Source organism: Pseudomonas sp. FW305-70 (assembly GCF_058783925.1).
The window spans coordinates 4464-98822 of record NZ_JBYSYZ010000018.1 but is presented as its reverse complement, the minus strand read 5'-3'; the positions used below and the strand labels follow the sequence as shown (position 1 = coordinate 98822).

The 94359-nt window shown below is 60.3% G+C and carries 88 protein-coding genes, 2 tRNA genes and 1 pseudogene; 44 read left to right on the top strand and 47 right to left on the bottom strand.

Going from position 1 to position 94359, the window contains the following annotated elements; translation table 11 throughout:
- Window positions 1-92: 92 nt before the first annotated feature.
- From AC3WN7_RS15910 to AC3WN7_RS15870, 9 genes are all read right to left on the bottom strand, one after another.
- Window positions 93-1250 (bottom strand): phospholipase D-like domain-containing protein, encoded by a 1158-nt coding sequence (locus AC3WN7_RS15910; protein ID WP_102674203.1) that lies wholly within the window; start codon window positions 1248-1250, stop codon window positions 93-95.
- A gap of 1 nt (window position 1251) precedes the next feature.
- Window positions 1252-1842: a YceI family protein gene (locus AC3WN7_RS15905; RefSeq protein WP_095965124.1), complete on the bottom strand. Its 591-nt coding sequence runs from the start codon at window positions 1840-1842 to the stop codon at window positions 1252-1254.
- 103 nt (window positions 1843-1945) lie between these two features.
- Entirely contained in the window at window positions 1946-2716 is a 771-nt protein-coding gene (locus AC3WN7_RS15900) for an IclR family transcriptional regulator (RefSeq protein WP_008000154.1), read from the bottom strand.
- A gap of 69 nt (window positions 2717-2785) precedes the next feature.
- A complete protein-coding gene (locus tag AC3WN7_RS15895; RefSeq protein ID WP_256585664.1) occupies window positions 2786-4234 on the bottom strand; it encodes an amidase in 1449 nt (482 codons plus the stop codon).
- Window positions 4231-5541, bottom strand: coding sequence for a citrate-proton symporter (locus AC3WN7_RS15890; protein WP_102674201.1), 1311 nt, complete (start codon window positions 5539-5541; stop codon window positions 4231-4233). Before AC3WN7_RS15890 ends, AC3WN7_RS15895 begins: the two co-directional genes overlap by 4 nt.
- 82 nt (window positions 5542-5623) lie before the next feature.
- Complete coding sequence (locus AC3WN7_RS15885) at window positions 5624-6799, bottom strand: M20 aminoacylase family protein (protein WP_095965121.1); 1176 nt, start codon at window positions 6797-6799, stop codon at window positions 5624-5626.
- Between the two features lie 153 nt (window positions 6800-6952).
- Window positions 6953-7276, bottom strand: a complete 324-nt coding sequence (locus tag AC3WN7_RS15880; protein ID WP_095965120.1) for an amidase — start codon at window positions 7274-7276, stop codon at window positions 6953-6955.
- Complete coding sequence (locus AC3WN7_RS15875) at window positions 7273-8367, bottom strand: serine hydrolase domain-containing protein (protein WP_102674200.1); 1095 nt, start codon at window positions 8365-8367, stop codon at window positions 7273-7275. Before AC3WN7_RS15875 ends, AC3WN7_RS15880 begins: the two co-directional genes overlap by 4 nt.
- Window positions 8368-8532: 165 nt before the next feature.
- Complete coding sequence (locus tag AC3WN7_RS15870) at window positions 8533-9420, bottom strand: acyl-CoA dehydrogenase family protein (protein WP_095965118.1); 888 nt, start codon at window positions 9418-9420, stop codon at window positions 8533-8535.
- A gap of 155 nt (window positions 9421-9575) precedes the next feature.
- Here AC3WN7_RS15870 and olsB point away from each other — a divergent pair, with 155 nt between their 5' ends.
- Window positions 9576-10331, top strand: a complete 756-nt coding sequence (olsB, locus tag AC3WN7_RS15865; protein ID WP_015093862.1) for an L-ornithine N(alpha)-acyltransferase — start codon at window positions 9576-9578, stop codon at window positions 10329-10331.
- Window positions 10331-11122, top strand: coding sequence for a lysophospholipid acyltransferase family protein (locus AC3WN7_RS15860; RefSeq protein WP_102674199.1), 792 nt, complete (start codon window positions 10331-10333; stop codon window positions 11120-11122). Before olsB ends, AC3WN7_RS15860 begins: the two co-directional genes overlap by 1 nt.
- 123 nt (window positions 11123-11245) lie before the next feature.
- Here AC3WN7_RS15860 and AC3WN7_RS15855 read toward each other — a convergent pair whose 3' ends face one another.
- On the bottom strand, window positions 11246-11824 hold the full coding sequence (locus AC3WN7_RS15855; protein WP_095965116.1) for an acyl carrier protein phosphodiesterase: 579 nt from the start codon (window positions 11822-11824) through the stop codon (window positions 11246-11248).
- A gap of 170 nt (window positions 11825-11994) precedes the next feature.
- Between AC3WN7_RS15855 and AC3WN7_RS15850 the strand changes: the two genes are divergently transcribed.
- The 4 genes from AC3WN7_RS15850 (at window position 11995) to AC3WN7_RS15835 (ending at window position 15435) form a co-directional block, all read left to right on the top strand.
- The gene (locus AC3WN7_RS15850) at window positions 11995-12297 is read left to right on the top strand and encodes an ArsR/SmtB family transcription factor (RefSeq protein ID WP_007983055.1); all 303 of its coding nucleotides are present in this window, start codon (window positions 11995-11997) and stop codon (window positions 12295-12297) included.
- Between the two features lie 94 nt (window positions 12298-12391).
- Window positions 12392-13558 carry an MFS transporter gene (locus AC3WN7_RS15845; protein ID WP_007976713.1) on the top strand — a complete coding sequence of 389 codons (1167 nt, stop codon included), beginning with the start codon at window positions 12392-12394 and terminating at the stop codon, window positions 13556-13558.
- Window positions 13559-13588: 30 nt separating this feature from the next.
- Entirely contained in the window at window positions 13589-14638 is a 1050-nt protein-coding gene (locus tag AC3WN7_RS15840; protein ID WP_102674198.1) for an alkene reductase, read from the top strand.
- 266 nt (window positions 14639-14904) lie between these two features.
- The gene (locus AC3WN7_RS15835) at window positions 14905-15435 is read left to right on the top strand and encodes a hypothetical protein (RefSeq protein ID WP_102674197.1); all 531 of its coding nucleotides are present in this window, start codon (window positions 14905-14907) and stop codon (window positions 15433-15435) included.
- Window positions 15436-15744: 309 nt separating this feature from the next.
- Here the strand turns inward: AC3WN7_RS15835 and emhR are convergent, their stop codons facing one another.
- A complete protein-coding gene (gene emhR / locus AC3WN7_RS15830; RefSeq protein WP_015093857.1) occupies window positions 15745-16377 on the bottom strand; it encodes an efflux system transcriptional repressor EmhR in 633 nt (210 codons plus the stop codon).
- A 277-nt stretch (window positions 16378-16654) separates the two neighbouring features.
- Here emhR and AC3WN7_RS15825 point away from each other — a divergent pair, with 277 nt between their 5' ends.
- From AC3WN7_RS15825 to emhC, 3 genes are read left to right on the top strand one after another with little or no spacing between them, the layout of a single operon-like run.
- Window positions 16655-17812: an efflux RND transporter periplasmic adaptor subunit gene (locus tag AC3WN7_RS15825; protein ID WP_007976706.1), complete on the top strand. Its 1158-nt coding sequence runs from the start codon at window positions 16655-16657 to the stop codon at window positions 17810-17812.
- Window positions 17813-17815: 3 nt separating this feature from the next.
- Window positions 17816-20977: an efflux RND transporter permease subunit EmhB gene (emhB, locus tag AC3WN7_RS15820; RefSeq protein ID WP_095965113.1), complete on the top strand. Its 3162-nt coding sequence runs from the start codon at window positions 17816-17818 to the stop codon at window positions 20975-20977.
- On the top strand, window positions 20977-22437 hold the full coding sequence (gene emhC, locus AC3WN7_RS15815) for an efflux RND transporter outer membrane subunit EmhC (RefSeq protein WP_015093854.1): 1461 nt from the start codon (window positions 20977-20979) through the stop codon (window positions 22435-22437). The genes emhB and emhC overlap by 1 nt, the downstream gene beginning before the upstream one ends.
- A gap of 158 nt (window positions 22438-22595) precedes the next feature.
- Here the strand turns inward: emhC and AC3WN7_RS15810 are convergent, their stop codons facing one another.
- Window positions 22596-23072: a hypothetical protein gene (locus AC3WN7_RS15810; RefSeq protein WP_146022383.1), complete on the bottom strand. Its 477-nt coding sequence runs from the start codon at window positions 23070-23072 to the stop codon at window positions 22596-22598.
- Between the two features lie 391 nt (window positions 23073-23463).
- Here AC3WN7_RS15810 and AC3WN7_RS15805 point away from each other — a divergent pair, with 391 nt between their 5' ends.
- Window positions 23464-24723: an OprD family porin gene (locus AC3WN7_RS15805; RefSeq protein WP_102674195.1), complete on the top strand. Its 1260-nt coding sequence runs from the start codon at window positions 23464-23466 to the stop codon at window positions 24721-24723.
- A 123-nt stretch (window positions 24724-24846) separates the two neighbouring features.
- On the opposite strand, the gene pcaC is transcribed toward AC3WN7_RS15805, so the two are convergent.
- From pcaC to pcaR, 11 genes and pseudogenes are all read right to left on the bottom strand, one after another.
- Entirely contained in the window at window positions 24847-25239 is a 393-nt protein-coding gene (gene pcaC, locus AC3WN7_RS15800) for a 4-carboxymuconolactone decarboxylase (protein ID WP_102674194.1), read from the bottom strand.
- A 10-nt stretch (window positions 25240-25249) separates the two neighbouring features.
- Window positions 25250-26041 carry a 3-oxoadipate enol-lactonase gene (pcaD, locus tag AC3WN7_RS15795; RefSeq protein ID WP_102674193.1) on the bottom strand — a complete coding sequence of 264 codons (792 nt, stop codon included), beginning with the start codon at window positions 26039-26041 and terminating at the stop codon, window positions 25250-25252.
- Between the two features lie 12 nt (window positions 26042-26053).
- The gene (locus tag AC3WN7_RS15790) at window positions 26054-27418 is read right to left on the bottom strand and encodes a 3-carboxy-cis,cis-muconate cycloisomerase (protein ID WP_095965108.1); all 1365 of its coding nucleotides are present in this window, start codon (window positions 27416-27418) and stop codon (window positions 26054-26056) included.
- Between the two features lie 84 nt (window positions 27419-27502).
- Window positions 27503-27602 (bottom strand): annotated as a pseudogene (locus AC3WN7_RS15785) (hypothetical protein); the annotation flags it as partial.
- 107 nt (window positions 27603-27709) lie between these two features.
- The gene (gene pcaG / locus AC3WN7_RS15780; RefSeq protein WP_015093849.1) at window positions 27710-28276 is read right to left on the bottom strand and encodes a protocatechuate 3,4-dioxygenase subunit alpha; all 567 of its coding nucleotides are present in this window, start codon (window positions 28274-28276) and stop codon (window positions 27710-27712) included.
- 1 nt (window position 28277) lies between these two features.
- On the bottom strand, window positions 28278-28982 hold the full coding sequence (pcaH, locus tag AC3WN7_RS15775; protein WP_007976686.1) for a protocatechuate 3,4-dioxygenase subunit beta: 705 nt from the start codon (window positions 28980-28982) through the stop codon (window positions 28278-28280).
- A gap of 37 nt (window positions 28983-29019) precedes the next feature.
- Window positions 29020-30225 (bottom strand): 3-oxoadipyl-CoA thiolase, encoded by a 1206-nt coding sequence (gene pcaF / locus AC3WN7_RS15770; protein ID WP_172435688.1) that lies wholly within the window; start codon window positions 30223-30225, stop codon window positions 29020-29022.
- Complete coding sequence (locus AC3WN7_RS15765; RefSeq protein WP_102674192.1) at window positions 30222-31001, bottom strand: CoA-transferase subunit beta; 780 nt, start codon at window positions 30999-31001, stop codon at window positions 30222-30224. The genes pcaF and AC3WN7_RS15765 overlap by 4 nt, the downstream gene beginning before the upstream one ends.
- Entirely contained in the window at window positions 31001-31858 is an 858-nt protein-coding gene (locus AC3WN7_RS15760; protein WP_007976681.1) for a CoA transferase subunit A, read from the bottom strand. Before AC3WN7_RS15760 ends, AC3WN7_RS15765 begins: the two co-directional genes overlap by 1 nt.
- A gap of 270 nt (window positions 31859-32128) precedes the next feature.
- On the bottom strand, window positions 32129-33475 hold the full coding sequence (gene pcaK / locus AC3WN7_RS15755) for a 4-hydroxybenzoate transporter PcaK (protein ID WP_095965105.1): 1347 nt from the start codon (window positions 33473-33475) through the stop codon (window positions 32129-32131).
- Between the two features lie 124 nt (window positions 33476-33599).
- Window positions 33600-34442 carry a pca regulon transcriptional regulator PcaR gene (gene pcaR / locus AC3WN7_RS15750; protein WP_095965104.1) on the bottom strand — a complete coding sequence of 281 codons (843 nt, stop codon included), beginning with the start codon at window positions 34440-34442 and terminating at the stop codon, window positions 33600-33602.
- A gap of 688 nt (window positions 34443-35130) precedes the next feature.
- Between pcaR and AC3WN7_RS15745 the strand changes: the two genes are divergently transcribed.
- Window positions 35131-35331, top strand: a complete 201-nt coding sequence (locus tag AC3WN7_RS15745) for a hypothetical protein (RefSeq protein WP_007976673.1) — start codon at window positions 35131-35133, stop codon at window positions 35329-35331.
- Window positions 35332-35707: 376 nt separating this feature from the next.
- Window positions 35708-37183 carry an inorganic phosphate transporter gene (locus AC3WN7_RS15740; protein ID WP_207258435.1) on the top strand — a complete coding sequence of 492 codons (1476 nt, stop codon included), beginning with the start codon at window positions 35708-35710 and terminating at the stop codon, window positions 37181-37183.
- A 270-nt stretch (window positions 37184-37453) separates the two neighbouring features.
- Here AC3WN7_RS15740 and ccoM read toward each other — a convergent pair whose 3' ends face one another.
- The 3 genes from ccoM to AC3WN7_RS15725 form a co-directional block, all read right to left on the bottom strand.
- The gene (gene ccoM, locus AC3WN7_RS15735; protein WP_007976669.1) at window positions 37454-37564 is read right to left on the bottom strand and encodes a cytochrome c oxidase subunit CcoM; all 111 of its coding nucleotides are present in this window, start codon (window positions 37562-37564) and stop codon (window positions 37454-37456) included.
- A gap of 147 nt (window positions 37565-37711) precedes the next feature.
- Complete coding sequence (locus AC3WN7_RS15730) at window positions 37712-37873, bottom strand: hypothetical protein (protein WP_086776977.1); 162 nt, start codon at window positions 37871-37873, stop codon at window positions 37712-37714.
- A gap of 100 nt (window positions 37874-37973) precedes the next feature.
- Window positions 37974-38315 (bottom strand): hypothetical protein, encoded by a 342-nt coding sequence (locus AC3WN7_RS15725; RefSeq protein WP_008054180.1) that lies wholly within the window; start codon window positions 38313-38315, stop codon window positions 37974-37976.
- Between the two features lie 218 nt (window positions 38316-38533).
- Between AC3WN7_RS15725 and rapA the strand changes: the two genes are divergently transcribed.
- Window positions 38534-41380, top strand: coding sequence for an RNA polymerase-associated protein RapA (gene rapA, locus AC3WN7_RS15720; RefSeq protein ID WP_102674190.1), 2847 nt, complete (start codon window positions 38534-38536; stop codon window positions 41378-41380).
- A 183-nt stretch (window positions 41381-41563) separates the two neighbouring features.
- Here the strand turns inward: rapA and AC3WN7_RS15715 are convergent, their stop codons facing one another.
- Entirely contained in the window at window positions 41564-42913 is a 1350-nt protein-coding gene (locus tag AC3WN7_RS15715; protein WP_095965102.1) for a spinster family MFS transporter, read from the bottom strand.
- A 268-nt stretch (window positions 42914-43181) separates the two neighbouring features.
- On the opposite strand from AC3WN7_RS15715, the gene AC3WN7_RS15710 reads away from it, so the two are divergent.
- Window positions 43182-43547 carry a YkgJ family cysteine cluster protein gene (locus tag AC3WN7_RS15710; RefSeq protein WP_095965101.1) on the top strand — a complete coding sequence of 122 codons (366 nt, stop codon included), beginning with the start codon at window positions 43182-43184 and terminating at the stop codon, window positions 43545-43547.
- 146 nt (window positions 43548-43693) lie between these two features.
- On the top strand, window positions 43694-45910 hold the full coding sequence (locus tag AC3WN7_RS15705) for a putative bifunctional diguanylate cyclase/phosphodiesterase (protein WP_310650745.1): 2217 nt from the start codon (window positions 43694-43696) through the stop codon (window positions 45908-45910).
- Here AC3WN7_RS15705 and AC3WN7_RS15700 read toward each other — a convergent pair.
- The gene (locus tag AC3WN7_RS15700; RefSeq protein ID WP_102674188.1) at window positions 45867-46763 is read right to left on the bottom strand and encodes an NAD(P)-dependent oxidoreductase; all 897 of its coding nucleotides are present in this window, start codon (window positions 46761-46763) and stop codon (window positions 45867-45869) included. The genes AC3WN7_RS15705 and AC3WN7_RS15700 overlap by 44 nt on opposite strands.
- 196 nt (window positions 46764-46959) lie before the next feature.
- Between AC3WN7_RS15700 and AC3WN7_RS15695 the strand changes: the two genes are divergently transcribed.
- Window positions 46960-49158, top strand: a complete 2199-nt coding sequence (locus tag AC3WN7_RS15695) for a hypothetical protein (RefSeq protein WP_095965098.1) — start codon at window positions 46960-46962, stop codon at window positions 49156-49158.
- A 283-nt stretch (window positions 49159-49441) separates the two neighbouring features.
- Here the strand turns inward: AC3WN7_RS15695 and AC3WN7_RS15690 are convergent, their stop codons facing one another.
- Window positions 49442-49747 (bottom strand): DUF2288 domain-containing protein, encoded by a 306-nt coding sequence (locus tag AC3WN7_RS15690; protein ID WP_102674187.1) that lies wholly within the window; start codon window positions 49745-49747, stop codon window positions 49442-49444.
- 350 nt (window positions 49748-50097) lie between these two features.
- On the opposite strand from AC3WN7_RS15690, the gene AC3WN7_RS15685 reads away from it, so the two are divergent.
- The 5 genes from AC3WN7_RS15685 to AC3WN7_RS15665 all read left to right on the top strand — a co-directional run bounded on the left by AC3WN7_RS15685 (window position 50098) and on the right by AC3WN7_RS15665 (window position 55101).
- Window positions 50098-51225 (top strand): branched-chain amino acid ABC transporter substrate-binding protein, encoded by a 1128-nt coding sequence (locus tag AC3WN7_RS15685; protein ID WP_095965097.1) that lies wholly within the window; start codon window positions 50098-50100, stop codon window positions 51223-51225.
- A 233-nt stretch (window positions 51226-51458) separates the two neighbouring features.
- On the top strand, window positions 51459-52382 hold the full coding sequence (gene livH, locus AC3WN7_RS15680) for a high-affinity branched-chain amino acid ABC transporter permease LivH (protein ID WP_007976647.1): 924 nt from the start codon (window positions 51459-51461) through the stop codon (window positions 52380-52382).
- On the top strand, window positions 52379-53635 hold the full coding sequence (locus AC3WN7_RS15675; protein ID WP_095965096.1) for a high-affinity branched-chain amino acid ABC transporter permease LivM: 1257 nt from the start codon (window positions 52379-52381) through the stop codon (window positions 53633-53635). Before livH ends, AC3WN7_RS15675 begins: the two co-directional genes overlap by 4 nt.
- Window positions 53632-54399 carry a high-affinity branched-chain amino acid ABC transporter ATP-binding protein LivG gene (gene livG / locus AC3WN7_RS15670; RefSeq protein ID WP_007976644.1) on the top strand — a complete coding sequence of 256 codons (768 nt, stop codon included), beginning with the start codon at window positions 53632-53634 and terminating at the stop codon, window positions 54397-54399. Before AC3WN7_RS15675 ends, livG begins: the two co-directional genes overlap by 4 nt.
- The gene (locus AC3WN7_RS15665; RefSeq protein WP_015093834.1) at window positions 54400-55101 is read left to right on the top strand and encodes an ABC transporter ATP-binding protein; all 702 of its coding nucleotides are present in this window, start codon (window positions 54400-54402) and stop codon (window positions 55099-55101) included.
- Window positions 55102-55288: 187 nt separating this feature from the next.
- Here AC3WN7_RS15665 and AC3WN7_RS15660 read toward each other — a convergent pair whose 3' ends face one another.
- Window positions 55289-56197, bottom strand: a complete 909-nt coding sequence (locus AC3WN7_RS15660) for a LysR family transcriptional regulator (protein ID WP_102674186.1) — start codon at window positions 56195-56197, stop codon at window positions 55289-55291.
- Window positions 56198-56302: 105 nt separating this feature from the next.
- Between AC3WN7_RS15660 and AC3WN7_RS15655 the strand changes: the two genes are divergently transcribed.
- Window positions 56303-56902 carry a short chain dehydrogenase gene (locus AC3WN7_RS15655; protein ID WP_095965094.1) on the top strand — a complete coding sequence of 200 codons (600 nt, stop codon included), beginning with the start codon at window positions 56303-56305 and terminating at the stop codon, window positions 56900-56902.
- Between the two features lie 12 nt (window positions 56903-56914).
- On the opposite strand, the gene AC3WN7_RS15650 is transcribed toward AC3WN7_RS15655, so the two are convergent.
- Window positions 56915-57271, bottom strand: a complete 357-nt coding sequence (locus AC3WN7_RS15650; RefSeq protein WP_095965093.1) for a SecDF P1 head subdomain-containing protein — start codon at window positions 57269-57271, stop codon at window positions 56915-56917.
- A gap of 173 nt (window positions 57272-57444) precedes the next feature.
- Between AC3WN7_RS15650 and AC3WN7_RS15645 the strand changes: the two genes are divergently transcribed.
- Both AC3WN7_RS15645 and AC3WN7_RS15640 read left to right on the top strand, forming a co-directional pair.
- On the top strand, window positions 57445-58113 hold the full coding sequence (locus tag AC3WN7_RS15645; protein ID WP_102674185.1) for a COG3650 family protein: 669 nt from the start codon (window positions 57445-57447) through the stop codon (window positions 58111-58113).
- Window positions 58114-58208: 95 nt separating this feature from the next.
- The gene (locus tag AC3WN7_RS15640; protein WP_095965091.1) at window positions 58209-59822 is read left to right on the top strand and encodes an NAD(P)/FAD-dependent oxidoreductase; all 1614 of its coding nucleotides are present in this window, start codon (window positions 58209-58211) and stop codon (window positions 59820-59822) included.
- Window positions 59823-59939: 117 nt separating this feature from the next.
- Here AC3WN7_RS15640 and AC3WN7_RS15635 read toward each other — a convergent pair whose 3' ends face one another.
- Window positions 59940-61037 (bottom strand): PLP-dependent cysteine synthase family protein, encoded by a 1098-nt coding sequence (locus AC3WN7_RS15635; RefSeq protein ID WP_173862080.1) that lies wholly within the window; start codon window positions 61035-61037, stop codon window positions 59940-59942.
- A gap of 246 nt (window positions 61038-61283) precedes the next feature.
- On the opposite strand from AC3WN7_RS15635, the gene nhaA reads away from it, so the two are divergent.
- Entirely contained in the window at window positions 61284-62471 is a 1188-nt protein-coding gene (gene nhaA, locus AC3WN7_RS15630; RefSeq protein ID WP_102674183.1) for a Na+/H+ antiporter NhaA, read from the top strand.
- A gap of 66 nt (window positions 62472-62537) precedes the next feature.
- Here nhaA and AC3WN7_RS15625 read toward each other — a convergent pair whose 3' ends face one another.
- A complete protein-coding gene (locus AC3WN7_RS15625) occupies window positions 62538-63002 on the bottom strand; it encodes an outer membrane lipoprotein (protein ID WP_007971612.1) in 465 nt (154 codons plus the stop codon).
- A 164-nt stretch (window positions 63003-63166) separates the two neighbouring features.
- Here AC3WN7_RS15625 and AC3WN7_RS15620 point away from each other — a divergent pair, with 164 nt between their 5' ends.
- Entirely contained in the window at window positions 63167-63403 is a 237-nt protein-coding gene (locus AC3WN7_RS15620; RefSeq protein ID WP_102674182.1) for a hypothetical protein, read from the top strand.
- 5 nt (window positions 63404-63408) lie between these two features.
- Here the strand turns inward: AC3WN7_RS15620 and pdxH are convergent, their stop codons facing one another.
- The 5 genes from pdxH to dinG form a co-directional block, all read right to left on the bottom strand.
- Window positions 63409-64056 (bottom strand): pyridoxamine 5'-phosphate oxidase, encoded by a 648-nt coding sequence (pdxH, locus tag AC3WN7_RS15615; protein WP_095965087.1) that lies wholly within the window; start codon window positions 64054-64056, stop codon window positions 63409-63411.
- A gap of 24 nt (window positions 64057-64080) precedes the next feature.
- On the bottom strand, window positions 64081-65100 hold the full coding sequence (locus AC3WN7_RS15610; protein WP_102674181.1) for an OmpA family protein: 1020 nt from the start codon (window positions 65098-65100) through the stop codon (window positions 64081-64083).
- Window positions 65101-65213: 113 nt separating this feature from the next.
- The gene (locus AC3WN7_RS15605) at window positions 65214-66359 is read right to left on the bottom strand and encodes a serine hydrolase domain-containing protein (RefSeq protein WP_095965085.1); all 1146 of its coding nucleotides are present in this window, start codon (window positions 66357-66359) and stop codon (window positions 65214-65216) included.
- Window positions 66360-66578: 219 nt separating this feature from the next.
- Window positions 66579-69071: a beta-galactosidase gene (locus AC3WN7_RS15600; protein WP_102674180.1), complete on the bottom strand. Its 2493-nt coding sequence runs from the start codon at window positions 69069-69071 to the stop codon at window positions 66579-66581.
- 95 nt (window positions 69072-69166) lie between these two features.
- Complete coding sequence (gene dinG / locus AC3WN7_RS15595) at window positions 69167-71311, bottom strand: ATP-dependent DNA helicase DinG (RefSeq protein ID WP_095965083.1); 2145 nt, start codon at window positions 71309-71311, stop codon at window positions 69167-69169.
- A gap of 99 nt (window positions 71312-71410) precedes the next feature.
- On the opposite strand from dinG, the gene AC3WN7_RS15590 reads away from it, so the two are divergent.
- Entirely contained in the window at window positions 71411-71875 is a 465-nt protein-coding gene (locus tag AC3WN7_RS15590) for a CopD family protein (protein WP_102674179.1), read from the top strand.
- Window positions 71876-72080: 205 nt separating this feature from the next.
- Here AC3WN7_RS15590 and AC3WN7_RS15585 read toward each other — a convergent pair whose 3' ends face one another.
- From AC3WN7_RS15585 to AC3WN7_RS15570, 4 genes are all read right to left on the bottom strand, one after another.
- Window positions 72081-72839 (bottom strand): hypothetical protein, encoded by a 759-nt coding sequence (locus tag AC3WN7_RS15585; protein ID WP_102674177.1) that lies wholly within the window; start codon window positions 72837-72839, stop codon window positions 72081-72083.
- Window positions 72832-73110 (bottom strand): DUF1145 domain-containing protein, encoded by a 279-nt coding sequence (locus AC3WN7_RS15580; protein WP_015093819.1) that lies wholly within the window; start codon window positions 73108-73110, stop codon window positions 72832-72834. The genes AC3WN7_RS15585 and AC3WN7_RS15580 overlap by 8 nt, the downstream gene beginning before the upstream one ends.
- Window positions 73111-73257: 147 nt before the next feature.
- The gene (locus tag AC3WN7_RS15575; protein WP_095965079.1) at window positions 73258-73965 is read right to left on the bottom strand and encodes a PA1041 family peptidoglycan-binding anchor lipoprotein; all 708 of its coding nucleotides are present in this window, start codon (window positions 73963-73965) and stop codon (window positions 73258-73260) included.
- Between the two features lie 91 nt (window positions 73966-74056).
- A complete protein-coding gene (locus tag AC3WN7_RS15570) occupies window positions 74057-74746 on the bottom strand; it encodes a PA1041 family peptidoglycan-binding anchor lipoprotein (RefSeq protein WP_095965078.1) in 690 nt (229 codons plus the stop codon).
- Window positions 74747-74935: 189 nt separating this feature from the next.
- On the opposite strand from AC3WN7_RS15570, the gene AC3WN7_RS15565 reads away from it, so the two are divergent.
- The 4 genes from AC3WN7_RS15565 to AC3WN7_RS15550 all read left to right on the top strand — a co-directional run bounded on the left by AC3WN7_RS15565 (window position 74936) and on the right by AC3WN7_RS15550 (window position 76699).
- Window positions 74936-75433, top strand: a complete 498-nt coding sequence (locus tag AC3WN7_RS15565) for a DUF6231 family protein (protein ID WP_007971634.1) — start codon at window positions 74936-74938, stop codon at window positions 75431-75433.
- Between the two features lie 4 nt (window positions 75434-75437).
- Window positions 75438-75914, top strand: coding sequence for a YchJ family protein (locus tag AC3WN7_RS15560; protein ID WP_015093816.1), 477 nt, complete (start codon window positions 75438-75440; stop codon window positions 75912-75914).
- An 87-nt stretch (window positions 75915-76001) separates the two neighbouring features.
- On the top strand, window positions 76002-76496 hold the full coding sequence (locus AC3WN7_RS15555; protein ID WP_095965077.1) for an LEA/WHy family protein: 495 nt from the start codon (window positions 76002-76004) through the stop codon (window positions 76494-76496).
- The gene (locus tag AC3WN7_RS15550) at window positions 76493-76699 is read left to right on the top strand and encodes an SEC-C metal-binding domain-containing protein (protein ID WP_007955014.1); all 207 of its coding nucleotides are present in this window, start codon (window positions 76493-76495) and stop codon (window positions 76697-76699) included. Before AC3WN7_RS15555 ends, AC3WN7_RS15550 begins: the two co-directional genes overlap by 4 nt.
- Before the next feature lie 171 nt (window positions 76700-76870).
- On the opposite strand, the gene AC3WN7_RS15545 is transcribed toward AC3WN7_RS15550, so the two are convergent.
- The gene (locus AC3WN7_RS15545; RefSeq protein ID WP_102674175.1) at window positions 76871-77428 is read right to left on the bottom strand and encodes a cysteine hydrolase family protein; all 558 of its coding nucleotides are present in this window, start codon (window positions 77426-77428) and stop codon (window positions 76871-76873) included.
- Window positions 77429-77662: 234 nt separating this feature from the next.
- On the opposite strand from AC3WN7_RS15545, the gene AC3WN7_RS15540 reads away from it, so the two are divergent.
- The 6 genes from AC3WN7_RS15540 (at window position 77663) to AC3WN7_RS15515 (ending at window position 84792) form a co-directional block, all read left to right on the top strand.
- Window positions 77663-80113 carry a penicillin acylase family protein gene (locus tag AC3WN7_RS15540; protein ID WP_102674174.1) on the top strand — a complete coding sequence of 817 codons (2451 nt, stop codon included), beginning with the start codon at window positions 77663-77665 and terminating at the stop codon, window positions 80111-80113.
- 481 nt (window positions 80114-80594) lie between these two features.
- Window positions 80595-81377 (top strand): transporter substrate-binding domain-containing protein, encoded by a 783-nt coding sequence (locus AC3WN7_RS15535; protein WP_095965074.1) that lies wholly within the window; start codon window positions 80595-80597, stop codon window positions 81375-81377.
- 56 nt (window positions 81378-81433) lie between these two features.
- Window positions 81434-82162: an ABC transporter permease gene (locus AC3WN7_RS15530; RefSeq protein ID WP_095965073.1), complete on the top strand. Its 729-nt coding sequence runs from the start codon at window positions 81434-81436 to the stop codon at window positions 82160-82162.
- Entirely contained in the window at window positions 82159-82869 is a 711-nt protein-coding gene (locus AC3WN7_RS15525; protein WP_102674173.1) for an ABC transporter permease, read from the top strand. The genes AC3WN7_RS15530 and AC3WN7_RS15525 overlap by 4 nt, the downstream gene beginning before the upstream one ends.
- A gap of 26 nt (window positions 82870-82895) precedes the next feature.
- On the top strand, window positions 82896-84014 hold the full coding sequence (locus AC3WN7_RS15520) for a succinylglutamate desuccinylase/aspartoacylase family protein (protein WP_095965071.1): 1119 nt from the start codon (window positions 82896-82898) through the stop codon (window positions 84012-84014).
- 13 nt (window positions 84015-84027) lie between these two features.
- Entirely contained in the window at window positions 84028-84792 is a 765-nt protein-coding gene (locus AC3WN7_RS15515) for an ABC transporter ATP-binding protein (RefSeq protein ID WP_095965070.1), read from the top strand.
- A gap of 145 nt (window positions 84793-84937) precedes the next feature.
- On the opposite strand, the gene AC3WN7_RS15510 is transcribed toward AC3WN7_RS15515, so the two are convergent.
- Entirely contained in the window at window positions 84938-85147 is a 210-nt protein-coding gene (locus AC3WN7_RS15510; protein WP_015093806.1) for a hypothetical protein, read from the bottom strand.
- Between the two features lie 107 nt (window positions 85148-85254).
- On the bottom strand, window positions 85255-85821 hold the full coding sequence (gene dcd / locus AC3WN7_RS15505; protein ID WP_007940589.1) for a dCTP deaminase: 567 nt from the start codon (window positions 85819-85821) through the stop codon (window positions 85255-85257).
- Window positions 85822-86174: 353 nt separating this feature from the next.
- Here dcd and AC3WN7_RS15500 point away from each other — a divergent pair, with 353 nt between their 5' ends.
- Window positions 86175-86384, top strand: coding sequence for a cold-shock protein (locus AC3WN7_RS15500; RefSeq protein WP_002554837.1), 210 nt, complete (start codon window positions 86175-86177; stop codon window positions 86382-86384).
- A 137-nt stretch (window positions 86385-86521) separates the two neighbouring features.
- Here AC3WN7_RS15500 and AC3WN7_RS15495 read toward each other — a convergent pair whose 3' ends face one another.
- Window positions 86522-87529, bottom strand: a complete 1008-nt coding sequence (locus AC3WN7_RS15495; RefSeq protein WP_102674172.1) for a DUF481 domain-containing protein — start codon at window positions 87527-87529, stop codon at window positions 86522-86524.
- Between the two features lie 162 nt (window positions 87530-87691).
- On the opposite strand from AC3WN7_RS15495, the gene AC3WN7_RS15490 reads away from it, so the two are divergent.
- From AC3WN7_RS15490 to AC3WN7_RS15475, 4 genes are all read left to right on the top strand, one after another.
- The gene (locus AC3WN7_RS15490; protein WP_095965068.1) at window positions 87692-88045 is read left to right on the top strand and encodes an MGMT family protein; all 354 of its coding nucleotides are present in this window, start codon (window positions 87692-87694) and stop codon (window positions 88043-88045) included.
- A 44-nt stretch (window positions 88046-88089) separates the two neighbouring features.
- Window positions 88090-89649: an AmpG family muropeptide MFS transporter gene (locus AC3WN7_RS15485; protein ID WP_095965067.1), complete on the top strand. Its 1560-nt coding sequence runs from the start codon at window positions 88090-88092 to the stop codon at window positions 89647-89649.
- Between the two features lie 143 nt (window positions 89650-89792).
- Entirely contained in the window at window positions 89793-91508 is a 1716-nt protein-coding gene (locus AC3WN7_RS15480; RefSeq protein WP_102674171.1) for a proline--tRNA ligase, read from the top strand.
- Window positions 91509-91527: 19 nt separating this feature from the next.
- On the top strand, window positions 91528-92481 hold the full coding sequence (locus AC3WN7_RS15475; protein WP_102674170.1) for a hypothetical protein: 954 nt from the start codon (window positions 91528-91530) through the stop codon (window positions 92479-92481).
- A 137-nt stretch (window positions 92482-92618) separates the two neighbouring features.
- Here the strand turns inward: AC3WN7_RS15475 and dinB are convergent, their stop codons facing one another.
- Window positions 92619-93680, bottom strand: coding sequence for a DNA polymerase IV (gene dinB, locus AC3WN7_RS15470; RefSeq protein WP_095965064.1), 1062 nt, complete (start codon window positions 93678-93680; stop codon window positions 92619-92621).
- Between the two features lie 301 nt (window positions 93681-93981).
- Here dinB and AC3WN7_RS15465 point away from each other — a divergent pair.
- Together AC3WN7_RS15465 and AC3WN7_RS15460 are read left to right on the top strand one after the other, a co-directional pair.
- Window positions 93982-94058 (top strand) — tRNA-Met (locus AC3WN7_RS15465).
- 235 nt (window positions 94059-94293) lie between these two features.
- Window positions 94294-94359: transfer RNA gene (locus AC3WN7_RS15460), tRNA-Met, on the top strand.

The following is a 94359-nucleotide window of genomic DNA, read 5'->3' as shown; positions in this document are numbered from 1 at the left end:
CGGAGTGTCAGTCGAAATCATCGTTGACTGACACTCCGTCTTCGCGAGCAAGCCCGCTCCCACAGTGGTTTGTGGTGTTCAGAAACCCGAGATCAGCCCCTCCGATCCAGCAGATTCACCACCACCCGATCCACCCATCCCCACACCCGCTGCTTGACCCGCCGCCACAGCGGCCGACGCCTCCATTCTTCCAGGCTGACTTGCTGGCTCAGGGCGAAGTCATGCTCGAAGCTCGCCGCTACCGCTCGGGTCAATCCGGGGTCCAGTGCTTCCAGGTTGGCTTCCAGGTTGAAGCGCAGGTTCCAGTGATCGAAGTTGCACGAACCGATGCTCACCCAGTCGTCGATCAGGACCATTTTCAGGTGCAGGAAACACGGCTGGTATTCGTAGATCTCCACCCCGGCCCTGAGCAGTCGCGGGTAGTAGCGATGCCCGGCATAGCGCACGGAGGGGTGATCGGTACGCGGGCCGGTCAGCAGCAGGCGCACATCCACGCCGCGGGCAGCCGCCCGGCGCAGGGAACGGCGCACTTTCCAGGTCGGCAGAAAGTACGGCGTGGCCAGCCAGATCCGTCGGTGACCACTGTTCAGGGCGCGCACCAGCGATTGCAGAATGTCCCGGTGTTGACGGGCATCGGCATAGGCCACCCGGCCCATACCCTCGCCACTGGCCGGTACACGAGGTAAGCGCGGCAAGCCGAAATGCGAGGCCGGTCGCCAGGCGCGACGATGGCGGTTGGCGATCCACTGGCGGTCGAACAGCAGCTGCCAATCGAGCACCAGCGGGCCGGTGATTTCCACCATCACTTCGTGCCATTCGCTGACGTCTTCGCCCGGCGTCCAGAACTCATCGGTGACGCCCGTGCCCCCGACCACGGCCAGACTCTGGTCCACCAGCAACAATTTACGGTGGTCGCGGTAGAAGTTGCCGACCCAGCGCCGCCAGCTCAGACGATTGTAGAAACGCAGCTCCACCCCGGCGGCCATCAGCCGCTGGCGCAAGGCCAGGGTGAAGGCGAGGCTGCCGTAATCATCGAACAGGCAGCGCACCCGCACACCGCGCTCGGCGGCCTGCACCAATGCCTGGACCATGGCTTCAGCGCAGGCGCCCGCCTCCACCAGATACAGCTCCAGCTCCACCTGTTCTTCAGCCCGGGCAATCGCCACCAGCATGCGCGGGAAAAACTGCGGGCCATCGATCAGCAGTTCGAAGTGGTTGCCTTCGCGCCAGGGAAAAATCGCTCCGGCCATGTCAACGCGCCGTGAAAATCAGCACCGCACCCACCGGCACCGAAAGACTGATGGCCGAGAGGCCGGCCATTTTGCGCAACGTTTCCAGACCCGGTGCCAGATCGAAATCCTCGGCGTTGATCACCAGTGGTTCGAGGGTCACCACCTGGAAGCGCCGGTCATCGAGACGGGTGGCCAGCAGTTCGGCCTGGTATTGGTGTTGTTTGCCGTGCAGGTCGACCATCAGCGGCAGGCGCAATTCCAGCTGCGCACCGGGAGCGAGGTCGTTGATCGGGCGCAGATCGATTTTCGTGGTGATCAAGGCGTCGGGGAACCGCTCGACCTGGAACAGCTCCTTGCGCATACGCTCATCGCGCAACGGGACGCCGCTGTTGATCGACTCCAGTTCGACTTCCACCTGCGCCAGCCCCTGGGGATCGACCTTGCCGTGCAGCACCAAAAAGCGCTGCACTTCGGAAACATTGGCGTTTTTGGTGCTGACAAACGACAGGCGTGAAGATTCGCCATCGAGGTACCAGTCGGCGCGGGCCGACAATGCAGCACCCGTCAGCAGCAGAAAAACGAGGGATCGGAGGGCGGAGCGCTTGAACATAGAGACTCGTAAGGCAGAGAAACCTGTGCTGAACCTTAACCGGCCTGCCACAGGTTGCAAGAAATGTGTTGCCTTGAGTCTCTAAACCGCCACAAGTTCCAAATCAGGCCATCGCCTGCTGCACATCGCCAATGGTCGTGGCCAGGCTGTTGAGGTGCAGGTTGAGTACTCGCTCCACCGGCGCCTGATCCATCGGCCAGTGCAGCGCCATGCTGCCGACCAGGCGGCCATCGGTGCGGATCGGCAGGGCCACCGCGCGAATCAGGAACGGCAGGCGCACCGGATATTCCCAGTAACCCTCGGTGCGCTGGCCGAAGCCTTGATGCAATGCCTGCTCAGTGGTGCTGAACAGGGACTCGTCCGTCATTCGCTCACGGCTGGCCAGACGCTCCACTTCATGGCTGTCCAGCTCGCCAAGGCAGGCCCGCCCCATGGCCGAATGGAACAGGCTGGCGTGCTGGCCGACGATCTGGCAGTTGTTCGGGTATCGCTTGCGCAGCACCGTGGGGATCGCGCTTTCCATGACTTCGATCCGCTCGCCGTCAAAGCACGACAGGTCCGCCACCAACCCGGTGCGCTCACTCAACGCCAGCAACAGCGGCGCGGCGTTTTCCACCAGACGCCGCTTGAAGCGCTGCTGGCTGTCACCAAACAGGCGCTTGGCGCACAAGCGATAACGCCGGTCGCTCAGGCCGCGATAGATCCAGCCCTGCTCCTGCAAGGTCAGCAACATGCGCGACACCGTGGCCTTGGGCAGGCTCGTCAGGTAATGCAACTCCTCCAGCCCCAAAGCCTGATGCTCACCCAGCAACTCGACAATCGCCAGGGCGCGCTCGACGGAACGCACGCTACCGGTTTCTGCCTTGCTCTCCATAGGTTCGATCTCCCTAAGCGCAGATGGATGATCACTTTGCGCAGCAAGATGCGGGCCTGTCCGCTGGGCTCATGCATTTTGCAGACAACCGGGCGGGCAGCGCTTGACCCATTGAGTCAACTGCTCATGGGCATACGCCAGTTGTAAAACCGCAAGGTCAGCCTGAGCCCGCCCCATGATTTGCAGGCCCATCGGCAGTCCGGCGGGGTTGAATCCCACCGGCACACTCATGCTCGGCAACCCGGCCAGGGTCGGCCCGATCACCACTTCCATCCAGCGGTGGTAGGTGTCCATGGCGTGCCCGCCAACAACGCGCGGCCAAGGGGTTTGTGCATCAAAAGGAAACACTTGGGCGGTGGGCAACAACAGGAAGTCGTAACGATCGAACAATTCGTTCAGCGCTCGATACCACTCGCTGCGACTGACCGAGGCCTGATAGACATCCGCCGCCGTCAGACGCAACCCGCCCTCGACTTCCCATCGGGCTTCGGGTTTGAGGTGTTCGCGCTTTTGCGCATCGGCATACAACCCGCCGAGGCTGCCTTGCACCAGCCAGTGGCGATGCACCAGCCAGGTTTGCCACAGGCGCTCCATTGAGAAATCCGGCTGGCAGGCCTCGACCTTGCAACCCAGTGCGGCGAAGTCCTGCAACGCCGATTCACACAGGCTCATGACGCCGGGCTCCATCGGCAGGTAGCCGTTGTAGTCCCCCAGCCAGCCGAGCCGCACGTCCCTGAAATCCTGCTGCAACGACTGGTGAAATATCCCCGGATCTTCAGTCAGCGACAACGGCACGCGCGGATCGTACCCGGCCTGGGTGCCGAGCAAACGGGCAACATCGGTGACCGTGCGGCCCATCGGTCCTTCGGTGGCCAGTTGCTGGATGAACATCTCAGGTCCGGGCCCGAACGGCACACGCCCCTGGGACGGACGCAATCCATAGACGTTGTTGAACGCCGCCGGATTGCGCAGCGAACCCATCATGTCGCTGCCGTCGGCCACCGGCAGCATGCGCAACGCCAGCGCCACCGCCGCCCCGCCACTGCTGCCACCGGCAATCAAGGTCGGATCGTAGGCGTTGGTGGTGGTGCCGAACACGCTGTTGTAGGTTTGCGAGCCGAGGCCGAACTCCGGGACGTTGCTCTTGCCGATGATGATCGCCCCGCAGTCGCGCACCCGCGCCACGCTGATGACGTCGTATTGCGGAACCTGCTCGGCGAACAGCGGTGAGCCCATCGTGGTGCGCAAACCGGCGGTGGCCGCCAGGTCTTTGACCGCCTGCGGCATGCCGTGCATCCAGCCTCGGGACTGGCCCCGGTCGAGTTGGCGATCACACTCGTCGGCCTCTGCCAGCAATGCCTCGGCCGGGCGCAGGGACACCAGCGCATTGACCTGTGGATTGAAGCGTTCGATCTGCGCCAGATACGCCTGCATCACCTCGCGACAGGACACCTGCCGCCCATGAATGGCCTGGGACAGCGCATCGGCGTCCATTTCAACAATCGGATTGCTGCTCAAGGTTTCACCCCAAGATTGAGTTCAACGGATCTTTTTGCCCGTGGTGTTTCTTGCATGCAGTAGGTGCCGAGCAACGTCAGCAAGCAGGCGAACAACACGTAGAACGATGGCGCCACTGGAGTCGCCAGGACCTTGCTCAGCCAAGTGACGATCAGCGGCGCGAACCCGCCGAAGACCATGACGGCGACGTTGTAAGCCACCGACACACCGGTGGAACGCACTTCGATGGGGAACTGCTCGGCCAGCGCGGTCGGAGCCGGGCCGAAGAAACCGCCGATCGCACTGCACAGCAACAGTTGCATCACCAGCAAACGCTCCACCGATGGCGCCGCCGCTACCCACACGTACAAGGGATAAACCATCAGGAAAAACGCCAGGGTGAAGGCCATCAACACCGGACGCCGGCCGAGTCGGTCCGACAGTGCGCCAGACAACGGAATGATCACGGTCATCAGCGCCACCGCGAGCATTTGCACCAGCAACACCTGATCCAGCGGCAGGCCGAGATTCTTGTGGGCAAAGGTTGGCATGTTCACCAGCACCACGTAGAACGACACGGTCGCGCCACAGGCCAGGCCCATGGACACCAGAATGCTGCGCCTGTGTTCGCGGAGCACTTGCATCAGGCTTGGGCTCGCGCCTTTGGCCTGTTTGCGTGCTTCGAGAAACGCCTCCGGTTCCTCCATGTGCTTGCGAATCCACAGCCCGACCGGGCCGATCAGCAAACCCAGCACAAACGGAATCCGCCAGCCCCAGCTCTCCAGTGCCTCAGGGGACAGCAGGTGGGTGAACAATGCGACCATCGCCGCCCCGGAGAACACCGCCAGGCATTGCCCGACCAATTGCCACGAGCCGTACAAGCCCTTGCGGTGCGCCGGTGCGCTTTCCACCAGGAACGCCGTGGCGCTGGCGTATTCGCCGCCCGTGGCGAAGCCTTGCAGCATCCGCGCAACCACGATCAACAGTGGCGCACCCATGCCGATAGCGGCGTAGTTCGGTGCAAACGCAATCAGTGCGATGGAGACAGTCATCAGGCGAATGATCATCTGCATCGCCGCCTTGCGCCCTTTGCGGTCCGAATACATCCCCAGCAGGATGCCGCCCACCGGACGCATGAAGAAGCCGACGCCGAAAGTCGCCAGAGCCATCAGCAAGGAGGCGTATTCGTCGTCAGAGGGGAAAAACTGCCGGGCGATGATGCTGGCCAGAAAGCCGTAAACGATGAAGTCATACCATTCCAGCGCGTTGCCGATAACCGCGGCGACCACCTGCCGGGTGCGCGAAACGCCTGTGCTCGAAGTCTGCATGGGGGAACTCTCCAAAAACCTGTTGGGTAACGGCGGGCACGGCAGCGCGCACCCGGTCCGGCGGCAGTAGAAAGTGAGGAAATCAGGCTGGCTTGAGCCAGCTCTCGGTCAGTGCGCCCCAGTACGCGGCACCGGTCAGCAGGATGTCGTCGTTGAAGTCATACGCGGGGTTGTGGACCATCGGCCGCGACACGCCATTGCCGATGAACAGGTAGGCGCCGGGGCAACGTTGCAGCATCCAGGCGAAGTCTTCGCTGCCCATGAGTTTGGGGGTATTGCCATCGACCGCATCGGCACCGACCAGATCAACGCCGACTTGCCTGGCGAATTCGGTTTCGGCTGCATGGTTGACCAGCACCGGGTAGGCCGGACGATGTTCGATGCGCGAACTGCAACCGAAACTCCGGGCCTGGGCTTCGATGATTGCGCGCACGCGTTCGAGGGTCTGTTCGCGCACTTGGGCATTCAGTGCCCGCAAGCTCAGGCGCAGGATTGCCTGTTGTGGAATGACGTTGGCCGCCTCCCCCGCCTGCAACGCGCCCACCGTGACCACCGCCGCCTGTTGCGCATCGATGTTGCGCGCGACCACGGTCTGCAGGGCCATGACCACGCTTGCCGCCGCCACCAGCGGATCGACCGCCAGATGCGGCATCGAACCGTGGCCGCCGACACCTTCGATGGTCACGTTAAGCAAATCCTGCGAGGCCATCATCGGCCCCTCACGAAAACCCAAATGGCCGGCGGGTAGCCCCGGCATGTTGTGCATGCCGAACAGCGCATCGCAGGGGAAACGTTCGAGCAGGCCATCGGCAAGCATCGCTTCGGCACCGCCCTGGCCCTCTTCGGCAGGCTGGAAAATCAACGTCAGGGTGCCGTCGAACTGGCGTGTCGCCGCCAGGTAGCGCGCCGCGCCCAGCAGCATCGTGGTGTGGCCGTCATGCCCACAGGCGTGCATGCAACCCTGATGCTGGCTGCTGTAGGTTACGCCGGTGTTCTCGATGATCGGCAGCGCATCCATGTCCGCCCGCAAACCGAGTCTGCGCGGGCTACTGCCATTACGCAGCACGCCGACTACACCGGTCTTGCCGATGCCGGTGTGCACCTCATAGCCCCAATCCGCCAGGGATTTGGCCACCAGCGCCGAGGTGCGGTTTTCCTCGAAGCCGAGTTCCGGGTGGGCGTGAATGTCCTGGCGGGTGGCGTGCAGATCGCTGGCCACGTCGTTGAGCCAGGCAAGGATGTGCTGATATCGGATCATGACGATTGTCCTCGGGCCGGGTGTAGTCCCGTTCTTGTTGTTCGCAGTGATTTCGCGACACGTCAAAGGCAGGTCGCGCTCACCGCCAGATAACCGCGAGTCGCGCGCCAGGACAATCGAATGTGGTTCCACAGAGTGGAACCTGAAGGGATATCAGGGCTGCAAGCGGCAGCCCTGGCGCTCGCTGACCCACACCGCGCCGTTGCTGCGGCCCATGCCGCTGACCGTGACACGCTTGCCGGCCGGGTCATCGGTAAAGCCGCTGGCGGGCAGCCACTGTTTCACATAACCGTGGCAGTACTCGGTGTCATTGTTCATCACGTAGCGGCACGAACAGTATTCCTTGGCGGTGTAGGCGCTGATGATGCCGGGGAACGCCCACAGCGCCTCACGCTCGTGCCAGATCCAGCCGAGCAAGGCAATCAGTGCAATCAGCAATAGCGAACTGACCGGTCGACGACGGATGAACCCGGTCATGGCTGCACCTTCCCGGCAAAGGCCTTGAGCGCGAGCCTGAGCAATTCGTTATGCCGGTAACTGCCGTCGCGGTCATCGCCGTAGCGGACGATCACCAGCTGTTCACTGGGGATCACATACATCGCCTGTCCCCAATGACCCAGAGCAGCGAAGGTATCGGCGGGGGCATCGGGCCAGGGTCTTGCGGCGCCCTCTACGGCTCGATTGAGCCACCACTGGCCGCCGGGGACGGCATCGTCTTCATGGGCATGATAGTGAGCGAACGGCTCGCGGTTGAACGCCACCCAGTCCTTTGGCAGCAGTTGCCTGTCTCCCCAGCGCCCCTCGCGGGCCATCAACAGACCGACCCGGGCCAGATCCCGTGCCGTCAGGTAGGCATAGGACGACGCGACAAACGTGCCGGTGGCATCGGTTTCCCAAACGGCGTGGCGAATGCCCAGCGGTTCGAACACTGCAGTCCATGGATAGTCGGGATAGCGGTCGGGGCCGACAATGGTTTTCAGCGCGGCGGACAACAGGTTGCTGTCACCGCTGGAGTAACGAAAGGCCTGACCCGGCGCGGCGTACGCAGCATGCGCCGCAGTGAACCCGGCCATGTCGTGGCGCCCGCGGGTGTAGAGCATGGCCACCACCGAAGATTTCAGCGGTGCGTATTCGTAGTCCTCCTGCCAGTCCAGGCCCGAGGCCCAGTGCAGCAAGTCGGCCATGGTCATGTCGGGATGTTTTTGCAGGGGCGGATAAAACTTCGCCACAGGGTCGTCGAGCTTGAACAAGCCTTCGCCGTAGGCCACACCGAGGACGGCGGCCATCAGGCTCTTGCTGATCGACCAGGTCAGGTGCGGAGTCTCGGCCGTCGTCGGGCCGGCGTAGCGTTCGTAGATCAACTGGCCGTCGCGGATCACCAACAAGGCATCGGTGCGGATGCCCTGGCGAGTGCTGTCATCGCGGGACGGAAAGGCGTAGGCCTCCAAAGCTTGAAGCGCCGGGCCGGTCGGCGTCGGGGCGGTCGGCCATTGCTCGGCGGGCCAGTTTTCAGCCTGGGCCGTGAGGCTGAGCAACAGCAGGAAAATCAGGGACAAGCCTTTGGACATGGCGGGGGCTCGGAGATTGAACCTGCTGAGCCTAGTCGAGGTTGATGACAGTTCAGAAGTTCATGTTGTCAATCAGGCCGCCATCGCGAGCAAGCTTGCTCCCACAGGGATCTCACTCACACCAAAGATCCATTGTGGGAGCGGGCTTGCTCGCGAAGGGGCCAGTCAATTCAACGAAGATTCCGCCAATGCCTTGGCCAACCTCTTCCCCCGCGCCCCTCCCGCCAACTCCATCACCGCCTGATCCCGCTGCCACATAGCCGCCCACTCTTGAGGCCCTTCAGCCAACGCCTCATTCACCTCAGCCTTGAGCCCTTCGAACTGCGCAAACAATCCGCCAAGCAACACATGCCCGGCCGGATGGGTCGGTGGCTGGCGACTGGTTTCCGCACATCCGGCCAACACCGCCAGCAAACGTAGTTGCAAGCCTTGCGGCCAATCGCATTCCTGACCGACCCCATACAGCCACGCCGTCATGGCGCTCAGTACATAGATGTCTTCCAGCGTGCGAAACGGTTTGACGTATGCATCCCAGCCGTCCCCGGCGAGCAATTCGCACAAGGCATTATCCAGAAACAACCGGCCGTGGCTGATATCTGGCATCAACGGGATCGGCGCCAGTTTTTCCACCCGCACGCCCGGTTCATCGCGATAGATCACCGCCAGGCTCAAGCGCGGGTCGGCGCCGGGCTCCTCGCAGCGTGCGGCCACCAGCAACCAGTCGGCGGCATCGCCCGCAGTGACGAAATCCTTGCGTCCGCTCAGACGCAAACCGCTCAGGCGGGTTTGCATGTCGGCCGGTCGCAGGCTGCGCTGTTCCGTGGCGCACAAGGCGCCGAGGCTCAATGGCGCGCTCGGCCAGAGCATGCGCAATGCCGCCTGATACCCCATCAGAAACGCCAGCCCCGGCGTTGCCATCAGCCGCCCGCCCAGCACGGCCAATTCAAACGGTGTGACCGTGCCCAACTGCTGCAACAAAGTCGCGAAACCTTCGGCCAGGTCCGGGTTGGCGGGCAAGCGATCACGGCGGTTCAACAGGGTTTGCCAGGGCATAAGAGGCTCCTCGTGGGCTGTCATATAAGCATCACCAAAGCTTAATGGCGATGACACCGGGGCTACATAGCCTGACTTTGCACAACACGGCTAGACAAAGAAAGTCGATTCGCTGTAGCCCAAAGACGGGTGAGCAGCCCGCACGGAGATTCGCCATGACTCAGATCGCCCGCATCAGCGACACCGCCAACGAACGCCGCCTGCAAGCCGAACGCCTGGTGGGCGCCGAGGCACTGCAGGAAGCCCAGGCCTTGCGTTTCAACGTGTTCAGCGGCGAATTCAACGCCAAGCTCAAGGGTGCTGAACGGGGTCTGGACATGGATGACTACGACGTTCACTGCGCCCACATCGGCGTGCGTGACCTGAACACCGGGCGCCTGGTGGCGACCACCCGCTTGCTCGACCACACGGCTGCCAGCAGCCTGGGCAAATTCTACAGCGAAGAAGAATTCAGCCTCCACGGTCTGGTGCACCTGCAAGGCCCGATCCTGGAAATCGGTCGCACCTGCGTCGACCCGGCCTACCGCAACGGCGGCACCATCGCCGTGCTCTGGGGCGAACTGGCCGAAGTCCTGAACCAGGGCGGCTACAGCTACCTGATGGGTTGCGCGAGCATTCCGATGCAGGATGGCGGCGTACAGGCCCACGCGATCATGCAGCGTCTGCGCGAACGCTACCTGTGCACCGAACACCTGCGCGCCGAGCCGAAAAACCCGCTGCCAAGCCTGGACATCCCGTCCAACGTGATTGCCGAGATGCCACCGCTGCTCAAGGCTTACATGCGCCTGGGCGCGAAGATCTGCGGCGAGCCTTGCTGGGACGAAGACTTCCAGGTCGCCGACGTATTCATCCTGCTCAAGCGCGATGAACTTTGCCCGCGCTACGCCAAACACTTCAAGGCGGCTGTGTAATGAGCCGGTTGCGGGTGTACGCGCGAATCGCGCGAGTGCTGATGGTGGTGACGCTGGGCCTGGGCATGGCCAGTGTGTTCGGCGTGTTCGAACGCCTGGGCCTGGCCCATTCGATGGCCCGCCGTCAGCGCTGGTCGCGCTTTTTCATGGCCCGCCTGGGCAACGCCCTGCCCTTTGACGTGACCGTCCACGGCGAGCTGCCGAAGACACCGATGCTCTGGGTCAGCAACCATGTGTCCTGGACCGATATTCCGCTGCTGGGCATGCTCACGCCGCTGTCGTTCCTGTCCAAGGCCGAAGTGCGCACCTGGCCGGTGGCCGGCTGGTTGGCGGCCAAAGCCGGCAGCCTGTTCATCCGTCGCGGCTCGGGTGACAGCCAGTTGATCCGCAAGCAGATGACCCGCCATCTGGAACAGGCCTACCCATTGCTGATGTTCCCGGAAGGCACCACCACCGATGGCCGTTCGCTGCGCACCTTCCATGGTCGCCTGCTGTCCGCCGCCATCGACTCCGAAGTGGCGCTGCAGCCGGTGGCGATCCGTTATGTGCGTGACGACCAGCCTTGCGCGCTGGCACCGTTCATTGGCGACGATGATCTGCTCTCGCACCTGATGCGTCTGTTCGCCAATGACCGTGGCGGCGTGGAGATTCATCTGCTCAAGCCAATCGCCTGTGAAGGTCGGGAGCGCGCGGCACTGGCGTTCGAGGCGCAGCAGGCGGTGCAGAAGGCGTTGTTTGGGACTGTCGTTGAACCTCAGCGAGCACCGATGCGTCCTGCTATCGCAGCATAAACACAGATCCCATGTGGGAGCGGGCTTGCTCGCGAAGGCGTAGTGTCAGCCGATATCAATGTCGCCTGACACTACGCCTTCGCGAGCAAGTCGGAGCGCCGAACCGCCGCTCCCACAGGGGTTTTAGGGTGTTGGATAGTTCCGCGCAAAATCCTGCAACTGCGGATAGAACAACCGAAAGTCCTCGCTCAACGGTTCATACAACCGTCGCAACTCCTGCATCGCCGCCGCCAGTTCCTCCGGCCGGGTCAGGCGCCGCGAGATCCCGCGCAACACCTGCTCCAGCACTTCAAATTCCTGATACGAGCCCAACCAGTCATTGGCCACCATGTGCGGCGCAATTTTCGCCAGCCGCTCCGGCAGTTGCCGCTCGCTGGACAGCACGCGATACACGTCCGAGGTGAACAGCTCCAGCGGCCGGTCGGCATACAGCCTCCAGTCCCGGGCCAGGCAATGATCGAAAAACACGTCGAGCACGATCCCCGCATAGCGACGACGGGTCAGGGAGAAACGCGACAACGCGACATCCACCTGCGGATGGCGATCGGTGAACACGTCGATGCTGCGGTGCAACTGGATGGCCCCTTCGATGTCCGGAGCGAACTGCCCTTGCAGCCGCCCCTTGACGAAATCGCCATACAGACTGCCGAGCAATTGGCCGGGACGCTGGCCACCGAGGTGAAGATGTGCGAGATAGTTCATGGGCGCAGCTTAGCACTGCCCCCTTGTCTTGTTACACTCAACGTATCGTTATAACTCGATATACCGAAATGTGAGCGGGTCAGAGCCAAATCATATTTGTATATCGCGAAATACCGATTTAAAGTTCGCCTCATCGCGATATAGCGTTTTAAACATCACGAGCCCACATCATGACCATCAATCTCGACGAAATAATAAAAGCCCTGGCACACCCAGTACGGCGAGAAATCCTGCACTGGCTCAAGGACCCGACCGTCGAATTTCCCGACCAGTCCCACAGCAACGAACACGGCGTTTGCGCCGGGCAGATCGATCAACGTTGCGGCCTGTCGCAGTCCACGGTGTCGGCACACCTGGCGACCCTGCAACGCGCCGGCCTGATCAGCAGCCGCAAAGTCGGCCAGTGGCATTTTTTCAAACGCAATGAGGAAACCATTCAGGAGTTCCTCAAAACCTTCAGTAAAGAGCTCTGACCCTGTGGGGGCGTTCTCAATTGGTTTTCACAAAACGCCGGGAAAACCAATTGAGAGCGCCCCCCCACGTCAGTCAGCCGAAAAGGAATCAGACATGCCCCTCTCGCTACTCATCCTGGCCTTGAGTGCCTTCGCCATCGGCACCACCGAGTTCGTCATCATGGGCCTGCTGCCCAACGTGGCGGCTGACCTCGGTGTGTCGATTCCCGGTGCCGGCTGGCTGGTGACCGGTTACGCCCTGGGCGTGGCCATCGGCGCGCCGTTCATGGCGCTGGCCACCGCCAGGCTGCCGCGCAAGGCCGCCCTGGTGGCGTTGATGGGCATCTTCATTATCGGCAACCTGCTCTGCGCAGTGGCCGGCGACTACAACGTGCTGATGTTTGCCCGTGTGGTCACCGCCCTGTGCCACGGTGCCTTCTTCGGCATCGGTTCGGTGGTGGCTGCCGGCCTGGTGCCTGCGAACAAACGTGCCTCGGCCGTGGCCCTGATGTTCACCGGCCTGACCCTGGCCAACGTCCTCGGCGTACCGCTAGGCACCGCCCTCGGTCAGGAAGCCGGCTGGCGTTCGACCTTCTGGGCCGTGACCGTGATTGGTGTGATTGCGCTGATCGGTCTGATCCGCTTCCTGCCGGCCAAGCGCGATGAAGAAAAACTCGACATGCGCGCCGAACTGGCCGCGCTCAAGGGCGCTGGCATCTGGCTGTCCCTGAGCATGACGGCACTGTTCGCCGCGTCGGTGTTCACCCTGTTCACCTACGTCGCACCGCTGCTGGGCGAAGTCACTGGGGTCTCGCCCCGTGGCGTGACCTGGACCCTGATGCTCATCGGCCTGGGCCTGACGGTGGGCAACATCATCGGCGGCAAGCTGGCCGACAAAGGCATGGCCGCGACCCTGATCGGTGTGTTCGTGACCATGGCCGTGGTGTCCACCGTGCTGACCTGGACCAGCGTCGCGCTGATCCCGACCGAAATCACCCTGTTCCTCTGGGCCACCGCGTGCTTCGCCGCCGTACCGGCGCTGCAAGTGAACGTGGTGACCTTCGGCAAAGCCGCACCGAACCTGGTGTCGACCCTGAACATCGGCGCTTTCAACATCGGCAACGCCCTGGGTGCCTGGGTCGGCGGCAGTGTGATCGCCCACGGCTTCGGCCTGACCAGCGTGCCGCTCGCGGCAGCCGTACTGGCGGTACTCGCCCTGCTGGTGACCCTGATTACTTTCCGCCAGAGCGGCAATCCCGATCTGGCTCCTGCTACCCACTAATCACCTGAAACCTCACGAGGGTTGTACTTCATGACGACTATTTTCGATCCAATCAAACTGGGCGACCTCGAGCTGGCCAACCGCATCATCATGGCACCGCTGACCCGCTGCCGCGCCGACGAAGGCCGCGTACCTAATGCGCTGATGGCCGAGTACTACGTGCAGCGTGCGTCCGCCGGGTTGATCCTCAGCGAGGCCACTTCGGTGACACCGATGGGCGTCGGCTACCCGGACACCCCGGGCATCTGGTCCAACGATCAGGTACGTGGCTGGTCCAACGTGACCAAGGCCATTCATGGCGCGGGCGGCAAGATCTTCCTGCAGTTGTGGCACGTGGGTCGTATTTCCCACGGTTTGTACCTGAACGATGAAGCCCCGGTCGCCCCGAGTGCCATCCAGCCCAAGGGCCACGTCAGCCTGGTTCGTCCGCTGGCCGACTTCCCGGTGCCGCGCGCCCTGGAAACCGCTGAAATCGCTGACATCGTCGACGCTTACCGCGTCGGTGCCGAGAACGCCAAGGCCGCCGGCTTCGACGGTGTGGAAATCCACGCCGCCAACGGATACCTGCTCGACCAATTCCTGCAAAGCAGCACCAACCAGCGCACCGACAACTATGGCGGCTCCCTGGAAAACCGTGCCCGCCTGCTGTTGGAAGTGACTGACGCCGCCATCGAAGTCTGGGGCGCCGGCCGTGTAGGTGTGCACCTGTCGCCACGCGCTGACCTGCATGACATGGGCGACGACAACCTGGCCGAAACCTTCACCTACGTTGCTAGCGAATTGGGCAAGCGTGGCATCGCCTTCATCTGCTCGCGCGAGAAAGAAGGTGCCGACAGCCTCGGCCCACAACTCAAGGAAGCCTTCGGCGGCCCCTACATTGCCAACGAGCGTTTCACCAAGGACAGCGCCAACGCGTTGCTCACCAGCGGCAAGGCCGATGCAGTCGCCTTCGGCGTACCCTTCATTGCCAACCCTGACCTGCCGGCACGCTTGAAGGCCGATGCACCGCTTAACGAAGCACGCCCGGAGCTGTTCTATGCCAAGGGCCCGGTTGGTTACATCGACTATCCAACATTGTAAGACTGCGCAAACTCAAAAAGCCCGGCGTTTCGGACGCCGGGCTTTTTTTGCTTTAAATAAGCTAAAACCCGCTTGCCAGACTTAAACCCCTGACAACTTACCTGCCATTCAAACCAGTATCACACCCACACCCACACCCACTTGCATACAAACTTACAACTAAAACCCAGACAAACTCAAAAAAACAATTTAATACTTCACAACGCCTCGTCACAACATATCGAGCGCTATGGAAAGCCCCTAAAAAACTTTAAAGGATTAACAGCATGGACAACAACGGCCCGATACATGCGCCCCAAATCATTGCACAAACAGAATATGAATCTGGAGATTTCAGCTTTTCTGCCTCAGCCAGCACATTCCCTGAAAAGTACACCGTAATGACCATCAACATCTCCAACAACACAAATGGCCCGATCCGGCTCTTGAAAGCAGGCTGGGATTTGACCGGAACGTCGCTGTCAGACTTCGAAATCGAAATGAACGATGAGCAAACTCTCGAACTTCCATACTTTCGGGACTTCTCCAGTAATGGAATTCATTACAAAAAAAGGAAGTTCCCTCCGATCCTGCAAGAGTTCTCTTACATCACCGAAGATGGATTAATTTGCACGTTAGCTATTCAGCTGACAGTTTCAGTGGGTTACGGATTCCTGCATCCAACCCTGAATCCAATCTGGACAAAAACAATAACGCGATCCGGAAACAGCAGCAGCCCATATAAAGTCACGGCCAACATCGCGAAAAAGAATGAAGAGGCGCCCTTCAGTTTTAGCGTCGACCTGATAGTCGGTTAATATCGATCAGACAAAAAATACGCCGATGAAAAAATGTATCAGACCAGCTTACTGATGTCTTTTTTCGCCACATTCCAGACCCCGACTCGCAAAGCCGGGGTTCTTTTTCACGAGCGGTGGTATCCGTTCGAAGTTCATGCCCCATGCAAGCTCGATACAAAATCCCTACAAATTATGTAGCTTGATAGCTGTCAACCTGACACGAGCCCATATATAAAAGCACCCCATTACAAAAAGGCGCATGAGGCAAAATGATCCTCGGGGGGATTTCAACGGTTGACTTGCCGGGAGCCAGTTTTTCATTTTGTTTCATTTGCGCAGGCTGGGGCTCAAGCGCAGCATGTCCAGCCCGGTATCGACCCATCGTTCCGCTTCGGTGTGCAATTCAAAACTGTCGGGGGCCAGCAACCACTGGTACAGGATGCCGTCAATATAGGCATGCAAGCTGATCGCGGCGCGAGCGGTGTCGAGGTTTTCCGGCAACTGCCCTCGATTGACGGCATTGCTCAGGGCCAGACCGATTCGCACGTTGCATTCGAGGCTGGCTGACACACGCTGTTGGCGCAGATCGCACATTTCATCGGTGAATTCGCACTTATGAAAAAGAATCTCATTGATGCGTCGGGTTTTCGGGTCCAGCGCAATTTGATGAAACAAATGAATCAGCAGCTTGCGCATGCAGCCCAGGGGATCGAGTTCGTCTTCACTCTCGCTGGCCTTGGCCATTTCTTCCAGCGGCTCATGCAAGGTGTCGAGCATGGCCTGCACCAGATCCGCCTTGTTGCTGAAATGCCAGTAAATGGCCCCACGAGTGACGCCGGCCAGGGTGGCGATATCCGCCAGGGTCGTACGCGCCACGCCTCGCTCGTAAAAGGCCTTTTCGGCCGCCACGAGAATTTGCGCGCGGGTTTCCTGAGCTTCCTCTTTGGTACGACGGACCATGGCAGTACAACCTCAATCAGGGTGCTTCAGCGATGTCTGAACATCAGCTGAATAAAAGTGGGGCGAACGTTCTGGGGGTTCGTCCCCGGCCTACAATTCCAGCCTTTCAACGGCTTGTGTAACGGGCTTTGTAACGACCTTGATACGCAGCCTGGGTATTTACAAACAACCATGTACGTAAGTATATTACTTAGCAAGCTACTTATCCACTCGGCAACCATATTTCAACCTTCCACCTTTCTAGTGCGCACGTTGCGCGCCTGACCCGAGGATTTTCATGCAATTCAAGCCAGCTGTTACCGCTCTGGTCGCCGCCGTCGCCCTGGCATCGCTACTCAGCGGATGCAAAAAGGAAGAGGCTGCGCCGGCCGCCCCACCGCCTCAGGTCGGCGTCGTGACTCTGCAACCGCAATCATTCACCCTGACCTCCGATCTGCCTGGCCGTACCAGTGCGTTCCGCATTGCCGAAGTCCGTCCTCAGGTCAACGGCATCATTCTCAAGCGCCTGTTCAAGGAAGGCAGCGACGTCAAGGCCGGCCAGCAGCTCTATCAGATCGATCCGTCGGTCTATGAAGCGACATTGAAAAGCGCCGAAGCCAACCTGCGCTCGACCAAGTCGATTTCCGACCGCTACAAGCAACTGGTCGACGAGCAGGCTGTAAGCCGTCAGGAATACGACACCGCCGTGGCCAATCGCCTGCAATCGGAAGCCGCACTGCAAACGGCACAGATCAACGTGCGCTACACCAAGGTCTATGCCCCGCTGACCGGCCGCATCGGCCGCTCCTCGGTGACCGAAGGCGCGCTGGTCAGCAATGCCCAAGTCGATGCGATGGCGGTGATTCAGCAAATCGACCCGATCTACGTCGACGTGACGCAGTCTTCGGTCGAGCTGTTGCAACTGCGCCGCGAGCTGGAAAGCGGTCGCCTGCAAAAAGCCGGCGACAACGCAGCCTCGGTCAAGCTGACCCTGGAAGACGGCAGCGAGTACAAGCTGGACGGCAAGCTGGAGTTCTCCGAAATCTCGGTTGACCAGACCACCGGTTCCGTCACCCTGCGCGCCATTTTCCCGAACCCTGACCACACCCTTCTGCCGGGCATGTTCGTGCACGCCAAGTTGCTGGCCGGTGTGAACAGCGCGGCGATTCTGGCCCCGCAACAAGGCGTGACCCGCGACCTCAAGGGTACCCCGACCGCTCTGGTTGTCGGCCCGGACAACAAGGTCGAACTGCGTCAACTCAAGGCCAACCGCACCGTCGGCAACCAGTGGCTGATCGAAGATGGCCTGAAGGCCGGCGATCGCCTGATCACCGAAGGTCTGCAATTCGTCAAACCCGGCATCGAAGTCAAGGCCAGTGAAGCGACCAACGTAGCCGTAAAGAGCCCGGCCCCCGCTCAGACAGCTGATAAAGCCTCTGGCGGAAAAGGGGAGTAAACCATGTCGAGATTTTTTATCGACCGTCCGATTTTCGCCTGGGTGATTGCCCTGGTGATCATGTTGGTCGGGGCACTATCGATCCTGCGGTTGCCGATCAACCAGTACCCGAGCATTGCGCCTCCGGCGATCGCCATTTCCGTGACTTACCCGGGTGCTTCGGCACAAACGGTACAGGACACCGTGGTTCAGGTGATCGAGCAACAGCTCAACGGTATCGACAACCTGCGTTATGTCTCGTCGGAAAGTAACTCCGACGGCACCATGACCATTACCGCGACCTTCGAGCAAGGCACCAACTCCGATACCGCGCAGGTTCAGGTGCAGAACAAGCTGAACCTGGCCACCCCGCTGCTGCCGCAGGAAGTGCAACAGCAAGGTATCCGCGTCACCAAGGCGGTGAAGAACTTCCTGCTGGTGATCGGCGTGGTGTCCCGTGACGGCAGCATGACCAAGGACGACTTGTCCAACTACATCGTGTCGAACATGCAAGACCCGATCTCGCGGACCGCCGGTGTCGGTGACTTCCAGGTGTTCGGTTCGCAGTACGCCATGCGTATCTGGCTCGACCCGGCCAAGTTGAACAACTACAACCTGACCCCGATCGACGTCAAGACCGCCATCGCGGCGCAAAACGTCCAGGTCTCGTCCGGTCAGCTCGGCGGCCTGCCTGCCCTGCCCGGCACCCAGTTGAACGCGACGATCATCGGCAAGACCCGCCTGCAGACCGCGGAGCAATTCGACAAGATCCTGCTCAAGGTCAACAAGGACGGATCCCAGGTTCGCCTCAAAGATGTTGCCGAAGTCGGCCTGGGGGGTGAGAACTACAGCATCAACGCCCAGTTCAACGGCGCCCCGGCTTCCGGCCTGGCGGTGAAACTGGCCACCGGTGCCAACGCGCTCGATACCGCCAAGGCCCTGCGCACGACCATCGACAGCCTCAAGCCGTTCTTCCCGCAAGGGATGGAAGTGGTGTTCCCGTACGACACCACGCCGGTGGTGACCGAGTCGATCAAAGGTGTGGTTCACACCCTGGTCGAAGCGATCGCGCTGGTGTTCCTGGTGATGTTCCTGTTCCTGCAAAACTTCCGCGCCACCGTGATCACCACGATGACCGTGCCGGTGGTATTGCTCGGTACATTCGGGATCCTCGCGGCCGCCGGTTTCAGCATCAACACCCTGACCATGTTCGGTATGGTGCTGGCCATCGGCTTGCTGGTGGACGACGCCATCGTCGTGGTGGAAAACGTCGAACGGGTGATGAGCGAAGAAGGCCTGTCACCGAAGGAAGCCACCAAGAAGTCCATGGGTCAGATCCAGGGCGCACTGGTCGGTATCGCCCTGGTGCTGTCGGCGGTTCTGCTGCCAATGGCGTTCTTCAGCGGTTCCACCGGTGTGATCTACAAGCAGTTCTCGATCACCATCGTTTCGGCCATGGCCCTGTCGGTACTGGTTGCGCTGATCTTCACCCCGGCGCTTTGCGCCACCATGCTCAAGCCGATTCCGAAAGGCGAGCACGGCGTACCCAAGCGCGGTTTCTTTGGCTGGTTCAACCGCAATTTCGACCGCGGCGTGCGCGGCTACGAACGTGGTGTCGGCAATATCCTGCAGCGCAAGATCCCGTACCTGCTGGCGTACCTGCTGATCGTGGTGGGCATGATCTGGCTGTTCACCCGCATTCCAACGGCGTTCCTGCCGGAAGAAGACCAGGGTGTATTGTTCGCCCAGGTGCAAACCCCGGCCGGCTCCACAGCCCAGCGTACCCAGGTGGTCGTGGATGAAATGCGTGAATTCCTGCTGCGCCCGGGCAAGGATGGCGGCGAAGGCGATGCGGTGAACTCGGTGTTTACCGTGACCGGTTTCAACTTCGCCGGCCGTGGCCAGAGTTCGGGTATGGCGTTCATCATGCTGCGTCCGTGGGACGAACGTAACGCCGACAACAACGTGTTCAAGGTGGCGGCCCGTGCCCAGCAGCACTTCTTCACCTTCCGCGATGCCATGGTGTTCGCCTTTGCACCACCGGCGGTACTGGAGTTGGGTAACGCCACCGGTTTCGACGTGTTCCTGCAGGACCGCGCCGGTATCGGCCACGAAAAACTGATGGAAGCGCGCAACCAGTTCCTTGGCATGGCCGCACAAAGCAAGATCCTGTCTCAGGTGCGTCCGAACGGCCTGAACGACGAACCGCAATACCAACTGGAAATCGATGACGAGAAGGCCAGTGCCCTGGGCATTACGATCGCCGACATCAACAACACCCTGTCGATTGCCCTGGGCAGTAGCTACGTCAACGACTTCATCGACCGTGGTCGGGTGAAGAAGGTTTACGTGCAAGGCCAGCCAGGCTCTCGAATGGGCCCTGAAGACTTGCAGAAGTGGTACGTGCGCAACGCCCAGGGAACCATGGTGCCGTTCTCGGCATTCGCCAAGGGCGAGTGGATCTACGGTTCGCCGAAACTGGCCCGCTACAACGGCGTGGAAGCGATGGAAATCCTCGGCGCCCCGGCACCGGGTTACTCCACCGGTGAAGCCATGCTCGAAGTCGAAGCCATTGCCAGGAAACTGCCGGCCGGTGTCGGTATTTCCTGGACCGGCCTGTCGTACGAGGAACGTCTGTCCGGTTCGCAAGCGCCGGCGCTGTACGCCCTGTCGCTGCTGATGGTGTTCCTGTGCCTGGCGGCGCTGTATGAAAGCTGGTCGATTCCGATCGCGGTGATGTTGGTGGTGCCGCTGGGGATCATCGGTGCACTGATGGCCACCAGCCTGCGCGGTTTGTCCAACGACGTGTACTTCCAGGTAGGCCTGTTGACGACTATCGGTCTGGCGGCGAAAAACGCCATTCTGATTGTCGAATTTGCCAAGGAACTGCACGAACAGGGGCGTAGCCTGCGCGACGCGGCAATCGAAGCCTGCCGCATGCGTCTGCGACCGATCATCATGACCTCCCTCGCCTTCGTTCTGGGCGTGGTACCACTGGCGATATCCACGGGCGCAGGTTCGGGTAGCCAGCATGCGATCGGTACCGGCGTGATCGGCGGTATGATCACGGCCACTGTGCTGGCGATCTTCTGGGTCCCGCTGTTCTTCGTCACCGTGTCGTCCATTGGCCAGCGTAAGATTGCCGACCAGGATGACGCTACTGAAACTCCTAAAGAGGCTGGCTAATGAGCAAGTCGCTACTCTCCCTGGCAGTCGCCGCCTTCGTGCTCGGTGGCTGCTCGCTGATACCTGATTATCAGCAGCCCGAAGCACCGGTGGCGGGGCAATACCCGCAGGGCCCGGCGTATTCGCCGGCCCAGGCACCGGCGCAAGCCGCTGCCGAGCAGGGCTGGAAGCAGTTTTTCCACGACCCGGCGCTGCAACAGCTGATCCAGGTCGCCCTGGAAAACAACCGTGACCTGCGTGTCGCGGCCCTGAACATCGACGCCTTTGCGGCTCAGTACCGCATCTCCCGTGCCGATCTGTTCCCGGCCGTTTCGGCCAACGGCACCGGCAGCCGTCAGCGCCTTCCGGCTAACGCGTCGCAGACCGGCGAAGCCGGCATCACCAGTTCCTACTCGGCAACGGTTGGCGTCAACGCCTACGAACTCGACCTGTTCGGTCGGGTTCGCAGCCTGAACGAGGAAGCGTTGCAGAAGTACTTCGCCACCGAAGAAGGCCGGCGCAGCACGCAGCTCAGCCTGGTGGCCAGCGTCGCCAACGCCTACCTGACCTGGCAGGCCGACAAGGAACTGCTGAAAGTCACCCAGGACACCCTCGCCGCGTTCGAGGAGAGCTACAAGCTCACCGCGCGCAGCAACGAAGTGGGTGTCGCCTCGGCCCTGGACCTGGCGCAGTCGCGGACCTCGGTGGAAAACGCCCGTGCGCAACTGGCCCGTTACACCCGCCAGGTCGCCCAGGATGAAAACAGCCTGGTACTGCTGTTGGGTACCGGCGTCCCGGCCAACCTGCCAGCGGCCAAACCGTTGAACGACGATCTGTTGGCCGAAGTACCGGCCGGCCTGCCGTCGGACTTGCTGCAACGTCGTCCGGACATCCTCCAGGCCGAGCACAACCTCAAGGCGGCCAACGCCAACATCGGCGCGGCACGGGCAGCGTTCTTCCCGAGCATCAGCCTGACCGCCAACGCCGGGACCCTGAGCCCGGACCTGTCCGGCCTGTTCAAGGGCGGTTCGGGTACCTGGCTGTTCCAGCCGCAGATCAACCTGCCGATCTTCAACGCCGGCAGCCTGCGCGCCAGCCTGGATTACTCGAAGATCCAGAAAGACATTGGTGTGGCGAACTACGAGAAGTCCATTCAAACGGCCTTCCAGGAAGTCGCCGACGGCCTGGCCGCACGCGGGACCTATACCGACCAGGTACAGGCACAGCGTAATCTGGTCAGCGCCAACCAGGACTACTACCGCCTGGCCGAGCGTCGTTATCGCATCGGTGTCGACAGCAACCTGACGTTCCTCGATGCCCAGCGTCAGCTGTTCAACTCCGAACAGAATCTGATCACCGATCGCCTGGCGCAGCTGATCAGTCAGGTCAACCTGTACAAGGCACTGGGTGGTGGCTGGAACGAACAGACGGCGAAGAACGAGCCGTTGAAGGAAGAAGCGCCGAAGATGAAGATGTTCTGATCTGGCAATACGAAAAAACCCACGCCATTGAGCTATATGTGCTCCATGGCGCGGGTATTTATTGGCACTCGCCTTGAGCAGCCAACACACTTACTCATATCAACTTCACAACTTCAACATACCGAACAAATCAAAAACCCGCACTTTCACGACATTATTTATTTTGGCACTTTGAACGAAAACCTCTGACACGAAAATTCTACTTTCCGCTCAAATCCAACACCCATCTCTGTATATTCAAAACTAAAATACCCTTCGATTTCCTCAAAATCACCTACCGGAGTAATGAATCTGACATTTAGCTCCCCGAGCTTGTCCGATTGAGAATGTCCCGTAGACCCATCCCAAAGGAACGTCGCCTCCACATCACCAGGAGCCATACTAATATCGTATGATTTGCCAGCCTCAAGCTTGCCACCGATGAGAGCCAACTCCATCCCGATTTCTTCTTTGTCCTCTGCGAGCAGAAAAAAATAGGCGGGGTCCTTGAACCAATAAAAATATAAACCCGTCGCTGTAACATTAATAGCTTCTTCGCCTTGCACCTTGAGAATTCCATTCAATCTTCCCGATACAGGCGGTACATCTCCCCTATCAATAACTGGCCATCCATTCTTCGACCTTGGAATCTTCATGGCAACTTCCTATTTAAAGCGTTAGTTAATCACACTTGGACAACACGATAAAAACCTAACTCATGAAATTCCTCACGACAACTATCAGGTCTAATGGTTGACAACAGCCCCCACACATGAAACTTGAAAAATCGAAACAAATACTGATTCGCACGAACACACTTTCGTTCGATAATCGCCCAAAACCTGCTTTCGCTGATTGAACCATCCAGTACATTCCCCGCACCATTCGTCGCACAAGACCAATAACAACAGGTTCGACACCATGCCCCCGCGCCCTGCCCTCCCCGGCTGATTCGCTTCGCTTTTCATGATTTCGACTGTTCGTCTGCAACCCCCGGGTTGCGGCATCACCGCGTTTCATCCCCAAGAATTAGAGAGACCCGAGCCCATGACGCCTACTCCCGCGCCGTACTTCGTTCCCAGCCTGATTGCCATTGCCCTGGCCTGCGCGGCCCTGCCCGCCAGCGCCGAGGAATCGGGTTTTGTCGAGGGCGCCAAGGTCAACCTGAACCTGCGTAACTTCTACATCAATCGCAACTTCACCAACCCGACCAAGGCCCAGGGCAAAGCTGAGGAGTGGACGCAGAGTTTCATCCTCGATGCCAAATCCGGGTTCACCCAGGGCACTGTCGGCTTCGGCATGGATGTGCTGGGTTTGTATTCGGTGAAGCTCGACGGCGGCAAAGGCACCGGCGGTACGCAACTGCTGCCGCTGGACCATGACGGCCGCCCGGCGGACAACTTCGGCCGCACCAACGTGGCGTTCAAAGCGAAGCTGTCCCAGACAGAAGTGAAGGTTGGCGAATGGATGCCGGTGCTGCCGATCCTGCGTTCGGACGATGGTCGTTCGCTGCCGCAAACCTTCCGTGGCGGTCAGATCACCTCGAAAGAAATCAACGGACTAACGTTGTACGGCGGCCAGTTCCGCGCCAACAGCCCGCGCGATGACAGCAGCATGAACGACATGTCGATGACCGGCAAAGCTGCGTTCACCTCCGACCGCTTTAACTTCCAGGGCGGTGAGTACGTGTTCAATGACAAGCGCACCCAGATTGGTCTGTGGAACGCCGAGCTCAAGGACATCTACAGCCAGCAATTCGTCAACCTGATCCACAGCCAACCGCTTGGCGACTGGACCCTGGGCGCCAACCTGGGTTTCTTCTACGGCAAGGATGACGGCAGCGCCCGGGCCGGCGAGCTGGACAACAAAACCCTGTACGGTTTGTTCTCGGCCAAATACGGCGGCCACACCTTCTACGTCGGCCTGCAGAAACTCACCGGCGACAGCGCCTGGATGCGGGTCAACGGCACCAGCGGCGGCACCCTGGCCAACGACAGCTACAACTCCAGCTACGACAATGCCCGGGAGAAATCCTGGCAAGTACGCCACGACTACAACTTCGCCGCCCTTGGCGTACCGGGCCTGACCCTGATGAACCGCTATATCAGCGGCGACAATGTGCACACCGGCAACATCACCGACGGCAAGGAATGGGGACGTGAATCGGAACTGGGCTACACCGTGCAGAGCGGCGTGCTGAAAGACTTGAATCTGAAATGGCGCAACTCGACCATGCGCCGGGATTACAGCAATAACGAGTTCGATGAGAACCGGTTGATCATCAGCTATCCGATCAGTTTGCTGTAAACACAAAACAAATGTGGGAGCGAGCTTGCTCGCGATGGCGGTGTATCAGGCGACATCAATAGTGAATGTGCCGACGCCATCGCGAGCAAGCTCGCTCCCACAGGTTGTTCACCGTTTTACCGCTTACTCCCGCGACTCGACCCCCAACTCATCCCACACCGACTCGGCCAGGTGGAAGGTCGCATTGGCTGCCGGAATGCCGCAGTAGATGGCGCTCTGCATGATCACTTCCTTGATCTCGCCACGGCTCACGCCGTTGTTGGCGGCAGCGCGCAGGTGCAGTTTGAGTTCGCCCTCGCGGTTCATGCCGATCAGCATGGCGATGGTGATCAGGCTGCGGGTATGGCGCGGCAGGCCCGGGCGGGTCCAGATGTCGCCCCAGGCGTGGCGGGTGATCATCTCCTGAAACTCCGAGTTGAACTCGGTCAGGGTCGTCAGGCTGCGGTCGACATGCGCGTCTCCAAGGACCGTGCGACGGACCTTCATGCCCTCGTCATAACGTTGTTTTTCGTCCACGAGAATCCCCTCAATCAGCCGACAGAAACGCCAGCACGCGCTCGCTGAACGCATCGCCTGCCTGGACGTTGGACAAATGCGCGGCATAGAACTCGGCGTACTCGGCCCCGCGCACATGCTCCTGAATGAAATGCCCACCGGATGGCGGCGTCACTGCGTCTTCGGTCCCGGCAATCACCAGCAACGGCGCCTTGATCGAGGACAACCGATCGCGGAAATCGGCATCACGCACCGCCGCGCAATTGGCCGCATAGCCTTCGGGCGAAGTGGCCGCGAGCATGTCGGTAATCTGCTTGGCCGCCGCCGGGTTGGCGGCAGAGAAGTCCGGAGTGAACCAGCGGGCAATCGAGGCATCGCGCAAGGCAACCATGGCCGTCTGACCATCACGCAGGACCATTTCGATACGCGGATTCCACACTGACGGATCGCCGATTTTCGCCGCAGTGTTGCACACGATCAGCTTGTTCAGGCGCTCGCCGGCATTGATCCCCAGCCACTGGCCAATCAGTCCGCCCATGGACAAGCCACAGAAGTGCGCGCGCTCGATGTGCAAGGCATCCAGCAAGGCGAGCACGTCGTGGCCCAGTTGCTCGATGCTGTAAGGCCCCGGCGTGACCAATGACTGGCCATGGCCGCGAGTATCAAAACGCAACACGCGAAAATGCTTGGAGAGCGCCGGGATTTGCGTGTCCCACATGTGCAGGTCGGTGCCCAAAGAGTTGGACAGTACCAGCACCGGCGCATCGACCGGTCCATCCAGTTGATAATGCAGTTCGCCCTCGGCGAGTTGTACAAAAGCCACAGCAATTCTCCTTCAGGCAGTCAATGCAGAATGTTCGGCCACCGCCCGCTCGACCCAGGTTTGGGCCTGGCCGAGGTAATGGGCAGGGTCCAGTAGATGATCGAGTTCAGCCGCCGACAGCTCGGCGGTCACTTGCGGTTCGTCGCCGAGCACCGCACGCAGGTGACGCTGTTCGGCCACCGCGCGTTTGCAGCAGCGTTCGAGCAGATGGTGTGCGGTATCGCGGCCGACCCGTTGGGCGAGGACGATGCTCACCGCTTCGGCGAGCACAAGGCCCTGGGTCAGATCGAGGTTGTGCGCCATGCGCCCGGCATCCACTTCCAGTCCCTGGGCGATCAGCAACGCTTGCTGCAGGCTGCCCGACACCAGGCAGCAAATCTCCGGCAGGGTTTCCCACTCGGCATGCCACAGTCCGAGACTGCGCTCGTGTTCCTGGGGCATGGCGCTGAACAGTGTCGAGAGCAAACCGGGTACACGCGTCGCCGCGCCGATCAACACCGCCGCGCCCACCGGATTGCGCTTGTGCGGCATGGTTGAGGAACCGCCCTTGCCCGGCGCAGAAGGTTCGAACACTTCGGCGGCTTCGGTTTGCATCAGCAGGCTGACGTCGCGACCGAGTTTGCCAAGACTGCCGGCGATCAACCCGAGCACCGCGCCGAACTCCACCACACGATCGCGCTGGGTGTGCCAGGGTTGCTCGGGCAAGGTCAGTTGCAGTTCTTCGGCCAGCGCCTGGGCAATGGGCATGGCCTGCTCGCCAAGTGCCGCGAGGGTGCCGGACGCACCACCGAATTGCAGCACCAGCAAACGCGGTTTCAATTCAGCCAGGCGTTGGCGACTGCGGGTCACCGCCCCCAGCCAACCGGCGATTTTCATGCCGAGGGTCACCGGCGTCGCATGCTGCAACCAGGTGCGCCCGGCCAATGGTGTGGTCGCGTATTGCCGGGCCTGGGACGCGAGGACCTGCCCCAGCTGCGCCAGATCGCTTTCGATCAGCTCCAGCGCACGACGCAATTGCAGCACCAGGCCGCTGTCCATCACATCCTGGCTGGTCGCGCCCAGATGTACGTAACGCTCGGCCTCCGCATTCTGCGCAGCGATCTGCTTGCCCAGCGCCTTGACCAACGGAATCGCCGAGTTACCCGCCGTGGCAATCGCCTCACCCAACGCCGCAAAGTCGTAGAGCCCGACGCTACAAGCCGCCTCAATCGGCGCGACTGCACTCGATGGTATCAAGCCGACTCGCGCTTGTGCCCGGGACAGTGCCGCTTCGAAATCGAGCATGGCCTGGACCCGGCCCTGATCGCAGAACACTTCACGCATATCGCGGGTAGTGAAATAGGCATCGAACAATTGATTGCCCGGTCGCTGGTTCATAAGCAGTTCCTGAAGGCGCGGGCCTTTGCGACCCGCGCATGAAGATCAAAGATCGTGATGCAGATACTTCGCCTGTTTCGGCAAGAAGTCGAACCATTCGACCAGATTGCCGGACGAGGCAGCGACGATGGCGAAGATCCGCTTGCTGCGCTCCTCACCGGTGTATAGCGGTGGTCGTTGTCATTGTTTTTCACTCAATGGGGGCAGTCAGAGTCTAGACACGCCTTGTAACAGCCCCGTTCCACAGATAGATCGGCAATACAAATCCACTGTGGGAGCGGCGGTGTTCATTCAATAATCGAAGAACACCGTCTCCGCATCAGTGCCTTGCAGAATTACATTCCACTGATACACACCCGACGCATCCTTCCGGGCCAGCAAGGTACCGCGACGCTCGGCCGGCACGCATTCCAGCAATGGATCGTTCACGTTGGCCGCCTCCCCCTCAAAGTAGATCCGTGTCAGCAGGTGCTTCACCAGACCACGGGCAAACACCAGTACCACCAGGTGCGGTGCCTGAGTCGTGCCTTTGAGCCCCTCGACCGTTCCCGGCTTGATGGTCGTGAAACGAAAACGCCCTTCGGCATCCACCGGCACCCGGCCAAAGCCTTCGAAATTCGGGTCCAGGGGTTTTTCCTGGTCGTCCTCCGGATGGTCATACTTACCGGCGGCGTTGGCCTGCCAGACTTCCAGCATCGCGTCGTTGACGATGTCGCCATTACCGTCGAGCACTTGCCCGGTGATCGCCACGCGCTCGCCCAGGGTTTGTTCGACGGTCAGGTCTTCGCGGTTCAGCCAGGTCAGGCCGATGTGGTAGTACGGCCCGACGGTGTGGGACGTGGTCGCAGTCAGCGTCATCTTATTTCTCCATCGGCGTGGCGTCGCGGCCGCGCAAAACGATGTCCCAGCGATAACCGAGGGCATAGGACGGGATGGTTTTTTCCAGGTCGAACGAGGCGATCAAGCGCTCTTTGGCGCGGGTATCGGGCACGCAGTTGTAGATCGGGTCGTACGCCAGCAGCGGGTCGCCCGGGAAATACATTTGCGTCACCAGGCGCGTCAGGATGCTCGGCCCGAACAGCGAGAAGTGGATGTGCGCCGGGCGCCAGGCGTTGTGGTGGTTGCCCCACGGATACGCACCGGGCTTGATGGTCTGGAACTGATACCAGCCATCGGCGTCGGTCACGGTACGGCCGGTGCCGGTGAAATTCGGGTCCAGCGGCGCATCGTGCAGGTCACGGGCATGGGCATAGCGACCGGCGGCGTTGGCCTGCCAGATCTCCACCAGAATCCCCGGAACCGGCAGACCGTTTTCGTCCAGCACGCGGCCGTGAATGATGATGCGCTCGCCCTGTGGCTGACCTTCGTGCTGAGCGGTGAGGTCATTGTCCTTCTCGTTGACGCGCTCGGCGCCGACGGTTGGCCCGGTGATTTCCGACAACGAATGGGGCAGAAACACCAACGGCTTGGACGGCGAGCGCAGGTTGGTGGATTGATAGGTCGGATGCAGGTACTCCGGCTGAGTACCCTCCTGCGGGCGACGGTAACCAGGCTTGTCAGTCATTACTCTTTCCTCAGTTCTTGTTAGCCGACAGGGTGTGTCAGACCCGTTCGATTGCCAAAGCCAGACCCTGGCCGACACCGACGCACATGGTCGCCAGTCCTTTCTTGCCGCCGGTCTTTTCCAGCTGATGCAACGCCGTCAGTACCAGACGCGCACCACTCATGCCCAACGGATGGCCCAAGGCAATAGCGCCACCGTTCGGGTTGACCTGGGCGGCATCGTCGGCGATCCCCAGTTCACGCAGAACCGCCAGGCCCTGGCTGGCGAAGGCTTCGTTGAGTTCGATCACATCGAAATCGCTGACTGCCACGCCGAGGCGCTCGGTCAGTTTGCGCACCGCGGGCACCGGGCCGATGCCCATCACCCGCGGTGCAACACCGGCGCTGGCCATGCCCAGCACTTTGGCGCGGGCGGTCAGGCCGTGTTTCTTCACGGCTTCGGCCGAGGCCAGGATCAACGCGGCGGCCCCGTCGTTCACACCCGAGGCATTGCCGGCGGTGACGGTTTTATCGGGGCCGTTGACCGGTTTCAGTCTGGTCAGGGCTTCCAGGGTGGTGTCGGCGCGAGGATGCTCGTCCTGGCTGACCACGGTTTCACCCTTCTTGTGGGCAATCCGAACTTCGACGATTTCTTCGGCGAAGTACCCGGCGGCTTGCGCGACGGCGGTGCGCTGCTGGCTGCGTAGTGCAAAGGCGTCCTGGTCTTCGCGGGAGACTTTGTAATCGTCAGCGACGTTGTCGGCAGTCTGCGGCATCGCGTCCACGCCGTACTGGGCTTTCATCAGCGGGTTGATGAAGCGCCAGCCGATGGTGGTGTCTTCGAGTTTCATGTTGCGCGAGAACGCCGCGTCGGCCTTGCCCATCACGAACGGTGCGCGGGACATCGACTCGACGCCGCCGGCAATCGCCAGCTCCATCTCGCCGCTGGCGATCGCGCGGAACGCGGTGCCGATGGCATCCATGCCCGAAGCGCAGAGGCGGTTGAGGGTCACGCCGGGAATGCTTTGCGGCAGCCCCGCCAACAGTAGCGCCATGCGCGCGACGTTGCGGTTGTCTTCGCCAGCCTGGTTGGCGCAGCCGAGGAACACCTCGTCCACGGCGCTCCAGTCCACCGACGGGTTGCGCTCCATCAAGGCCTTGATCGGCACGGCGGCCAGGTCGTCGGCACGCACCGTCGACAGACCACCACCGAAACGGCCGATGGGGGTACGAATCGCGTCGCAGATAAAAACGTCACGCATCACGCTTCTCCGGGGGCTTGGCCGTGGGCCGCTGCGGTACGGGCTTCGAGATCGCGCAGCGCGGTCAGCTCGACGTCGGTCGGCTCGGCGGTTTGCTCAACGTTGTCGGCAAAACGGATTGCCCAACCGGTGGCGGCGACCACTTGCTCGCGGGTCACGCCCGGGTGCAGTGCAGTGACCACGAACTCATGGGTGCCGGCTTCCGGCTCCATGATGCACAGATCAGTAATGATTCCCACCGGACCGGCGCCTGGCAGGCCGAGACGCTTGCGCGAATCGCCACCCTCGCCGTGGCCGACCGAGGTAATGAAGTCGAGTTTGTCGACAAAGGAGCGCGCCGACTGCTTGAGGATAATCAACACGCTCTTGGCGGAACCGGCAATCTCCGGCGCGCCACCGGCGCCTGGCAGACGCACTGTCGGCGCGTGGTAATCGCCGACCACTGTGGTGTTGATGTTGCCGAAACGGTCAACCTGCGCCGCGCCGAGGAAACCGACGTCGATGCGTCCGCCCTGCAGCCAGTAGCGGAAAATCTCGCCGGTCGGGACCACGGTGTCGGCGGTTTCCGCCAATTCACCGTCACCGATCGACAGCGGCAATACGCTCGGCTTGGCACCGATCGGACCCGATTCGTAGATCAATACCACATCAGGCGAAGACGTCAGGCGCGCCAGGTTGGCCGCTTTCGATGGCAGGCCGATGCCCACAAAGCAAACCGAACCGTTCTTCAGGCGGCGAGCGGCGGCGACGGTCATCATTTCATTGGTGGTGTAAGTCATTACTTCGCCTCCGAAGCGGCGGCCAGTTTGGCCTGGAACTCGCTGAAGTCAGCGCTGCCGTGGATGTATTCGTTGATCCACGCGGTGAAGGTTTCACGGTCGCGGGCAATCGGGTCCCAGGCCTGGTAGAAACGGTTGTCGCGTTCGGTGTAACCGTGGGCGTAGGACGGATGCGCACCGCCAGGTACGTGGCAAACCGCGCTCAAGGCCCAGGTCGGCAGCACGCAGGCGTTCATCGGTGCATTGAGGTCGTCGACGATCTCTTCAACGGTGACAATGCAACGCTTGGCGGCCAGTGCGGCTTCTTTCTGCACCCCGAGAATGCCCCAGAGCAGCACGTTGCCTTTGCGATCGGCTTTCTGTGCATGGATCACGGTGATGTCCGGGCGCACCGAAGGCACGGCGGCGAGCACTTCGCCGGTGAACGGGCAGGTAACGGACTTGATCAGCGGGTTGACCTTCGGCAGGTCGGAACCGGCGTAGGCTCGCAGCACCGCGAACGGCAGGCCGGAAGCACCGGCGACGTAGGCATTGGCCAGGTCGGCGTGACTGTGCTCTTCGATTTCCAGCGGGTGTGGCCACTGTTTCTCGACGGCGTCACGCAGGCGATGCAGGGAGCCGACACCCGGGTTGCCGCCCCAGGAGAAAATCAGCTTGCGGGCACAACCGGCACCGATCAACTGGTCGTAGATCAAGTCAGGGGTCATCCGCACCAGGGTCAGGTCTTTCTTGCCCTGGCGAATGATTTCGTGGCCCGCGGCAGTCGGGATCAGATGGGTAAAGCCTTCGAGTGCGACCGTATCGCCGTCGTTCACGAATTGCTTCACCGCGTCGTGCAGCGAAAGAATTTCAGCCATTGGGGCAGGCTCCCGTTTGTTGTTAACCGACAGTGGAAGAAGGCGCCGATGCGCAGCGCCGGAATGACTGAAGGTTAAGCCTGTGCAAAACACCAAACAATCCGATAATCGAGTAACCGTTCGATAATCGAACATATTGTTGCTCGACTAACAATCCAGATCAAAAGCTTCGCGAGCAAGCCCGCTCCCACAGGTGACCGCGTATCCCTGTGGGAGCGGGCTTGCCCGCGAATGGGTCCTCAAACCAACACGAGATTCCAGATCAGGCGGTCATGTCGCATCCGCATGACTGACCATGCCCTTGATCACAACGGCCGCAGTCGCCAGCGCCGCCGGAATCACCAGCGCCGTCAGCACTTGCTCGAAGTTCCAGCCCAACCCCAGCAGCGTCGCGCCCATCCACGCCCCGAGAATGGCGCCGAAGCGGCCGATCCCGAGCATCCACGACACGCCGGTGGCCCGCCCCTGAGTCGGGTAAAACCGTGCCGCCAGTGACGGCATCGCCGATTGCGCACCGTTGACACACATTCCCGCCACCAGCACCAGCGTCGCCAGTATTGTGATGTTGCCCAGGCTCTGCCCCACCGCGTAGGCAAACACCCCGGCAAGCAGGTAGAAAGTGCCAATGACCTTGTGCGGATTGAACCGGTCCATCGCCCAGCCCACGCCCACTGCACTGAGCACGCCACCGAACTGGAACAGCGCGCCGATGAAGGCGGCCTGCTCCATGCTCGCGCCACTGTCACGCATCAGCGTCGGCAGCCAACTGGTCAGCAGGTAGACGATCACCAGGCCCATGAAGTAGGTCAGCCATAGCAGCAGGGTGCCGACGCTGTAGGTACCGGAGAAGATCACCGCAAACACATTGCGCGCCTTCACGGTCTTCTGTTCCGGCACGCTGAAACTGGACGCCTGGGCCACCATCGTCGGGTCAATCGGCGCCAGTGCCTTGCGCACTTTATCCGTACCGCGGTTACGCACCACCAGGTAACGCGCCGACTCCGGCAGCCAGAACAGCAAAACGACGGCGAGGATCAGCGGCAGGACTCCACCGATCAGCAGCAAGCTGTGCCAGCCAAAGGCCGGAATGAGCTTGGCCGAGATAAAGCCACCGCCAGCCATGCCAAGGTTGAAACCGCAGAACATGCTGGTCACCAGCAGGGACTTCTTGCGCTCCGGGGTGTACTCCGACAGCAGAGTCGTGGCGTTCGGCATGCCGGCGCCCAGGCCCAACCCGGTTAAAAAGCGCAATACCAGCAATTGCTCGACGTTGGTGCTGTAGGCCGAAGCCAGGCTGAAGGCACCGAACAACAACACCGCCCCGACCAGTACGACTTTTCGCCCAAAGCGGTCAGCCAATGGCCCGGAGCCCAGTGCACCAAAGACCATGCCGATCAGAGCCGCGCTCATCACCGGGCCGAGGCTGGCGCGATCGATTCCCCAATCCTGCGACAGAGCCGGCGCAATGAACCCCATGGCCGCGGTATCGAGGCCATCGAGAAAGACAATCAGGAAACACAGGATGACTACACGCCACTGGTAGCGCGAAATGGGTTGAGCATTGATGAAGGACTGCACGTCAAGGCAGTTTCCTACAGCAGACTGGGGCTGGTTCATTATTTTTATTCCGTGGATCACAGTCGAAAAGGGGCCAGCGGAGGCTGACGCAGACGCGACAGTAATGATCCACAGGAAACAGCGTCAATTCGCCAGACGCAACTCTGTGCGTTTATCGAACAGCTTAGGTGAACAGTTGGGTACTGAGGTCGCGGCTGGCACTCAGCAGGCCGGGCAGGAAGCGTTGTTCCAGCTCGTTACGACTGACTCGCCCGGCGTGGGTGCTGACATTGAGGGCCGCGACCACCTGGCCGGAGGCGTCGTACACCGGGACGGCAATCGAGCGCAGCCCCTGCTCAAGCTCCTGGTCGACGATGCACCAGCCTTGCTGTCGCACCTCTTGCAGGCATTCGAGCAATGCCTCGGGGGTGTGAATCGTGCGACTCGTCTTGGCCTGCAGTTCGGCGTGCTCCAGGTATTCGCCCAGCGACGTGTCATCCAGCGCGGCCAGCAGGATCCGTCCCATCGACGTGCAATAGGCCGGCAGGCGCCCACCCACCGACAGGTCCACCGAAATCAGGCGCTGGGTGGTCGCGGAGCGGGCGATGTACAGAATGTCATCACCTTCCAGCGTGGCCATGTTGCAGGCCTCGTGCAGCTGTTCGCTCATGCGGTCCAGATAAGGCTGGGCGGACACCGCCAGCGGCGTTGATGACACATAGGCATGGCCGAGGGTCAGTACTTTGGGCAGCAACGAATAGGTGCGGCCGTCGGTGGTGGCGTAGCCGAGTTTGATCAGGGTGTGCAGGCAACGGCGCACGGCGGCGCGGGGAATTTCCGTGCGGTGGCTGATCTGGGCGATGGTCAGGTGCCGTTTGCGCTCCTGGAACGCCTGCACCACAGCCAGGCCACGGGCCAGGGACGTCATGAAATCCGGGTCGCCGGTCAGTGCCTGGATCCGTTTGGCCGGTGAGGCAACGATGGGGGGAGCCACTGAAGCGAAGGAATTGCGCATTTGATCGTTCATACAAGGTCCTTTTACCCACTCGGATCAGCGACTATTACAAAGGGCTACCGCCTGACGCTCAAGCCCGGCCCGCCAACTCCGGGCGATTATCGAACGCTCGACCGATAATCGCAATCTACCGTATCAATCACCGGGTGCGCTGATATCTGTTTTTCGCTGAATCACGAACGCGTTTACAGCCGATCGCCCCAGGGCCTTAATGAGGCATTCTAAATACCGTAACTTGTTCGACTTAATGGCGTCAGAAAGGCATCGCAGCAATCAGGGATCAGTGGACGTTCTAGTGGAATGTAAAGTTTCGCACAACAAAACTGCCCCGCCCAAGACCCGCTTTTAACTCTTTGGATATAGTGTTCTTCAAATAGGCCGCTATAATACAATTCAGTAGCGCTCCGGTTTTTTTACTTGCCGGACCTGCTGCCCGGCAATGCGATGTTCCATCGCCGTTGCTCGTTGCAAGCGCCAGATCTGCATTGCACCGCCTTGCCCGTGCGCTTGCTGAAACAGGAAACTGAAGCTACGTCAGCTATTTATCTCTGGTGCCGTGGCCGCCTGTGACATGGAAGTATTGATCCCGGTTGTTGCCAAAACGATGCCTTGACGGGCATTGTCATTCGACGGACGTGATCAATCGATTTGATGCAGCGCGTTTTCACCAGAATTTATCTCAACTCAATCAGGTAGCACTGTGACGAAAGACGAACTGCGCGCGGAACTAGAGCGCCAGGAACAACGCTACAAGGAAGTTTACGGCGGAGAAGTCACCACTTACGCCGCTCAACCCGAACCGGAACGCAAACCCTGGCGTAAACGCGCCACCGTTCAGGATCAGGTTTTCCAGCAAGAACTTGAAAAAATGGAAAAGGAACTCAAAGCCGAAGAGCCATGACTGCTTCGGCCTGATCCTTACAAGGACCTGCCTCTGCACCTGTTAAAAGCGGGATGTATGGAGGTCGCCTTGCGCGCCCGCTACGAGCGGGCAGCGGCCACTGCCCTCCCCGGATGAAGGCAGATTTTGATATCTGATGTATTTCTCAGATATTTCGCACAGGCATTCGACCCCATCCTTCAGCCGTGCGCCTCCCTTGCTATGGCGATCTTTTCTAGCAAAATCAATAAGTTAAAAAACACAGCAAAACCCTTGGGTTTTGGGTGCCGCGGCAAAAAAATTCGTTGAAGAATGTTACCGATGAGCAGCTAGTGCATTGATTAGCAGTCTTTTCTGGCATAATCGCGCCCCCTTATGACCGGGTCAGAAAACCTTCATGATCGATTTATTCAGCGGACTGGATGCTTGGGTGCTTGTGAGCCTCTTGCTCGCCCTGGCCTTTGTCCTCGCCTTCGAGTTCATCAACGGCTTTCATGACACCGCTAACGCGGTGGCCACCGTTATCTACACCAAAGCCATGCCGCCTCACCTGGCGGTGTTTTTCTCCGGGGTGTTCAACTTCCTCGGCGTGCTGCTGGGCGGGGTCGGCGTGGCGTATGCCATTGTCCACCTGCTGCCGGTAGAACTGCTGATCAATGTGAACACCGGTCACGGACTGGCCATGGTGTTCTCATTGCTCGCCGCCGCCATTACCTGGAACCTGGGCACCTGGTACTTCGGTATTCCCGCTTCCAGTTCCCACACGCTGATCGGTTCGATCCTCGGTGTCGGCCTGGCCAACGCCCTGATCAACGAAATTCCGTTGGCCGACGGGGTGAACTGGCAAAAGGCGATCGATATCGGCATGTCACTGGTGTTCTCGCCAATGGCCGGTTTCCTGATCGCCGCGCTGATCCTGATCGGCCTTAAATGGTGGCGCCCGCTGTCGAAGATGCACAAGACACCGGAACAGCGCCGCAAGATCGACGACAAGAAACACCCGCCGTTCTGGAATCGCCTGGTACTGGTGATCTCGGCCATGGCCGTGAGTTTCGTGCACGGTTCCAATGATGGCCAGAAAGGTATCGGCCTGATCATGCTGGTCCTGATCGGTATCGTGCCGGCCCAGTTCGTCCTCGACCTGAACAGCACGACCTATCAGATCGAGCGGACTCGCGACGCGACCCTGCATCTGAGCCAGTTCTACCAGCGCAATTCCGAAACCCTGGGTGAATTCCTGGCCCTGGGCAAGAGCCTGGATGGCGATCTGCCGGAGAAATTCCGTTGCAACCCGCAACAGACCGAACCGACCATCACCGCTCTGCTCGGCACCCTCAAGGGTGTAGCCGACTACCATTCGCTGTCGGCGGAAAGCCGTATCGAAGTCCGTCGCTACCTGCTCTGCCTGGACGATACAGCGAAGAAAGTCAGCAAGTTGCCAACTCTCGGGGCCCGTGAAAAGGCTGACCTGGACAAGTTGCGCAAAGACCTGACCACTACCACCGAATACGCCCCGTTCTGGGTGATTCTGGCGGTTGCACTGGCCCTGGGCCTGGGCACCATGGTCGGCTGGAAACGCGTGGTACTGACCATTGGCGAGAAGATCGGCAAGCAAGGCATGACTTACTCCCAAGGCATGTCGGCGCAGATCACCACCGCCAGCCTGATCGGCATGGCGAACATCTTCAGCCTGCCGGTTTCCACCACCCATGTGCTGTCTTCGGGCGTGGCGGGCACCATGGTCGCCAACAAGAGCGGCCTGCAAAGCGGCACCGTCAGAACCATCCTGCTGGCCTGGGTATTGACCCTGCCAGCCACCGTGGCCCTGTCGGCCGGGTTGTTCTGGCTGGCCTCGAAGGCACTTGGCAGCTGATAAGCAGCCAAACGAAAAAGGCGCGCTCCGCAAGGAACGCGCCTTTTTTATTGCCATAATTGTCGCCACACCACAAATCATTGTGGGAGCGAGCTTGCTCGCGATAGCGGCCTTGCAGTCAATATAGATGCTGAATGTTATGGCCTCATCGCGAGCAAGCTCGCTCCCACAGGGTTTGCGTGTATCGATAGAGTTTTACAGGCAAAAAAAAGGGCAACCGAAGTTGCCCAAAATGCCTTGCGTGCTCATTACATCCAGAAAGAACCACGGTTATTTCCGCTTGTGCGAATCCTTCCAGATAAAAAGTCCGAAACCTGCAAAAAATACAAACATGAGGCTGACAGTCAGCACTCCGGCGATCACCACGTTGTCGAAAAACATGACGCGTCTCCTGCACTTGCCCTGTTGCGATAGGGCTAAGTTAACCAAACGGGCAGGAGAGAATATTGACCGGGATCAATGTCGCCCGAGACTGGGCAAGAGGAAGGGAAAGGTTTGACCCGCATCAATGAATGCGGGGGAGGAGGGTCAGCGTTTTTTCGGTTTGTTTTTCGGCTTTTTCTTCACCTTGCCCAACGGCATGGCTTGTTCGAACGCCTGGCGAACTTCATTGAGTCGTTTGTCATTGAGGTCATGAACACGCTTGGCGCGCTCAGCGTTGAGGTCAATCAGTTTGTCGTCTTGGCTCATGGCAGTCAGTGCATCGCTTGAAATGAGTTTCAGCCACCGTAGCGTTCGGCAACCCTGCGCCAATAATGCGGCCTGACGGCCGCGCTGACCAGCCGTGTGCTCAAATCTCGATGTCGACCCACAACCCCTGCCGCGGCTGATCTTCCATCAGCGGCGCCACCGGCACGGTGTTGTCGGCATTGAGTTCATCGCCGGGAATCGCCAGGTGCGCCTCGGGATCATTATCAGCCTCGTGGCGACGCCGTTCCTGCTCCTGCCTGCGCCGCTGCTCCTCGCGCAGCACCAGCCCGTCCTCTTCAGGATTGCGCTTTTGCAGGTCGATGGTGCTTTCACTGGAGCTTTCCTGCACCGGCACCACCGGTGGAATATCCGGGCGCTGGCGGATCGGATCAGTCTGTGAAGTGATCGGCACGGCACTCAAGGGAAGCATCGGTGGCAGCATGGTTTTCGGTCTCCTGTCAGCAGGCTGTCGGCTGCGGGGATGGCGACTTGAGCCATCGGTCGCAAACTGTGACCCAATTGGCACTCATTAGTGCACTGAGCGGCGCGTCATGCACAGGTGGGCTAACGTTTGACTGTGAGTTTTTCTGAGAGTCCTTTGGCCCTGAAGCCCTCATTCCGTTAAGATAGCCGGCTTTTTCAAGGTGGGAGTCAGGCAGCATGGCGCAGCAGTATCAACCGGGGCAACGCTGGATCAGTGACAGCGAAGCCGAGCTGGGTTTAGGCACCGTTCTGGCACAGGACGGCCGCTTGTTGACCGTGCTCTACCCGGCCACTGGCGACACCCGCCAGTACGCGCTACGGAATGCGCCTCTGACCCGCGTGCGATTTTCGCCGGGTGACTCCATCACTCACTTCGAAGGCTGGAAGCTGACCGTCCGCGAAGTCGATGACATCGATGGCCTGCTGGTTTACCACGGCCTCAACGGGCAGAACGAAGTGGTCACCCTGCCGGAAACCCAGCTGTCGAACTTCATCCAGTTCCGCCTGGCCAGCGACCGTCTATTCGCCGGGCAGATCGACCCGCTGCCCTGGTTCTCCCTGCGTTATCACACTCTGGAACACACTAGCCGTCAGTTGCAGTCCTCCCTTTGGGGCCTGGGCGGCGTGCGTGCGCAACCGATCGCGCACCAGTTGCACATTGCCCGTGAAGTCGCCGACCGTATCGCGCCGCGGGTTCTGCTGGCCGACGAAGTGGGCCTGGGTAAAACCATCGAAGCCGGCCTGGTAATCCATCGCCAGTTGCTCTCGGGCCGCGCCAGCCGTGTGCTGATCCTGGTTCCGGAGAACCTGCAGCACCAGTGGCTGGTCGAGATGCGTCGTCGTTTCAACCTGCAGGTCGCGCTGTTCGACGAAGAGCGTTTCATCGAAAGCGATGCCAGCAACCCGTTCGAAGACACCCAACTCGCGCTGGTCGCACTTGAGTGGCTGGTGGACGACGAGAAAGCCCAGGACGCGCTGTTCGCGGCAGGCTGGGACTTGCTGGTGGTCGACGAGGCTCACCACCTGGTGTGGCATGAAGATCAGGTCAGCCCTGAATATTCGCTGGTCGAGCAACTCGCCGAAACCATTCCTGGCGTACTGCTGTTGACCGCCACCCCGGAACAACTGGGCCAGGACAGCCACTTCGCCCGTCTGCGCCTGCTCGACCCGAACCGTTTCCATGACCTGCAAGCCTTCCGTGCCGAGAGCGAAAACTATCGCCCGGTGGCCGAAGCCGTTCAGGAGTTGCTGGATCAGGGACGCCTGTCGCCGCAAGCCCACAAGACCATCCACGGTTTCCTCGGCAACGAAGGCGAAGCCCTGCTGGCCGCCGTCAACGATGGCGACACCGAAGCCAGCGCGCGCCTGGTGCGCGAATTGCTCGACCGTCACGGCACCGGCCGCGTACTGTTCCGCAACACCCGCGCCGCGGTGCAAGGCTTCCCGGAACGCAAGCTGCACCCGTATCCGCTGCCGTGCCCGGACGAATACCTCGAACTGCCGCTGGGCGATCACGCCGAGCTGTACCCGGAAGTCAGCTTCCAGGCCCAGCCGGACGCCAGCGAAGAAGAGCGCTGGTGGAAGTTCGACCCTCGCGTCGAATGGCTGATCGACCAGTTGAAGATGCTCAAGCGCACCAAAGTGCTGGTGATCTGCGCCCACGCCGAAACCGCCATGGACCTGGAAGACGCCCTGCGCGTGCGTTCCGGCATCCCGGCCACGGTGTTCCACGAAGGCATGAACATCCTCGAGCGTGACCGCGCCGCCGCCTACTTCGCCGACGAAGAGTTTGGTGCGCAAGTGCTGATCTGCTCGGAAATCGGCAGTGAAGGCCGCAACTTCCAGTTCTCCCATCACCTGGTGCTGTTCGACCTGCCGTCCCACCCGGACCTGCTGGAACAACGTATCGGTCGACTGGACCGGATCGGCCAGAAGCACATCATCGAATTGCACGTGCCATACCTGGAAACCAGCCCGCAAGAGCGCCTGTTCCAGTGGTACCACGAAGCGCTGAACGCATTCCTCAACACCTGCCCGACCGGCAACGCCTTGCAGCACCAGTTCGGCCCGCGCCTGCTGCCGCTGCTCGAAGAAGCCGACGATGGCGAGTGGCAAGCGCTGATCGACGAAGCCCGCACCGAGCGTGAGCGCCTGGAAGCCGAGCTGCACACCGGTCGTGACCGCTTGCTGGAGTTGAACTCCGGTGGCGCGGGCGAAGGCGATGCATTGGTGGAAGATATCCTTGAGCAGGACGACCAGTTCGCGCTGCCGATCTACATGGAAACCCTGTTTGACGCCTTTGGCATCGACAGCGAAGACCATTCGGAAAACGCCCTGATCCTCAAGCCGAGCGAAAAAATGCTCGACGCCAGCTTCCCGCTGGGTGACGACGAAGGCGTGACCATCACTTACGACCGCAACCAGGCGCTGTCTCGCGAAGACATGCAATTCATTACCTGGGAGCACCCGATGGTGCAGGGCGGCATGGATCTGGTGCTGTCCGGCTCCATGGGCAACACCGCCGTGGCGCTGATCAAGAACAAGGCGCTGAAGCCGGGCACCGTGTTGCTGGAACTGTTGTATGTCAGCGAAGTGGTTGCCCCGCGCTCGCTGCAACTGGGCCGCTACCTGCCGCCGGCCGCCCTGCGCTGCCTGCTCGATACCAACGGCAACGACCTGTCGGCCCGCGTGTCGTTCGAAACCTTGAACGATCAGCTCGAAAGCGTGCCCCGTGCCAGCGCCAACAAGTTCATCCAGGCCCAGCGTGACCAACTGACGCCGCGAATCAACGCCGGTGAGGCGAAGATCCTGCCGCGCCACACTGAACGTGTCGCCGAGGCGCAGCGTCGCCTGGCTGCCGATACCGAAGAAGAACTGGCACGTCTGACCGCGCTGCAAGCGGTCAACCCGACCGTACGCGACAGCGAACTGGTGGCCCTGCGCAAACAACGCGAGCAAGGCCTGGCCATGCTCGACAAGGCTGCGTTGCGACTGGAAGCGATTCGGGTGTTGGTGGCGGGTTAATCCCCTCCCCGACTCACAAATAAAGAAGGCCCGCAGCGATGCGGGCCTTTTTGTTTACTTCAATTTCAGTAGTGCTGCTAATGGCCTCTTCGCGGGCAAGCCCGCTCCCACAATTGTTAGTGTCGAATACAAATCTCGTGAACAACACTAAACCTGTGGGAGCGGGCTTGCCCGCGAAAGCGATCAGGCAGTCACCACAGAACCTTCAGGCTCACCCACCGCCACCAACCCTTCCTTCATCCGCTTGGCATCGCGCACAAAACACCGCGAAGCCAGGAACAGAAACACCACGGTAAGCAACAGCGCCACCGGAATCAGGTACATCGCGTCATGCAGGCCAACCGCCTTGAACGCTTCGGTCATCTGCTCGGCACCCGCGGCAAGCATCGCCGTGTGGGCAAAGTGATCGGACAAGGCCCCGACCACCACCGGCCCCAGGCCACCGCCCAACAGGTACAGCCCGGCAAAGAACAGCGCCATTGCCGTCGCCCGCAAGCGCGGTTCGACCACGTCCTGAATCGCCGTGTACACGCAGGTGTAGAAGTTGTAGGCGAACAGCCAGCCAACACTGAATACGGCCACGAACACACCTATCTCGATTCGCCCGGAATGCAGCGCCCACGCGGTGCAGACCGTCGAAATCACCAGGCTGAAGGCGGCAAACAATAGCCGCCCGTTAGCGACCCGCTGGTGAATCTTGTCCGCGATCCAGCCACCGAGGGTCAGGCCGACCAAGCCGGTCACACCGACAATAACCCCGGTCGCCACTGCGGCTTCCTGCAACGGCATGAGGAAGTAGCGTTGCAGCATCGGCACCAGAAACGAATTGCAGGCATAGGTGGCGAAGTTGAAACAGAGGCCGGCCATCACCAGCCACAGGAAGGTTGGGACAGCCAGTACACGACGGATCGGTCGATCGATCTTTTCCTGCGAAACCTGAACGCTCTCGGCGGCGCCGCGTTTCGGCTCCCTGATGAAAAACATGAAGATCGCCAGGACCAGCCCGGGCACCGCCGCGATAAAGAACGGTGCGCGCCAGCTATCGAAGGCCTTGACCATCGCGCCGATGGTGAAGAACGCCAGCAACAGCCCCAACGGCAGCCCCAGCATGAAGATGCCCATGGCCCGTGCCCGGCGGTGAGCCGGAAACAAATCGCCGATCAACGAGTTGGCGGCTGGCGCGTAACTGGCTTCGCCGATGCCGACGCCCATGCGCACGATCAGGAAGCTCCAGAAACTGCCCACCATGCCGTTGACGGCTGTCAACCCGCTCCACACCGCGAGTCCCCAGCCCATCAGCTTGCTGCGCGAGCCTGTATCGGCCATGCGCCCCAGCGGCAAGCCGGCAATGGCGTAGACGATGGTGAATGCCGTACCGATGATCCCCAACTGGAAATCACTGAGGTGCCATTCCATGCGAATGGGCTCGATGATGATGGCCGGGATGGTGCGGTCAAAAAAATTGAACAGGTTGGCCAGGAACAACAGGAACAGGATGCGCCAGGCATTGGCCGCTTGGGTCGAGTTCTGCATGGGTCCGTCTCTTTTATTGTTTTTGGGGCGTCACTGCCCCCGGACTTTGCAATCTAGACAGGCTGGACGCACCTGTCTTTCATTATTCGCCAGGCTGATACCTGCCCATGGGAGGCAACCCGTAGGAGCTTTCGCAAGGCGGGTATTTCGCAGCTCGTCCGGTCGATGAAAAATACCTCTCACCCCCCCTTCCCAAGCCGTTGCCGAAGCCTAGAATAGCGGCCTTGATTCCCCCCTGTGTCTCCACTCCTCCTCACGATAATCGCCCATGTCCGAAGCCAGTCCGTGTCTGAACTGCGGTGCCTGCTGTTCTCATTTTCGCGTGTCATTCTTCTGGGGTGAGTGCGCCTCCTCCGGGGGAACGGTACCCGATGAGCTTGTCGAGCAGATCAGCCCCAGCCGGGTCGCGATGATCGGCACCGGCTGCAAACCCGTGCGCTGCACCAGCCTGGTCGGAGACGTGGGCAGTACGGTGCAGTGCTCGATTTACGAAAAACGCTCCAGCACCTGCCGCGAGTTCGAGGCTTCATGGGTCGATGGTCAGGCCAATCCCGATTGCGACGCGGCCCGTGCCGCATTCGGCTTGCCGGCCCTGCAACCGGTGTTCGAGACGCCTCAGAAGCAAATGGCCTGAGTAATAGCACCAATCGCTATCAGGTTAATGTCAAAATATTTGATATCGATATGCCACCACCCCTTGCGCTCCATCCATGCCCTCTATACTCCATGACATTCGCTGGCGCTCTTGCTCCGGCCTGAGTAATAACGATGGGGCGTGCTATGGAGTGGCTTGGTCTGCATTTCATTACCGAGCTACCAGAGAGTGGGCTGGTCATACTCAATTGCACACATGACCCTTTTCTGGTGCTGCTGGCTTATCTGGTCGCCTGTGTCGGCTGTTTCGCGACACTGGACATGGCCGAACGGGTGGCCCACGCTGAAAAAACCGCGTCCCAAACGCGCTGGCGCTGGGTGGGCAGCGGCTGCCTGGCGGGCGGTATCTGGGCCATGCACTTCGTCGGGATGCTGGCATTCCAGGCGCCTGTCGACCTTCACTACCAACTGCCCGTCACGGTGTTCTCGCTAACCATCGCGCTGCTCGCCGCGTGGCTGGCCATGCATACCCTAAGCCTTCCCGAGCTGAGTTTTCGACAGTGCCTCAAGGCATCGATCGGGATCGGCCTGGGTATCGCGACCATGCATTACGTGGGCATGACGGCCATGCACTCCAGCGCTTCTGTCTACTACCATCCGGGCCTGTTTGCCCTTTCCATCGCGATCGCGATCGGTGCCGCGCTGGCAGCCTTGTTGCTGGCATGGTATCTGCGCAACGGCGCCGGGATGCTGCATCAGCTCTTCAAATACGGCGCCAGCCTGCTGCTTGGGGCAGGCATCCTGAGCATGCACCTCACGGCCATGGCCGCCTTCAATCTGGTGTTGCCCAGCGACAGCCTGCCAGCGCAAACCGGCGAACACAGCCACCTGCAACTGGCGCTGACCGTGACAGTCATCGCCTTGCTGATCATCGGGAGCAGCATCAGCGCGGCACTGGCGGACAAGAAACTGCAACACAAGGACCACGACCTGCAGCGGGTCAACTCCCTGCTCAGCCAACTGGATCAGGCGCGCATGTCGCTGCAACAGGTGGCGCACTACGACGCGTTGACCAACCTGATCAACCGTCGCGGGTTCAACCAGATCTTCGCCGAAAAACTCATCGAGAAAACCAACGAGGGCGGGATGCTGGCAGTCCTGTTCCTGGACATCGACCATTTCAAGCGGATCAACGACAGCCTTGGCCACGATGCCGGAGACGAACTGCTCAAAGTGCTTGCCGCGCACATCAAGAGCTCGGTTCGCAGTCACGAGGATGTGGTCGCACGCTTTGGCGGCGACGAGTTCTGCCTGCTCATCGACCTGCATGATCGTGACGAAGCGCTAAAGTTGGCCCAACGCATCATGCTGAAAATGAAGGAGCCCATCGAACTGGCCGGCAGGCGCATGGTGATGACCACCAGCATCGGTATCAGCCTGTTTCCGGAGGACGGCAAGACGTGTGAGGAACTGTTGAAGAACGCCGACCTCGCGCTGTATCAGTCCAAGGGCAGCGGCCGCAACGGGTTGAGTTTTTTCAGTGCCAACCTGAAAACCCGCGCAACGCTTGAGCTGCAACTGGAAGAGGAGTTGCGCCACGCGTTGCGTGAAGACACCGGCCTGATGCTCTATTACCAGCCGATCTATGACCTCAAGTCCGGTCAGGTCAGCAAGCTCGAAGCCTTGATCCGCTGGCAACACCCGGTCCACGGCTTCCTCGTACCGGATCGTTTTATCGCAATCGCCGAGGCCAACGGCCTGATCGCCGAGCTGGATAACTGGGTGCTGCGCAAAGCCTGCGAGGATCTGGGCGAGCTGTCGCGCCAAGGCTGTGAAGACCTCAAGATCGCCGTGAATTGTTCACCCCTGAACCTGGCGCGCGAAGAACTGGCCGATGAGATCGAGTACGCGTTGCGGGCCGCCGGTGTGGAGCCCCATCGGCTGGAGCTGGAAGTCACGGAAAACGCCTTGATGGGCAATATCGCCAACACACTGGTGTTGCTGCGGCAGATACGCGCCCTCGGCGTATCGCTGTCTATCGATGACTTCGGCACCGGCTATTCATCCCTGGCCTACCTCAAGCGCCTACCGCTCAACACCCTGAAAATCGACCGCTCCTTCATCCAGGACATTCCCAAGGCGACCCAGGACATGGAAATTGTCCAGGCCATTATCGTCATGGCCCATACCCTGCAACTGCAAGTGGTCACCGAAGGGGTCGAAACCTTCGAGCAATACCAGTTCCTGGAAGACCATGGCTGTGACTTCGTTCAGGGCTATTTGCTCAGTCGGCCGGTACCGCTGACCGAGTTACTCCCGGTGCTGAACGAAATCAACCAGCGCAAGCACGCCTACACGGTCACGGCGCTGGGTCTGGCTCACGGTACATCTGCACTAATGTAGACGGATCTTTTTCAAGGAAACCCTGACTCCCGTGCAGGCGCATCAACTGCGCCGCCAGACCGCTGATCGGTGTCGCCGAGCCCTGCTCACGGGAAAACTTCACCGCGGCATCCAGATCCTTGAGCAAGGTACGCACGTGCCACTTGACCGGTTCGAAACGGTTTTCAGCCATCTGCGGGACCAGGAACTGCAGGGGTTTGGAATCGGCAAAACCGCCAGCCAGCGCTTCGGCAATCAGGCTTGCATCAACTCCGGAACGTTCCGCCAGCGCGACCACTTCGGCGATCACCAATGCATTGCAGGCGACGATCATCTGATTGCACGCCTTGGTCACCTGCCCTGCCCCGACACCGCCCATGTGTGTCACACGTTGCCCCAGGTTCAACAAGACAGGCCGGACCCGTTCCAGATCCTGTGCGTCACCGCCGACCATGATCGCCAGGCTTGCGGCTTCTGCACCGACCACGCCACCGGACACCGGCGTGTCGAGCCAGTGCATGCCGGTTCTACCGACGAGGTCTGCGGCCATCTCCCGCGTGGCGTTAGGCTCCAGGCTGGAAAAGTCCACCAGCAGCTGGCCTTTTCTTGCCCCCTCGACAATGCCTGCCGGACCAAACACTACCTCGCGAACGACCGCCGTATCCGCCAGGCACAACATCACCACGTCAGCGTGCTGGCACAGTTCGGCCGGGCTGGCGACCTGGCGTGCGCCAGCCTCGACCAGTGGTTTGCACTTTTCCGGATTGCGATTCCATACCGCCAGCGGATAACCCGCGGCCAGCAGCCGCCGGCACATCGGCAACCCCATCAGGCCGATCCCGGCAAACCCTAGTGAAGGTAGCGTTGACATCATTTAGCCTCCTTTTGATTAAAGATCGCCAAATACTGGCCGATTCATCATGACTTGGGAAAGGATTCCCCCCGAGCAATGCTCAGGTCAATGACCAAGGCATGGTCCAGGTACGCGCTGAAAAAAGACGCGACTCTATTCCGTGACGGTTCGACGACAGTCAGTCGGCCAACCAATCAGCCCAGGTAGATGGCGAACAATGACTTCTAAAAACAACCCGGCCACTGCGGTAACCGATCTGACGTTGAGCCCCGCGGCCAACAGCCCGTCATCACCGAAGCCATTGATTCAATCCCGCCCGTTGGCGACCCAGCAATACCTCTACTTCACCGAAACCAACACCGACCGCATCCTCGACAACCTCGACGGCCTGCGCGACATGGTGTTCCCGCGTCCACCGCATCTGGAAGGCGACAGCGAGCAGCACAGCGACCAGGAATTCCCCTCGGTGTGCCTGATCGGCCTGGGCCGCTGCGGCTCGAACATTGCGCTGGACGTGGCAGAACTGGTGTACAACGCCCGCAAGTTCTACCTCAACGAATTCAACAACGAAGATCGCCTGTCACCGGACAAGCGTTTTGCCGAAAAGGGCTACAGCCCGGCCCAGTGGATCCGCAACAACCTGCGCCTGGGTCAGAACAAGAACACCAAACCGGTGTTTCTGGTCGAGCCATTGGTGATGCTTGGCGACCTGGACAAAGACATCGCCGGACGCATCCGCTTCTCGCGCAAGGGCGAGAAAAGCGGTTTCCTGCGCGACTACAGCAAAATGAAAATCATGGACCTGTCGGAAGTCCACGCCGGTGGCGCCGGTAACGCGCCGATCCTCGGCCAGTACCTGGCCAAGATCATCCTGAACAAGGACACCCAGCGTTTCTCCAGCCCTGACTGGAAAATGATTCACTCGTACCTGATCGACAGCTGCGGCATCAAGGCCAACCAGTCGCGCCTGTATTTCTCGATCTTCAGTGCCGGCGGCGGTACCGGCTCCGGCATGGCCTCGGAATTCGGCCTGGCCCAGCAGCACTCGTACATGAACAAGACGTTCGACACCAAACCGATGGACGAGCACGACAGCAAGAGCGGCCACTCCTTCGTCTTCGAGCCGATCTTCACCAGCGGCATCTGTGTACTGCCGAACATTTCCGACCACCGCAGTGAAATGTCCGAGGCGCTGCACATCAACGCCGGCCGCCTGCTGTGCAAATACCTGTCGGAAGAGTGGGATTTTTCCTACAACTTCGCCAACGAAGACAGCAGCGAAGCCAGCGTCATGGGTCGCATCCGCCCATGGAACGCGATGATGCTGATTTCCAACGACATCATGCGTTACGCCGAAGAGAACGATGACGGCAATATCCAGAACATTGATGTCAATGCCATGGAAAAGCACGCCAACCAGTACATCTCGCAGCAGATATTCAACATTCTGACGGCTCAGGCAGTCACCACCGACTACGACCAGAACTATTTCCGTCGGGCCGGCATCGACATCGGCGAAACCATCCGCCTGGACGCCAACGACCTGTTCATGAGCCTGGCCGGCCCGGTTGCGATTGCCTATGCCGAGTCCGTGGTGCCGGAAACCCCGCCGCCGAGCAGCGACAAATTCAAGGTATTCGAGAAAGAGCCGGCGCGCCTGAATATCGACGACCTGTTCTTCCGTTCGATCGACCTGCCGCACTTCAACAAGGTCACCCAGGCCATCGAAGGCATCAGCCTGTTGCCGATCGAGTCCAAGCGCTATCGCGCGTCGCTGGAGCAGTACAAGAACTCGGGTTACGACGCGGCAGCCCTGCACGACCTGCACTTCTTCAAGAATTGCTCGTCGGTAGTGTCGATCGTTTCCTTGCCGAAGGACTACAAGCTGTCCTACATGGACCTGAACCGGTTGAAGACCCACCTCAACAGCCTGTTCCCCAACACCACGCTCAAGCGCTACGCGCTGGTGATCGGTGCCTCGGCCAACCTGTCCCTGACCACCCTGATTGCCAAGAGCCCGTGCCTGTCGGACGATTTCCTGACGTTGATCGTGGCCTTCATCAAGCGCTGCTTTGCGAAGAATCCGTACCGTTTCGACGAGACTCTGGATAACTCGATCCTGGACTTCATCATCAACGAACAGTTCGATGAAGACCGGATCGACGAGTTGCTCAACGAATTCGAGAATCCGGCGAAGATCCTCGATACCAACTGGTACGCGATCAAGCCGATGTACGAGAAGAAGTACCGTGAACTGATCAACGACAAGGACAAGTTCGTTTCGATCAACGACATCCGCCTGTCCCGGGACTGCGTGAAGAAATCGATCAAATACCTGCGCGAGATCTATCGTCACCGCATCGGCAAGACCAAGGTTATTTCGCTGAATAACCATACGGGCAAGACCGCTTACTAAGCGTCGTCCCCAATCGCGAGCAAGCCCGCTCCCACATTTAACGGTGTTCTTCAGGAAGAACGCAGTCGAATGTGGGAGCGGGCTTGCTCGCGAAAGCGGTATTGAAAACAACACAAATCAACATCCAGAAACAATTGAGCAGCCGTTCAGTTGCTCGCTCAACTGTTCCCGTTACGTTTACGTCACCGTTAGGCTGTGGCCTTTCTCTACGGCAACCTGCCATCACGCTACTCGGCTACACACTTTCCTGCCTGAAGAGAGCGCACCAAGCCGGTGCAGCCGTTTAAACCTGCGCCCTTTCCTGGATCAGAATCCACGGCGAAACAACCACGGCCCACAGCTGCGGATCACGTTCAAAAAGATCCAGCGCCCGCGTTTCAGACAGCTTGGCGAGCTTGTCGGCAGCCAGCCAGGCAGCCACTTTCTCCCCTTCATCCTGGGCCACGGCTTCGGCGGCGGCGATCAGATCCAGGCCAGGATCGACCCACAATAGGGCACCCTTGGCAAAGAACGGCTCCAACTCTTTCCAGGTAATAGATGCGGTTTCACCAAGCAGCTTGGCATAGAGGGTGCTAGGTTCTTGATTCATGGGACTGTCCGGAAAAGAAATCGACGCAGATGATAACGTCGGTGGACTGGCAGAAAAACCCGGATGCAATTGAGTGACCGAAATGAAAAGCGCAGGAAAGCCAGGGAATGCAGTGAATCCGGCTATAAGCCTCTCAACGCCCCGCCGCAATTCTGTCTTTTTCTTTCAATAAAGCGACACTTGCAGGTTTTGCCCCTCGGCGCTGCCTTCCCAGGCTGACAATCGGCGCTCTACACTGTACCGGTACAGTTGCCGGGGGGCATTTCCGGGGGATGTCGTAGATATCTGACCCGGTTCTGCTGCCAACGGCGCCAGGACTATAAAAACTACAACAGTAAGAGTGGAGCACTATGACTAAGGCTACTAAGCAGATTTCCAAACTGTTTGCCGCTATGGTTCTGGCCGGGGTTGCCAGCCATTCGTTCGCAGCTGACACCATCAAGATCGGCATCGCCGGCCCTAAAACCGGTCCTGTAGCCCAATACGGCGACATGCAGTTCAGTGGCGCCAAAATGGCCATCGAGCAGATCAACGCCAAAGGCGGCGTAGACGGCAAGAAACTCGAAGCCGTTGAATACGATGACGCCTGTGATCCAAAACAAGCCGTGGCGGTCGCGAACAAAGTCGTCAACGACGGCGTCAAGTTCGTGGTTGGTCACCTGTGCTCCAGCTCCACTCAACCGGCTTCGGACATCTACGAAGACGAAGGCGTGATCATGATCACCCCGGCTGCCACCAGCCCGGACATCACCGCCCGTGGTTACAAAATGGTCTTCCGTACCATCGGTCTGGACAGCGCCCAAGGCCCTGCCGCCGGTAACTACATCGCCGACTTCGTCAAACCGAAAATCGTTGCTGTCCTGCACGACAAACAGCAGTACGGTGAAGGCATCGCCAGCGCCGTGAAGAAAACCCTGGAAGGCAAAGGCGTCAAGGTTGCCGTGTTCGAAGGCGTCAACGCCGGCGACAAAGACTTCTCCTCGATGATCGCCAAGCTCAAGCAAGCCAATGTCGACTTCGTCTACTACGGCGGCTACCACCCTGAGCTGGGTCTGATCCTGCGTCAATCTCAGGAAAAAGGCCTGAAAGCCAAGTTCATGGGTCCGGAAGGCGTGGGTAACGACTCCATTTCGCAGATCGCCAAGGACGCTTCCGAAGGTCTGCTGGTGACCCTGCCGAAATCCTTCGACCAGGATCCGGCCAACGTTGCCCTGGCTGATGCGTTCAAAGCCAAGAAAGAAGACCCGAGCGGTCCATTCGTGTTCCCGGCCTACTCGGCTGTGACCGTGATTGCCGACGGTATCAAGGCTGCCAAGTCCGAAGACTCCGCCAAAGTGGCTGAAGCCATCCACAAAGGCACCTTCAAGACCCCTACCGGCGACCTGAGCTTCGACGAGAAAGGTGACCTGAAGGACTTCAAATTTGTGGTTTACGAGTGGCACTTCGGCAAACCAAAAACTGAAGCCAAGCCTCAGTAAGGCGTTGCCTGACTGACTGCCAATAAAGCCCACGGCGTGCCGTGGGCTTTGTTTTACGAACGTACTTGGGCCGCGCTGGCGTGATCCGCCAGTCTCCCCACCTGAAAATCTCAAAACCGTCATCAGCGGTTCGCTGGCAAACCCCGAATTCGAAGTGGATGCAGATCCACGGGGCTCGGGCGGGAAAATGACTCCACCAGTGAAATGCGTATCAGGTTTTTAGGAGCGCTGTAATGCCTGACATCTATCACTTTTTCCAACAGCTGGTTAATGGCATGACCATTGGCAGCACGTATGCCCTGATCGCCATCGGCTATACGATGGTCTACGGCATCATTGGAATGATCAACTTCGCCCACGGCGAGGTGTACATGATCGGCTCCTACGTGGCGTTCATCGCCATCGCCGGGCTGGCCATGCTGGGACTCGACAGCGTTCCGCTGTTGATGACCGCCGCTTTCCTTGCAACCATCGTTGTCACCAGTGCCTATGGTTACAGCATCGAACGGATCGCCTACCGCCCCTTGCGCGGCAGCAACCGTCTGATCCCGCTGATCTCCGCCATCGGCATGTCGATCTTCCTGCAGAACACCGTTCTGCTGGCGCAAGACTCCAAGGACAAATCCATTCCCAACCTGATTCCGGGCAATATTGCCTTTGGCCCAGGTGGCGCACATGAAGTGCTGATTTCCTACATGCAAATCGTGGTGTTCGTGGTGACCCTGGTCGCCATGCTCGGCCTGACGCTGTTCATCTCCCGCTCTCGCCTGGGTCGCGCCTGCCGTGCCTGCGCCGAAGACATCAAGATGGCCAACCTGCTGGGTATCAACACCAACAACATCATCGCCCTGACCTTCGTCATCGGTGCCGCGCTGGCGGCCATCGCGGCCGTGCTGCTGAGCATGCAATACGGCGTGATCAACCCGAACGCCGGTTTCCTGGTCGGCCTCAAGGCCTTCACCGCAGCGGTACTGGGCGGTATTGGCAGCATTCCGGGCGCCATGCTCGGCGGGCTCGTTTTGGGTGTGGCGGAAGCCTTTGGTGCCGATATCTTCGGCGACCAGTACAAGGACGTCGTGGCGTTCGGCCTGCTGGTTCTGGTGCTGTTGTTCCGGCCAACCGGCCTGCTGGGCCGTCCGGAGGTTGAGAAGGTATGACTAGGAATCTTAAACAGGCGCTGTTCAGCGCCTTGCTGGTGTGGGCCGTGGCCTACCCGGTACTCGGTCTGAAGCTGACCATCGTCGGCATCAACCTCGAAGTTCATGGCACCAGCGACGCCACTCTGATCACCATCGCCGTGTGTTCGGTGCTGATGTTCCTGCGCGTGCTGTTCGACCAGCAGATCAGCTCGGCCTGGCGTTCGTCGCCAGGCATGCCGCTGATTCCGGCCAAGGCCAGCAACTTCCTGACCCTGCCGACCACGCAACGCTGGATCATCATCGCGCTGATCGCCGGTGCCCTGGTCTGGCCGTTCTTCGGCTCTCGCGGTGCGGTGGATATCGCGACCCTGGTGCTGATCTACGTGATGCTCGGCCTCGGCCTGAACATCGTGGTCGGCCTGGCCGGCCTGCTCGACCTCGGTTACGTCGGTTTCTATGCCGTCGGCGCCTACAGCTACGCGCTGTTGTCGCACTACTACGGCCTGAGCTTCTGGATCTGCCTGCCGATTGCCGGCCTGATGGCGGCCACTTTCGGCTTCCTGCTGGGCTTCCCGGTGTTGCGTCTGCGCGGTGACTACCTGGCGATCGTGACCCTGGGCTTCGGTGAAATCATCCGTCTGTTCCTGCGTAACCTGACCGATATCACCGGCGGCCCGAACGGCATCAGCAACATCGAGAAGCCGACGTTCTTCGGCCTGACCTTTGAACGCAAGGCTGCGGAAGGCCTGCAAACCTTCCACGAGTACTTCGGCCTGGAATACAACTCGATCAACAAGGTGATCTTCCTCTACCTGGTTGCGTTGTTCCTCGCGCTGTTCGCCCTGTTCGTCATCAACCGCTTGCTGCGCATGCCTCTGGGCCGTGCCTGGGAAGCGTTGCGTGAAGACGAAATCGCCTGCCGTGCGCTGGGCCTGAACCCGACCATCATCAAGTTGTCGGCCTTCACCCTGGGTGCGAGCTTCGCCGGTTTCGCCGGCAGCTTCTTCGCCGCTCGCCAGGGCCTGGTGACACCTGAGTCCTTCACCTTCATCGAGTCGGCGATCATCCTCGCCATCGTGGTGCTCGGTGGCATGGGCTCGCAGCTGGGCGTGATCCTGGCTGCCGTGGTGATGATCCTGCTGCCGGAAATGATGCGTGAGTTCAGTGAGTACCGCATGTTGATGTTCGGTGCCTTGATGGTACTGATGATGATCTGGCGCCCTCAGGGTCTGCTGCCCATGCAACGTCCTCACATGGAGCTGCGCAAATGAGCCGCGAGATCCTTAAAGTAGAAAACCTGAGCATGCGCTTCGGCGGCTTGCTGGCGGTCAATGGCGTGGCCTTGAGCGTGAAAGAGAAACAGGTGGTGGCATTGATCGGCCCTAACGGCGCCGGCAAGACCACGGTGTTCAACTGCCTGACCGGCTTCTACAAGCCGAGCGGCGGCAGCATCCTGCTGGACGGCGAGCCGATCGAAGGCCTGCCGGGTCACAAGATCGCCCTCAAAGGCGTGGTGCGGACCTTCCAGAACGTACGGTTGTTCAAGGACATGACCGCGGTCGAGAACCTCTTGATCGCCCAGCACCGTCACCTGAACACCAACTTCCTGTCCGGCCTGTTCAAGACCCCGTCGTTCCGCAAGAGCGAGCGCGAGGCCATGGAATACGCCGAGTACTGGCTGGACAAGGTCAATCTGCGTGAGTTCGCCAACCGTCCGGCCGGCACCCTGGCCTACGGTCAGCAACGTCGCCTGGAAATCGCCCGCTGCATGATGACCCGTCCACGGATCCTCATGCTCGACGAACCGGCCGCAGGCCTGAACCCGAAGGAAACCGAAGACCTCAAGGCGCTGATCAGTGTGCTGCGTGAAGAGCACAACGTGACCGTCCTGCTGATCGAACACGACATGAAACTGGTCATGAGCATTTCCGACCACATCGTCGTGATCAACCAGGGCACGCCCCTGGCCAACGGCACGCCGGAACAGATCCGCGACAATCCTGAAGTGATCAAAGCCTACCTGGGGGAAGCGTAAATGCTGCAGTTCGAAAACGTTTCCACCTTCTACGGTAAGATCCAGGCCCTGCACAGCGTCAACGTCGAAGTCCGCCAGGGCGAGATCGTGACCCTGATCGGCGCCAACGGTGCCGGCAAGTCCACGCTGCTGATGACGCTTTGCGGTTCGCCGCGGGCCCACAGTGGCAGCATCCGCTACATGGGTGAGGAACTGGTCGGCCAGGACTCCTCGCAGATCATGCGCAAGAGCATTGCCGTGGTGCCGGAAGGTCGTCGGGTGTTTTCCCGGCTGACCGTGGAAGAAAACCTGTCGATGGGCGGTTTCTTCACTGCCAAGGGCGACTATCAGGAACAGATGGACAAGGTCCTCGGACTTTTCCCACGCCTGAAGGAGCGCTTCAACCAGCGTGGCGGCACCATGTCCGGCGGCGAACAGCAAATGCTCGCCATCGGCCGTGCACTGATGAGCAAGCCCAAGCTGTTGCTGCTCGACGAGCCGTCGCTGGGTCTGGCGCCGATCATCATCCAGCAGATCTTCGACATCATCGAACAGCTGCGCAAGGACGGTGTGACGGTGTTCCTGGTCGAGCAAAACGCCAACCAGGCACTGAAAATCGCTGACCGTGCCTACGTTCTGGAGAACGGCCGGGTAGTGATGCAAGGCACTGGTGAAGCGCTGCTGACCGACCCGAAAGTGCGCGAAGCGTACCTCGGTGGTTGAGCCTTTGCGGTGAACAAAAAAACGGCCTTTGCGGGCCGTTTTTTTTATGCCTGACACCTTTTCCACAACGTTGAAGATCCCTGTGGGAGCGGGCTTGCTCGCGAATAGGGAGGGTCAGTCGATATGGTTGTTGTCTGACACGCCGCATTCGCGAGCAAGCCCGCTCCCACAGGTTTTGTGCAATCCATTACAACCGGTCCAGCACCTCCCCGCTACGCTTGAACCAGCCAATCAAATAATCCGCCAGCACCTGCGTACGCTTGGGCAAACCACCCTGATACGGATGCACCAGGTACATCGGCATGCTGCGGGTCTGATAGTCGCGTAGCAGCCATCGCAAACGCCCGTCCGCCAGCTCCGCTGGCAAACAGTAGGAGGGCAGGCGCGCAATACCGGCGCCAACCAGTGCGGCTTCCTTCAACAGGTTGTAGTGGTTGCTGGCGAACGGCCCCGACACCCGCACCCGCAACAACTCATGCTGCTGGTGATACAGCCATTCTTCGCGGCCGCTGTAATGACTGTTGAGCAGGCAGCGATGTTCGGCCAGCGCCTGGGGTGTTTGCGGTTCACCGTAATGTTCCAGATAGGCCGGGCTGGCACAGGTCAGTTCCTGCCACGCCAGCAACGGGCGCGCGACCAGTCTCTGGTCAAGAGCCACGTCAGAGCGAATCGCCAGGTCGAATCCGTCCCGGGACAATTCGCGGTAGCTGTTGTTGAGCTCCAGCTCGATCTGCACCTGGGGATACTGGGTCGAGAACTCCAGCAACAGACCATCGAAGAAGGTTTCCCCGAGCGACACCGGCACCGTCATCCGCACCGGTCCGGCCATGTCGTCCTTCAGTCGCGCCAGGGCCTGGCGTGCCCGCTCGACTTGCACCACCAGCGCCTGGGCCTGGGGCAACAACGCAGCGCCAGCGGCGGTCAGGCTCAAGCGGCGAGTGGTACGTTGCAACAGCACCACGGAAAACTGCGCTTCCAGCTGGCTGATGCGCTTGGACAGCTGGCCTTTGCTGCAACCGAGCTGCTGTGCCGCCAGGGTGAAACTTCCCGCTTCGATCAATACGGCGAACGCGGCCAGGTCATCCATCTCGCTCATGGATTGTTTCCATTTGAAAACCAAAGGTTGCCTATTAGCTCGCTTATCTACGAAAAAAACCACCCTAAACTGATACCTCGTTCAACCCATACGAGGATCAGCCCCATGAAAATTCTTTTGATCGGCGCAAACGGCACCATCGGCTCGGCAGTCGACAAGGAACTGTCGCAACGCCACGAAATCATCCGGATTGGCCGCAACAGCGGCGATTTTCAGGTGGACATCAGTGACAGCGCCTCGATTCGCAAATTGTTCGAGCAGACCGGCAAGTTTGATGCGCTGATCTGCGCCGCCGGCAACGTGACCTTCGCACCGCTCAACGAGATGACCGAAGAAAGCTTTGCCCTGGGCCTGAAAGACAAGCTCATGGGCCAGGTCAATTTGCTGTTGATCGGGCGCGACTTCGCCAATGACAGTGCGTCGTTCACCTTCACTACCGGCGTACTCAGCCACGACCCGATTCGCAGTGGCGCCTCGGCGGCGCTGGTCAACGGTGCACTGGACAGCTTCGTTCGCGCCGCCGCCATCGAACTGCCGCGGGGCCTGCGGGTGAACTCGATCAGCCCCAACGTCCTCGTCGAAGCCATGGGCAAATACGCACCGTACTTCCGTGGCTTCAAGCCGGTGCCTGCACTAGATGTGGCCTTGGCCTACGCCAAAAGCGTAGAAGGCCTGCAAACGGGTCAGACCTTTCACGTAGGCTGAGTCGGTTCAAGCTCAATCAACCAACGTGGGCAATAGGTCTTTGGCGATGGCTTTCGGGATGGACACCTGGAACTGCGAGCCCAAGGCCGATTGCACCGTCGCCGTAGAAATCTTCCAGCCATTGATCGACAGCGTCAATTTCTGGCCTATCGACTCACGGGTAATGCGATGCATACGCTCAGCTGCCTCAGGACTGAGCGTGACATTCATCTCCAGCACCGAATGAAGTCTGTCGTGGTCCTTCAACAGCAACTCCATCCGGGTGAAGTCGGTTGCCGAAGACAAATTGATCTCGGCAGCGTGACTGCCCGTGGCTCCCGTCATCACCAGCAGAAACAACCCGATCTTCCAGCCCATTGCCTGTTTCATATCCGCTTCCTGCAAAAAAACGGCAGCTTACCTTTGGCATCCTGACACTCGGCATCGGAATAATTCACAAGATGTTGCCGCAAATCGCCCTTCCCTGTGCCAGAGCCCCACTCCAGCCTTGTGATGAACGGTCAGCCTGAGTAACGTGGCAGCACTTGTCAGGAGACCCCAAGATGCGTGTTGCCCGTTCCTTAGTCCTCGTTGCCCTGCTTCCGCTGTTCGCCGCTTGCCAGTTGTTCGAGGGTGAGCGGCAGAACGCCTCCCATGTCGGCCAGACACGCATGCAAGGCCAGTTGATTGCGTCGGACGGCAAACTGCTGTTCCAGCCGTGCAACCAGTCTGCGCGCTACGTGGTCAACGACACCGGCGGTACCAGCGTCCTGCAGCAGGCCGTCAGCCTGGCGGACAAGCAGGGCAAGCTGTTTGCCGACGTGCGCGGGCGGGTTGTGGCCGGCAGCAGTGGTGACGGCCAACTCGATCTGGAGCAGTTGTACCGCGTCGAGCGCTCGAGCAACGCGTGCGACGATCCGAATTTCAAGCTGCTGATCCTGCGTGCCGCCGGCCACAGCCCGGAATGGAGCGTGAAAGTCAGCGGCAAAGGCATGGTCATCGACCGGGCCGGCCAGCCACCCTTGGCCCTGCCTTACGTCGAAGAGCAACTGGGCGATGGCCGTTTCAACCTCAGCACCGAAGCCAACAACCAGCACATCGAACTGTGGGTTGCACCGCAACGCTGCGTCGACAGCAGCACCGCCAGCATCCAGCACATGAGCGCCGAGCTGCGCATCGACGGTCAGGTACAGCGCGGCTGCGGGTATTTCGGCGGATCGCGCGACGACTGATCGTTTAAGCCTCACGGGCCTGCGCCTTTGCGGCTTATAATCGCGGGTTTCAAACGCCCTGGCGCAGTTGTGCGCCCCGCGAACCGGATCCCGCCATGTTACGAATCACCGAACTCAAGTTGCCGATCGACCATCCCGATGAAGACCTGCGCCCTGCCATCGTGCAGCGCCTGGGGATCGCCAGCGATGACCTGCTCGATTTCACCTTGTTCAAGCGCAGCTACGATGCGCGTAAAAAGTCCTCCGAGCTGTGCTTCATCTACACCATCGACCTTGAAGTTCGCGACGAGGCGGCGGTGCTGCACAGGTTCGCCGATGACCGTAACGTCAACGTGGCGCCGGATGTCAGCTATAAAATGGTTGGCCAGGCACCGGCCGACCTGAGCGCACGTCCGATTGTCGTCGGCTTCGGTCCGTGCGGGATTTTCGCCGGGCTGCTGCTGGCGCAAATGGGCTTCAAGCCGATCATCCTCGAACGCGGCACCGAAGTCCGCCAGCGCACCAAGGACACCTGGGGCCTGTGGCGCAAAAGCGTGCTCAACCCGGAATCCAACGTGCAATTCGGCGAAGGCGGCGCGGGGACATTCTCCGACGGCAAGCTCTACAGCCAGATCAAGGATCCGAAGTTCCTCGGTCGCAAGGTCCTGCACGAGTTCGTCAAGGCCGGCGCACCGGAAGAAATCCTCTACGTCAGCAAGCCGCACATTGGTACGTTCCGTCTGACCGGCGTGGTGGAAAACATGCGTGAGCAGATTCGCGCCCTGGGCGGCGAAGTACGCTTCCAGCAGCGTGTCACCGACGTGCTGATCGAAGACGGCCAACTGGTCGGCGTCGAACTCAATGGCGGTGAACAGATCCATTCGAAGCATGTGATCCTGGCCCTCGGCCACAGTGCCCGCGATACCTTCCGCATGCTCCACGGCCGTGGCGTGTTCATGGAGGCCAAGCCTTTCTCGGTGGGTTTCCGCATCGAGCATCCGCAGTCGCTGATTGACCGCGCGCGGCTGGGCAAGTACGCCGGGCACCCGAAACTCGGCGCCGCCGACTACAAACTGGTGCACCACGCCAAGAACGGCCGTTCGGTCTACAGCTTCTGCATGTGCCCGGGCGGCACCGTGGTGGCGGCGACGTCCGAGCCGAACCGCGTGGTCACCAATGGCATGAGCCAGTACTCGCGTAACGAGCGCAATGCCAACTCCGGAATCGTTGTCGGCATCACGCCGGAAGTCGATTATCCGGGCGGCCCGCTGGCCGGTATCGAACTGCAGGAACGCCTGGAATCCCACGCCTTTGTGCTGGGCGGCAGCAACTACGAAGCCCCGGCGCAACTGGTCGGCGATTTCATCGCGGGCAAGCCGTCCACCGAACTGGGCAGTGTTGAGCCGTCCTACAAGCCAGGCGTTGCCCTGGGTGATCTGGCGCTGGCACTGCCGGCGTTCGCCATCGAAGCGATTCGCGAAGCCTTGCCGGCGTTCGAGAAGCAGATTCGTGGTTACTCGCTGCACGACGCGGTGTTGACCGGCATCGAGACCCGCACCTCCTCGCCGCTGCGTATTACCCGCAATGAGTCGATGCAGAGCCTGAACGTGAAAGGCTTGTTCCCGGCCGGTGAAGGTGCCGGTTATGCGGGCGGGATTCTGTCGGCGGGTGTGGACGGGATTCGGATTGCAGAAGCAGTGGCCCGGGATATCCTCGGTCTCGACGCCTGATACCAGCCTGATGTGGGAGCGGGCTTGCTCGCGAAGGCGGTTTCCCATCCAACATATGTGTTGGCTGATCCACCGCTTTCGCGAGCAAGCCCGCTCCCACGTTTGATCTTCTGTGTGTCAGATATTGGCGCGCAGAACCGAGTCCGGCAGCGGCTCACCCCGCTCCACCGTCGCCGCGACCGCAGCCATCAAACCACTCAACTCATACCCTTGGGCCTTGAGCCACTGCGGATCGTAATAGGTCGTGGCGTAGCGTTCGCCGCTGTCACACAGAATCGCCACCATCGACCCCGTCTCCCCTGCCGCTTTCATGTGCTGAGCGGCCATCAGGGCGCCGATCAGGTTGGTCCCGCTCGACCCGCCCACATGGCGTCCCAGGCGTTCCGCCAGGTAGTGCATGGCCGCCAGTGACAGGGCATCCGGCACCTTGACCATGGCGTCGATCACCTTGGGCAGAAACGACGCCTCCACACGCGGCCGGCCAATGCCCTCGATGCGCGAACCGTGGTCCAGTCGCAGGCTGGCATCGCCAGTCTGGTAGTAATCGAAGAACACCGAACGCTCGGCATCGGCACACAGCACGCGAGTGCAATGCTGGCGATAACGCACGTATCGGCCCAGTGTGGCCGTGGTGCCTCCGGTACCGGGGCTGGAAATCAGCCAGCTCGGCTCGGGATGCAGCTCGAATCGCATCTGCTGAAAAATCGACTCGGCAATATTGTTGTTCGCTCGCCAGTCGGTGGCGCGCTCAGCGTAGGTGAACTGATCGATGAAGTGCCCGTCGTGCTCACGAGCCAGACGCTCGGACTCGGCGTAGATCTGGGTCGGGTCGTCGACCAGATGACTTTGGCCACCGTAGAAGGCGATCTGCGCGATCTTTTCCTTTGAGGTTGTCGCCGGCATCACCGCAATGAACGGCAAGCCCAGCATGCGTGCAAAGTACGCTTCGGAAATCGCCGTGGAACCGCTGGAAGCCTCAATGACCGGTGCACCGGGTTTGAGCCAGCCGTTACACAGCGCATACAGGAACAGCGAACGAGCCAGGCGGTGCTTGAGGCTGCCCGTGGGATGGCTGGACTCATCCTTGAAATACAACTCGATGCCCGGAAAACCCGGGAGCGGCAAGGGGATCAAGTGGGTGTCGGCGCTGCGCTGATAATCAGCTTCGATGATCCGGATCGCCTCGCGGGACCACTGTCGGTTGTCGCTCATGATGGTTTTCTCGTTGAATCGGCAGGAGTTGGCCTTTGTACGAGGCCCATCCAACCAGCTTAGGAAAAATCCTGCATCCGGCACAGGTACAGCTGAGATCCAATACGTCCGGCAACTGCTAGGCTCAGCTCGGTGGCGACGGATCGCCCTGTAACGGGATATAACAAAAAAGAATATAACTTTTGTTTTAACAACTAACGGTACTTGTTAGGGTGTAACACCTTTTGAATTCACAGATGGAGAGCGACCTTGCCTCTGCGTAGCACTTTCACGCGTTTCTTTCAGTTGGAAGCTGCCAGCGGTCTGTTACTGATCGCCGCTGCCGTTCTGGCTCTGATCATCAACAACTCACCGCTATCGTGGCTGTACAACGGCCTGCTGGACACTCCGGTGGTGGCCCAGGTCGGCGCACTGAAAATCGCCAAGCCGTTGCTGCTATGGATCAACGACGGCCTGATGGCGCTGTTCTTCCTGCTGATCGGCCTGGAAGTGAAGCGCGAAGTCCTCGACGGCCAGTTGTCCAAACCGTCGCAAATCGTCCTGCCTGGCGCGGCGGCCATTGGCGGCATGGTGGTGCCGGCGCTGATCTACTGGTACCTCAACCGCGACACGCCACCGGCCCTCAACGGCTGGGCGATCCCGACCGCGACCGACATTGCCTTCGCCCTTGGCGTGCTGGCGTTGCTTGGCAAACGGGTTCCGGTTTCGCTGAAACTGTTCCTGATGACCCTGGCGATCATCGACGACCTCGGCGCGATCATCATCATTGCGATCTTCTATTCCGGTGCCCTGTCGACCCTGTCCCTGGCGCTGGCCACCGCCTGTATTGCTGCGCTGATCGGGATGAACCGGCTTGGCGTAGTCAAGCTCGGGCCGTACATGATCATTGGTCTGATTCTCTGGGTCTGCGTGCTAAAGAGCGGTGTCCACGCCACGCTGGCCGGCGTAACCCTGGCTTTCTGCATTCCACTGCGCACAAAAAATGCCGAACCTTCGCCACTGCTGGCCCTGGAACACGCCCTGCATCCGTGGGTCGCCTACGGCATCCTGCCGCTGTTCGCCTTCGCCAACGCCGGCCTGTCCCTGAGCGGCGTCACCGTCGAAAGTTTCACTCATCACGTTCCCATGGGTATCGCCATCGGGCTGTTGCTGGGCAAGACTGTGGGTGTCTTCGGCCTGACCTGGCTGGCCGTGAAAACCGGTATCGCCGCCCTGCCCCAAGGCGCCAATTGGGGGCAGATACTGGGCGTGGCGATTCTCTGCGGCATTGGTTTCACCATGAGTCTGTTCGTCGGTTCACTGGCCTTCGAGCCGGGCGTGAGTGATTTCGCCGGGATGGACCGCATGGGAATCCTGACCGGTTCGATTCTGGCCGCGCTGATCGGTTATGGGGTGACCGCGATGGCGAGTCGCAAGAGCTCCGGTCTGGCCTCCTGATAAACCGCGAAAACAAAAAACCCGATCAGTCACCTGATCGGGTTTTTGTTTATCCAGTGTTTGCGCTTAGTGCGAAACGCGGCTGGTGCCATTCACACTGGCGATGCGAACACGCTCGCCAACACGGAACACTTCGTTCGGCTGAACTTCCTGAACGTAGGCGCGCATGCTGCCATCGTCTTCGCGCACGGTGATTTCCACGCCCTGGGTGCGGGTCATACCCTCTTCTGCGGCCGAACCGATCAGGCCGCCAGCGACTGCACCGATGACCGCAGCAACGATACTGCCTTTGCCGCCACCGATGGCGCTGCCGCCAACGCCGCCAACCACTGCGCCTGCAGCGCCGCCGATCGGGGTTTTGGTGCCTTCGATTTTCACCGGACGCAATGCTTCGATGGTACCCATGCGAACGGTCTGCACCCGACGCGCCTCGTCACGGGAGTAGGAGTCACCGGTCAGGCTCGATTGGCAACCAGTGAGCAACATCGCCATCGTGGAAAAGGAAGCAACCAGCAGAACAGACTTACGCATAGCATCAACTCCAAAGAAACAGATGTTCATTAAACTCCGCAGCTTGACGCTTGTCACGGCACCGCCCGGGTAAAATTGCTTTGATTCAGGCTCCGTTAAGGTGCCTTCACGAACTCGCACAGTAGCGGCAAAATCGGAAACTGCCCCACCGGCCAAGGACTTTCATGGACTACTTTATCATTTTCGTTACTACCGTCGCTGGACTGTACTTCCACGGGTGGCTGTACGTGCGGATAAAGCGCTGGATGGACCGCGACCTGGCGCTAGCGCTGGCGGGCAAGGATGAGCAGAAAAAAGCCTTCATGCTCGAACAATTGGCGAGTGCGCAGGCGCAGAAGATCAAGCGTCGAGACCTGCCGAAGTGGCTGGAGGCCGCTGCGGCAGACTATCCCGATCGGTAGACTGCTCAGGGTGCCAGACGTTCAAGAATCCAGTCGGCGCCCTGCTGGCGGTAATTGAGGCGGTCGTGCAGGCGACTCGGGCGGCCCTGCCAGAACTCGATGCGCTCCGGCAACAGGCGATAACCGCCCCAGTGTTCCGGGCAATGCGGCTGGGAGTCGCTGAAACGTTGCTCGGTGTCCTTGAGCAGCGCTTCGAGCTCGCCACGATCGGCGATCACGCGGCTTTGCGGCGATGCCCAGGCTCCCAGGCGACTGCCCAGAGGACGGACCTGATAATAGGCATCGGACTCCTCAGGCGTCACCTTCACCACCCGCCCTTCAATGCGCACCTGACGCTCCAGCGCCGGCCAGAAAAACGTCATGGCCGCGAACGGATTCGCGGCCAGATGCTGGCCCTTGGCGCTTTCGTAGTTGGTGAAGAAGGTGAAACCCAGTTCGTCCAGGCCCTTGAGCAACAGAATGCGACAGTGCGGTCGACCGTCCTGGTCGACGGTGGCCAGGGTCATGGCGTTGGCCTCCACCGGTGCCTGTTCGGTTTTCACCGCGTCGGCGAACCAATGGTGGAACAACGCAAACGGCTCGGCCGGGGCTTGCGCCTCGGTCAGGCCATCACGGGTGTAGTCACGACGCATATCAGCCAGGCCCTGGGTCATGGCGCATTCCTTTTGGTTAACGGATCACTGCTTTGCAGTATCAGTGGCGGCGACTTTCTTGTCAGCCGTGGAGGCTTTGGCTGGCGTGGTTTTCTTCGCCGGCGTTGCGGTTTTCGCAGGTGCTTTCTTGGCCGCCGCTTTTTTCGCCGGGGCTTTTTTCGTCGCTGGAACAGCAGCCTTCTTAGTCGCCGGGGCCGGTGTCACAGGCTTGGCGACCGGCTTGACGTCAGCGGCTGCAACCATGCTCACAGGGGCTGGGGCCGGCATGTTGTACTTGCTCAGCAGCGCGACCATGGTGTTTTGCGGGGTCACCAGCAGTTCCACACGGCGGTTCAACGCACGACCTTGCGCACTGTCGTTGGCGGCACGCGGCGCATCACCGCCCAGGCCACGCAGCATCAGGCGATCACGCTGCAAACCACTGAGACGGAAAATCGCCGCAACGGACTGGGCACGCTCCTGGCTCAGCTTGACGTTGGCAGGCGCCGCGCCCGACGTATCGCTGTGGCCGAGGACCAAGACAGCGGTCTTTGGATCGGCTTCAAGGATCTTGGCAACGCGGGTAAACGGACCGAGCGTGACCGGCAGCAGCATGGCCGGGCGGTCAGGGTTGAACGAGCCCTCGACCGGCGCCGTCACCACCAGCACGTTTTCGCGGCGCTCGAGTTGCAGGTTGCTGTCCTTGACCGCCTCGCGCAGACGCGGTTCGTAGTCGTCAAGCCAGGCCTGGGTGACTTTCGGGTCAGGCATCGGCACGGCCTTCGAGGCGCTCTGCTCGTTACCGCCGAACGGCCACCACCACTTGCTGCCGCTCTCGGTTTCGGCCTTGGCATTGACCTTGGCCACCGCCACGGGTTTGACTTCAGGTTTCACCTCCGGCTTGACCACAGGCTTGCCGGCGCTTTCGTCGGAACCGAACGGCCAGTACCAGTGGCTGCCGCTTTCAGTCTTGGCGACAGGTGCCGTCGCGTCTTTCTGTGGAGTCTGTGCGCAACCGGTAATGGCGAAGCACAGGGCCAAGGCGAGGGTTTTATTGGATGACATTGGATATCCACAAGAATGAAGTCAAAAAAATCAGGCCACGTCGGCCCGCACAAACTGATGTTTTGAAACTGAAAAGGCTATCGGGTTCCAGCCCTGATGACCGATAGCCGCCTTTACAGACAAGTGGCCAGAACCCGCACCAGCTTTTGCGCGCGCGGGTCCATCAAGACGTAGGGACCCAGGGTATTTGTCACAAATCCGAAGGCTACATCGTGCTCCGGGTCGGCAAAGCCGATGGAGCCGCCGGCACCCGGATGACCAAACGCCCGCGGGCCAAGGCCGAAGGTGGCATTGGCAACGTCCGGTTGATCGAGCATGCAACCCAGGCCGAAACGGGTCCGGGTCAGTAAAGTCTTGTCCTCGCCGAGGCTGTGCTCACGAGTCAACTCATCTAGCATTTCGCTTTCCAGCAGGCTGCCGTCGAGCAGACCAGCGTAGAAACCGGCCAGGCTTCGGGCATTGCCATGGCCATTGGCGGCCGGCTGCTGCATGCGTCGCCACTCGGGCTTGTTGGTGCTGGTCATGATCGACGGCGGGTTGGTGAACGCCCGGGTCGTCATGGCCGCTGGCTCACGCATGGTCACTTGCAGCAGGCGCTGGGCGGCGGCATCGCCGACATTGCCCTTGCCCCGCGCAATGTGGGCCACGCGATAGAACTCTTCGTCGGCCAGCCCCACATGGAAGTCCAGGCCCAACGGTTTGGCGACCCGCGCGACAATGGATTCCCCCGGCCCACGACCGTCGGCACGGCGCAGCAACTCGCCGATCAGCCAGCCATAAGTGATCGCTGCATACCCATGGCCTTCGCCCGGCGTCCACCACGGCGTTTCGGCGGCCAGGGCGTCGACCATGGTTTGCCAGTCGTAGAGGGCTTCGGGGGCCAGCAACTCGCGCAATGCCGGAAGGCCGGCTTGATGGCAAAGCAGTTGACGCAAGGTGACGGACGCTTTGCCGGCAGCGGCAAATTCTGGCCAGTAGCGCGCCACTGGCACATCCAGTTGCAGCTTGCCTTCGGCGACCAGTTGCAGCGCGGTGACGGCGGTAAAGGTCTTGGTGCAGGAGAACAGGTTGGCGATGGTGTCGCTGTGCCAGGCCTCGGCCCCATCCTTGTCCGCAGTGCCGGCCCACAGATCGAGGACGGTTTCGCCCCCAATCTGAATGCACAACGCTGCGCCACGCTCCTGGGGATCGTCGAACAGCGCCGCGAAAGCCTCTCGCACCGCTTCGAACTTAAGCTCGTAATGACCCTGAATCTGCACCCGCAACTCCCCGGATTAACGCTCTACAAAGTGGCGGGCATTGTTCCAGCCCTTGAGGGTTTTGGGAACAGGGTTGGGCCGGGCGGTCGCTTTGACATCAACTTGAAATGCAGTGGTGATGCTAATGACGCCTTCGCGAGCAGGCTCGCTCCCACAGGAGAATGCATTCCAAAGTGGGAGCGAGCCTGCTCGCGAAGAGCGATGACGCGGTTTCAGCGATTAATGGCCATTGCCAGAATGCCCACCCGCGCCCTTCCCCGGCCCCTTGCCGGCCTCGGCCTTGCGACCACCCTCGGCGTCGTGGCTGGCTTTGTCGGCGTCAACTGCAGCCTTCCCGACCTCTTTGCCCAATTGTTCAACCGTCGCCAGGTTGCTCTTGCGCACACTGTCGACAAAGCCCTGGAACGGCAGATCCGTGATGCCCACCAACCCGAAGTGACCGTTTTCACCGTCAAGCAGGCGCCCGGTGACCGGTTGATCGAGGTACTGGAACCAATGCACACCGACAATCGACGGCTCGCTCATTGCCTGCTTGAGGAAGTTGGCATACGCCGCACCACGGTCCTCCTCTTTCGCCAACGGCGTGACGCCGCCCCAGAACGGCCCACGATCAGCCGAACCGAAATTGAACTCGCTGATCAGCACCGGTTTGTCGAGACTGCGCAGTTTGGCGAAGTCGTAACCGTCCTGGGGTTGCAGGGTGTACATGTTGAAGCTCAGCACGTCGCAATACTGGGCGCAGGACTCCACGGCTTCCGGCGTGCTGATGGCGAAACGGCCACCGAGCAGCAGCTGGTTTGGCGCGTGCCACTTGAGAGAGTCGGAGATGGTCTTGAAGTAAGTGTCGGCGAAGACCTTCTGGAAGTATTTGAAGTCGGCTTCGATTTCCGGGTGCTCGGCGCTCGGCAGCGGTGGCACGAACCCTGGATCTTCCATCAACTCCCAGGCGGGCAGATCAATGCCCCAGGCTTTCGACAGGCCCGCCTGATTGCGGTACTTGTCCCGCAGTTGCTTGAGGAATGCACGTTTGGCCGGCACGTCGGTGGTCATTTTCAAGGTGCCGTAGGCCAGGGCATAACGGGCTTTCGGATCATCCCCGGGACCGGCCCAGGCCAGTTCGTTGTCGGCGTAGTAACCGATCAGCCACGGATCATCACGGTGATCGCGGGCGGCAATCGCCACTGCACGCTCGGTGGCCATGGCAAAACGCGGGTCGAACGGATCGGGCATGCCGCCCCACCAGTCGGTACCGGTGCTGATGCTGGCGTAGTCACCGACGATCGACAGCGGCAAGGTATATGGCACGCGATCGGCGTTGCCCAGTACCGGGGCGCTCCAGTTGCCGATGGTGTTGAAGCCCCAGGCCTGCAGGCGATCAAGGGTGTGACTGGCCCAGCGCTGCTCGTCGAACAACGCTTTGCACGGTTCGATAGATGTTGGCTCTGCCGCTGTTGCCAGCGTCGCTTCAGTCTTGGCGGCTTCGGCGACGCCGGACTCGGCGGTTGCAGGAGCGACGGGTTGCTCCGCAGCCTTGGTCGCTGTCGCTTCAACCGCATCCGCCTTGGCCGCTGCGGCGACGCCCGCTTTGGTTTCGCTGCCCAACGCGCAAGGATCACCATACAGACGTTGCAGATTGGCACCGTAGAAGTCGTACCAGCGCCCGGCATTGTAGCCGCGCCCTTGATCGGCACCATTGCCGCCGCGGTTGTCGCCTTCGCCGTAGTGGCTGACCAGCGCCTCGTCAGCCTTGGGCAGGGACTCGAACATCCACTCGCGACCGGCCACATAGGTCTGATTGACATCCGGGGCCAGGGTATTGACCCCAAGGGAGTAGAACGGATGGCCTTCAGGCGTCACCAGATACCATCGACCGTTGCGCTTTTCGGTGCGGAAAAAGCCGCTGGCCTTGAACGACGGGCCTTTGGTCAATCCGCCAAATTTGTCCAGCGAAGACTTCTGACGCTCAGCGAGCCAGGTTTTCAGTTGTTGCTGTTCCTTGGCGGCGGCGCTTTTCATCTGCTCGTCGCTGCTGACTTTTTCCGGCCATTTGGCCCGGGTCGACTGGCCATACGCATCCACCAACCCGCCATACACGACTTGGCTGACCGACTCGCCGTCCTGCACACCAAAGCGCTCCAACAGGATGCTTTGCGCGGCTTTGGGCTGGTCCATCGACAACGTCACGGACACCACCTGGCTGCGATCCAGCTCACCGGTGCTGCTGGCCAGCAACACACGCTGGCCCTCAACGGTCATCGGCATCGGCGGGCCGGCCTTCATGCCCTGGCTCAGGGGTGATGTCGCTTGCAGCGGCACCAACAGGGTTTGCGCAGGCCCGGCTGGCAAATCGACGCGACTGACCAGGGTCTTGCCGTCGTTGCTCTGGATGGTCACGTACAGGGTCAAGGCCCAGTTCATCGCGCTCTGGATCCGCAGGCTCATGACGCCTGACTGCGACCAGTCCCAGGCACCGGTTTGCGGGGTCAGGCGCAACGTCGGCCGGGCGACCGGGTTGAAGGTCACCCGGCGCAACACTTCGCCTTCAGGGGTTTGCTCGGCGTTGGATTGCGGCAGGCTGGCGTCCTGTGTCGCCACCTGGACCACGTCGGCGGGGCGCACAAAGTTGAACAGCGTCTGCTGGCTGGCGGGGGCGGCCAACAGCGGTGTTGCGAACAACAGGGCAAATACGGCAGGCAACGAACGGCAAATCATGAGAACGAAATTCTCCCTAACGACCTCAATGGGCCAGTGAAAAAGCGGTGGCAGAGAGATAGACAACGCGGTGGGCAAAACTGCCCACCGGTGCTTCAGGAAATTTCTCGACGGAACGGCGGCAACGCGTTGAGGATGGCTTTGCCATAGCGCTGGGTCACCAGGCGCCGGTCGAGCAAGGTGATGGTGCCGCGGTCTTCTTCGGTGCGCAGCAAGCGACCGCAGGCCTGGACCAGTTTCAGCGAAGCGTCCGGTACGGAGATTTCCATGAACGGATTGCCGCCCCGTGCTTCGATCCATTCCGACAGCGCCGCCTCAACGGGATCATCGGGTACCGAGAATGGAATCTTGGCAATGACCACGTGCTCGCAATAGGCACCAGGCAAGTCGACCCCTTCGGCGAAGCTCGCCAGGCCGAACAGCACGCTGGAATCCCCGCCATCGACCCGCGCCTTGTGCTTGTTCAGGGTTTCCTGCTTCGACAGGTTGCCCTGAATGAACACTTGCTTGCGCCAGTCGCGGTCCAGGCCATCGAACACGTCCTGCATCTGTTTACGCGAGGAAAACAGCACCAGCGTGCCCCGCGAGCCCTCGACCAGTTCCGGCAGATCACGAATGATCGCGGCGGTATGTGCCGCGGCATCACGGGGATCGGCGTTCAGGTTCGGCACCCGCAGCACACCGGCGTCGGCATGATGGAAGGGGCTTGGCACCACCGCCGTCACGGCTTTTTTCGGCAGGCCGGCGCGCATGCGGAAGCGGTCGAAGGTACCGAGGGCGGTCAAGGTCGCCGACGTCACCAGGCAGCCATACGCCACGTTCCACAGATTACGGCGAAGCATTTCCGCCGCGAGAATGGGACTGGCGTTGACCTCAATGTCGAACAGCGATCCGCTTTCGGCCAGGGTCAGCCAGCGGGCCATGGGCGGGTTGTCTTCCGGGTCTTCGACGGTGAAGGCGGTCCACAGCTCCCAGTTGCCGGAAGAGCGCGACAGCAGGCTGCCGAACAGCGGGTACCACTCTTCAGCCTGGTTGCTGGCGATGCCAATGTTGACCTCGCCGTCCATGCCTTCCTTGAGCAGGTCGGTCAGGCGGGTGAACACGTCGGTCAGCCGTGCGAAGCCTTTCTTCAGTTCGATGCCCATTTCACGCATGTGCTCGGGAATCACCCCGCCGACGAATCGGTGACGCGGGCGCTCGCGGCCTTCGACGTCTTCGCCGGGTTTGAAATCGGCAATCTGCTCGCACGCGGTGAACATGAACTGCTGCTGGGTCTTGATCTCCCGCGCCAGCTCCGGCACCTGCTCGATCAACTTGCCCAGGTCGCCCGGCAACGGGTGCTGGGCCAGCAATTTGGTGAGGTTCTTGGCGGTGGTTTCCAGCCAGTCGGCGGTGGAGCGCAGGCGCGTGTAATGGGCGAAGTGGCCGATGGCCTTGTCCGGCAGGTGATGGCCTTCGTCGAACACGTAGATGGTGTCGCGCGGGTCCGGCAGTACGGCGCCGCCGCCCAGGGCCAGGTCGGCCAGGACCATGTCGTGGTTGGTGACGATCACGTCGACCTTGCCCATGCCTTCGCGGGCCTTGTAGAAAGCGCACTGGCCGAAGTTCGGGCAATGACGGTTGGTGCACTGGCTGTGATCGGTGGTCAGGCGCGCCCAGTCGGCGTCTTCCAGGGCAGTGGACCAACTGTCGCGGTCGCCGTCCCACTTATTGCCGGCGAGCTTCTCGATCATGCTGGTGAACAGCTTCTGGCTGGCCTCGTCGACCTCGATCTTGAAGCCTTCTTCTTCGAACAGTTGCGCAGTGGCAGTCTGCGCGTGGCCTTCCTGGAGCAACATGTCGAGTTTGGACAGGCACATGTAGCGCCCGCGCCCCTTGGCCAGGGCGAAGCTGAAATTCAACCCGCTGTTGCGCATCAGGTCGGGCAAGTCCTTGTAGACGATCTGCTCCTGCAGGGCCACGGTGGCCGTGGCGATCACCAGGCGCTTGCCGGCGGCCTTGGCCGTGGGGATCGCCGCCAGGCTGTAGGCCACGGTCTTGCCGGTACCGGTGCCGGCTTCCACCGCGACAATCGCGGGGTCGCCACTGCGCCGGCCTTCGTCGTCGGTGTCGATGTCACCCAGGACCTTGGCGATTTCGGCGATCATCAGGCGTTGGCCGTAGCGCGGCTTGAGGCTCTTGGCTTCGAGAAAACGCGAGTAGGCGCCCTGGATCGTGGTTTTGAGTTCGGTGCTGATCATGGATTGTCGGGCGCAAAAAACGCTGGATAAATTTTCAGTGGTTCGGATCGACGGCTATCATACCCCGCTAATGAATCCTGCGCAGAACGGAGTATCCGAATGACACCTTTTAGCCTCATATATAGCCTGCATGTACTGGCGGCCCTGGTCTGGGTCGGCGGCATGTTTTTCGCCTGGATGGTCCTGCGCCCCGCCGCGATCACGGCACTTGAAGGCCCTGCCCGGCTGAAGTTGTGGGTAGAAGTGTTTCAAGGTTTTTTCCGCTGGGTCTGGGTGGCGGTGGTGCTGTTGCCGGTCAGCGGCGTGGGCATGCTGCATATGCACTTCAACGGCTTTGAAGCCGCACCGCGCTATGTGCAAGTGATGATGGGCCTGTATGTGGTGATGACCGCGCTGTTTATCCGCATTCAGGCGCTGATGCTGCCGGAGCTGCGCACCGCCGTGGCCGAACAGGATTGGCCGGCGGGTGCTGGCGTGCTGGGGCGGATTCGCCGGTTGGTGGGGATCAATCTGTTGGTGGGGTTGGCTGTGGTGGCGATTGCGGCGGCTCGGCCGATGTTGTGAAGTACCTGTGGCCGGAGATGCTGTTGTGGCGAGGGGCTTGTCGGATCGCCGCACCGCCCCGTTCGGCTGCGAAGCAGTCGTAAAACCAGAAACCGCTAACTTTCAGCAGTATTGCGATTGCCGGAATTGGGGCCGCTTCGCGGCCCAACGGGGGCAAGCCCCCTCGCCACAGGCAAGCCCCCTCGCCACGGGTTCTTGGCGTCTCTTATAACCGCTGCACAGTCACCGAACCCGCCGCACCTTCAGACCCCGGCTGCCCGTCGGCGCCAGGTTTGCCGCTCTTGCCGCCATCGGCCTTGTAGACCAGGCAGCCCTTGGCCTTGCCGCCAGCCCCCGGTTTGCCGCCCGGGCCGGCCAGGCCACCGGCACCGCCAGCCACCTGCACCTTGATCCGGTCTGCCGGAAAGTCGTGGGGCACTGCCAGCCTGACCAACGCACCCGGCGCGCCTGGTTGACCATTGCTGCCATCACTGCCATCGGCACCGCGACCGGCCTGGCCCCAGGTGCAGCCAGGGTCCTGACCGTTGGCGCCATCCAGGCCGACAAATCCCGGTGCGCCTGCGCCGCCTCGTGCGTCCACCAACAATTGCGGTGCATTCAGTGTCCTGATCTGCAAATCAAGATTGCGCCCGGAGCGGGCGGCTTTCTGATAGGTCCCGGGCGCGCCACGCGCGGTGATCTGGCTGCCTTCGGACAAATCAGCGCGACGGACCTTCAGCGCCAGCGCCTGCTCTCCCGGCACAATGGCGATGCGCGCTTCACGTCCAAGATGCAACTCACCCACGGTAACTTCGGTGACGTTCGAAGGAATCAGCAAGGTGCCGTAATCGGCCACTTCCAGGCGTTCCAGTTGCAGGGTGCTGGCGGTGTTGGGCAAGCGCATCAGCGAGTTGGGTTCGACACTCACCACCTGTGCGCTGGCCAATGGACTGATGAGTGCAGCGAGCAGACAGAGTTTACGCATGGGAAGCCTTCGAAGCGCCGGGGGCTGGAATGGTTTGCAGGTGGAATACACCGAAAATGACGATCTTCAGGCGGTCAAGCCAGGGATGGGCGCGACCTCGCAGGCTGCGATAGCACAACAGTGCTTCCAGAAGATGGATGAACCCCAACAGGCCGCCGGCCAGATTGACCAACAGGTGCAGCGGAAAGACAAATGGCGTGAGCTGATTGACCAGCACCACCAACCAGAACAGCAGGGTCAACAACCGCCCCAGCCCCCATAAGACTTTCATACGCTCCCCCGATGAGAATTATTGTTTGGGCGCACAGTAACGGCTTCCGCGCGGGATAAGCCAGAGGGCAACGGAAAAATCTTCATGAAGGCGCCGAACGGCCGTCGCAGCGCTGACAACTATCGCTCGACGGCTCTATCTCTTGGCTCAGCGGTTTATATGCAGTTCCACGCGACGGTTTTTCGCACGACCTTCGTCCGTTTCATTGTCGGCAATCGGCTGACTTTCACCCTTGCCTTCGCTGGTGACTTTGTTCGGCGCCACACCCTGGCTGATCAAGTATTCCGCCACGCTGCTGGCGCGTCGCTCCGACAAGGCCTGGTTATAGGCATCCGACCCCACGCTGTCGGTATGGCCGACCACCTTGATGCTGACCACATCGGCATCCTCGAACTGGCTCATCATCGCATCCAGTTCACTCTTGGCCGTCGGGGTCAAGTCGGATTGATTGAAGACAAACATCACATCGCTCAGCGTAATGACTTGGGTTTGCGCAGGCTCGGTCTGGACGCGGTCAGGGTACAGCGGCACCGGGCAACCGCGATGGTCGACCAGGGTATTGGCAGGAGTATCAGCGCAACGGTCACGCCGGTCGAAAACGCCGTCGCCATCTTCGTCGCCATCCTGGGCATAGCAAATCAAGCCGCCGGACAAGATACCCAGCGCTGCACCACCCGCGGCCCAGGCGCCACTCTCGATTGCGCCCAGACCACCGCCGACCAGGCCGCCGATGAGGCTGCAGATTGGCCAGGTGCGTTGATTGAGGGGGGCAGTGCCATCGCTGTGGGTCGCGCAGCCGGTCAAGAGGCTGCCAAGTAGCAGAACCGGCAAGACGGTCCTTGTGAGAACGATCATATTGAAAGCTCCTGTGTCACCGGCCCATACCGGTTACACAGGAGTAAAGACCCGCATCCGCGACTGCACAAGGCGCGGATGCGAGGGGCGTTTAACGCTGGATTTTGATTTCCGTACGACGGTTCTGTGCACGACCGTCAGCGGTTTTGTTGTCCGCTACCGGCTGGCTTTCACCGGCACCGACCACCGACACGAAGTTGCTGCGAGGTACGCCTTGATCGATGAGGTATTCAACCACCGAGTGGGCGCGTTTATCCGACAGTTTCTGGTTGTAGGCGTCGCTGCCCACGCTGTCGGTATGACCGGTTACGGTCAGTTGAGCAGTCGGGGCTTCGGCTTTCAGGCGAGTGGCAATCTTGTCGAGGACCTGTTTATCGGACGAGGTAAGCGTGGCTTTATCAAACTGGAAGTGAACATCGCGGATGACGATGGTTTCTTCCTTGACCACAACCACTTCTTCAACCACAGGCGCTGGTGGTGGGCAACCGTTGGCATCGACCTGAACGCCTTTAGGCGTGCCCGGGCACTTGTCGCGACTATCCGGCACACCGTCGCCGTCTTCATCGCCATCACCGTGCACCCAGCAATAAGCCGCTGCCGTACCGCCGACGAGCAGAGCACCATACCCTGCCCATGCCGAGCTTTCGGTCGCACCGAGGCCCGCGCCCACGACACCACCAACCGCCGCACAGGTCGGCCAGTCGGTTTTCTGCAAACCTGCGCAACCAGTCAACACACTGGTTAGCAGAACCAAGGGTAATGCTGTCCGAACTATGCTCATCTAGTTTTCTCCTGAAGGATCGGCTTAGAACCGATTCAGGTAGTAAAGACCCGAGTATTAAACTCCGCCAGCAATAGGCCATGCTGTTTATTCAGGCATTAACGGCAGCTTGGCGCATTTGTCGCCAAGCCGCTCTAGGCCCGAACGTCCGGGCAGGCTAGTCTTGGCAGATCTGATTGAGGATCTTCGATGATTGCAGGTATTTCTTCACGCACGCCGCAGCAGGCACTGGCCGCGTTACTTGACCGATATGCCCCCGCGCGCCTGTTGTTGATCGGCGCCAGCGAATTCCCGGCACTGGAAGCATTCAAACTCGCGCACCCGGACAGCTGCGTGGCTTTCGCGGCCCCTGGCCCATTGCCCGACGAATTGGCGGCCCGCCGATTCGACCTGGCCCTGGTGGTCGATTGCCTGGAGCACTTGCCCAAGCGCGACGGCCTCAACCTGTTGGGCGGCATCCGCAACCTCAACGCCAGCCGCATCGCCGTGCTGGCGGACCTGCCGGCTTGTGGCTGGCAGGAAACGGACTTTTTCTCCCTGGCCCTGCAAGCCAGCGAACGCTTTCAACGGGACGAACAGGTCTTGACCCTGTTTACCTACGATCTGCTTGAATACAAACAAGTCCCCGACTGGCTCAACTCGCGCTTCTGGGCCAATCCGGAAAACTTCGGGAAATACTGGTGGTAATGCAATGAGTACATCCATTTGCCCTTGCGGCAGCGGCACCCTGCTTGATGCCTGCTGCGGTCACTACCATGCCGGACACCCGGCGCCGTGCGCCGAAGCCTTGATGCGCTCGCGCTACAGCGCCTACGTGCTGGGGCTGGTCGACTATCTGGTGGCCACCACCCTGCCCGCCCAACAGGCCGGCCTGGACCGTCAATCGATCAGCGACTGGAGCGCGCAAAGCACGTGGCTGGGCCTTGAGGTGGAAAGCTCCGAAGTGCTGGGTGGCCAGCCTGAACACGCTTTCGTGACCTTCACCGCGCGGTGGCACGACAGCAGTGGCGAGCACAGCCATCGAGAGCGCTCATCGTTCGTACAGAACACCGGGCGCTGGTATTTCATCGACCCGACCGTGCCACTCAAACTCGGGCGCAATGACCCCTGCCCGTGTGCCAGTGGACAGAAGTTCAAGAAATGTTGTGCGGGTTACTTCAGCAGCTAGTCCATGGAATGACTGCCCACCACGCAGGAGCTGTCGAAGGCTGCGATCCTTTGGGTCTAGACTGGGACTCAAGGGAGAAACTCCACGATGATCATCCGCCGCTGCGCACGCTGTCTGCTCACCCTGTTCCTGACACTGGGACTTGGCGGCTGTGCGTCGTGGTTCGACGACGACTTGCCGGACCCCGAGGTCCATCTGGTGAAGGTCGAAGTGGTCAGCGCCAAACTGCTGGAGCAGAAACTCCTCCTGCATTTTCGCATCGACAACCCCAACGACAGTGACCTGACGGTGCGCAGTCTGGAGTACCGCGTTCACCTGGGTGACATACTGCTGGCCGACGGCGAGTACGAACACTGGTTCACCATCAGCCCCAGGCACAGTGCCTACTTCAAGGTGCCGATCCGCACAAACCTGTGGTCCAAGGTCCGGGATCTGGCCAAACTGCTGAAAAAATCCGACCAACCCATCCCCTATCGTCTGGAAGGTGAACTGGAAACCGGTATATTCATCGCCCACTACGTGCACCTGGCGCGCAATGGCGTGATAATCGCCGCCGATTTAATTCCGGAGCAACACCGATGACCCAGCAACCCCATGTCCACGGCCCTGACTGCAACCACGATCATGACCATCACCACCATGATCACGACCACGGCCATGTCCACGGTCCAAACTGCGGCCACGCCCACCAGGAACCGGTGCGCAATGCCCTGAAAGACGTCGGCCGCAACGATCCGTGCCCATGCGGCAACGGCAAAAAATTCAAGAAGTGCCACGGCGCTTGATGCTTCGGGCGAAGACTTGCTTCGCCTGTTGAATCGTCTTCGCGAGCAGACCTGTGCTGTGAATGCAGTTCCCTTGTGGGAGCGGGCTTGCTCGCGAAAGCGGTGTGTCAGGCAAAAACGATGTTGAAGCTGAGGCCCTCTTCGCGAGCAAGCCCGCTCCCACATTAGTTGTCAGTCATCCATCAGAAGGGTGGCAGCGCTGACCACCGTCGCATACTCGCCGTGCAGATTCCCCAGCGACATCGCATGCACCTCTTCGGCGCTATGGGCATGGCCGAAAAAATCAGCCTTGTCGAAGGTAAAGCACGCATCCTCGGCCACCCAGGTATCAAACCCCAGGTTGCCTGCGGTGCGCGCCGTAGACTCCACCGAGTTGTGGGTCGCGACACCCACAATGATCAACTGCCCGATCCCGGCCTCGCGCAACTGCGTCTCCAGCCCCGTCGAACAAAACGCATCCGGCACCTGCTTCTGGATCAAGCGTTCACCGGCCATTGGCGCGAACCGCTCCTGAAACTCCACGCCCGACTGCTGCGGCCAGAACACCGAGTCCTCCGAGCGGGACAGGTGCTGCACATGGATCACCGGCCGAGCGGTGCGTCGCCAAAGACCGAGCAATTCCAGCATGCGCTCTTCGGCCTGAGGATTATTCCTGCGGCCAAGCCTGGGGTGAAGAATGCCTTTTTGTTGATCGATGATGATCAGGGCCGCGTTTGCCTTGAGCTCCATGCCGGTTTTTTTCCTGGGTTGTTGACCGTGTCGCACTTCAACATCACCGGTTACGGCTGGCAAGCCACTGTTGAGAATCAAAAGATCGCAGCCTTCGGCAGCTCCTACCGGGATACGCCGATCTTTGACAAATCCCGAAATAACCTTGTACCCCGCTTGCGCGGCCACCTCCCGCTCACTAACGTAGCGCCTTTATTGCGCCCCACCGCCTCTACCCCCCGCAGGAGCTTTGCCATGGCCTCGCCAGCCCTTACTCATTTTCTACCCCGGTTCGGCGTTGCCGCAGCAGTGGCGGGCGTCTTGAGCCTGACCGGTTGTCAGAGCTTCAACGCCCAGGACACCCTCCCGCCGACCTCCGGCGTGCAACCGCTCAAGGGCCTGGCGCAGAACGTTTCGGTGCGTCGCAATGCCATGGGCATGCCGCTGATCGAAAGCAACAGCTTCCACGACGCGCTGTTCACCCTCGGTTACGTGCATGCCAGCGACCGCATCACGCAGATGGTCACCCTGCGCCTGCTGGCCCAGGGCCGATTGGCCGAGATGCATGGCGCGGACCTGCTGGATGCCGACCGTTACATGCGGGCGGTCAACCTGAAGAAAAGTGCCGGCGAGTTGTACAAGGCCTCTTCGCCGCGCCTCAAGCGTTTCTTCGAAGTCTACGCGCGGGGTGTCAACGCCTACCTGTTCCGCTACCGCGACAAACTGCCGGCGGACCTCGCGGCCACCGGCTACCGGCCTGAATACTGGCAGCCGGAAGATTCGGCGCTGATTTTCTGCCTGTTGAACTTCAGCCAGTCGACCAACCTGCCGGAAGAGATTTCCTCGCTGGTACTGGCCCAGACCGTCACCACCGACAAACTGGCGTGGCTGACGCCGTCCGCCCCCGATGAAAAACTGCCGGTCGCCGAGAGCGAAAAACTCCAGGGCCTCAAGCTCAACGGGCAAGTACCGGGCCTGGCCGAACTCAGCAAAGCCACGGGACAACTGTCGGACCTGAACCTGCTGGGCGCCACCTCGTCGAACAACTGGGCCATCGCCGCGCAACGCAGCCGCAGCGGCAAGAGCCTGCTGGCCAGTGACAGTCACGGCCCGCTGGGCGTGCCTTCATTGTTCAGTTACGTGCAGATTCGCGCACCGAAGTATCAGGCGTCCGGCGTGACCATCGCGGGCCTGCCGATGGTGCTCGGTGGTTTCAACGGTAAAGTGGCGTGGAGCATGGCGTCCGTGATGGGCGACAACCAGGACCTGTTCCTGGAGAAGATCAAGCGCCAGGGCAACGGGCTTGCCTACGAAAACGCCGGGAAGTGGCAGCCGGCGATCGTGCGCAACGAAACCTATTTCGTCAAAGGCCAGCGGCCGATTCGCGAAGCGGTGTACGAAACCCGCCATGGCCCGCTGCTCAACAGCGCCCAGGGCACCATGCTGGCCAATGGTTTCGGCCTGGCCTTGCAGATGCCGAACTTCACCGACGACAAGACCCTGGACGCGTTCTTCGACCTGTCCCGCGCCCAGAGCGCCGAGAGAGCATCGGATGCCAGCCGCGAAATCCGCGCCATCGCACTGAACCTGGTGTTTGCCGACGCCAGCCACATCGGCTGGCAGGTCACCGGCCGCTACCCGAACCGCCGCGAAGGCGAAGGCCTGCTGCCCTCACCGGGTTGGGAAGGTCGATATGACTGGGACGGTTATGCCGACCCGATGCTGCACCCGTACGACCAGGACCCGGCCCAAGGCTGGCTCGGCACCGCCAATCAGCGGGTCATCCCCCATGGCTACGGCATGCAGCTGTCCAATTCCTGGGCCGCTCCGGAGCGCGGCGAGCGTCTGGCCGAACTGGCCGGCGCAGGCAAACACGACAGCCGCAGCCTGATCGCCATGCAGTACGACCAGACCACGACCTTCGCGGCCAAGCTGAAGAAAATGTTCGAAACGCCAGGCATGGCCCAGCCACTCAAACAAGCCATGGACGCCTTGCCGACGGCCGATCGCGCCAAGGCACACGAAGCCTACAGCCGCTTGATGGCGTTCGATGGCAAGCTCAGCCCGACTTCCACCGATGCGGCCATCTACGAACTGTTCCTTCAGGAAAGCACCCGGCAGATCTTCCTCGACGAACTGGGCCCGGAAAGCAGCCCGGCGTGGAGGGCCTTTGTCGCCGATGGCAAGTTGTCCTACGCGGCCCAGGCCGATCACTTGCTCGGGCGTGAGGACAGCCCGTTCTGGGATGACGTGCGCACCGCGCAGAAAGAAGACAAACCGGCCATCCTCGCGCGCAGCCTCGCTGCAGCGATCAGCGCCGGCGACAGCCAGTTGGGCGGCGATCACAAAGCCTGGCAGTGGGGCAAACTGCACCGCTATGAATGGAAGAACGGCAGCGGCCAGACGGTACGCGGTCCGCTGCCGGCCGGTGGCGATCACACCACACTCAACACCGCCGCGTTCGCCTGGGGCCAGGACTTCAACACCACGCTGGCGCCCGCCATGCGCTTTATCGTCGACTTCGGCCAGTCTGAACCGCTGATGGCGCAGAACGGCACCGGTCAGTCCGGCAACCCGGCCAGTGCAAACTACCTCAACAGCATCGAACCCTGGCTCAAGGGCCAGTACATGAGCCTGCCGATGCAGCCGCAGAACTTCGACAACGCCTATGGCAAGAATCGTCTGACACTGACACCCGGCAAGTAACACTGATCGCTGTGAGCGAGCTTACTCCGGGCGGCGTTCCTACGAAGGCGATTGAACATTCAACACTTGTTTTGAATGTTCAATCGACTTCGCGAGCAAGCCCGCTCCCACACTGGTTTTCATCCGCTCATAAAGCCCGATAGAACTTCTCGCCCCGCGCCAACCTCAGAGCTAACAAGTCACCGAGTCGACCTTTGGCCTGCCGATCTGCCGCTGGCAACCCCAGATGCAGGTGTTTGCAAATCTGCTCAGCTACCCCCTCTATTCATCCTCAAATATTTTTCTTTTTGAGTCGAACTGGTGCGGCCATTTCCCTGCGCCCGTTTTCGTGCATAAATCTGTCTCCGGTTATTTCCAGACACCTTTTAAAACGCTTGTTCGGCACTCTGGTTCGGAAATTGCTACTTTCAACAGGTCTTACGCTTTCCAGTAACAACAATTCTGCGCCACGAGCGCTCATATTGGTTTTAGGGATTGAATAATGAAAAAAGCATTGATGACCCTTTCTGCACTGGCATTGTGCATGGCTGCTGGCTCCGCCATGGCGAAAGAATACAAAGAACTGCGTTTCGGCGTTGACCCTTCCTACGCACCGTTTGAGTCGAAAGCGGCCGATGGCAGCCTGGTAGGCTTCGACATCGATCTGGGGAACGCGATCTGCGCCGAACTGAAGGTCAAGTGCAAGTGGGTCGAAAGTGACTTCGATGGCATGATCCCTGGCCTCAAAGCCAACAAATTCGACGGCGTGATCTCGTCGATGACCGTTACCGAAGCCCGTGAAAAAGTCATCGACTTCTCCAGCGAGCTGTTCTCCGGCCCAACCGCCTATGTGTTCAAGAAAGGCTCCGGCCTGACCGAGGACATCGCTTCGCTGAAGGGCAAAACCGTAGGCTACGAGCAAGGCACCATCCAGGAAGCCTACGCCAAAGCCGTTCTCGACAAGGCCGGCGTAAAAACCCAGGCCTATCAGAATCAGGATCAGGTGTATTCCGACCTGACTTCCGGCCGTCTCGACGCAGCGATCCAGGACATGCTGCAAGCCGAACTGGGCTTCTTGAAGTCACCAAAAGGTGAAGGCTACGAAGTCAGCAAGCCTGTCGACAGCGAACTGCTGCCAGCCAAAACCGCGATCGGCATTAAGAAAGGTAACACCGAGCTGAAAGCACTTTTGGATAAAGGTATCAAAGCGTTACACGATGATGGCACCTACGCCACCATTCAGAAGAAACACTTTGGCGATCTGAATCTGTACAGCGGCAAATAATGCCCGGCGCCCATCTTGCGATGGGCGCTTTTTTCATCCGATCAGGTTGCTGATTTATGTTCGAAAACCTATTAGAAAATCTGGGGCTCTCTGCCTTCAGCCTCAAGGGCTTCGGTCCGCTGCTGATGCAAGGCACCTGGATGACGATCAAGTTGTCGGCGTTGTCGCTGTTGGTGGCCGTGTTGCTCGGGCTGCTCGGCGCCAGTGCCAAGCTGTCAAAAGTCAAACTGATGCGCGTGCCTGCCCAGTTCTACACCACCCTCATTCGCGGCGTTCCGGACCTGGTCCTGATGCTGTTGATCTTCTACAGCCTGCAAACCTGGCTGACCTCCTTTACCGATTACATGGAATGGGAATACATCGAGATCAACCCGTTCAGTGCCGGGGTCATTACCCTGGGCTTCATCTACGGTGCGTATTTCACCGAAACCTTCCGTGGCGCGATCCTCGCCGTCCCACGGGGTCAGGTTGAAGCGGCCACCGCCTATGGCCTCAAGCGCGGCCAGCGTTTCTGGATCGTGGTGTTCCCGCAGATGATGCGTTATGCCCTGCCGGGGATCGGCAACAACTGGATGGTGATGCTCAAGGCCACCGCCCTGGTGTCGATCATCGGCCTCGCCGACCTGGTCAAGGCCGCCCAGGACGCCGGCAAAAGCACCTATCAGCTGTTTTACTTCCTGGTGCTTGCCGCATTGATCTACCTGGTGATCACCAGCGCGTCCAACATCATCCTGCGCTGGCTTGAGCGTCGTTACTCCGCCGGTACCCGGGAGGCCGTACGATGATCGAACTTCTGCAGGAATACTGGAAACCCTTTCTCTATAGCGACGGCAACAACATCACTGGCCTGGCCATGACGATGTGGCTGCTCAGCGCGTCGATCTTCATTGGTTTTATCGTGTCGATCCCGCTGTCCATCGCCCGTGTGTCGCCGCACCTCTACATCCGTTGGCCGGTGCAGTTCTATACCTACCTGTTCCGTGGCACGCCGCTCTATATCCAGTTGCTGATCTGTTACACGGGGATCTACAGCCTGGCCACCATTCGGGCCCAGCCAGTACTGGACGCATTCTTTCGCGATGCGATGAACTGCACGATCCTGGCCTTCGCTCTGAACACCTGCGCCTACACCACGGAGATTTTCGCCGGGGCAATCCGCAGCATGGCCCACGGTGAAGTGGAAGCGGCCAAGGCTTACGGCCTGACAGGCTGGAGGCTGTATGCCTACGTGATCATGCCGTCGGCCCTGCGTCGCTCGTTGCCGTACTACAGCAACGAAGTGATTCTGATGCTGCACTCGACCACCGTGGCCTTCACCGCGACCATCCCCGACGTCCTGAAAGTCGCGCGGGACGCCAACTCGGCGACATTCCTGACCTTCCAGTCGTTCGGCATCGCTGCGCTGATCTACCTGACCGTCACTTTTGCACTGGTCGGCCTGTTCCGCCTTGCCGAACGCCGATGGCTGGCCTTCCTCGGGCCGACCCACTAGGTCTCAACCTGCTTCAGGAACAACAGATGCGCCACCAGAAACATGACCTGCTGGCCCCGCTGCCGGGGACCGCACGACAGATCCACAGTTTTCACTTCGGCCCACAACCGGCCAACGGCAAGATCTACATCCAGGCCTCTCTGCACGCCGACGAAATGCCCGGCATGCTGGTGGCCTGGCACCTCAAGCAACGCCTGGCAGAGCTGGAAGCCGCCGGTCGCCTGCGCAGCGAAATCGTGCTTGTACCCATCGCCAACCCGGTGGGTCTGGAACAGGTGCTGATGGATGTACCACTGGGCCGCTACGAACTGGAAAGCGGCCAGAACTTCAACCGCTGGTTCGTCGACCTCAGTGAAGAGGTCGGCAACGCGATCGAGGGCAAGCTCGGTGACGATCCGCAGCACAACCGGCAACTGATCCGCAGCAGCCTGCGCGAAGCGCTGGCCCGACAGACTGCCGACACCCAATTGCAATCCCAGCGCCTGACCCTGCAACGACTGGCCTGCGACGCCGACATGGTGCTCGACCTGCATTGCGACTTCGAAGCGGTCGCGCATCTGTACACCACCCCGGAGGCCTGGCCGCAGGTCGAGCCGCTGGCCCGTTACATCGGCGCCGAAGCCAGCCTGCTGGCGACGGACTCTGGCGGCCAGTCGTTCGATGAATGCTTCACCCTGCTGTGGTGGCAGTTGAAAGAGCGCTTCGGCGAACACTTCGACATTCCACCGGGCAGTTTTTCGGTGACCGTCGAATTGCGCGGTCAGGGCGACGTCAATCATCCGCTGGCGAACCGTGATTGCCAGGCACTGATCGATTACCTGATCCATTTCGGCGCGATCGCCGGCGAATCCGCCCCCCTGCCCGACCTGCCCTATCCGGCGACACCGCTGGCCGGTGTAGAACCGGTAGCCACGCCTGCCGGCGGGCTGCTGGTGTTCACCGCACTGCCGGGGCAATACCTGGAAGCGGGGCAACTGATCGCCGAGGTCATTGATCCGATCAACGATCACGTCACTCCCGTCCACTGCACCGCCGCCGGGCTGATGTACGCCCGCTCGCTGCGCCGCATGGCCACCGCCGGCATGGTGATCGCCCACGTCGCGGGCACCGAAGCCTATCGCAGCGGCTATCTACTTTCGCCTTGAGGATGCACGCCCCATGTACAAATTGACCATCGAAGGCCTGCATAAAAGCTATGGCGACCATGAAGTCCTCAAAGGTGTTTCGCTCAAGGCCAAGACCGGCGACGTCATCAGCCTGATCGGCGCCAGTGGCTCGGGTAAAAGTACCTTTCTGCGTTGCATCAACTTCCTGGAACAACCCAACGACGGCGCCATGAGCCTCGACGGGCAGAACATCCGCATGATCAAGGATCGTCACGGCATGCACGTGGCCGATGCCGATGAACTGCAGCGGATTCGCACCCGCCTGGCCATGGTGTTCCAGCACTTCAACCTGTGGAGCCACATGACGGTGCTGGAAAACATCACCATGGCGCCGCGCCGGGTGCTGGGCTGCGACAGGAAAGAAGCCGAGGACCGCGCCCGGCGCTACCTCGACAAGGTAGGGCTGGCCTCCCGTGTGGCGGACCAGTACCCGGCATTCCTGTCCGGCGGCCAGCAACAACGGGTGGCGATTGCCCGCGCACTGGCCATGGAACCGGAAGTCATGCTGTTCGACGAACCGACCTCGGCGCTGGACCCGGAACTGGTGGGCGAAGTGCTCAAGGTGATCCAGGGCCTGGCCGAAGAGGGCCGAACCATGATCATGGTCACCCACGAAATGAGCTTTGCCCGCAAAGTATCGAGCCAGGTACTGTTTCTGCACCAGGGCCTGGTGGAGGAAGAAGGCGCGCCGGAAGACGTGCTGGGCAATCCGAAAAGCGAGCGGTTGAAGCAGTTCCTCAGTGGCAACCTGAAGTAACGTCTACAGAAAAACCTGTGGGAGCGGGCTTGCTCGCGAAAGCGGTGTGTCAGGCGGCATGAATGCCACTGATACTCCGCTTTCGTCGGATCGCCGCCCGGAGCAAGCCTGCTCCCACTTTTTTTGATCTATAGCGTCTGAACTATCAGACAACAGGCGCGGGTGGTGGCTCATCCGGCAAAGTAGGTTCGCCAGGCTCCATCGGCTGTTCATTCGGGGTATCAGGATCAGGCTGGCCGGGGATACCCCCTGCCATGCTGACGGGCGGATGTGCCAACAAGGACCAGGCCAGAACGCCAACTTGATTGGGTTCAAGCCTTGCCAGTTCGGCACTGATTCGCGGATCGATCTTCATTCGGCACTCCTGGGCGATGGCCCGACCCGCCTTGCGCGGATCGGAACAGTACACTCCATAGAGTGTACCCCCGCTCAGGAATTCCCGACATTTGTCAGACGGTTGACTCAGGTGCGCGGCAGGGTCACGCCACGCTGGCCCTGATACTTGCCGCCACGGTCCTTGTAGGACACTTCACACTCTTCGTCCGACTCAAGGAACAGCATCTGCGCCACGCCTTCGTTGGCGTAGATTTTCGCCGGCAGATTGGTGGTGTTGGAGAACTCCAGGGTCACGTGACCTTCCCACTCAGGCTCGAGCGGCGTGACGTTGACGATGATGCCGCAGCGCGCGTAAGTGCTTTTACCCAGGCAAATGGTCAATACATTGCGCGGAATGCGGAAGTATTCGACGGTGCTGGCCAGGGCAAAGGAGTTCGGCGGAATGATGCACACGTCGCTGTGGATGTCGACGAAACTGCCGGCATCGAAGTTCTTCGGGTCGACGATGGCCGAATTGATGTTGGTGAACACCTTGAAATGATTGGTGCAACGCACGTCGTAGCCGTAGCTCGACACGCCGTAGGAGATCACACGGCTATCGTCGCTGCCACGCATCTGGCGCTCGACGAAAGGCTCGATCATGCCGTGTTCCTGCGCCATGCGGCGAATCCACTTGTCCGATTTGATGCTCATGGCGGGTGTCCTGAATTGCGAGGTCGAAAAATTCTGTCCGGCATCTTACCGGGCGCGCCGCCGGGTTCAAAGTCCGGGGTGAAATTCTCGCCGAACAGGCAGGAATTACGCGCATTGGCGACGAACCGTCACACCGCCGATCCTTAAAACAGAGAAACCTTCGCAAGAAGCATTGGCACGTCCCGGAAAAAGGGTTAAGGTGGCGTCACTGTGCTGCTTGTGTCACTGAGAATCTCTACACGATATGTTGAATTTCGATCCAACCATCTACAAGAATTTTTCCTGCTCTTTGCACTCAGTCTCGGCCAGGGTTCTTCCTGAGTCGCAGTTATCTTTGTTCAAGGAGTTACACCATGTCTAATCGCCAAACCGGTACCGTTAAGTGGTTCAACGATGAAAAAGGCTTCGGCTTCATCACCCCACAATCCGGTGACGACCTGTTCGTTCACTTCAAAGCTATCCAGTCCGACGGCTTCAAAAGCCTGAAAGAAGGCCAACAGGTTTCTTTCATCGCTACCCGCGGTCAGAAAGGCATGCAAGCTGAAGAAGTTCAAGTTATCTAACTTGTACTTGCTTTAGTAAAAAGCCCCGCCCTCAACAGCGGGGCTTTTTTGTGCCTGTGTGTTTTTCACAGGTAAAAAAAGATCGCAGCCTGCGGCAACTCCTACAGAGCTGCCGCAGGCTGCGATTTTTTAGCGTATTACCAGGTCACGCCAAACCCTGCTGTGTAGCGCGTCTTGTCCAGATCCGCATCGTCGGTGCCACTGATGATGTCCCGCTCCGCCTTCAGGTTCAGCGAAGCCCAGTCAGTCACCTTGTAGCGCAACCCCATCTCGGCATCGAGTGCGTAGTCGGCCACATCCGACAGCGGCTTGCCGACCTCACCATTGGTGAAGAACTCGACACGCTTGCCGATCAGGTAGCGGCTGTAGTCCCACGTCATGGCCAGGGCGTAGAAATTTTCCTTGCTGCCATCGGAGAAATCATAGTCCGTGCGGTTGACCAGCGAACCCAGGGAGAACGCCCCGAGTTCGTTATCCCAGAACTGATAGCCGGGACCCGTGCCAACGGTGCGTTGACGGGAAAGGTCTTCGACCTTGTCGCGTTTGTACACCAGGCGCCCCTGCCAGAACCATTGCTCGGTCAGGAACCGGTCGATGGAGTACTCGGCCCGCCAGTTGTCCGTGGTCACCACGTCGTCCTGGAACTCGCGGTTGTATTCGCCTTCGGCGGTATGCCGCCAGCGACCGTGGCGCGCACTGGTCTTGAAATCGATGTCGTAGTCATCGGTATCGTTTTCCGCCCGCTGATAATCCAGCGCGACATCGACATTGCCTTTCCACACCAGATCCTCGACCACCGGTTTTGGCTTGAGAATCTGCTGAATGCTCGCCAGTTCGACGGTCTTCGGTGCATCGCCATTGGCCAGCGTGACCTTGCCGGCGTCCGCCGCTTTCAGCGACCTGGATTTCTCACCCGTGTAGGCATCCTGCTTGACCAGCAATTCCTGATCGCTGTCCAGGGTCTTGACCTGCTTCCAGTCGATCGTCACCGCACCGGCATACTCGGTCTGGATCAGCAGCTTGCCGCCATCGAACAGCGTGATCCTTCCACTGAGCTTGTCACCGTTGTTCAACCACACGGTATCGGCTAGCAAGGGAGTGGAGGCGCTAAGGACAGCGAGACATAGCAGGGATCTGGACAACATAAGCAAAATACAGGCTCGGGATTGCGAAAAAATCGGCATTATCCGCAGGAATAAGGCCCTGACAAGGACTGACCCGGCTATTTCTGCCGAGTTCATTTCTCAAGCGACCGTACAGGAATTACTCTACAGACGGTAAAGCAGACTTCTTCAGGACTGACGGACGTGACCGATCCAACCGATGACCCCGAGAGCGCAGCGCAAATCCGACGCACGGCGCTGTATCTGACTCTGGCGCAAGTCCCCGAGGGCAAAGTCGTCAGCTATGGCCAGTTGGCCGAGCTTGCAGGATTGGGTCGCGCCGCTCGCTGGGTAGGCCGCACACTCAGCCAATTGCCGAGCGACAGTAAGCTGCCCTGGCATCGCGTTCTGGGCGCAAACGGGCGTATAAGCCTGCCGGTCGGCAGCCCTTCAGGTGATGAGCAGCGCGCACGATTACGCATGGAGGGCATCAGTGTCCTGAATAATCGTGTTGATATTCAGCGCCATGGCTGGCGTCCGGTAGAGCACAGCGGTTAGAGTGCGCGCTTTGTTTCCGTATTTCTTGAGGCAGACTCCAGCCCATGCCCCGTAAAACCTGGCGCGCCGCGCTCGCCGCTTATGCCAGCCCTTCGACACTCGTGCTGTTGCTGCTTGGCTTCGCCGCCGGCCTGCCCTACATGCTGGTGTTTTCGACACTTTCGGTCTGGCTCCGTGAAGCCGGCGTGGCGCGTGAAACCATTGGCTATGCAAGCCTGATCGGCCTGGCCTATGCCTTCAAATGGGTCTGGTCGCCCCTGCTCGACCAATGGCGACTGCCATTGCTCGGCAAACTCGGCCGACGACGATCCTGGCTCGTATTGTCCCAGGCACTGGTCATCCTGGGCCTGATCGGGATGGGCTTCTGCGACCCGCAAAAGCATCTGTCCTGGCTGATCGCCATTGCCGTGGTCGTCGCTTTCGCATCAGCGACGCAAGACATTGCAGTAGACGCCTACCGACTGGAAATCGCCGAAGACAATCGCCAGGCCGCCCTGGCCGCCAGCTACATGTCCGGTTACCGGGTCGCTGCGCTGCTGGCCACCGCAGGCGCGCTGTACTTCGCCGAAGGCTTTGGCTCCACCGGCTTCAACTACAAGCATTCGGCCTGGGCCGGCACTTACATCCTGTTCGGCGCACTGATGGTCCCGGCCCTGCTGACGTCCCTGTTCATGCGCGAACCACCCGTGCCGTTGCGAACGCAACTGCAGGCCGGGCGGTACAGCTTCATGCATCAACTGGCCTCGGTGTTCGTGCTGATCATTTTGCTGGTGTCCGTGCCAGCCATGTTCACCCAGCTCTACAACACCGACTTCGCCAGCGTACTGTTCGAAGGTGTGAGCCTGCTCGACCTGCTGCTCGAAGACCGCGCACTCCTGAGGGCCATCCTCTACATCACGCTCACCGCCCTGTGCCTCTCGGCCATGGGCCGTCGTGGCCTGGCACCGGTGCTGACGCCGGTCAACGACTTCATCCTGCGATACCGCTGGCAAGCACTGCTGTTGCTCGGCCTGATCGCCACCTATCGGATGTCCGATACGGTCATGGGCGTGATGGCCAACGTGTTCTACATCGACCAGGGCTTCACCAAGGACCAGATCGCCAGCGTGAGCAAAATCTTCGGCCTGATCATGACCCTGGTCGGCGCCGGCATGGGCGGCCTGCTGATCGTGCGCTTCGGCATCCTGCCAATCCTGTTCATCGGCGGCATCGCATCCGCGGCGACCAACATCCTGTTCCTGATGCTCGCCGACATGGGCCCCAACCTGAACATGCTGGTACTGACCATCTCCCTGGACAACTTCAGTTCAGGCCTGGCCACCTCGGCCTTCGTGGCCTACCTGTCGAGCCTGACCAACCTCAAGTTCTCCGCCACCCAGTACGCCTTGCTCAGCTCGATCATGCTGCTGCTGCCACGCCTGATCGGCGGCTACTCCGGGGTCATGGTGGAGAAGTTCGGTTATCACGATTTCTTCCTGATTACCGCCCTGCTGGGCGTCCCGACCCTGCTGTTGATCGCCTTGCACTGGTTCCAGGAGAACCGCCGCGCAGGCCCGACACCCACCCCGGAACCGGTGCAGACACCGGTAGCCGAAGAATCGTAGGTTTTTATTGCAGGAAGAATCGCGGAGGGCCGAGTGAATCGCGCCCTCCTGCCACACCACCGACCGCACGCCTGTACGCCAGCGGATCTCGCCCGTACAATGCTCCGTCATTTCTCGTCATCAGCAATCGATAACGGCCAACCATGCGCACCAGTCAATTTTTGCTCGCCACACAAAAAGAAACGCCTTCCGACGCGGTCGTGATCAGCCACCAGCTGATGCTGCGCGCCGGCATGATCCGCAAGCTTGCCTCGGGCCTGTACACCTGGCTGCCGATGGGCTTGCGGGTAATGCGCAAGGTCGAAGCCGTCGTTCGTGAAGAAATGAACGCCGCCGGCTCTCTCGAAGTGTTGATGCCGAGCACGCAACCGGCCGAGCTGTGGCAGGAATCCGGGCGCTGGGAGGAGTACGGCCCTGAATTGCTGCGCTTCAAGGATCGTCACGGCCGCGACTTCTGCGCCGGCCCGACCCACGAAGAAGTCATCACCGATCTGATGCGCAACGAGTTGAGCAGCTACAAGCAGCTGCCGATCAACCTGTACCAGATCCAGACCAAATTCCGTGACGAAATCCGCCCACGCTTCGGCTTGATGCGCGGCCGCGAATTCATCATGAAGGACGCCTACTCGTTCCACGCTGACCAGGCTTCGCTGCAGGTCACCTACGACCGCATGCACCAGGCCTACTGCAACGTGTTCACCCGTCTGGGCCTGAAGTTCCGCCCTGTTGAAGCCGACAACGGCTCCATCGGCGGTGCCGGTTCCCACGAGTTCCACGTGCTGGCCGAGTCCGGTGAAGACGACATCGTGTTCAGCAACGGCTCCGACTACGCCGCGAACATCGAGAAAGCCGAAGCCGTGCCACGGGAAACCGCGCGCGCCGCTGCGACCGAACAACTGCGTCTGGTCGACACCCCGAACGCCAAGACCATTGCGCAACTGGTCGAAGGCTTCAACCTGCCGATCGAGAAAACCATCAAGACCCTCGTGGTGCACGCCGAAGAGAAAGGCAAGCTGATTGCCCTGATCATCCGTGGCGACCATGAGCTGAACGAAATCAAGGCCGCCAACCAGCCAGGCGTGGCCAGCCCTCTGGTCATGGCCTCGGAAAGCGAACTGCGCGAAGCCATTGGCGCCGGCGCCGGTTCCCTCGGCCCGTTGAACCTGCCGCTGCCGATCATCATCGACCGCTCGGTCGAACTGATGAGCGACTTCGGCATCGGTGCCAACATCGACGACAAACACTACTTCGGCGTGAACTGGGAGCGCGACTTGCCTGTTCCGACCGTTGCCGACCTGCGCAACGTAGTTTCCGGCGACCCGAGCCCTGACGGCAAAGGCACCCTGGAAATCAAGCGCGGCATCGAAGTCGGGCACATCTTCCAGCTGGGCAACAAGTACAGCAAAGCGATGAAGTGCGAAGTACTGGGCGAGAACGGCAAGCCGGTCACCCTGGAAATGGGCTGCTACGGCATTGGCGTGTCTCGCGTGGTGGCGGCTGCCATCGAGCAGAACAACGACGAAAACGGGATCATCTGGAGCGACACGCTCGCGCCGTTCCAGATTGCCCTGGTGCCGCTGCGCTACGAAACCGAGCAGGTTCGCGAAGCCACCGACAAGCTGTACGCGGAACTGACCGCTGCCGGCTTCGAAGTGCTGCTGGACGACCGTGACAAGAAAACCAGCCCGGGCATCAAGTTCGCGGACATGGAACTGATCGGCATTCCACACCGGATCGTGGTCAGCGACCGCGGCCTGGCCGAAGGGAACCTGGAATACAAGAGCCGTACCGAGGCCGACGCACAAGCGCTGCCGGTCGCCGACGTGCTGTCCTTCCTTCAGGCCCACATCCGCCGCTGATAGCAGATATAGAGACGTCATGTTCAAGCGAAACACCTTAGGCCTCGGTGGTGCCGCCTTGTGCGGCACCCTGCTGGTCAGCGGCTGTGCCAATCACATGTCACAACGCAGCGAGCACGAGGAACGGGTCGAGCGCAAACTGCTCGATCACAGCCTGCAGATCGATGTCGGTGAGCCCAAGGTGCTTGAGCTGCCGCAACGGCGGGTGAAAATCCACGAGCAGAAGACTTTCGAAGTCACCGAGTACGAAGTCACGCGTCACTACGACCGCTATACGCCGTACCAGCCCTGGCGGGAGATCTACGAAATCCCGCTGGGCGCGGTGGCCGTGGTGGCGGGTGTCGGTGCCAACGTGGTCAATGTGTTCGCCCTCGGCAATCTGCCGGACAGCGTGACCAAGGACTGGCTGAGCTACGGTTTCGCCGGGCTCAACCCGTTCATGAACGTGCAGTCCCATGGCCGCGCGCAGCAGAACCTGGCCGGTATTGATGAAGTCCAGCGCGACAAACGCACGGAGTACTCAAGCCTGCCCTGGAGCGAGCGCCCGGTCGAGGTCAAGGCCGGCAAGGAAATCTTCGAACTGACCACCGACAAAAATGGCGTATTGCGCCTTAATCTGCTGGATAACCCGTTCGCCGAACATGACATCAATCATCTGAGCCGCTTGCTGATTCGTGTTGAGGCTGCCCAGGACAACGTGCACACCGATGCCACCCTGGCCGTCAGCAGCACCTTGCGCAGCAAGCTCTATGAGGCCCATGGGCTGATTTATGACGATCTCGAAGGCGACGAAGTCAGCCAGTGGGTCCACCGGGTCAAACGCCTGTCGGAGCTGGGTCTTGAAGAGGAAGCCAGTGAGCTGGAACAGAGCCTGATCGAGCTGACGCGCAACGATCCAGAATTGCAGACCGAGTTCCTGAAGTCGCTGGCCCGCAATGGCGAGCGACTGGTGGCGAATCCGGGACTCAATTAAAGCCAAAAAACTTCGTCGGATCGCCGCCCGGAGCAAGCCCGCTCCCACATTGGATTTCCATTGCTCACAAATCCAATGTGGGAGCGGGCTTGCTCGCGAAGGCGACCAGACATTCACCGCCTAACCTCATTCCTCCACTACCGCTCAAACAACTCCATCTGCTCGAACCCGCCCCGCAAGTCCTCCAGGCGTACACCGACCCCCAACAACCGCACCGCTTTACCGCCACGATTGAAGGCCTGGGTCAACATCAACTGATAACTCCCCAGATCCCGCCCTGCCCCGGCCTGCTCCAATGTCGTCTGCGTGAAGTCGTGAAATTTCACTTTGACGAATGGCTTGCCCGGACGATAACTGCTGTCGATTCGCGCCATTCGACCGGCCAGGGTCTCCAGCAGCTCGGGTAACTTATCCAGGCAACTCTTCAGGTCCGGCAGGTCAACGTCGTAGGTATTTTCGACACTGATTGACTGACGACGACTGTCGTTGTGCACCACACGTTCATCAATCCCACGGGCCAGGCTCCAGAGTCGCTCACCAAAGCTGCCGAACTCTCGCACCAGCGCCAGCTTGTCCCACTCGCGCAATTGCAGGCAATCCGTGATTCCCAGCTTGCCCAGCTTGTCGGCGGTCACTTTGCCGACCCCGTGCAGTTTGCTCACCGGCAAGCCACTGACAAAGTCCTCGACCTGGTCCGGAGTGATGACGAACAGCCCGTTGGGCTTTTTCCAGTCACTGGCGATCTTGGCCAGAAACTTGTTCGGCGCCACGCCTGCCGACACAGTGATGTGCAACTGATTGGAGACCCGACGCCGGATGTCCTGGGCAATTCGCGTTGCACTGCCAGCGAAATGCGCGCTGTCCGACACATCGAGGTACGCCTCGTCGAGCGAGAGCGGCTCGATGATGTCGGTGTAATCGCGAAAAATCGTGTGGATTTCCCTGGACGCTTCTCGATAGGCATCCATGCGTGGCTTGACGATGGTCAGGTCGGGGCACAGCTTCAAGGCATGCCCCGAGGACATCGCCGAACGCACCCCGTACGCCCGCGCCTCGTAATTGCAGGTCGCGATCACCCCGCGCCGGTCCGCCGAGCCGCCCACCGCCAATGGCTTGCCGGCCAGACGCGGGTCGTCACGCATCTCAATGGCGGCGTAGAAACAGTCACAATCGACGTGGATGATCTTTCGCTGAGTCATGGCAAAGCAGAGTTCATGGCAAGGAAAAGGCGTGTTGGTGTGACGGACATCCAGTATCTCACCGACACCTGTATATAGCACCAGTAGTCTGAATGTTCTTTTCGACGCGTGGGAAATGTCGCTGGTAAATTTATTTTTTCAATCAGAAAAACATTCCCGATAGAGCCGCAGGCCTTGCTCCGCCTGCCTCACAGGCGGACCAACCCGCTCATCGGCAAGCTAACCGATTGAAGATGAACAGGTTTTATCTGAATTGAAGGTTGACACCCCGGCGTATCTCTATAGAATGCCGACACACAGACGCGGGATGGAGCAGTCTGGTAGCTCGTCGGGCTCATAACCCGAAGGTCGTCGGTTCAAATCCGGCTCCCGCAACCAAACATCAAAAAAGGCTACTCGAAAGAGTGGCCTTTTTTGTGCGCGCTCGTTTTGTAGCACCGAACGCCGAAACAATGCCAGGACGCTCAACGGGACCGAAACCGGAAATCGTTCTGATTCCGAAACTTAGGCCATCGCTGCGACCGTTTGCCGCAATTCAACGTTTATTTGACCTGCTTCAGGATTAACGGTTGACACCCCGGCGTATCTCTATAGAATGCCGCCACACAGACGCGGGATGGAGCAGTCTGGTAGCTCGTCGGGCTCATAACCCGAAGGTCGTCGGTTCAAATCCGGCTCC

Excerpts from the sequence above, each read along its gene's own strand:
- AC3WN7_RS15910 (WP_102674203.1), bottom strand. The coding sequence starts at position 1,250 with ATGGCCGGAGCGATTTTTCCCTGGCGCGAAGGCAACCACTTCGAACTG.
- AC3WN7_RS15905 (WP_095965124.1), bottom strand. The coding sequence starts at position 1,842 with ATGTTCAAGCGCTCCGCCCTCCGATCCCTCGTTTTTCTGCTGCTGACG.
- AC3WN7_RS15900 (WP_008000154.1), bottom strand. The coding sequence starts at position 2,716 with ATGGAGAGCAAGGCAGAAACCGGTAGCGTGCGTTCCGTCGAGCGCGCC.
- AC3WN7_RS15890 (WP_102674201.1), bottom strand. The coding sequence starts at position 5,541 with ATGCAGACTTCGAGCACAGGCGTTTCGCGCACCCGGCAGGTGGTCGCC.
- AC3WN7_RS15885 (WP_095965121.1), bottom strand. The coding sequence starts at position 6,799 with ATGATCCGATATCAGCACATCCTTGCCTGGCTCAACGACGTGGCCAGC.
- AC3WN7_RS15880 (WP_095965120.1), bottom strand. The coding sequence starts at position 7,276 with ATGACCGGGTTCATCCGTCGTCGACCGGTCAGTTCGCTATTGCTGATT.
- AC3WN7_RS15875 (WP_102674200.1), bottom strand. The coding sequence starts at position 8,367 with ATGTCCAAAGGCTTGTCCCTGATTTTCCTGCTGTTGCTCAGCCTCACG.
- AC3WN7_RS15870 (WP_095965118.1), bottom strand. The coding sequence starts at position 9,420 with ATGCCCTGGCAAACCCTGTTGAACCGCCGTGATCGCTTGCCCGCCAAC.
- olsB (WP_015093862.1), top strand. The coding sequence starts at position 9,576 with ATGACTCAGATCGCCCGCATCAGCGACACCGCCAACGAACGCCGCCTG.
- AC3WN7_RS15860 (WP_102674199.1), top strand. The coding sequence starts at position 10,331 with ATGAGCCGGTTGCGGGTGTACGCGCGAATCGCGCGAGTGCTGATGGTG.
- AC3WN7_RS15855 (WP_095965116.1), bottom strand. The coding sequence starts at position 11,824 with ATGAACTATCTCGCACATCTTCACCTCGGTGGCCAGCGTCCCGGCCAA.
- AC3WN7_RS15850 (WP_007983055.1), top strand. The coding sequence starts at position 11,995 with ATGACCATCAATCTCGACGAAATAATAAAAGCCCTGGCACACCCAGTA.
- AC3WN7_RS15845 (WP_007976713.1), top strand. The coding sequence starts at position 12,392 with ATGCCCCTCTCGCTACTCATCCTGGCCTTGAGTGCCTTCGCCATCGGC.
- AC3WN7_RS15840 (WP_102674198.1), top strand. The coding sequence starts at position 13,589 with ATGACGACTATTTTCGATCCAATCAAACTGGGCGACCTCGAGCTGGCC.
- AC3WN7_RS15835 (WP_102674197.1), top strand. The coding sequence starts at position 14,905 with ATGGACAACAACGGCCCGATACATGCGCCCCAAATCATTGCACAAACA.
- emhR (WP_015093857.1), bottom strand. The coding sequence starts at position 16,377 with ATGGTCCGTCGTACCAAAGAGGAAGCTCAGGAAACCCGCGCGCAAATT.
- AC3WN7_RS15825 (WP_007976706.1), top strand. The coding sequence starts at position 16,655 with ATGCAATTCAAGCCAGCTGTTACCGCTCTGGTCGCCGCCGTCGCCCTG.
- emhB (WP_095965113.1), top strand. The coding sequence starts at position 17,816 with ATGTCGAGATTTTTTATCGACCGTCCGATTTTCGCCTGGGTGATTGCC.
- emhC (WP_015093854.1), top strand. The coding sequence starts at position 20,977 with ATGAGCAAGTCGCTACTCTCCCTGGCAGTCGCCGCCTTCGTGCTCGGT.
- AC3WN7_RS15810 (WP_146022383.1), bottom strand. The coding sequence starts at position 23,072 with ATGAAGATTCCAAGGTCGAAGAATGGATGGCCAGTTATTGATAGGGGA.
- AC3WN7_RS15805 (WP_102674195.1), top strand. The coding sequence starts at position 23,464 with ATGACGCCTACTCCCGCGCCGTACTTCGTTCCCAGCCTGATTGCCATT.
- AC3WN7_RS15790 (WP_095965108.1), bottom strand. The coding sequence starts at position 27,418 with ATGAACCAGCGACCGGGCAATCAATTGTTCGATGCCTATTTCACTACC.
- pcaG (WP_015093849.1), bottom strand. The coding sequence starts at position 28,276 with ATGACGCTGACTGCGACCACGTCCCACACCGTCGGGCCGTACTACCAC.
- pcaH (WP_007976686.1), bottom strand. The coding sequence starts at position 28,982 with ATGACTGACAAGCCTGGTTACCGTCGCCCGCAGGAGGGTACTCAGCCG.
- AC3WN7_RS15765 (WP_102674192.1), bottom strand. The coding sequence starts at position 31,001 with ATGACTTACACCACCAATGAAATGATGACCGTCGCCGCCGCTCGCCGC.
- AC3WN7_RS15760 (WP_007976681.1), bottom strand. The coding sequence starts at position 31,858 with ATGGCTGAAATTCTTTCGCTGCACGACGCGGTGAAGCAATTCGTGAAC.
- pcaK (WP_095965105.1), bottom strand. The coding sequence starts at position 33,475 with ATGAACCAGCCCCAGTCTGCTGTAGGAAACTGCCTTGACGTGCAGTCC.
- pcaR (WP_095965104.1), bottom strand. The coding sequence starts at position 34,442 with ATGAACGATCAAATGCGCAATTCCTTCGCTTCAGTGGCTCCCCCCATC.
- AC3WN7_RS15740 (WP_207258435.1), top strand. The coding sequence starts at position 35,708 with ATGATCGATTTATTCAGCGGACTGGATGCTTGGGTGCTTGTGAGCCTC.
- ccoM (WP_007976669.1), bottom strand. The coding sequence starts at position 37,564 with ATGTTTTTCGACAACGTGGTGATCGCCGGAGTGCTGACTGTCAGCCTC.
- AC3WN7_RS15730 (WP_086776977.1), bottom strand. The coding sequence starts at position 37,873 with ATGAGCCAAGACGACAAACTGATTGACCTCAACGCTGAGCGCGCCAAG.
- AC3WN7_RS15725 (WP_008054180.1), bottom strand. The coding sequence starts at position 38,315 with ATGCTGCCACCGATGCTTCCCTTGAGTGCCGTGCCGATCACTTCACAG.
- rapA (WP_102674190.1), top strand. The coding sequence starts at position 38,534 with ATGGCGCAGCAGTATCAACCGGGGCAACGCTGGATCAGTGACAGCGAA.
- AC3WN7_RS15715 (WP_095965102.1), bottom strand. The coding sequence starts at position 42,913 with ATGCAGAACTCGACCCAAGCGGCCAATGCCTGGCGCATCCTGTTCCTG.
- AC3WN7_RS15710 (WP_095965101.1), top strand. The coding sequence starts at position 43,182 with ATGTCCGAAGCCAGTCCGTGTCTGAACTGCGGTGCCTGCTGTTCTCAT.
- AC3WN7_RS15705 (WP_310650745.1), top strand. The coding sequence starts at position 43,694 with ATGGAGTGGCTTGGTCTGCATTTCATTACCGAGCTACCAGAGAGTGGG.
- AC3WN7_RS15700 (WP_102674188.1), bottom strand. The coding sequence starts at position 46,763 with ATGATGTCAACGCTACCTTCACTAGGGTTTGCCGGGATCGGCCTGATG.
- AC3WN7_RS15695 (WP_095965098.1), top strand. The coding sequence starts at position 46,960 with ATGACTTCTAAAAACAACCCGGCCACTGCGGTAACCGATCTGACGTTG.
- AC3WN7_RS15690 (WP_102674187.1), bottom strand. The coding sequence starts at position 49,747 with ATGAATCAAGAACCTAGCACCCTCTATGCCAAGCTGCTTGGTGAAACC.
- AC3WN7_RS15685 (WP_095965097.1), top strand. The coding sequence starts at position 50,098 with ATGACTAAGGCTACTAAGCAGATTTCCAAACTGTTTGCCGCTATGGTT.
- livH (WP_007976647.1), top strand. The coding sequence starts at position 51,459 with ATGCCTGACATCTATCACTTTTTCCAACAGCTGGTTAATGGCATGACC.
- AC3WN7_RS15675 (WP_095965096.1), top strand. The coding sequence starts at position 52,379 with ATGACTAGGAATCTTAAACAGGCGCTGTTCAGCGCCTTGCTGGTGTGG.
- livG (WP_007976644.1), top strand. The coding sequence starts at position 53,632 with ATGAGCCGCGAGATCCTTAAAGTAGAAAACCTGAGCATGCGCTTCGGC.
- AC3WN7_RS15665 (WP_015093834.1), top strand. The coding sequence starts at position 54,400 with ATGCTGCAGTTCGAAAACGTTTCCACCTTCTACGGTAAGATCCAGGCC.
- AC3WN7_RS15660 (WP_102674186.1), bottom strand. The coding sequence starts at position 56,197 with ATGAGCGAGATGGATGACCTGGCCGCGTTCGCCGTATTGATCGAAGCG.
- AC3WN7_RS15655 (WP_095965094.1), top strand. The coding sequence starts at position 56,303 with ATGAAAATTCTTTTGATCGGCGCAAACGGCACCATCGGCTCGGCAGTC.
- AC3WN7_RS15650 (WP_095965093.1), bottom strand. The coding sequence starts at position 57,271 with ATGAAACAGGCAATGGGCTGGAAGATCGGGTTGTTTCTGCTGGTGATG.
- AC3WN7_RS15645 (WP_102674185.1), top strand. The coding sequence starts at position 57,445 with ATGCGTGTTGCCCGTTCCTTAGTCCTCGTTGCCCTGCTTCCGCTGTTC.
- AC3WN7_RS15640 (WP_095965091.1), top strand. The coding sequence starts at position 58,209 with ATGTTACGAATCACCGAACTCAAGTTGCCGATCGACCATCCCGATGAA.
- AC3WN7_RS15625 (WP_007971612.1), bottom strand. The coding sequence starts at position 63,002 with ATGCGTAAGTCTGTTCTGCTGGTTGCTTCCTTTTCCACGATGGCGATG.
- AC3WN7_RS15620 (WP_102674182.1), top strand. The coding sequence starts at position 63,167 with ATGGACTACTTTATCATTTTCGTTACTACCGTCGCTGGACTGTACTTC.
- pdxH (WP_095965087.1), bottom strand. The coding sequence starts at position 64,056 with ATGACCCAGGGCCTGGCTGATATGCGTCGTGACTACACCCGTGATGGC.
- AC3WN7_RS15610 (WP_102674181.1), bottom strand. The coding sequence starts at position 65,100 with ATGTCATCCAATAAAACCCTCGCCTTGGCCCTGTGCTTCGCCATTACC.
- AC3WN7_RS15600 (WP_102674180.1), bottom strand. The coding sequence starts at position 69,071 with ATGATTTGCCGTTCGTTGCCTGCCGTATTTGCCCTGTTGTTCGCAACA.
- dinG (WP_095965083.1), bottom strand. The coding sequence starts at position 71,311 with ATGATCAGCACCGAACTCAAAACCACGATCCAGGGCGCCTACTCGCGT.
- AC3WN7_RS15590 (WP_102674179.1), top strand. The coding sequence starts at position 71,411 with ATGACACCTTTTAGCCTCATATATAGCCTGCATGTACTGGCGGCCCTG.
- AC3WN7_RS15585 (WP_102674177.1), bottom strand. The coding sequence starts at position 72,839 with ATGCGTAAACTCTGTCTGCTCGCTGCACTCATCAGTCCATTGGCCAGC.
- AC3WN7_RS15580 (WP_015093819.1), bottom strand. The coding sequence starts at position 73,110 with ATGAAAGTCTTATGGGGGCTGGGGCGGTTGTTGACCCTGCTGTTCTGG.
- AC3WN7_RS15575 (WP_095965079.1), bottom strand. The coding sequence starts at position 73,965 with ATGATCGTTCTCACAAGGACCGTCTTGCCGGTTCTGCTACTTGGCAGC.
- AC3WN7_RS15570 (WP_095965078.1), bottom strand. The coding sequence starts at position 74,746 with ATGAGCATAGTTCGGACAGCATTACCCTTGGTTCTGCTAACCAGTGTG.
- AC3WN7_RS15565 (WP_007971634.1), top strand. The coding sequence starts at position 74,936 with ATGATTGCAGGTATTTCTTCACGCACGCCGCAGCAGGCACTGGCCGCG.
- AC3WN7_RS15560 (WP_015093816.1), top strand. The coding sequence starts at position 75,438 with ATGAGTACATCCATTTGCCCTTGCGGCAGCGGCACCCTGCTTGATGCC.
- AC3WN7_RS15555 (WP_095965077.1), top strand. The coding sequence starts at position 76,002 with ATGATCATCCGCCGCTGCGCACGCTGTCTGCTCACCCTGTTCCTGACA.
- AC3WN7_RS15550 (WP_007955014.1), top strand. The coding sequence starts at position 76,493 with ATGACCCAGCAACCCCATGTCCACGGCCCTGACTGCAACCACGATCAT.
- AC3WN7_RS15545 (WP_102674175.1), bottom strand. The coding sequence starts at position 77,428 with ATGGAGCTCAAGGCAAACGCGGCCCTGATCATCATCGATCAACAAAAA.
- AC3WN7_RS15540 (WP_102674174.1), top strand. The coding sequence starts at position 77,663 with ATGGCCTCGCCAGCCCTTACTCATTTTCTACCCCGGTTCGGCGTTGCC.
- AC3WN7_RS15535 (WP_095965074.1), top strand. The coding sequence starts at position 80,595 with ATGAAAAAAGCATTGATGACCCTTTCTGCACTGGCATTGTGCATGGCT.
- AC3WN7_RS15530 (WP_095965073.1), top strand. The coding sequence starts at position 81,434 with ATGTTCGAAAACCTATTAGAAAATCTGGGGCTCTCTGCCTTCAGCCTC.
- AC3WN7_RS15525 (WP_102674173.1), top strand. The coding sequence starts at position 82,159 with ATGATCGAACTTCTGCAGGAATACTGGAAACCCTTTCTCTATAGCGAC.
- AC3WN7_RS15520 (WP_095965071.1), top strand. The coding sequence starts at position 82,896 with ATGCGCCACCAGAAACATGACCTGCTGGCCCCGCTGCCGGGGACCGCA.
- AC3WN7_RS15515 (WP_095965070.1), top strand. The coding sequence starts at position 84,028 with ATGTACAAATTGACCATCGAAGGCCTGCATAAAAGCTATGGCGACCAT.
- AC3WN7_RS15510 (WP_015093806.1), bottom strand. The coding sequence starts at position 85,147 with ATGAAGATCGATCCGCGAATCAGTGCCGAACTGGCAAGGCTTGAACCC.
- dcd (WP_007940589.1), bottom strand. The coding sequence starts at position 85,821 with ATGAGCATCAAATCGGACAAGTGGATTCGCCGCATGGCGCAGGAACAC.
- AC3WN7_RS15500 (WP_002554837.1), top strand. The coding sequence starts at position 86,175 with ATGTCTAATCGCCAAACCGGTACCGTTAAGTGGTTCAACGATGAAAAA.
- AC3WN7_RS15495 (WP_102674172.1), bottom strand. The coding sequence starts at position 87,529 with ATGTTGTCCAGATCCCTGCTATGTCTCGCTGTCCTTAGCGCCTCCACT.
- AC3WN7_RS15485 (WP_095965067.1), top strand. The coding sequence starts at position 88,090 with ATGCCCCGTAAAACCTGGCGCGCCGCGCTCGCCGCTTATGCCAGCCCT.
- AC3WN7_RS15480 (WP_102674171.1), top strand. The coding sequence starts at position 89,793 with ATGCGCACCAGTCAATTTTTGCTCGCCACACAAAAAGAAACGCCTTCC.
- AC3WN7_RS15475 (WP_102674170.1), top strand. The coding sequence starts at position 91,528 with ATGTTCAAGCGAAACACCTTAGGCCTCGGTGGTGCCGCCTTGTGCGGC.
- dinB (WP_095965064.1), bottom strand. The coding sequence starts at position 93,680 with ATGACTCAGCGAAAGATCATCCACGTCGATTGTGACTGTTTCTACGCC.